The 114,965-nt window shown below is 72.0% G+C and carries 97 protein-coding genes (1 of these 97 running past the window's edge); 33 read left to right on the top strand and 64 right to left on the bottom strand.

Annotated elements, in window-relative coordinates; translation table 11 throughout:
* On the top strand, positions 1-207 hold the end of the coding sequence (locus tag ABZ642_RS38105; RefSeq protein ID WP_360493365.1) for a cation diffusion facilitator family transporter. Its footprint begins 927 nt before the window's first position; 207 of the gene's 1,134 nt are visible here — the last part of the coding sequence; the start codon falls outside the window, past its left edge; it ends in the stop codon at positions 205-207.
* Here the strand turns inward: ABZ642_RS38105 and ABZ642_RS38100 are convergent.
* Both ABZ642_RS38100 and ABZ642_RS38095 read right to left on the bottom strand, forming a co-directional pair.
* Positions 204-758 carry a YbaK/EbsC family protein gene (locus ABZ642_RS38100; protein WP_360493362.1) on the bottom strand — a complete coding sequence of 185 codons (555 nt, stop codon included), beginning with the start codon at positions 756-758 and terminating at the stop codon, positions 204-206. The genes ABZ642_RS38105 and ABZ642_RS38100 overlap by 4 nt on opposite strands.
* A gap of 32 nt (positions 759-790) precedes the next feature.
* A complete protein-coding gene (locus ABZ642_RS38095; protein WP_360493359.1) occupies positions 791-1,363 on the bottom strand; it encodes an XRE family transcriptional regulator in 573 nt (190 codons plus the stop codon).
* Between the two features lie 115 nt (positions 1,364-1,478).
* Between ABZ642_RS38095 and ABZ642_RS38090 the strand changes: the two genes are divergently transcribed.
* Positions 1,479-2,336 (top strand): DMT family transporter, encoded by an 858-nt coding sequence (locus ABZ642_RS38090; protein ID WP_360493356.1) that lies wholly within the window; start codon positions 1,479-1,481, stop codon positions 2,334-2,336.
* A gap of 1 nt (position 2,337) precedes the next feature.
* Here ABZ642_RS38090 and ABZ642_RS38085 read toward each other — a convergent pair whose 3' ends face one another.
* Complete coding sequence (locus ABZ642_RS38085; RefSeq protein WP_360493353.1) at positions 2,338-3,102, bottom strand: acyltransferase; 765 nt, start codon at positions 3,100-3,102, stop codon at positions 2,338-2,340.
* A 109-nt stretch (positions 3,103-3,211) separates the two neighbouring features.
* Between ABZ642_RS38085 and ABZ642_RS38080 the strand changes: the two genes are divergently transcribed.
* A complete protein-coding gene (locus ABZ642_RS38080; protein WP_360493350.1) occupies positions 3,212-3,739 on the top strand; it encodes a gamma carbonic anhydrase family protein in 528 nt (175 codons plus the stop codon).
* A 90-nt stretch (positions 3,740-3,829) separates the two neighbouring features.
* Here ABZ642_RS38080 and ABZ642_RS38075 read toward each other — a convergent pair whose 3' ends face one another.
* Entirely contained in the window at positions 3,830-4,474 is a 645-nt protein-coding gene (locus ABZ642_RS38075) for a DedA family protein (RefSeq protein WP_360493347.1), read from the bottom strand.
* 218 nt (positions 4,475-4,692) lie between these two features.
* Here ABZ642_RS38075 and ABZ642_RS38070 point away from each other — a divergent pair, with 218 nt between their 5' ends.
* Positions 4,693-5,682: a lysylphosphatidylglycerol synthase transmembrane domain-containing protein gene (locus ABZ642_RS38070; protein ID WP_360493344.1), complete on the top strand. Its 990-nt coding sequence runs from the start codon at positions 4,693-4,695 to the stop codon at positions 5,680-5,682.
* 4 nt (positions 5,683-5,686) lie between these two features.
* Here the strand turns inward: ABZ642_RS38070 and ABZ642_RS38065 are convergent, their stop codons facing one another.
* The 8 genes from ABZ642_RS38065 to ABZ642_RS38030 form a co-directional block, all read right to left on the bottom strand.
* Complete coding sequence (locus ABZ642_RS38065; protein WP_360493341.1) at positions 5,687-6,742, bottom strand: class I SAM-dependent methyltransferase; 1,056 nt, start codon at positions 6,740-6,742, stop codon at positions 5,687-5,689.
* On the bottom strand, positions 6,726-7,916 hold the full coding sequence (locus ABZ642_RS38060; RefSeq protein ID WP_360493339.1) for a glycosyltransferase: 1,191 nt from the start codon (positions 7,914-7,916) through the stop codon (positions 6,726-6,728). The genes ABZ642_RS38065 and ABZ642_RS38060 overlap by 17 nt, the downstream gene beginning before the upstream one ends.
* Positions 7,913-8,728 (bottom strand): alpha/beta hydrolase, encoded by an 816-nt coding sequence (locus tag ABZ642_RS38055; RefSeq protein WP_360493336.1) that lies wholly within the window; start codon positions 8,726-8,728, stop codon positions 7,913-7,915. The genes ABZ642_RS38060 and ABZ642_RS38055 overlap by 4 nt, the downstream gene beginning before the upstream one ends.
* 3 nt (positions 8,729-8,731) lie before the next feature.
* On the bottom strand, positions 8,732-9,049 hold the full coding sequence (locus ABZ642_RS38050) for an acyl carrier protein (RefSeq protein WP_360493333.1): 318 nt from the start codon (positions 9,047-9,049) through the stop codon (positions 8,732-8,734).
* Positions 9,046-13,722 (bottom strand): beta-ketoacyl synthase N-terminal-like domain-containing protein, encoded by a 4,677-nt coding sequence (locus tag ABZ642_RS38045; RefSeq protein ID WP_360493330.1) that lies wholly within the window; start codon positions 13,720-13,722, stop codon positions 9,046-9,048. The genes ABZ642_RS38050 and ABZ642_RS38045 overlap by 4 nt, the downstream gene beginning before the upstream one ends.
* Position 13,723: 1 nt before the next feature.
* The gene (locus ABZ642_RS38040; RefSeq protein ID WP_360493327.1) at positions 13,724-20,755 is read right to left on the bottom strand and encodes an SDR family NAD(P)-dependent oxidoreductase; all 7,032 of its coding nucleotides are present in this window, start codon (positions 20,753-20,755) and stop codon (positions 13,724-13,726) included.
* Between the two features lie 549 nt (positions 20,756-21,304).
* Positions 21,305-23,776 carry a glycoside hydrolase family 3 N-terminal domain-containing protein gene (locus ABZ642_RS38035; protein WP_360493324.1) on the bottom strand — a complete coding sequence of 824 codons (2,472 nt, stop codon included), beginning with the start codon at positions 23,774-23,776 and terminating at the stop codon, positions 21,305-21,307.
* Between the two features lie 365 nt (positions 23,777-24,141).
* Positions 24,142-25,968 (bottom strand): RICIN domain-containing protein, encoded by a 1,827-nt coding sequence (locus ABZ642_RS38030; protein ID WP_360493322.1) that lies wholly within the window; start codon positions 25,966-25,968, stop codon positions 24,142-24,144.
* A 415-nt stretch (positions 25,969-26,383) separates the two neighbouring features.
* Between ABZ642_RS38030 and galU the strand changes: the two genes are divergently transcribed.
* From galU to ABZ642_RS38015, 3 genes are all read left to right on the top strand, one after another.
* Positions 26,384-27,334: a UTP--glucose-1-phosphate uridylyltransferase GalU gene (gene galU, locus ABZ642_RS38025; RefSeq protein WP_360493319.1), complete on the top strand. Its 951-nt coding sequence runs from the start codon at positions 26,384-26,386 to the stop codon at positions 27,332-27,334.
* Between the two features lie 341 nt (positions 27,335-27,675).
* Positions 27,676-28,491, top strand: a complete 816-nt coding sequence (locus ABZ642_RS38020) for an alpha/beta hydrolase (RefSeq protein WP_360493316.1) — start codon at positions 27,676-27,678, stop codon at positions 28,489-28,491.
* A 116-nt stretch (positions 28,492-28,607) separates the two neighbouring features.
* Entirely contained in the window at positions 28,608-29,438 is an 831-nt protein-coding gene (locus ABZ642_RS38015; protein ID WP_360493313.1) for an alpha/beta hydrolase, read from the top strand.
* Positions 29,439-29,507: 69 nt separating this feature from the next.
* Here ABZ642_RS38015 and ABZ642_RS38010 read toward each other — a convergent pair whose 3' ends face one another.
* Entirely contained in the window at positions 29,508-29,945 is a 438-nt protein-coding gene (locus ABZ642_RS38010; protein WP_360493405.1) for a DUF4442 domain-containing protein, read from the bottom strand.
* Between the two features lie 156 nt (positions 29,946-30,101).
* On the opposite strand from ABZ642_RS38010, the gene ABZ642_RS38005 reads away from it, so the two are divergent.
* Positions 30,102-31,112, top strand: coding sequence for a hypothetical protein (locus ABZ642_RS38005; RefSeq protein ID WP_360493310.1), 1,011 nt, complete (start codon positions 30,102-30,104; stop codon positions 31,110-31,112).
* Positions 31,113-31,182: 70 nt separating this feature from the next.
* Positions 31,183-32,493, top strand: a complete 1,311-nt coding sequence (locus tag ABZ642_RS38000; RefSeq protein WP_360493307.1) for an MFS transporter — start codon at positions 31,183-31,185, stop codon at positions 32,491-32,493.
* On the opposite strand, the gene ABZ642_RS37995 is transcribed toward ABZ642_RS38000, so the two are convergent.
* Positions 32,455-33,300, bottom strand: a complete 846-nt coding sequence (locus ABZ642_RS37995) for a fused MFS/spermidine synthase (RefSeq protein WP_360493304.1) — start codon at positions 33,298-33,300, stop codon at positions 32,455-32,457. The genes ABZ642_RS38000 and ABZ642_RS37995 overlap by 39 nt on opposite strands.
* 160 nt (positions 33,301-33,460) lie before the next feature.
* Positions 33,461-34,651 (bottom strand): elongation factor Tu, encoded by a 1,191-nt coding sequence (tuf, locus tag ABZ642_RS37990; protein ID WP_360493302.1) that lies wholly within the window; start codon positions 34,649-34,651, stop codon positions 33,461-33,463.
* Between the two features lie 333 nt (positions 34,652-34,984).
* Here tuf and ABZ642_RS37985 point away from each other — a divergent pair, with 333 nt between their 5' ends.
* On the top strand, positions 34,985-35,749 hold the full coding sequence (locus ABZ642_RS37985) for a VTT domain-containing protein (protein WP_360493299.1): 765 nt from the start codon (positions 34,985-34,987) through the stop codon (positions 35,747-35,749).
* A 117-nt stretch (positions 35,750-35,866) separates the two neighbouring features.
* Here the strand turns inward: ABZ642_RS37985 and ABZ642_RS37980 are convergent, their stop codons facing one another.
* From ABZ642_RS37980 to ABZ642_RS37965, 4 genes are all read right to left on the bottom strand, one after another.
* A complete protein-coding gene (locus ABZ642_RS37980) occupies positions 35,867-37,039 on the bottom strand; it encodes a thiolase family protein (RefSeq protein ID WP_360493296.1) in 1,173 nt (390 codons plus the stop codon).
* A gap of 175 nt (positions 37,040-37,214) precedes the next feature.
* On the bottom strand, positions 37,215-37,943 hold the full coding sequence (locus ABZ642_RS37975; RefSeq protein ID WP_360493293.1) for a cupin domain-containing protein: 729 nt from the start codon (positions 37,941-37,943) through the stop codon (positions 37,215-37,217).
* Complete coding sequence (locus tag ABZ642_RS37970; RefSeq protein ID WP_360493290.1) at positions 37,937-38,866, bottom strand: PmoA family protein; 930 nt, start codon at positions 38,864-38,866, stop codon at positions 37,937-37,939. Before ABZ642_RS37970 ends, ABZ642_RS37975 begins: the two co-directional genes overlap by 7 nt.
* A complete protein-coding gene (locus ABZ642_RS37965; RefSeq protein WP_360493288.1) occupies positions 38,863-40,029 on the bottom strand; it encodes a Gfo/Idh/MocA family oxidoreductase in 1,167 nt (388 codons plus the stop codon). The genes ABZ642_RS37970 and ABZ642_RS37965 overlap by 4 nt, the downstream gene beginning before the upstream one ends.
* Before the next feature lie 284 nt (positions 40,030-40,313).
* Here ABZ642_RS37965 and ABZ642_RS37960 point away from each other — a divergent pair, with 284 nt between their 5' ends.
* Positions 40,314-41,189, top strand: a complete 876-nt coding sequence (locus ABZ642_RS37960; RefSeq protein WP_360493285.1) for an undecaprenyl-diphosphate phosphatase — start codon at positions 40,314-40,316, stop codon at positions 41,187-41,189.
* A gap of 94 nt (positions 41,190-41,283) precedes the next feature.
* On the opposite strand, the gene ABZ642_RS37955 is transcribed toward ABZ642_RS37960, so the two are convergent.
* Positions 41,284-41,649 (bottom strand): DUF4440 domain-containing protein, encoded by a 366-nt coding sequence (locus ABZ642_RS37955; protein WP_360493282.1) that lies wholly within the window; start codon positions 41,647-41,649, stop codon positions 41,284-41,286.
* A 55-nt stretch (positions 41,650-41,704) separates the two neighbouring features.
* Positions 41,705-42,412, bottom strand: a complete 708-nt coding sequence (locus ABZ642_RS37950; RefSeq protein ID WP_360493279.1) for an alpha/beta fold hydrolase — start codon at positions 42,410-42,412, stop codon at positions 41,705-41,707.
* 133 nt (positions 42,413-42,545) lie between these two features.
* Between ABZ642_RS37950 and ABZ642_RS37945 the strand changes: the two genes are divergently transcribed.
* Both ABZ642_RS37945 and ABZ642_RS37940 read left to right on the top strand, forming a co-directional pair.
* On the top strand, positions 42,546-43,373 hold the full coding sequence (locus tag ABZ642_RS37945) for a helix-turn-helix transcriptional regulator (RefSeq protein WP_360493276.1): 828 nt from the start codon (positions 42,546-42,548) through the stop codon (positions 43,371-43,373).
* A 334-nt stretch (positions 43,374-43,707) separates the two neighbouring features.
* Positions 43,708-43,887 (top strand): hypothetical protein, encoded by a 180-nt coding sequence (locus ABZ642_RS37940; protein WP_360493273.1) that lies wholly within the window; start codon positions 43,708-43,710, stop codon positions 43,885-43,887.
* A gap of 13 nt (positions 43,888-43,900) precedes the next feature.
* On the opposite strand, the gene ABZ642_RS37935 is transcribed toward ABZ642_RS37940, so the two are convergent.
* Positions 43,901-44,641, bottom strand: coding sequence for an SDR family oxidoreductase (locus tag ABZ642_RS37935; protein WP_360493270.1), 741 nt, complete (start codon positions 44,639-44,641; stop codon positions 43,901-43,903).
* A 262-nt stretch (positions 44,642-44,903) separates the two neighbouring features.
* Here ABZ642_RS37935 and ABZ642_RS37930 point away from each other — a divergent pair, with 262 nt between their 5' ends.
* From ABZ642_RS37930 to lnt, 4 genes are all read left to right on the top strand, one after another.
* Positions 44,904-45,344 carry a GNAT family N-acetyltransferase gene (locus ABZ642_RS37930; protein WP_360493267.1) on the top strand — a complete coding sequence of 147 codons (441 nt, stop codon included), beginning with the start codon at positions 44,904-44,906 and terminating at the stop codon, positions 45,342-45,344.
* A gap of 142 nt (positions 45,345-45,486) precedes the next feature.
* On the top strand, positions 45,487-46,467 hold the full coding sequence (locus ABZ642_RS37925; protein WP_360493264.1) for a pyridoxal-phosphate dependent enzyme: 981 nt from the start codon (positions 45,487-45,489) through the stop codon (positions 46,465-46,467).
* Positions 46,468-46,739: 272 nt separating this feature from the next.
* On the top strand, positions 46,740-47,225 hold the full coding sequence (locus tag ABZ642_RS37920) for a nuclear transport factor 2 family protein (RefSeq protein WP_360493261.1): 486 nt from the start codon (positions 46,740-46,742) through the stop codon (positions 47,223-47,225).
* Positions 47,226-47,301: 76 nt separating this feature from the next.
* Entirely contained in the window at positions 47,302-48,882 is a 1,581-nt protein-coding gene (gene lnt, locus ABZ642_RS37915) for an apolipoprotein N-acyltransferase (RefSeq protein WP_360493258.1), read from the top strand.
* On the opposite strand, the gene ABZ642_RS37910 is transcribed toward lnt, so the two are convergent.
* On the bottom strand, positions 48,800-49,711 hold the full coding sequence (locus ABZ642_RS37910; protein WP_360493255.1) for a Gfo/Idh/MocA family oxidoreductase: 912 nt from the start codon (positions 49,709-49,711) through the stop codon (positions 48,800-48,802). The two genes, lnt and ABZ642_RS37910, sit on opposite strands and share 83 nt — an antisense overlap.
* A gap of 95 nt (positions 49,712-49,806) precedes the next feature.
* On the opposite strand from ABZ642_RS37910, the gene ABZ642_RS37905 reads away from it, so the two are divergent.
* Positions 49,807-50,319: a DinB family protein gene (locus ABZ642_RS37905; protein ID WP_360493252.1), complete on the top strand. Its 513-nt coding sequence runs from the start codon at positions 49,807-49,809 to the stop codon at positions 50,317-50,319.
* Positions 50,320-50,431: 112 nt separating this feature from the next.
* A complete protein-coding gene (locus ABZ642_RS37900) occupies positions 50,432-50,899 on the top strand; it encodes a hypothetical protein (protein WP_360493249.1) in 468 nt (155 codons plus the stop codon).
* 225 nt (positions 50,900-51,124) lie between these two features.
* Here ABZ642_RS37900 and ABZ642_RS37895 read toward each other — a convergent pair whose 3' ends face one another.
* From ABZ642_RS37895 to ABZ642_RS37855, 9 genes are all read right to left on the bottom strand, one after another.
* Positions 51,125-51,628: a hypothetical protein gene (locus tag ABZ642_RS37895; protein ID WP_360493246.1), complete on the bottom strand. Its 504-nt coding sequence runs from the start codon at positions 51,626-51,628 to the stop codon at positions 51,125-51,127.
* Between the two features lie 211 nt (positions 51,629-51,839).
* On the bottom strand, positions 51,840-52,526 hold the full coding sequence (ung, locus tag ABZ642_RS37890; RefSeq protein ID WP_360493244.1) for a uracil-DNA glycosylase: 687 nt from the start codon (positions 52,524-52,526) through the stop codon (positions 51,840-51,842).
* 92 nt (positions 52,527-52,618) lie between these two features.
* Positions 52,619-54,193 carry an ABC transporter substrate-binding protein gene (locus tag ABZ642_RS37885; protein WP_360493241.1) on the bottom strand — a complete coding sequence of 525 codons (1,575 nt, stop codon included), beginning with the start codon at positions 54,191-54,193 and terminating at the stop codon, positions 52,619-52,621.
* 232 nt (positions 54,194-54,425) lie between these two features.
* Positions 54,426-55,187: an SDR family oxidoreductase gene (locus ABZ642_RS37880; protein WP_360493238.1), complete on the bottom strand. Its 762-nt coding sequence runs from the start codon at positions 55,185-55,187 to the stop codon at positions 54,426-54,428.
* 42 nt (positions 55,188-55,229) lie between these two features.
* The gene (gene fabG, locus ABZ642_RS37875) at positions 55,230-55,991 is read right to left on the bottom strand and encodes a 3-oxoacyl-ACP reductase FabG (RefSeq protein ID WP_360493235.1); all 762 of its coding nucleotides are present in this window, start codon (positions 55,989-55,991) and stop codon (positions 55,230-55,232) included.
* 152 nt (positions 55,992-56,143) lie between these two features.
* Positions 56,144-56,593, bottom strand: coding sequence for a DUF3037 domain-containing protein (locus tag ABZ642_RS37870; protein WP_360493233.1), 450 nt, complete (start codon positions 56,591-56,593; stop codon positions 56,144-56,146).
* Positions 56,590-57,366: a HipA family kinase gene (locus ABZ642_RS37865; protein WP_360493231.1), complete on the bottom strand. Its 777-nt coding sequence runs from the start codon at positions 57,364-57,366 to the stop codon at positions 56,590-56,592. Before ABZ642_RS37865 ends, ABZ642_RS37870 begins: the two co-directional genes overlap by 4 nt.
* Before the next feature lie 128 nt (positions 57,367-57,494).
* Positions 57,495-59,195, bottom strand: a complete 1,701-nt coding sequence (locus ABZ642_RS37860) for a GMC family oxidoreductase N-terminal domain-containing protein (protein ID WP_360493229.1) — start codon at positions 59,193-59,195, stop codon at positions 57,495-57,497.
* A gap of 22 nt (positions 59,196-59,217) precedes the next feature.
* Positions 59,218-60,654: an aldehyde dehydrogenase gene (locus ABZ642_RS37855; RefSeq protein ID WP_360493226.1), complete on the bottom strand. Its 1,437-nt coding sequence runs from the start codon at positions 60,652-60,654 to the stop codon at positions 59,218-59,220.
* A 304-nt stretch (positions 60,655-60,958) separates the two neighbouring features.
* Here ABZ642_RS37855 and ABZ642_RS37850 point away from each other — a divergent pair, with 304 nt between their 5' ends.
* The gene (locus tag ABZ642_RS37850; RefSeq protein WP_360493223.1) at positions 60,959-61,594 is read left to right on the top strand and encodes a TetR/AcrR family transcriptional regulator; all 636 of its coding nucleotides are present in this window, start codon (positions 60,959-60,961) and stop codon (positions 61,592-61,594) included.
* A 68-nt stretch (positions 61,595-61,662) separates the two neighbouring features.
* Here the strand turns inward: ABZ642_RS37850 and ABZ642_RS37845 are convergent, their stop codons facing one another.
* Positions 61,663-63,291: an amidohydrolase gene (locus ABZ642_RS37845; protein WP_360493220.1), complete on the bottom strand. Its 1,629-nt coding sequence runs from the start codon at positions 63,289-63,291 to the stop codon at positions 61,663-61,665.
* 473 nt (positions 63,292-63,764) lie between these two features.
* Here ABZ642_RS37845 and ABZ642_RS37840 point away from each other — a divergent pair, with 473 nt between their 5' ends.
* Positions 63,765-64,268: a Rieske (2Fe-2S) protein gene (locus tag ABZ642_RS37840; RefSeq protein WP_360493217.1), complete on the top strand. Its 504-nt coding sequence runs from the start codon at positions 63,765-63,767 to the stop codon at positions 64,266-64,268.
* Positions 64,269-64,276: 8 nt separating this feature from the next.
* On the opposite strand, the gene ABZ642_RS37835 is transcribed toward ABZ642_RS37840, so the two are convergent.
* Complete coding sequence (locus ABZ642_RS37835) at positions 64,277-64,921, bottom strand: cysteine hydrolase (RefSeq protein ID WP_360493214.1); 645 nt, start codon at positions 64,919-64,921, stop codon at positions 64,277-64,279.
* A gap of 77 nt (positions 64,922-64,998) precedes the next feature.
* Between ABZ642_RS37835 and ABZ642_RS37830 the strand changes: the two genes are divergently transcribed.
* The gene (locus ABZ642_RS37830; RefSeq protein WP_360493211.1) at positions 64,999-65,463 is read left to right on the top strand and encodes a pyridoxamine 5'-phosphate oxidase family protein; all 465 of its coding nucleotides are present in this window, start codon (positions 64,999-65,001) and stop codon (positions 65,461-65,463) included.
* A gap of 12 nt (positions 65,464-65,475) precedes the next feature.
* Here ABZ642_RS37830 and ABZ642_RS37825 read toward each other — a convergent pair whose 3' ends face one another.
* Complete coding sequence (locus ABZ642_RS37825) at positions 65,476-66,663, bottom strand: MFS transporter (RefSeq protein WP_360493208.1); 1,188 nt, start codon at positions 66,661-66,663, stop codon at positions 65,476-65,478.
* A 99-nt stretch (positions 66,664-66,762) separates the two neighbouring features.
* Between ABZ642_RS37825 and ABZ642_RS37820 the strand changes: the two genes are divergently transcribed.
* The gene (locus tag ABZ642_RS37820) at positions 66,763-67,848 is read left to right on the top strand and encodes a helix-turn-helix domain-containing protein (protein ID WP_360493205.1); all 1,086 of its coding nucleotides are present in this window, start codon (positions 66,763-66,765) and stop codon (positions 67,846-67,848) included.
* Positions 67,849-67,899: 51 nt separating this feature from the next.
* Here ABZ642_RS37820 and ABZ642_RS37815 read toward each other — a convergent pair whose 3' ends face one another.
* Both ABZ642_RS37815 and ABZ642_RS37810 read right to left on the bottom strand, forming a co-directional pair.
* Entirely contained in the window at positions 67,900-68,802 is a 903-nt protein-coding gene (locus tag ABZ642_RS37815) for a LysR family transcriptional regulator (protein ID WP_360493202.1), read from the bottom strand.
* 105 nt (positions 68,803-68,907) lie between these two features.
* Positions 68,908-70,242 (bottom strand): aminotransferase class I/II-fold pyridoxal phosphate-dependent enzyme, encoded by a 1,335-nt coding sequence (locus ABZ642_RS37810; RefSeq protein ID WP_360493200.1) that lies wholly within the window; start codon positions 70,240-70,242, stop codon positions 68,908-68,910.
* A 36-nt stretch (positions 70,243-70,278) separates the two neighbouring features.
* Between ABZ642_RS37810 and ABZ642_RS37805 the strand changes: the two genes are divergently transcribed.
* Positions 70,279-70,974 (top strand): pyridoxamine 5'-phosphate oxidase family protein, encoded by a 696-nt coding sequence (locus ABZ642_RS37805; protein WP_360493197.1) that lies wholly within the window; start codon positions 70,279-70,281, stop codon positions 70,972-70,974.
* 118 nt (positions 70,975-71,092) lie between these two features.
* Here ABZ642_RS37805 and ABZ642_RS37800 read toward each other — a convergent pair whose 3' ends face one another.
* Together ABZ642_RS37800 and ABZ642_RS37795 are read right to left on the bottom strand one after the other, a co-directional pair.
* On the bottom strand, positions 71,093-72,070 hold the full coding sequence (locus tag ABZ642_RS37800; RefSeq protein ID WP_360493195.1) for an EamA family transporter: 978 nt from the start codon (positions 72,068-72,070) through the stop codon (positions 71,093-71,095).
* Positions 72,071-72,116: 46 nt separating this feature from the next.
* Positions 72,117-72,692, bottom strand: coding sequence for a Clp protease N-terminal domain-containing protein (locus tag ABZ642_RS37795; protein WP_360493193.1), 576 nt, complete (start codon positions 72,690-72,692; stop codon positions 72,117-72,119).
* 199 nt (positions 72,693-72,891) lie between these two features.
* Between ABZ642_RS37795 and ABZ642_RS37790 the strand changes: the two genes are divergently transcribed.
* Both ABZ642_RS37790 and ABZ642_RS37785 read left to right on the top strand, forming a co-directional pair.
* The gene (locus tag ABZ642_RS37790) at positions 72,892-73,086 is read left to right on the top strand and encodes a hypothetical protein (protein ID WP_360493190.1); all 195 of its coding nucleotides are present in this window, start codon (positions 72,892-72,894) and stop codon (positions 73,084-73,086) included.
* 113 nt (positions 73,087-73,199) lie between these two features.
* Positions 73,200-73,628 carry an SRPBCC family protein gene (locus ABZ642_RS37785; RefSeq protein WP_360493187.1) on the top strand — a complete coding sequence of 143 codons (429 nt, stop codon included), beginning with the start codon at positions 73,200-73,202 and terminating at the stop codon, positions 73,626-73,628.
* Positions 73,629-73,703: 75 nt separating this feature from the next.
* Here ABZ642_RS37785 and ABZ642_RS37780 read toward each other — a convergent pair whose 3' ends face one another.
* The gene (locus tag ABZ642_RS37780; RefSeq protein ID WP_360493184.1) at positions 73,704-74,300 is read right to left on the bottom strand and encodes a PadR family transcriptional regulator; all 597 of its coding nucleotides are present in this window, start codon (positions 74,298-74,300) and stop codon (positions 73,704-73,706) included.
* A 155-nt stretch (positions 74,301-74,455) separates the two neighbouring features.
* Between ABZ642_RS37780 and argG the strand changes: the two genes are divergently transcribed.
* Together argG and ABZ642_RS37770 are read left to right on the top strand one after the other, a co-directional pair.
* The gene (gene argG, locus ABZ642_RS37775; protein ID WP_360493181.1) at positions 74,456-75,904 is read left to right on the top strand and encodes an argininosuccinate synthase; all 1,449 of its coding nucleotides are present in this window, start codon (positions 74,456-74,458) and stop codon (positions 75,902-75,904) included.
* Positions 75,905-76,343: 439 nt separating this feature from the next.
* Positions 76,344-77,156 carry a PhzF family phenazine biosynthesis protein gene (locus ABZ642_RS37770; RefSeq protein ID WP_360493178.1) on the top strand — a complete coding sequence of 271 codons (813 nt, stop codon included), beginning with the start codon at positions 76,344-76,346 and terminating at the stop codon, positions 77,154-77,156.
* Here the strand turns inward: ABZ642_RS37770 and ABZ642_RS37765 are convergent.
* Both ABZ642_RS37765 and ABZ642_RS37760 read right to left on the bottom strand, forming a co-directional pair.
* The gene (locus tag ABZ642_RS37765; RefSeq protein WP_360493175.1) at positions 77,146-77,946 is read right to left on the bottom strand and encodes a type II CAAX endopeptidase family protein; all 801 of its coding nucleotides are present in this window, start codon (positions 77,944-77,946) and stop codon (positions 77,146-77,148) included. The two genes, ABZ642_RS37770 and ABZ642_RS37765, sit on opposite strands and share 11 nt — an antisense overlap.
* Positions 77,947-78,316: 370 nt before the next feature.
* Positions 78,317-79,837, bottom strand: a complete 1,521-nt coding sequence (locus ABZ642_RS37760; protein WP_360493172.1) for a glutamate--cysteine ligase — start codon at positions 79,835-79,837, stop codon at positions 78,317-78,319.
* Positions 79,838-80,395: 558 nt separating this feature from the next.
* Here ABZ642_RS37760 and ABZ642_RS37755 point away from each other — a divergent pair.
* Positions 80,396-80,980: a hypothetical protein gene (locus ABZ642_RS37755; protein ID WP_360493169.1), complete on the top strand. Its 585-nt coding sequence runs from the start codon at positions 80,396-80,398 to the stop codon at positions 80,978-80,980.
* A gap of 350 nt (positions 80,981-81,330) precedes the next feature.
* Positions 81,331-81,537 carry a DUF5999 family protein gene (locus ABZ642_RS37750; protein ID WP_089105610.1) on the top strand — a complete coding sequence of 69 codons (207 nt, stop codon included), beginning with the start codon at positions 81,331-81,333 and terminating at the stop codon, positions 81,535-81,537.
* Positions 81,538-81,645: 108 nt separating this feature from the next.
* Here the strand turns inward: ABZ642_RS37750 and ABZ642_RS37745 are convergent, their stop codons facing one another.
* The 12 genes from ABZ642_RS37745 to ABZ642_RS37690 form a co-directional block, all read right to left on the bottom strand.
* The gene (locus tag ABZ642_RS37745) at positions 81,646-82,698 is read right to left on the bottom strand and encodes an endo-1,4-beta-xylanase (RefSeq protein WP_360493166.1); all 1,053 of its coding nucleotides are present in this window, start codon (positions 82,696-82,698) and stop codon (positions 81,646-81,648) included.
* 31 nt (positions 82,699-82,729) lie between these two features.
* Positions 82,730-83,563: a carbohydrate ABC transporter permease gene (locus ABZ642_RS37740; RefSeq protein ID WP_360493163.1), complete on the bottom strand. Its 834-nt coding sequence runs from the start codon at positions 83,561-83,563 to the stop codon at positions 82,730-82,732.
* On the bottom strand, positions 83,560-84,555 hold the full coding sequence (locus ABZ642_RS37735) for a sugar ABC transporter permease (protein ID WP_360493160.1): 996 nt from the start codon (positions 84,553-84,555) through the stop codon (positions 83,560-83,562). The genes ABZ642_RS37740 and ABZ642_RS37735 overlap by 4 nt, the downstream gene beginning before the upstream one ends.
* Before the next feature lie 8 nt (positions 84,556-84,563).
* A complete protein-coding gene (locus ABZ642_RS37730) occupies positions 84,564-85,859 on the bottom strand; it encodes an extracellular solute-binding protein (RefSeq protein WP_360493158.1) in 1,296 nt (431 codons plus the stop codon).
* Positions 85,860-86,007: 148 nt separating this feature from the next.
* Complete coding sequence (locus ABZ642_RS37725) at positions 86,008-87,474, bottom strand: glycoside hydrolase family 43 protein (protein WP_360493155.1); 1,467 nt, start codon at positions 87,472-87,474, stop codon at positions 86,008-86,010.
* Positions 87,475-87,576: 102 nt separating this feature from the next.
* The gene (locus ABZ642_RS37720; RefSeq protein ID WP_360493152.1) at positions 87,577-89,394 is read right to left on the bottom strand and encodes an amino acid permease; all 1,818 of its coding nucleotides are present in this window, start codon (positions 89,392-89,394) and stop codon (positions 87,577-87,579) included.
* Positions 89,395-89,522: 128 nt separating this feature from the next.
* Entirely contained in the window at positions 89,523-91,172 is a 1,650-nt protein-coding gene (gene kdpA / locus ABZ642_RS37715; RefSeq protein WP_360493149.1) for a potassium-transporting ATPase subunit KdpA, read from the bottom strand.
* 4 nt (positions 91,173-91,176) lie between these two features.
* Positions 91,177-92,031 carry a potassium-transporting ATPase subunit C gene (locus tag ABZ642_RS37710; RefSeq protein ID WP_360493146.1) on the bottom strand — a complete coding sequence of 285 codons (855 nt, stop codon included), beginning with the start codon at positions 92,029-92,031 and terminating at the stop codon, positions 91,177-91,179.
* A 3-nt stretch (positions 92,032-92,034) separates the two neighbouring features.
* On the bottom strand, positions 92,035-94,188 hold the full coding sequence (gene kdpB / locus ABZ642_RS37705; protein ID WP_360493143.1) for a potassium-transporting ATPase subunit KdpB: 2,154 nt from the start codon (positions 94,186-94,188) through the stop codon (positions 92,035-92,037).
* A complete protein-coding gene (gene kdpF / locus ABZ642_RS37700; protein ID WP_360493140.1) occupies positions 94,188-94,277 on the bottom strand; it encodes a K(+)-transporting ATPase subunit F in 90 nt (29 codons plus the stop codon). The genes kdpB (ABZ642_RS37705) and kdpF (ABZ642_RS37700) overlap by 1 nt, the downstream gene beginning before the upstream one ends.
* A gap of 115 nt (positions 94,278-94,392) precedes the next feature.
* On the bottom strand, positions 94,393-95,727 hold the full coding sequence (gene lysA, locus ABZ642_RS37695) for a diaminopimelate decarboxylase (protein WP_360493137.1): 1,335 nt from the start codon (positions 95,725-95,727) through the stop codon (positions 94,393-94,395).
* A 44-nt stretch (positions 95,728-95,771) separates the two neighbouring features.
* Positions 95,772-96,110, bottom strand: coding sequence for an SAV_915 family protein (locus tag ABZ642_RS37690; RefSeq protein WP_360493134.1), 339 nt, complete (start codon positions 96,108-96,110; stop codon positions 95,772-95,774).
* 300 nt (positions 96,111-96,410) lie between these two features.
* Between ABZ642_RS37690 and ABZ642_RS37685 the strand changes: the two genes are divergently transcribed.
* Positions 96,411-96,950 carry a universal stress protein gene (locus ABZ642_RS37685; protein WP_360493131.1) on the top strand — a complete coding sequence of 180 codons (540 nt, stop codon included), beginning with the start codon at positions 96,411-96,413 and terminating at the stop codon, positions 96,948-96,950.
* A gap of 146 nt (positions 96,951-97,096) precedes the next feature.
* On the opposite strand, the gene ABZ642_RS37680 is transcribed toward ABZ642_RS37685, so the two are convergent.
* The 7 genes from ABZ642_RS37680 to ABZ642_RS37650 all read right to left on the bottom strand — a co-directional run bounded on the left by ABZ642_RS37680 (position 97,097) and on the right by ABZ642_RS37650 (position 107,166).
* Entirely contained in the window at positions 97,097-99,637 is a 2,541-nt protein-coding gene (locus ABZ642_RS37680; protein ID WP_360493128.1) for a sensor histidine kinase KdpD, read from the bottom strand.
* A 1-nt stretch (position 99,638) separates the two neighbouring features.
* Positions 99,639-100,322, bottom strand: coding sequence for a response regulator transcription factor (locus ABZ642_RS37675; protein ID WP_360493125.1), 684 nt, complete (start codon positions 100,320-100,322; stop codon positions 99,639-99,641).
* Positions 100,322-100,990 (bottom strand): potassium-transporting ATPase subunit C, encoded by a 669-nt coding sequence (locus ABZ642_RS37670; protein ID WP_360493122.1) that lies wholly within the window; start codon positions 100,988-100,990, stop codon positions 100,322-100,324. Before ABZ642_RS37670 ends, ABZ642_RS37675 begins: the two co-directional genes overlap by 1 nt.
* A 5-nt stretch (positions 100,991-100,995) precedes the next feature.
* Positions 100,996-103,089, bottom strand: coding sequence for a potassium-transporting ATPase subunit KdpB (kdpB, locus tag ABZ642_RS37665; protein ID WP_360493402.1), 2,094 nt, complete (start codon positions 103,087-103,089; stop codon positions 100,996-100,998).
* 29 nt (positions 103,090-103,118) lie between these two features.
* On the bottom strand, positions 103,119-104,783 hold the full coding sequence (kdpA, locus tag ABZ642_RS37660) for a potassium-transporting ATPase subunit KdpA (RefSeq protein WP_360493119.1): 1,665 nt from the start codon (positions 104,781-104,783) through the stop codon (positions 103,119-103,121).
* 7 nt (positions 104,784-104,790) lie between these two features.
* Positions 104,791-104,880: a K(+)-transporting ATPase subunit F gene (gene kdpF / locus ABZ642_RS37655; protein ID WP_016434100.1), complete on the bottom strand. Its 90-nt coding sequence runs from the start codon at positions 104,878-104,880 to the stop codon at positions 104,791-104,793.
* A gap of 444 nt (positions 104,881-105,324) precedes the next feature.
* On the bottom strand, positions 105,325-107,166 hold the full coding sequence (locus ABZ642_RS37650) for an APC family permease (protein ID WP_360493116.1): 1,842 nt from the start codon (positions 107,164-107,166) through the stop codon (positions 105,325-105,327).
* A 304-nt stretch (positions 107,167-107,470) separates the two neighbouring features.
* Between ABZ642_RS37650 and ABZ642_RS37645 the strand changes: the two genes are divergently transcribed.
* On the top strand, positions 107,471-107,989 hold the full coding sequence (locus ABZ642_RS37645; RefSeq protein WP_360493113.1) for a hypothetical protein: 519 nt from the start codon (positions 107,471-107,473) through the stop codon (positions 107,987-107,989).
* Between the two features lie 6 nt (positions 107,990-107,995).
* Here ABZ642_RS37645 and ABZ642_RS37640 read toward each other — a convergent pair whose 3' ends face one another.
* Positions 107,996-108,784 carry a DUF4118 domain-containing protein gene (locus ABZ642_RS37640; RefSeq protein WP_360493110.1) on the bottom strand — a complete coding sequence of 263 codons (789 nt, stop codon included), beginning with the start codon at positions 108,782-108,784 and terminating at the stop codon, positions 107,996-107,998.
* Positions 108,781-111,279 (bottom strand): ATP-binding protein, encoded by a 2,499-nt coding sequence (locus tag ABZ642_RS37635; RefSeq protein WP_360493107.1) that lies wholly within the window; start codon positions 111,277-111,279, stop codon positions 108,781-108,783. The genes ABZ642_RS37640 and ABZ642_RS37635 overlap by 4 nt, the downstream gene beginning before the upstream one ends.
* Positions 111,280-111,461: 182 nt before the next feature.
* On the opposite strand from ABZ642_RS37635, the gene ABZ642_RS37630 reads away from it, so the two are divergent.
* A complete protein-coding gene (locus ABZ642_RS37630; protein ID WP_360493399.1) occupies positions 111,462-113,021 on the top strand; it encodes a Na+/H+ antiporter in 1,560 nt (519 codons plus the stop codon).
* Positions 113,022-113,028: 7 nt separating this feature from the next.
* On the opposite strand, the gene ABZ642_RS37625 is transcribed toward ABZ642_RS37630, so the two are convergent.
* On the bottom strand, positions 113,029-114,570 hold the full coding sequence (locus ABZ642_RS37625) for a hypothetical protein (protein ID WP_360493104.1): 1,542 nt from the start codon (positions 114,568-114,570) through the stop codon (positions 113,029-113,031).
* Positions 114,571-114,965 lie beyond the last annotated feature (395 nt).

The following is a 114,965-nucleotide window of genomic DNA, read 5'->3' as shown; positions in this document are numbered from 1 at the left end:
ATCGGGCACCGGCTGCGGGCCGAGGTCGCGGTCGTGGTCGACGGCGAGGCGACCGTACGGCAGGCGCACGCGGTCGCGGTGGCGGCGGAACACGCGCTGCTGCACGCCGTACCGCGGCTGACGGCGGCCCTGGTGCACGCCGATCCGGCGCCCGCACCCGGCGAGCAGGACCCGCACCTGGCGCTGGCCCACCACGCGACGCTCTAGACGCCGAGGCCCTCCAGCACGACCGCGCCCGGCAGCTCGGCGAACGCCTTGCCGGGGACCAGGAGTTTGCCGCGCCGACGGCCGCTGCCGACCAGGACGTAGGGCAGGTCGACGACGGCCGAGTCCACCAACAGGAGCCAGTCGCGCGGGAGTCCGATCGGGGTGATGCCGCCGTACTCCATGCCGGTCTCGCCGGTCGCGGTGTCCATCGAGGCGAACGAGGCCTTGCGGGCGCCGAGTCGGCGGCGTACGACACCGTTGACGTCGACCTTGGTGGTGGACAGGGCCAGACAGGCCGCCAGCGTCGTCTCGCCGCCGCGCTTGGCCGCCACCACCACGCAGTTGGCCGACCGCTCCAGCAGGTCGCGCCCGTAGTGCTCGACGAAGACGGCGGTGTCCGCCCACTGCGGGTCGGTCTCGACGTAGATGATCTGCTCGGCGGGGACGGCACCGCTCCAGTGCCGTACGGCGTCGGCGACCGGCGCGGTCAGCTCGTCGAGGCAGTCGGGGGCAGGGGTGGCGGTGTCGAAGTCTCCGATGGGTGCGCGCATGTCCGCACGCTAACAGCCCGGCCGCGGGCGGTTCAGGGCACGGGCGGGACGGAGACCGTCATGATCATCTCCATCGGCACGTCCCCGGTGTTGCCGTACACATGGGCCGTGTTCGCCTCGAAGGAGGCACTGGCGCCCGTCGGCACGCGGTACTCGGCCCCGTCGACGGTGAGGGTCAGTTCACCGACGGTGACATGGACGATCTCCACGGTGCCGGTGGGATGGGGTTCCGACGGGCTGCTCTCGCCCGGCATCAGACGCCAGTCCCACATCTCCAGCGGGCCGGGCGCCTCGGTGCCGGCGAGAAGGCGGTTGTAGCTGCCGGCGTCGGTGTGCCACAGCCGTACGGCCTTGTCGACGGGGACGATCTGGACCTTGGGACCCTGCTCGTAGTCGAGCAGCGTGGTGATGCTGATGCCGAGCGCGTCGCCGATCTTGACGACCGTGCCGATACTCGGGTTGGTGCGGGCCTGCTCGATCTGGATGAGCATGCCACGGCTGACCCCGGCCCGGGCCGCGAGCACGTCGAGGGTGAAACCACGCACCGCGCGCCAGTGCTTGACGTTGCGGGCCAGGGACTGGGTCAGCAGGTCGAGGTCCGACACGTTCCGTCCATCATCGAGAGCATCACGGTCCATTATTTTAAATGACAGAGTTCAACTGAGTGAACTACGGTGGGGTGTACCTGATCGTTCACCGAACTGTACTGCGAGGCGGGCCGTGACAGCATTCTTCGCCCTGACCACCAGTCTCCTGTGGGGGCTGGCCGACTTCGGCGGCGGGCTGCTCACACGACGCGCCCCTGCGCTCACCGTGGTCGTGCTCTCGCAGGGCATCGCGGCGGCGATCCTCGGCGTGATCGTGGTCGCCACCGGCGGCTGGAGCGAGGCCGGGCCCCGGCTCTGGTTCGCGTTCGCGGCGGGCCTGGTCGGGCCGGTCGCGCTGTTCTGCTTCTACAAGGCCCTCGCCCTCGGCCCGATGGGCGTGGTCTCCCCGCTGGCCACGCTGAGCGTCGCCGTCCCGGTCGGTGTCGGGCTGGTACTCGGCGAGCGCCCGGGGCTGCTCCAGTTCGCGGGGATCGCCGTCGCCGTCACCGGGGTCGTCCTCGCGGGCGGCCCGCAACTGCGCGGTGCGCCCGTCGAGCGCCGGACGATCCTGGTCACGCTGGTCGCGGCGGTCGGCTTCGGCACGGTGTTCGCCCTGATCACGGAGGCGTCCACCACCGTCACCGGCCTGTTCCTCGCCCTCTTCGTCCAGCGGCTGACCAGCGTGGTGACAGGCGGCGCGGCGCTGTGGCTGTCGGTGCGAAAGGGCGGTCCCGCGCTGCCGGAGGGCGGCTTCGGCTGGTCCGCGGTCCCGGCGCTGGGCTTCGTCGGTCTCGCCGACGTCGCCGCCAACGGCACGTACACGGTCGCCGCCCAGCACGGCCCGGTCACCGTCGCCGCGGTGCTCGCCTCGCTCTACCCGGTGGTCACCGCGCTGGCGGCCCGCGGTTTCCTCAGTGAGCGGCTGCGGGCCGTCCAGGCGGCGGGGGCGGGGCTGGCGCTGGTGGGGACGCTGCTGCTCGCCACCGGCTGAGTCAGTTCTCGCTCTCCAGGGCGGCGAGCCGCGCCACGCCCTCCTCGTCCAGCTCCGCCAGCGCGCGCAGTTGCTCCGGGGTCATGCCCTCCGGTATCGGCACCGGCGCGGGCGTGCGCAGCGGCGGCTGCCAGCCGGTCTCGGGGGTCCAGCGGCGTACCACCCGGGCGGGCGCGCCGGCCACCACGGCGTGGTCGGGCACCGCGCCCCGGACCACCGCGCCGGCGGCCACCACCACGTTCCGGCCGATCCGCGCGCCCGGCAGGATCACCGCGCCGGTGCCGATCCAGCAGCCCGAGCCGATCTCCACGGGCTCCATGCGGGGCCACTGCCTGCCGATGGGCTGGTGCGGGTCGTCGTAGGAGTGGTTGGTGGAGGTGACGTAGACGTACGGGCCGAAGTAGCAGTCGCTGCCGATGGTGACGGTCGTGTCGGCGATGACATGGCTGCCACGGCCCAGGACCACGCCGTCGCCGATGCGCAGGATCGGCTCGGGGCCGAGGTCGAGGTCGGGCATCAGGCCCGCGGTGAGGGTGACCTGTTCGCCGACGATGCAGTGCGAGCCGAGGTGGATCCACGGTTCGCCGAAGACCGTGCCCAGCGGGAAGGCGAGCCGGGTGGCTTCGCCGATCGCGCCGAACCGGAAGCGGCCGGGGTGGTCGGCGGTGACGGAACCCGTGCGCTGCACCCAGGCCCAGCCCGCGTGCACCGCGCGCTGGGCGAGGCGGCGGCACCAGGACGAGAACGTGTTCTTGGGCTTCGGCACGGGGTCACGCTACGCGGAGGGGACCGCCGACGAGAGGGTGGGCTGCTGTGATCTTCGCCCCAGGGGGTGAGCTAGGTTGCCGTGGACTCGATGACGATGGGAGAGCGTGATGACGCAGAAGGCGCTGATCGTGGGGATCGGCGGGCGCGAGCCGAAGATCGAGGACGACGTGTTCGTGGCGCCGACCGCCTCGGTGATCGGGGACGTGACGCTGAAGGCGGGGGCGAGTGTCTGGTACGGCGCGGTGGTGCGGGGGGACGTCGAGAAGATCACCGTGGGGGCGCAGGCGAATGTGCAGGACAACGTGACGCTGCACGCCGATCCGGGGTTTCCGGTGAGTGTGGGTGAGCGGGTGTCCATCGGGCACAACGCGGTGGTGCACGGGGCGACGGTCGGGGACGACTGCCTCATCGGGATGGGGGCGACGGTGCTGAACGGGGCCGTCATCGGGGCGGGGTCGCTGGTCGCCGCGCAGGCGTTGGTGCCGCAGGGGATGGTGGTGCCGGCGGGGTCGCTGGTGGCGGGGGTGCCGGCCAAGGTGCGGCGTGAGCTGAGTGAGGAGGAACGGCAGGGAGTGACCCTCAACGGGACCCTGTACGCGGAGTTGGCGAAGGCGCATCGCGGGGTGCATGAGTAGGTGGAGCAGTGGGTGCGGCGCGGGTAGGTGGAGCAGTGGGTGCGGCGCGGTGCGGGCCGGTCGCGCGGTTCCCCGCGCCCCCGAGGACATCTACTCCCCGGCGCCTACCGGTTCGGCTTCCTTCTCGGTGACCTGGACCTTCTTTGCCTTGCGTCGCACGATCAGCATCGACGCCACGCCCACCAGCACCGCCAGTGCCAGGCCCACGTACGAGAACCTCTTCAGCCAGTCCTCCGCGACGATGCCGACGTAGTAGACCACCGCCGTGGTGCCTCCCGCCCAGCAGATGCCGCCGAGCAGGTTCGCCGTCAGGAACTTCCAGTACGGCATGTGCAGGACGCCCGCCAGCGGGCCCGCGAAGATGCGCAGGAGGGCGATGAAGCGGCCGAAGAAGACCGCCCACATGCCCCACTTCTCGAAGGAGCGCTCGGCGGTGGCGACATGGCCCTCGCCGAAGTGTCTCGGGAACTTCCGGCCCAGCCAGGCCAGCAGCGGGCGGCCGCCCTTGCGGCCGATCGCGTAGCCGATGGAGTCGCCGATCACCGCGCCCGCGGTCGCGCAGGCGCCGAGGACGAACGGGTTGATGCCCGAGTGCTGGGAGGAGAGCAGCGCGGCGGAGACCAGCACGATCTCGCCCGGCAGCGGGATGCCCAGGCTCTCCAGCCCGATGACCAGCGCCACCACTGCGTAGACGGCGACCGCCGGTACCGAGTCGAGCCATTCCTGGACGTGCACCGCCGGATCCTCCCCTGTCGCGTGCTGCGTACCCCTGGAAGGCTACCCGGTCGGCCGGGTACGGCCGTGCCCATGGCACCGGCCCGCCCCCCGGCCTTCGGTTTTCGGACATCCGGGTGTCATACGGGACGGGAAGGCTCCCCAGCGGTCCCGCACGCCTGCGGTCCCGCTCGCCTGCGGCTCCCCACCGCGGCCCGCCGTGGAAGGACAACGTCCCCGTGTCCTCACTGTCCTCACTGTCCTCACTCCGCTCCGACGCGCCCGTGCGCACCCTGTCGACCCCCTCGACGGCGGGCCGGCCGCTCCGGCTCGCCCTGTGTCTGTCCCCACTGCTCGTCGCGGCGGTCTGGGGGCTGACCAACCAGTCCCTGCTGTACGAGGGGGTCGGCCGGCTCGGCCGCGCCGAACCCGCGTGGCTGCTGGCCGCGGGCGGTCTCACCTGCCTGACCTGGGTGGTGGCCGCCTGTATGCGGCAGGGTGCCGTGCCCGACCGGCTGCCGCCGGGGCTGCTGCTGGCCTCGCAGTTCGCCGCCGGCGCCGCCAACCACGCGCTGCCCGCCGGACTGGGCGCACACGCCGTCACCGTCCGCTTCCTCCGCACCCGGGGCGTCCCCCTGGAGCGGGCCACCTCCTCGATCGCGCTGTACTCGGTGGCCAAGTCGGGTGCGAAGACGGTCGTGCTGATCGTGTTCCTGCTGTCCTCGTCCGCCTGGCGACGGCTGGGTGAGCTGGTCCCGGACGGCGTGGTGCTGGTCCCGGTCGCCGCCGTCCTCACCCTGGTGACCATCGCGATGGCCGTCGTACGACCGCTGCGGCGGCCGATCACCGGGCTGGTGCGGAGTGCGCTCACCGACGCCCGGGCGGTGCACGCCCGGCCCTCGCGGGTGCTGGCCCTGTGGGGCGGCGCGACGGCGATGCCGCTGGTCCAGGCGAGCGTGCTGGCCTGCACCGGGGAGGCGCTCGGGCTCGGGCTGTCGTGGGGCACCGTGATCTTCGCGTACCTGGCGGCGGGCACCGCGGGGGGTGCCGTACCGGTGCCCGGCGGGGTCGCGGTGGACGCGGCGCTGGTGATCACACTGGCCGCGTTCGGCTCCCCGGTCGCGGTGGCCACCGCGACCGTGATCGGCTACCGGGTGCTGACCGACTGGGTGCCGCTGCTGCCGGGCGCCCTGGTGCTGTCGGCGATGATCCGCGCCAAGGTGCTCTGAGAGCTCAGTCGCGGCGAGCCACGATCCGGTAGGCGTTGGAGACACGCAGCCGGCGCGAGAACGGCCGTACGGCGAAGCGGTCCGCGAGGGTGCCCGCGATCAGGGCCGGGATCCCGGCGAGGAGCAGGGCCGCGCGTGCCGTCTTCCGGAGAGCGCCCGGCGGGCGGGGCAGCCAGGGGGCGTCCTCGCGAGGGGCGGTGTGGTCCAGGGCGAGCCAGACGGCGGCCAGCAGGTCGACGGGGTCGTGCGCCTCGGCGTGCTGCTCCGCGACCACCGTGAAGCCCAGCTCGGTGAGGCGGGCGCGGAGGTTGGCGACGGGGACGAAGTGCAGGTGCTGCGGCTGGAGCCAGGGCAGCCACCAGCGACCAAGCAGCCGGGCGTAGCGGCTCTCAGGGTCGGGGACCTCGATGAGGAGGTGGCCGCCGGGGCGTACCGCCTGGTGGGCGGCGCGGAGTTCGCTGTCGGGGTCGGTGCTGTGCTCCAGGTAGTGGAACATGCTGACCACGTCGTAGCCGGCCGCGAGGTCGGGGGCCAGTTCGGGGAAGGCGCCCCGGTAGGCGCGCTCCACGCGGCCCTCGCGGGCGGCCAGTTCGACGCCGTCGGTGAAGTCGAGGCCGTCGAAGGCGGTGCCGGGCAGCACCTCGCGGGCGGCCTCGCAGAAGTGGCCGTGGCCGGTGCCGACGTCGAGCCAGTTCTTGGGGGTGGCGTCGTGCGGGAGCATGGACTCGGCACGGCCCCGGTACATCTTGGTGCGGCCGCCGAAGGTGCCGCTCATCTTCTGTTCGCCGAGGCCGTCGTAGAAGTCCCGGTAGTAGAACTCCAGGCCGGTGTCGTTCAGGCGCGGGTTCTGGAAGGTGTGCCCGCACTCCTGGCAACGGTCCAGGAGGAAGCGGCCGGGCTTGTGCTGGAGCAGGTCGGTGGTGCGCAGCCGGGTGGTCAGCCGGTCGGAGGCGCACCAGGGGCAGGTGGTGCGACGGGGTTCGAAGAAGCGGTCGACGCCGTCGGCCAGGTCCCGCTGGTAGGCGGAGCGCAGCGCCTCGATCTCACTCAGCTTGCTCATCGGGTCTCCTGAATCGCGAGTCGGCTGCCAGGTCTTCCAGGTGGGTTGCGGCGACCGGTGCACCGCCCGCGCCGCGGAACGCGGCGCGGATCCGGGCCGCCGCGGTGCGCGGGCCGGGCTCGTACAGGACGGTGTCGAGGGCCTCGCCCAGCCGCTGGGCGGTGACCCGCCCGAATCTGACCCGGACGCCCGCGCCCGCGTCCACGACCTGCCCGGCGATCACCGGCTGGTCGTCCCGGATGGGGGCGACGACCAGCGGGACGCCGTGCCAGAGGGCCTCGCACACGGTGTTGTGCCCGGCGTGGCAGACGACCGCGTCGACCCTCTCCAGCAGCGGGAGCTGGGGCAGCGAGGGCAGGATCAGGATGTCCTTGTCGTCGGTGGCGGGGGGCAGGTTGCCTCCGGGGTCGGCCACCAACGCCTGGACCCGGTGCGCGCGTTCGCGCACGGCGGCCACGCACTCGGCCAGGAACCGCCCGCCGACGTCCGCGTTGGCGGTGCCGAGCGAGACGAGGACCCGCTCCCGGCTCGGGTCCAGCCACTGCCAGGGGAAGTCGTCGGACACCGGTCGCTCCGAGATCGACGGGCCGACATGACGAATCATCAACTGATCGGTTCTACCGGCCAGTTCGGGGGTGGTGAAGGCGAGCGTCAGATGCGGTGAGAAGCGCGGGTCGGTGGTGCCCGCCGGGTCGCCGATGCGGTCCCGGAGCTCCGCGAGCCGGGCCCGGAGCCACTCGGCGACCTTGGGGATGCCGTCGTAGGCGCCGCCGAACTCGGCGGAGGTGGTCGCGGAGGTAGCCCAGGGCAGGCCGAGCCGCTCGGCCACCAGGGCGCCGGCGAAGGCCTGTTGGTCGGCGACCACGACATCGGGGCGGAAGTCGTCGACGGCCGCCCGGACCCCGGGCGCCATCGCCTCCGCGAGCGGCACCAGGAACCACTCCCACAGGAACTTCAGCGCCTCCGCGCCGCGCAGGTCGGCGGGCCGTTCACCCTCGGCCGTCCCCGCGCACGGGTACACCCGGGCCCGGGATCCCGCCAGCCGGCGCAGCAGCGCGGCGTCCGGGCAGACCCAGGCCACCCGGTGCCCGCGCGCGCCGAGTTCCGCGGCCACGCCGACGGCCGGGTTGATGTGCCCGACCAGGGGCGGTACGACGAAGAGGTAGTCGCTCACCGGACGCCGGCCGCCCGCGCCCCGCTGACCGAGTGGATCAGCTCCATGATGTGACCGCCGACCGTGCCGGCCGCCTCGACCAGCACGGAGTGCTCGTGTCCGGGCAGCACCACCGACCGGTAGTCCGCCAGCAGGGCCTCCTTCAGCGGGACCACCTCCACCAGGTCCGAGTCACCGCCGTACACCCCGAGGACCGGGCAGCGGACGGCGCTGATCTGGTCCTCGGTCAGGACCCGGCTGGCCGGGATGTCCCGGCCGAGGCTGGTCTCGCGGGCCAGCCGGGCCGCGCCCCTGGCCAGGCGGGCGGTGTTGTGGCTGCGGTTCGCGGTGATCCAGGCGATGGCGTCCGACTCGTTGTGGGCGAGCTCGGTGACGACGCGGTGCAGGATGCCGCCGAGCTTGTCCGCCCAGGCGGCGGTGGCGGGCTCGGACTCGATGAGAGTGAGGCTGGCGGCGCGTTCGGGATGGCGGGCCGCGTAGCCGAAGGCGATGGTGCCGCCGTAGGAGTTGCCGACGAGGTGGACCGGGCCGGTGATCGACAACTGGTCGAGCAGGGCCTCCAGGTCGTCGATGTTGTGGTCGAGGGTGTAGCCGCCGGACGGCCGGCCGCTGCGGCCGTGGCCGCGCAGGTCGTACATGACCACGTCCAGGCCGGAGACGGCGAAGGCGGGCGCCACGGTGAAGTAGTAGCTGGCGAGGCTGTCGGTGAGCAGCCCGTGGACCAGGACCACGGTGGCGACCGGGGTACGGCCCTGACCCGGGCCCATTCTCTGTACATGCAGCCGGATGTCTCCGGTGTCGACGATCGCCATGGCTCAGCCCGCCTCCGTGGCCTTCAGGCTCCACACGACGTACTCCACCAGGCGGCCGACGGTCAGCCCGATGATCTCGTCGAACTCCATCCCGGCCAGGAACTCGGCGAAGTTGACCCGCTTCCCGTACCGCTCCTCCAGGAGTCCGGCGAGGGTGACCAGGTCGATGCTCTCCAGCTCCAGATCACGGTTGAAGGTGGTGCCCATGCCGATCTCGGCGTCGTCGTCGCCGTACTCCTCCAGGAGGGTGCGGAGCATCCGGGTGAGGTCGGCGAGTACCGCCTCCTCGTCGGCGCGGACTTCGGGCTGGGTCGGATTCATCGCGGGTCCTCCTCTGGGTCTGCGGCTGCCGGTCCGGTCGTCCAGGCCACGACGTAGTCGCGGTCCGGCAGTGCGGGGGGATTGCGGACCGGCGCGCAGTGCACCGGGTAGGCGCGTTCCAGCCGGCCCGAGACCAGCAGCCGGCTGCCGTCCGGGGCCGCCTCCAGGACGGCGAAGTCCCTCGGGCGGCCGTCGAATCCGGTGCCCTCCGCCTTGGCGACGGCCTCCTTGGCGGCCCAGAACCGGGTGAACCACAGCGCCGTGGAGCCGCCTCCGCAGAGTTCGTGCAGCAGGCGCAGTTCGTCCGTGCCGAGGGCGGCCGCCAGGGCGGCCGGGTCCCGTTCGGTGACCTCTTCGAGGTCGATGCCCGGGCCGGGCCCAGGCCGGTGCGGTCGTACGATCGCCACCGCCGCCTCGGCCCGATGGGCGAGCGAGACGTCCAGCGCGGGCAGCGTACGGCCGTGCACACCGGACACGTACGGTCGACCCAACTCGTCGTTGTGCACCCGGAGTTCGGCCGGGAAGACGGGCCCCTCGCCGTGCTGCCAGAGCCACTGCCGGACCGCGTCCTTGGCGGCGATCCGGCCGAGCAGCCACTGTCTGCGGCCGCGCGGCGCGTGCTCGGCGTACTGCGAACGCTCCACTCCGCCGAGGGAGTTGCGCATGATCAGTTCACGGGAGGCGAGGTCCGGCCAGCGTTCGTGGACGAGTGCCCAGCCGCCGGGCCGCGCCTCGGAGAGGGTGTTGCGGTCGGGGAAGCGCTCGACGGGGCGGGTCTGCGGGTCGTTGTCGAAGCGCCGGTCCTGCCAGCCGCCGATCCGGGCCCACACCCGGTCCTCGACGGTCAGCTCCACGTCCGCCTCCAGGACGGTGTCGGTGAGCTCGGTGATCCGCACCAGGCAGCCGACCTCGGTGCCGGGCGCGGGATGCGGGCCGTGGAAGCGGGTCTCGCGCATCCCCACCGGGAAGACGACGGTCCGCTCGGTGCGGGTGGCCATGATCCAGTAGCCGAGGATCTGGCCGACGTTGTCCAGGAGGGCGCCCGGTGCGGCGGGCGTGGTGATCACGCCGCGGACGTGCCGGTCGCCGATCGCGGTGAGTTCGGTGACGCCCTGGAACGCCGGGCCGTGGAACATCCAGCGCTCGGAGTAGAGCTGGGCGGCGGTGTGGTCGGGGATGCGCTCGGGGGTCGGCGGTGCGGTGGGGGCGGCGGGGGGCGGTGCGTGGCCGGGGGCGAGTTCGACGACCGCGCGGGCGGTGGGGCCGAAGGTGACCGAGACGCGGCCGGGGCTCTCGGGGGTGACGGTGACTGTGACGTCGACGGGGGGCGTGGCGGTGAGCCAGCGGTCGAAGCGGGCGCCGTGCACGGCCACCGCCCGCAGTCCGGTGGCTTCCTCGGCGGCGTCCATCATGTGCCGGACGATGGTGGTGGCCGGGACCACCGGCCAACGGTCCTCGATGTCCGGCCAGTCGGGGCGTTGCGGGTAGAAGCAGTGGTCGAGCAGGTGGGGCATGGTGTCCGGGGAGACCCGGACGGTGGTGGTACGCGCCGCGGGGGCCGAGGGGACGTGTACGGCCGACGGGACCGGTGTGGGCTGCGGGACCGACGGGGCCTGTGGGGCGGATAGGGCCTGCCGGGCTGGAAAGGTCGGCGGGGTCTGTGGCATCGGCGGGGCCGGCCGGGCGGGAAGGGCCGACGGGGTCTGGGGGGCCGGAGGGGCCTGCGGGGCCGGTGTCCGGCGTGCGGTGAGGACGGCCACCGCGGCGTCCGCGGTGTCGCGCAACAGCGCGCCGAGTTCGGCGGCGGCCGGGACGCGGAGGGCCAGGTCGTCGAGCGCGGACGGGCCGGTGGGCGCGGTCGGGCCGGTGGGCGCGGTCGGGCCGGTGGGCGCGGTCGGCCGCCCCAACTCGGCGCGGAGCCGGTGCAGGACCGGGCCGTCCAGGGAGACCAGGGCGCCGTCCAGGTCGAGGCGGACGGGCGCGAGATGTCGTACCGGCGTACTCGCACCCCTCGCGCCGCTCGTGTCGGGGGTGGCCGGTGCCACGGCCGGTGCCACGGCCGCGCCGGCCGTCCACAACGCCGTTGCCACCCTTCGGAGTTGGCCGAGGCCGGAGCGGTGCGGGGAGTTGGCGGCGACGGCCAGGTGGTCGCGGTCGCCGAGAGTGTCGGCGATGAGGGAGGCCAGCTGGCCGGGGCCGGTCTGCACGAAGGTGCGGTGCCCGGCGGCGTACAGGGCCTCGACCAGCTGCCGGAACCGGACGGGCTCCAGCAGGTGCCGCACGAAGAGCTCGCGCACCTCCGCCTCGGCCTGCGGGAAGGGGGCCGCGGTGGTGCCGGACCAGACCGGGACGGTGGGCCGGTGCAGCCGGAAGCGCTCGGCGGCCTCCTTGATGGGTGTCAGGTACGGCTCCAGCATCGGCGTGTGGAAGCCGGACCGGAATGGCAGCACCTGGCACAGCACGCCGTCGGCGCGGAAGGAGCGGACGAAGTCGGCCACGGCCCGGTCCGGACCGCAGACCATCGACTGGCCGGGCGCGTTGTCGTGGGAGAGGACGATCCCGGCGTCCGCCCAGTCGTCGTCCAGGGCGGCCAGGACCCGCTCGGCGGGGGCACCGACGGCGGCGAAGGCGAGGCCCGGGACGGTGACCGCGTCGGGGTCGAACCCGGCCATGAACGCGTCGACCTGGTCGCCGGAGTAGAGACCGGCGGCCACCATCGCCGTCCACTCGCCGACGCTGTGCCCGGCGACCGCGTCCGGGACCACGCCCATCCGGCGCAGCGCGGTGTCCAGCAGCCGCCCCACGCCGACGACACCGAACCCATGACGGCCCACGTCACCGACCCGTACGTCCCCATCGGCGGGGCCCGTGACGGTGGGGAGACCGAAATGCGTGGCGATGTCGTCGACGCGGGGAGTGAACTCGCCTTCCAGGCCGGGGAAGACGAAGGCCAGCTTGCCGGTGTCGAGGAGCGGGGTGGGCCGGAACCACACGTCGTTGCGGCCCTGCCAGGCCCGGCCCTTGCCGACCGCGCGGCGGGCCAGGGCCAGCCGTTTGGCGGTGGGGTCGACGATGCCCAGACGGGCCGGACCGGCCTGAGGGTGGGCACGGTCGGGGGCGAGACCGGCGACGAGGACGGCGGAGTCGTCGGCGGCGAGGGCGACGGCGAGCCGCTCGGGGGTGGGGGCGGCGAGCAGGAGGATGCGCTCGGGCTCGGTGACCGTCGTGACGGGTGCGACGGCGGTGGCACGTCTGCCGGGTGCCTCCTCCAGCACCACGTGGGCGTTGATCCCGCCGAACCCGAAGGCGTTCACCCCGGCCCGGCGCACCGGCTGTTCGGGGGTGGTCTGCCAGGGCTCGGCCCGGTCCAGGGTGCGGAAGCGGGTGTCCGCGAGGGCCGGGTGCGGGTCGTCGCAGTGCAGGGTGGGCAGCAGGGTGGCGTGGTGCAGGGCGAGGGCGGCCTTGACCAGCCCGGCGACTCCGGCGGCCGGCATGGTGTGGCCGATCATCGACTTCACGGAGCCCAGCACGGCCCGTTCGTCGCTGCCGCGCGGCCCGAACACCTCGGCGAGGGTGGTGAGTTCGGCCCCGTCGCCGGCCGGAGTCGCGGTGCCGTGCGCCTCCAGGAGCCCGACGGAGTGCGGGGCGGCGGGGTCGAGACCGGCGGCCCGCCAGGCCTGGCGTACGGCGTGGGTCTGGCCGCCGGGGTCGGGGTTGACGAGTCCGGCGGTACGGCCGTCGCTGGCCACGCCGGTGCCGCGGATCACGGCGTAGACGCGGTCGCCGTCGCGTTCGGCGTCGGCGAGGCGCTTGAGGACGACGACGCCGGTGCCCTCGCCGATGAGGATGCCGTCGGCCTCGCGGTGGAAGGGGCGGATGCGCTGGCTCGGGGAGAGCGCGCGCAGCTGGGAGAAGACGCTCCACAGGGTGATGTCGTGGCAGTGGTGCACTCCCCCGGCGAGCATCAGGTCGCAGCGTCCGGCGGTGAGTTCGGTGACCGCCTGGTCGACGGCGACCAGCGAGGAGGCGCAGGCCGCGTCCACGGTGTAGGCGGGGCCGCGCAGGTCGAGCCGGTTGGCGATCCGGGAGGCGGCGAGGTTGGGGACCAGGCCGATCGCCGACTCGGGGCTGGCGGGCCCGAGCCGTTCGGTGAACGCCTCCCGCACCCGGGCCAGTTGGCCGGGCGTGAGGTCAGGCACCAACTCGCCCAGGGTGCGTACGAGTTGCCCGGCCGTCCGGACTCGCTGGTCGAGCCGGACCAGACCGGGCGTGAGATAGCCGCCCCGGCCCAGGACCACGCCGATCCGGTGCCGGTCGGGCAGCCGGTCCGCGCCGCCGGCGTCGGCGATCGCGGCGGCGGCCACGTCGAGGGCGATCAGCTGGTCGGGCTCGGTGCCGTCGACGGAGTTCGGCATGATGCCGTACCGGGTGACCTCCACCTCGGCGAGGCCGTCCACGAAGCCGCCGCGCCGGCAGTACACCTGATCGGGGACGGCGGGCCCGGTCGCCGAGCCGGGCCGGTAGTAGTCCGCGTCCCAGCGCCCTGCGGGCACCTCGCCGATCGCGTCGACGCCGTCGCGCAGGTTCCTCCAGTAGGCGTCGAGGCCTGCGGCGCCGGGCAGCAGCACCGCCATGCCCACGATCGCGACCGGTGTCCGGCGGTCGTCGGTCATGTCACCAGCCCGACGCGGTGTAGACGACGGCCCGGACGGACTCCGCACCCCAGGCGAGTTCGCGCAGCAGCGCGGCGGCGCCCTCGTCGGGGTCGATCAGCTTCACCCCGCGCCGGGCGTACTCGCGCCCCAGCTCCGGACTGACCATGCCGGTGTGGCCGCCGGTCGGCGCCCACGGCCCCCAGTGCACGGTCAGCGCCCGGTTCCCGGTGCGGTCCGCCCAGTCGGCGCCGAGGCTCTCCAGGGCGTCGTTGGCGGCGGCGTAGTCGACCTGGCCGCGGTTGCCGAGGACAGCGGAGACGCTGCCGAACAGCACTGCGAAACCAGGCCCGTTGGGCAGCTCCTCAAGGGCGGCGAGCAGGGTGGTGGCGCCGCTCGTCTTCGTGCCGTAGACCCGCTGGAAGGACTCCGGGGTCTTCTCGGCGATCAGCCGGTCCTCGATCACCCCGGCCGCGAAGACGACTCCGTCCAGACGGCCGTGGTCGGCGTGGATCTCCTTGACGGCCTGGAGCGCGGCGTCCCGGTCGCGGAAGTCCACGGCGCGGTAGCGTGCCTCGCTGCCGAGCGCGGCCAGTTCGTCGAGGGTGGCGGTGATCTCCCGCTGGGCGAGGATCAGTTCGGTCTCCCGGTTGACCTCGGCGGGTTTGAGTCCGCCCCGGGCCGCGAGGGCCGCGCGGAGTTCGGCGGGGGTACCGGCGGCGGCCGTGTCCGGGGCCTCGGGGCCGGTGGGCGCGGGGGTCCGGCCGAGCAGTTCGACACGGCAGCGGCAGGCGGCGGCGAGCCCGGCAGCGAACTTCGCGGTGATGCCCCGGGCCCCGCCGACCAGCAGCACCACGGAGTCCCGGTCCAGGCCGAGCGCGGCGGCCTCGGCGGCGCCCTCCCCGGCGGGTCCGGCTCCGGTGCTGCCGAGCGGGCCAAGCGGTACCTCGGTCAGCTCCAGCCCCTGCCGGCCGGCGGCGGTGCGCAGGACCACGGGGGCCGGATCCGGTGCGAGCAGTTCGGCGAGCAGTGCTTCGGCGACGGCGGCCGGTCCGGTGTCCGCGAGGGTCACGACCCGGGCGACCGTGTCCGGATACTCCCGGGCGACGGTTCGGAACAGCCCGTGCAGCCCGGCCGAGCGGGCCGCGTCCTCGCCCTCGGCGGGCCGGGCGGCCAGCAGCCAGCGCGGGCCGCGCGCCAGGGCCGCGCGCAGCACGGGGAAGGCGTCCGGCAGCACGGGTATGTCACCGCCGGGCAGCGCGCCCAGGTAGAGCACGCCGTCCACGGTTCCGTCCGCCTCCCCGAGCCGGTGGTCCGGGCCGACGGTCACGCACTCGGCGCCGTACGCGGAGAGCCGTTCCGCCAGTTGGGCGCCGTACGCGGAGTGCTGGTCGGCCGGTTGGCCGCCGTCCCCGAGGATCACGAACCGTCTGCCGGAGAGCAGGACGGCCGGGTCGGCCGCGGTGTCCGGCTCCGCCAGCGCGACGGGGCGCATCTCGAACCGCTTCGGCGCCTCGCCCGGGGGAACCTCCTCGGCGGTGGCGGGCCGGTGTGCCGACGCCGGTACGCCCGGGCCGGGTGCGGGCTCCGCGGTGCCGGCCGCGCCGGCCGCCGCCGGCTCGGCCACGGCGCCCGTCCGCCCGGTGGTGCCGCCGGTGGTGGCCGTGGCCGTCTCCTCCTGCCGCCCGCCGGTGTCGACCCGGGCCCGCAGCCATCCGGTGACGGCCGCGGCCGTCCGTGCCTTGGCCAGTTCCTCCAGCTCGGCGTCGTCCAGGGTCTCCGCCCCGCCCGCGATGCCGAGCCGCTTGGCCAGCTCCCCCGCGATCTCGGCCCGCTTGATGGAGTCGATGCTCAGGTCCGCCTCCAGATCGAGGTCGGGCTCGATCATGTCGACGGGGTATCCGGTGCGCTCGCTGATGATCTCCAGAACGACCCGCTCGACGTCGGTCGCCGCGGCCGGCTCCACGTCGGGCGCGGCCGGCACGGCCACCGGCTCCGGCTGGGGTACGACGGTGTCGGCGGGCGCGAGAGCGGGTGCAAAGGCGGGTGCGGGCTGCAGCGGTGACACCGGCGCGGCGGGCACCGCCCCCGGTGTCGCTCCGAAGTAGGTGAGCAGCACATCGCGCTGGGCGGCGATCATCTCCCGGCTGGTGCGCAGGAATTCGGAGATCAGCGCGTCCCGGTCGGCAGGGGCGCCGTGCGGCTGGTTCGTCGTCACAGTCGTCTCCACGACTCGTCGGGCCGGTGCGAGGGCACCGGGCAGGAGGTCTCCGGCGGCGGTGCGCACGAGGTGTCCGTCGACCGTCCAGCCGGGCCGCTTGGGCACCGGGGTACGGACCGCGTCCACGGCGTCACGGCCGCGCAGCAGCCAGGCGGTGCGTACCGGTGCCCCGGCCACGGCGAGCCGGGCGAGTGCGTCGAGCCAGCCGCGCAGTCCGCTGTCGGCGCGGGGTTCGCAGGCCACGGTGGTGTGCGGGCGGTCGCCGAGGATCTGCCCGACGAGCCGGGTGAGGACGGTGCCGGGTCCGGCCTCGACGAAGACCCGCGCCCCGGCCTCGTACATCGCCTCGATCTGGGCGGCGAAGGCGACGGGTGAGCCGATCTGGGCGGCGAGTTCGGCGCGTACGGCAGCGGGCTCCGGCGGGTAGGGGGCCGCCGTGCGGTTGGACCACACCGGGAACTCGGGCGGTCGTACGGCCGTCTCCGCGAGCACCTCCGCGAACCGGTCCCCGGCGCCGGCGACCACCGGGCTGTGGAAGGCGCAGGCCACCGGGATCCGCTTGGCGCCGAGCCCGCCCTCGCGCAACCGCCGCACGGCTTCGGTCACTTCTTCCGTCGGGCCGGAAATCACGCTCTGCTTCGGCGAGTTGTGGTTGGCGACCACGACCGAGTCCGGGACACCGATGGTGCGCAGCGCGCGCTCGACGTCCTCGGCCGCGCCGGACACGGCGGCCATGGTGCCTGGTTCGTCGCCCGCGGCGGCCAGGATCGCGGCGGCGCGTTCGGCGCTGAGCTCCAGGAGGGTCTCGGGGGTGAGGGCGCCGGCCGCGCTGAGGGCGACGAGTTCGCCGTAGCTGTGTCCGGCGGCCATGTCGGGGTGGACCCCGGCCGCCGTCAGCAGGGCGTGGGCGGCGAGGCCGGTGATGCCGAGGGCGGGCTGGGCGGCGCGGGTGTCGGTGAGGGCGGCCCGGTGGCGCTCGCGGGTGGCCTCGTCGAAGGCGGTCGGCGGGTAGAGGGGGCCGGCATGGGCCCGGCCGAGCTGGAGGTAGTGCTGCAACTCGGGGAAGGCGACGAGGAGGTCGGCGAGCATGCCGGGGCGCTGGCTGCCCTGGCCGGGGAAGAGGAACGCGACCTTGGCGTCGGTGTCGGCCTGCGGGTCCGCCAGGTGGATGCCGGCGGCCGGGTCGTGCTCACCCGCGAGGACCCGCCGCAGCTGCCCGGTCAGCTCGTCCGGGTCGCGCGCCACCACCGCGGCCCGCACCGGCTCGTGCGAGGCGTCCGAGCGGCGGGCGGCGGCGAGCGCCAGGTCACGCAGCCGCCAGGACCCCGTCTCGGCGGCCCGCAGGATCTCCTCGGCACCCCGGTGGGCGGCCTTCTCGTCCCGCCCGCGGAACAGGAACAGCTCGGCGGGCCAGAGGTCCAGCCCCTGCTCCGGCGGTACGACGCTGTCGTAGGCACCCAGCACCACATGGAAGTTGGTGCCGCCGAAGCCGAACGCGCTGACCCCGGCGACCCGTTCGGCGGCCGGAGTGGCCCACGGCCGGGCCTCGGAGTGGAAGGCGAACGGGCTGTCCTCCTCCTTCCAGGCCGGGTTGGGCCGGTCCAGATGCAGGGTGGGCGGCTTGACGCCGGTGTGCAGGGCGAGGGTGGTCTTGATCAGCCCGGCGAGTCCGGCGGCGCACTTGGTGTGCCCGATCTGGGACTTGACCGAGCCGAGCGCGCAACCGCCTCTCTCCGCGCCCGCCTCCGCGAACACCTCGCTGAGGATGGTGAGTTCGGTGCGGTCGCCGACGACGGTGCCGGTGCCGTGCGCCTCCACCAGGCCGACCTGCGCCGGGGAGACACCGGCGTTGCGGTACGCACGTAGCAGCGCGGCCCGTTGCCCCTCGGGGCGCGGTGCGGTCAGCCCCAGGGAGCGGCCGTCGCTCGACGAGCCGAGTCCCTTGATCACACCGTAGATGCGGTCCCCGTCGCGCTCGGCGTCGGCCAGCCGCTTGAGGACGACGCAGGCCACGCCCTCGCCGAGCGCGATGCCGTCGGCGGAGCCGTCGAAGGCACGGGAGCGGCCGGTCGGCGAGAGGGCGTGCACCGAGGAGAACAGGACGTAGTCGTTGATGCCGTTGTGCAGGTCGGCGCCGCCGCACAGCACGACGTCGCTGGTGCCGGCGGTGAGTTCCTTGCAGGCGACGTCGACGGCGGCGAGCGAGGAGGCGCAGGCGGCGTCCACGGTGTAGTTGGCGCCGCCCAGGTCGAGGCGGTTGGCGATCCGCCCCGATATGACGTTGGCGAGCATGCCCGGGAAGGAGTCCTCGGTGAGCCGGGGCAGCTGCTCTTCGAGGCCGTCGGGGACCTTGCCGTAGTACGAGGGCAGTACGGCGCGCAGCGTGGCCGCGTTGGAGAGGTCGCTGCCGGCCTCGGCGCCGAAGACCACGGAGGTGCGTGAGCGGTCGAACTCGCGTCCCCGGGTGCCGTATCCCGCGTCGTCCAGGGCGCGTCGGGCGGCCTCCAGGGCGAGCAGCTGGACCGGTTCGATGTGGCCGAGGGAGGCGGGCGGGATGCCGTAGCTCAGCGGGTCGAAGGGGATGGCGGGCAGGAAGCCGCCCCACTTGGAGGTGGTGGTGCCGTCGGCGTGGTGGACGGCCGGGTCCCAGCGGTCGGGTGGGACCTCGGTGACGGCGTCGTGTCCGGCGACCACGTTGGCCCAGAAGGTGGCCAGGTCGGGGGCGTGCGGGAACATGCCGGCCATGCCGACGATCGCGATGTCGAGCGGGGCGGGGGCGGGCGGCTCCGGGCGCGGTTCGGGTGCCGGCCGCCGCCGGACCAGGAAGTCGGCGGCGCCGTCGGTCACGGCGTGGTGCAGGGCGGCCACGGTGGTCGTCGCCGAGCGCAGTACGGCGACCTCCCCGGCCATGAACATCCCCTCGTTGAGCTGACGTTGTTCGTCCACCGGCGCCGGCTCGCCGCCGTCCGCGCGGTCGACGCCCTTGCTGGCGATGCGCAGCCGGCCGACGTTGAGCCGCTCAAGCTCCTCCCACAGCTGCCGGTCCGGCACCCCGTTCGCCCGCAGTTCCGCCTCGCGCTTGTGGTAGTCGAGGGTGAACGGGCTGGGCACGCAGCGGGTGGCGTGGCCGGGTGCGGTCTCCAGGAGGGCGGTCGAGGCGGCGGCCCTGACCTGGCGCTGGAAGAGGGGCCGGATCGCGCCGCGGTCCACGGCCTCCTCGGTGAAGAGGTAGGCGGTGCCCATGAGCAGTCCGACGGCGGCGCCCCGGGCGGTCAGCGGCGCGGCCAGCGCGGCGACCATCGCCGCGGAGCGTTCGTCGTGGATGCCGCCGGCGAAGAACACCTCCAGGCCCTCGGCCCCGGGGAAGTCCTCCAGGACGGCGAGTTGGGCCTCCCAGAGCGGGAAGCTCGCGCGCGGTCCGACGTGCCCGCCGCACTCGGAGCCCTCGAACACGAACCTGCGGGCCCCGGCCTCCAGGAACTGCCGGAGCAGCCCGGGCGAGGGCACGTGGAGGAAGGTACTGATCCCGGCCCGCTCCAGTGCCTCCGCCTGGGCGGGTCGGCCGCCCGCGATGATCGCGTGGCTGGGTCGCAGCTCCCGTACGGCGTCGAGCTGGGCGTTCCTGAGTTCCTCGGGGGCGAAGCCGAGCACGCCTACGCCCCAGGGCCGGCCGTCCAGCGCGGCCTTGGCCTCGGTGAGCATCTCCCGGGTGCGGGCACCGTCGGCGAGGGCCAGCGCCAGGAAGGGCAGCGCCCCGTCGGCGGCGACGGCCGCGGCGAAGGCGGCCCGGTCGCTGACCCGGGTCATCGGACCCTGGGCGACGGGCAGCCGGGTGCCCAGGGCGCGGCTCATGGCGGAGGTGGCGGGCCGTAACGCGTCCGGGGCGGCGCGGCCGGCCCTCGGCGCGTCCGGAACGGACGTCTCAGGCCGCACCGCGTCCGGAACGGACGTCTCAGGCCGTACCGCTGCCGGGGCGGACGCGCCGCCGCCTTCCCGGATCGCCGCCGTCAACTCCCTTACGGTGCGCCGTACATCACCCCATCGCTCGGCGAACCGGGCGGCGAGGAAGCCGTCCTGTCCCACCGGCAGCAGCTGGGTGCGCAGGTCCTCGGCGCCCAGCAGCGCGCCGACCGCGGCCGGGTCGTCGGCGGGCGGGCGCATGGCGTCCGGACCGCGCCGGTGCAGTACCCGGTGACCGGCCACGACGGCGGTCTCGGAGCCGTCCAGGGAGCGCAGTACGGCCGCCGTCGCCTCGGGCAGCCGGGACTCGGCGAGCAGCGCCAGCTGGCTGTCCAGGACGACCCCGGCCGCGCCGCCGGCCACCGCGGCCGCCGCGGTACGCGGCCCGATGCCTCCGCAGGCCCACACCGGAACGTCCAACTCGAGTGCTTCGAGGAGCTGTTGGAGCAGGATGAAGGTGCTGAGACCGCCGATCCGGCCGCCGCTCTCGGCGCCCCGGGCGATCAGCCCGCGCACTCCGGCCGCAACCGCTTCGCGGGCCCCGGCCAGATCCGTCACCTCGGCCAACACCCGGACACGTGGGTCGAGTTGATCGACGGTCCAGGGTGCGTCGACGGCCAGGACCACCGTGTCGGGAGTCTGGTCGAGGTCCTGCGGGGTGAGCGCGCAGCCGGGGGCGACCCGCACGCCGTAGGGTGCCGGCGCCGCCCGTCTCAGCCGGGCCAGGGCCTCCCGGGTTCTTCGGTCACCGCGCCCCAGGTCCAGGACACCGAGTCCGCCGGCGGCACAGACCGCTGTGGCGAGCCGGGCGTCGGGTTCTCCGAAAGGGGTGATGCACATGATCAGGTCGACGGCACGCACAGGGGACGTCATGATGCTCCGAATAATCGGGAGGACAGCACGGTGGGGGATGTGTGCGGCGGAAAGCTCGGGGTGAGGCCCCCGGAAACTAGCGAGTTCATTACTCGCGGGTCAATAACGGAACGGCCCTATCACGAGCGGGGGCATTGATTCGGCCAGTCGGGGGAATTCACCGCAAGAGCCGAAAATCCGAGCAATCCACTGCGCCGGAACGGCCTCCGAACCGGTGGAGCACTGGCGTCACACCGTCACAAGACCGTCAAAGCACCCGGGCCATTCACCCGGCACTCACCCCGGCGCAACACCCCGTGCGGCCGCGCCGAGCTCTGTAAATTCCGGATGACTTCGGTCCGCTGGCTCGATCGTGGCACACCGGAAACCTGCGGGGACCGCACCTGCACGAAGCCTGCACCAACCCTGACCCAAGCCTGACAAAAACCTGTCGTCAAGTGTATTGCTTCACATGAAACACGCGATGGGGAAAATCCTTGTAAACCCTTGAAGTAAAGCGGCCGGAGAGCCTTCGCCTGCCGACCGCCCATTGACACGGATTCAGTGATCTCAGCCGCTCACCCGCGCACTGGTGCGCAGCTTCAGGTCGCCCGACGAGGCACCCACCCAGACGGTGCGCCGTCCGGTGCCGAGCGTCCAGCGATGGCGACGCGCGTCCCACGACGACAGGGTGCGCGCGGCGACCCGCACGGTGACCCGCCGCCGCTCCCCCGCCGGCAGCACGAGCCGCCGGAAACCGCCCAACACCCGTACCGCCTGGTCGAGTCGGAGGTCGGGCGAGCGTCCGACGTACACCTGGGGCACCGCCACCCCCGTCCTGCGCCCGGTGTTGCGCACGCTGAACGTCACCTCCAGACCGCCGCGGGTCCAGCGGGCGTGCGCGTCGGAGTAGGCGAAGGAGGTGTACGACAGCCCGTGCCCGAAGGGGAAGAGGGGCCGCACGCCCTGCGCGTCGTACCAGCGGTAGCCGACGTGGATGCCCTCCGAGTACTCCTCGATGCCGTCGACGCCGGGGTAGCGGCGCGGGTCCCCGGCGACCGCGTGGTGGTCGTCGTCGACCGGGAAGGACTGGGTGAGGCGCCCGCCGGGGTCGCTGTCGCCGAAGAGGACGGCGGCGGTCGCGGCCGCGCCCTCCTGACCGGGGTAGTACATCTGGAGCACGGCTCCGGTGTCCGCGAGCCACGGCATCGACGTGGACGACGAGGTGTTGAGGACGACGGTGGTGCGCGGGTTGGCCGCCGCCACCGCCCGGATCAGCTGTTCCTGGTGGCCGGGCAGGGCGAGGGTCGTGCGGTCGAGGCCCTCGGTCGCGTCCTCGTAGGCGAACAGCACGGCATGGCGTGCGGCACGGGCCGCGCTCACGGCCTCGGCCACGTCCTGGGCCCGGCTGGCTCCGTTGATCCGGCGCAGCCGGAACAGCAGACCCAAGTCGCCTCCGGCCGCCGTGATCTTCAACTTGTGCGCACCCTCGGCGAGCCGGAGCGTGGCACGGCGGACGCCGAGGCCGTCGGGGGCGACGGCCACCAGCCCGCCGGAGAAGTACTCGCCGTAGCCGGGCGCGATGGGGAACAGGTCCTCGCCGTCCAGCAGGACCGTGGGGCGGGCGGTGGGCGCGGACGAGAAGTGCAGGACGAGAGTCCACTCGTCGGTCTCGGCCACGGTGAGGGTGCCGTCGTACTCCCAGCTCTTCCCGGCGGCGACCCGCTGCCCCTCGCTGTCGAAGGCGGGGCTGAGGGCGGTCGCGGGGATCGCCTTGCCGAAGAGGTCCTCGCCGAGCGAGTAGGTGACCATGCCATGCGCGCGGGCCCTGATGGCGTCGAGTGGGCTGTCGGCGTGGTCGGGGATGACGTGGGCGCTGCCACCGCCGCTGACGAAGGGCAGGCTGCCGGTCGGTCCGATCACCGCGATGCCGCCGCCGTCCAGGGGCAGTGTGCGGCGCTCGTTGCGCAGCAGGGTCGCGCCCGCCTCGGCGACCTCCCGGGCCACGGCCGCGCCCGCGGCGGCGTCCCGGCCGGGGCGCGGCGGGGCGCTGCCGTCGAGGAGGCCGAAGCGGTCCATCACCGACAGGATCCGCCGCACCGCCCGGTCGACGTACTGCTCGGCCACGCTGCCGTTGCGCACCGCCGACTTGAGGGCCGTACCGAAGTGCGTCCCGTCGGGCATCTCCATGTCGAGGCCGGCGGTGATGGCGGCCACCGTGCTGTGCGCGGCGAACCAGTCGGTCATCACCCAGCCGCCAAAGCCCCACCGGTCACGCAGGATGTCGGTGAGAAGCGCCTTGTTCTCGCAGGCGAAGGTGGAGTTGACCTTGTTGTAGGCGCCCATGACGGCGCCGGTGCCGGCCTCCACCGCGGCCTCGAAGCCGCGCAACTCGATCTCGTGCATGGTCTGTTCACCGGCGTGCACGTCGATCGTGTTGCGGTCCTTCTCCTGGTTGTTGAGGGCGAAGTGCTTGACGGTCGCGATCAGGCCCTCGCCCTGGATACCGCCGATCTCGGCGGCGACCAGGTCGGAGGCGAGCAACGGGTCCTCGCTGAAGGTCTCGAAGTTGCGGCCCGCGTAGGGGGTGCGGATGAGGTTGACCATCGGGGAGAGCAGCACGTCCTGGCCGAGGGCGCGGCCCTCGCGGCCGATCACCTGGCCGTAGCGGCGGGCCAGTTCCGGGTCGAAGGCGGAGGCGAGCAGCACGGGGGCGGGCAGGGCGGTGGCGTGTGCGGTGATACGGACGCCGGCCGGGCCGTCGGCGAGCCTGAGGGGCGGGATGCCCAGCCGGGGGACGCCGGGCACGTAGCCGGCCTGGCCGAGCGAGTCGGGGTCGGTGGCCCCGTGCAGCAGGGAGATCTTCTCGTCCAGCGTGAGTCCGGCGATCAGCCGCTCGACCCGGGGGCCGGCCCCGGCCTCGGGTCTGCCGGCCGCCGTGGCGGGCCTGAGCGGGACGAGTCCGCCGGTGGCAGCGGCGGCGACCGTGATGGCGCCGGCCGTCAGGCGCAGGGCGGATCGTCGGGAGACGGTTTCGGACATGAGCCGTCACTCCTTCGGTGTGCGGGCACGACGGTGTGAACCGCGCGGGCGCGCCCGGGTGCCCGGCCCGCGTTCGGCATGTGAACGCACCTCCCGTCACACGACCTTGACGACTCGTCAACCGCACCACCGGCGCCTCGGAAACGTAAATCCGGTGGTGACTCGTGTCAACGATCTGAACAAAAAGCGGCCCGGCGCCGACAAGAACCGAAAACGGAGGGCCACGGCGCACCGTGACCCTCCGCAGATCCACACGCTGACCTCCGCAGATCCACACGTTGGACCTCCACCATCCACACGCTGGACCTCCGCCGATCCACACGCTGGACCTGCACCGCTTCAGCATGTGGTCCGCCACCGGCCGGCTAGCCGAGCAGGCTTCCCACCCCGCTCACGACACCCGTCACCGTGGCCGGTACGGCCTCCAGGACGTCGCCGACCGTTCCGGCGAGCGTGGCGACGGGCTCGGGCTGCTCCTGCGGCCCGGGCGGCACGACCGGGGCGGGACCGTCCTGGGTGCCGACCTGCGCGACCCGTGTGCTGTACGGGTCCTGCGGACTCCCGGGCGCCTGCGGCGGAGCCGCCGGATCCGGCGGGGGCGCGGGAAGTTCCGACCCCTCGTCCTTCTTCGGACCGGGTGGCGCGGAGTGTGTGGCGCCCGGCGTCACCGGTGCGCCCCCGCCGCCCGACGCCAGCTCCCAGCGCTGCTGGAACGATCCGTTCCGCCGGGCCACGACCACCTTCGTGCCGTTCACGGCCAGCGTGAGGTCCTTGTCCCAGCGCAGCAGGAGCTCACCGCGTACCGTCAGGTCGTACGACACCTCGCCCGCGTGCACCAGGCAGCCGGAGACCACGACACTGTGCGCGCCCGGGTCGGCGGCGAGGCAGAGGCTGGGGTCGAGTGCGCTGCGCAGCATGCCGTCGTCCTGGTACGACCACTGCTGGGACCCGGCGTCCGCGCACTTGCCGAGCCGCAGGTCGGCGCCCACCCGCACCCGGCCGCCGCGCACGTCCAGGCAGAGCCCGGAGTCCAGGCTGCGCAGTCTGCCGTGGGCGATCTCGACGGGAGCGCCCGCGGACGCCGGGGACGGGGAGGTGGCGGTGGGCGGTTTCCCGTCCGGGCCGGGCCGGCTGGTGCTGGCGCTGGGGGCACCCCAGGTGGTGGTGCCGGGGTGCGGGACACCGTTGTCATCGGACCAGCCCTTGGCCACGAGCACGGTGGCGAGGAGCGCGAGGGAGACCAGCCCGGCGCCGGCCAGCAGGGCCTTGCGCCGGCCGGCCTCGGACACCGTGCGGTGCCGGCCGCCGGGCACCGCGGTGGACGCGGGTTCGGTACCGGTCGGCCAGGCCTCGACAGCGCCGTGACCGGACCGCGCGTCGAGATAGCGGTGGGCGCCCCAGCCGAGCACGGTCTCGGCGAGCAGGACCTCGAGGCCGCCGTCGAAATGGCTGAGCTGTTCGGCCGCGTGCCGGCAGAACCGGCACACCGTCAGGTGCTGTTGCACATCGGGGAGCAGAGAGCCGCCCCGGCGAATGGGGACGTCGAGGAGTCGGTTGTAGAAACGGCATTCCTTCGAAGGCGCGAGTTCCCGGTGGGCGCGCACCAGGCCGACCCGGAATTGTTCACGGGCCTGGTCGAGGGCGGCCGTGGCGGTAGGAGCGTCGACACCCAACAGACCGGCGGGTATGTTTATGGGTTCGGCTTCGACCTCGGTGTGCCAGAGGAGACATTGCGAGGCCGCGGGAAGAGCCTGGAAAGCGCGTTCTGCGAGCTGCCGTCTTTCCGGGGTGCCCGGTCTCGCGGCGCTGAGTCCGCGGCCACCCGTGGTTTTGCGCAGTTCCGGTACCACCACGGAAATGGCTTCGTCGGCGGCCCAGGCGCGGACCGTCTCCCGTACGGCCACGAGGAGCTGCGGACGCAGGGCGCCGCCGACCGCGCCGCCGGCCAGCCGGCCGAGCACCCGCTCGAAGGCGGCGCTGGCGACCAACTGCGTGGCGGGGGTGGCGGAGGCGAGACAGACGGCCGCGTAGTCACAGGTGGCGCGCCAGTGCCGGGAGAGCAGCAGGGCGACGGCCTGGTGCCTGGCCGCGGGGGTTCCGGTGAGCTGGGCGATGAGATTGCGGTCGGACTCCCCTGGGGTCGAACCGGGGGGCGGCGGGTAAGGCGGGCGTGGGGGGTAGGGGGATTGCACTGAACCATTTCCTTCCGAGCCGCAGGACGGCATGCGAAATGGCGCCCTGACGGAATGCAGTGCCTGATTGGTGCGTACCTTTTGGAGACCATAAGGACCGGACTAACGGCCATACCGGCCTCTGGACCCTCCCGCGGGGAGGCTCACCTTCGCACACGGCCCTCATAGGAAACAAGAAGTTGAGGTGACCCAAGTTCAAAGTTCGGCGAATTCAGATAAGTTACCGCCGGTATCCACGACCGGCTCGGAATCCGCGGGCGCACAGGTCCAACTTGTGTGAGCCGCGGGTCGGGTGGCACACGAAACCTTCAACTACCGGACGGCTGCCCTCACAGATGGCGGAGCGCGCCCTTCCACAGCCGTCTCCCACGTTTCTCTCGGCCCGCTCTCATCAAGGTCGGCCAGCATGTGCCGCATGACCGCCCCCCACACCTCATCCGCCCCCGCCTCCCCCCGGTCGGTGCGCAAGGCCGTGGTCCCGGCCGCCGGACTCGGCACCCGGTTCCTGCCCGCCACCAAGGCGACCCCGAAGGAGATGCTGCCGGTCGTCGACAAGCCGGCGATCCAGTACGTCGTCGAGGAAGCGGCCAAGGCCGGACTCGACGACATCCTCATGGTGACCGGCCGGCACAAGCGGGCCATCGAGGACCACTTCGACAACGCCTTCGAGCTGGAGCAGGCGCTGGCCGCCAAGGGCGACACCGTGCGCCTGGACGCCGTACGCGATCCCGCACGGCTCGCCGACATCCACCACATCCGCCAGGGCGACCCGCTCGGCCTCGGCCACGCGGTGCTGTGCGCCAAGCACCACGTGGGCGACCAGCCGTTCGCGGTGCTCCTCGGTGACGACCTGATCGACGCGCGCGAGACCCTGCTCAGCCGGATGCTGGAGGTCCGCGACCGCTTCGAGGGCAGTGTGGTGGCGCTGATGGAGGTCGACCCGTCGCAGGTCCACCTCTACGGCTGTGCCGCCGTCGAGCACACCGGCGAGGACGACGTGGTGCGGGTGACCGGCCTGGTGGAGAAGCCGTCCCCGGAGAACGCGCCCAGCAACTACGCGGTCATCGGCCGCTATGTCCTGGCCCCCGAGGTGTTCGGCGTCCTGGAGCGGACCGCGCCCGGCCGGGGCGGCGAGATCCAGCTGACCGACGCACTCCAGGAACTCGCCGCGAGAGGCACCGTGCACGGGGTCGTCTTCGACGGACTGCGCTACGACACCGGCGACAAGGCCGACTATCTGCGCACGGTGGTCCGGCTCGCCTGCGAACGCCCGGATCTGGGGCCCGAGTTCACGGCGTGGCTGAAGGAGTTCGTGGCGGACCTGGCAGCCGAGGAGACCGGACGGCAGAGCGACCGGGCCGCCTGAGCGAGCCACGCGAGAGGGGGATCCGGCCGGTGGTCGCGCTCCTCGGCGACGGCGCCACGCGGCACACCGTCGCCGGCCTGTGGACCACCTCGCCACGGCGAGCGGCCCGTCGCCCGGCAACTGGTCCAGGGCGCTCCGGCCCGGCCGTTTCGGCCCAGGTGCTGATGCGGCCCCATGGCGCTACCGTCGTGTGGAGAGCCAGGGACGTGTTCACCGGTGCGGCGGGCTTCTCCCCTGATCCGCATGCCGGCCCCTCCTTCCTGTCGGGACACGTTCCCTCCCGAGAGGCTGGAACAAGGAGGCTTCCGATGGCGTCCACCGCACGGCGGCGGAATCTCCCGATGACTCTGACGGCAGTCACGATCGCCGTCGTCGGCATGGCTGCCGCGGCCCCGCCGGACGGCGCGGCGAACACCGGACACGCGGCCGGCAAGCAGACGAAACCCACGATCGTCCTCGTGCACGGCGCGTGGGCGGACACGTCGAGCTGGAACGGCGAGGTCACTCTCCTGCGCCGCGCCGGCTACCCGGTGCGTGCCATCGGCAACCCGCTGGAGAACCTGACGACCGACGCGCAGACGGTCAAGTACTTCCTCAAGAGCATCAAGGGCCCGATCGTCCTGGTGGGGCACTCCTACGGTGGCTCGGTGATCACCAACGCCGCCCAGGGAGTCGCCAACGTCAAGGCGCTCGTCTACGTCGACGCCGCCGCACCGGCCGTCGGGGAGACCACGGCGCAGCTCAGCGGCCCGACGTCCGTGCTGACCAAGGGGTCACCGGCCGATCTGTACGACGCCGTGCCGTACCCGAACGCACCGGCCAAGGCGTCCGCGCTGTACCTCAAGGAGAACGTGTTCGTCACGAAGTTCGCGAACAGCGTGCCCCATGACCAGGCGGTCAACCTGTGGGCCACGCAGCGTGCCGCGACCACGGTGGCCTTCAAGACACCCTCCAAGTACCAGGCGTGGAAAACGATCCCCTCCTGGTACTTCATCAGCACCGGCGACCAGATCATCACGCCCAGCTCGGAGAAGATGATGGCGCGCCGCGCGAGGGCCCACGTGACCGTCTACAACGGCGGTTCGCACCTCACGCTGGTGTCGGACCCGGCAGCCGTGACGAAAGTGATCCAGTCGGCGGCCTCGTCCCTGCAATGAGGCGGCGGGCGACCGACGCATCCCGAAACCGGCGAATGCCTCTCGGCCGCGGAAACCGCACCTGCCCAGGACCGGCCGATCCGGCCAGCCCGGTCTGCCACACGTAAGGATGCGAAATGAGCACGGTCACCACATCCGACGGCACGATCATCTTCTACAAGGACTGGGGCCCCCGCGACGGCAAGCCCATCGTCTTCCACCACGGATGGCCGCTGAGCGCCGACGACTGGGACAACCAGTTGCTGTACTTCCTGTCCCAGGGGTACCGCGTCATCGCCCATGACCGGCGCGGCCACGGCCGTTCGAGCCAGACCGCCACCGGCCACGACATGGACACCTACGCGGCCGACGTCGCCGCGCTGACCGACGCCCTCGACCTGAAGGACGCGGTGCACATCGGCCACTCCACCGGCGGCGGCGAGGTCGCCCGCTACGTCGCGCAGGCCAGGCCGGGGCGTGTCTCCAAGGCCGTCCTCGTCGCGGCCGTCCCCCCCGTCATGGTGAAGAAGGAGAGCAACCCCGAGGGCCTGCCCATCGAGGTGTTCGACGGGTTCCGCGCCGCGCTGGCCGCCAACCGTGCCCAGTTCTACATCGACGTGCCGTCGGGGCCGTTCTACAACTTCGACCAGCCCGGGGTCGAGAAGTCGCAGGCCCTGATCGACCACTGGTGGCTCCAGGGCATGACGGGCGCCGCCAACGCGCACTACGAGTGCATCAAGGCCTTCTCCGAGACCGACTTCACCGAGGACCTCCAGAAGATCGAGGTCCCGGTGCTCGTCATGCACGGAACGGGCGACCAGGTCGTGCCGTACGCCGACGCCGGCCCGAAGTCCGCCGAGCTGCTCAAGAACGGCCGGCTCAAGAGCTACGACGGCTACCCGCACGGCATGTTGTCGACGCACCCGGACGTCCTCAACCCCGACATCCTCGCCTTCATCGAGGAATAGCCGCCCGCGACAGCCGGACGGCCCGCCCACTGCGCCCCGGCCTCCGCGGTCGCGAGCGTCGGCGATCGCTCAGCCGTTGGGGCGCAGTGTCCAGATCACCGTCATCTCGCCGGTCACCGCGCCGTCCTCGCGCTGGATGGCGACGGCGACCGGGAACTCGGGACGCTTGCCCTCGTCGAGCTCGGCGACGACGTCGGCGATCGGGCGGCCCAGGGTCGCGGTCGCCCTGACCGGTCCGAGAGCCACCTTCTTGTAGGCGATCTCGGCGCTGACGGCGAGCGGCACGGCCCGGGAGAGCTGGTCGCCGAAGGCGGCGAGGACGATCGCGCCGCTCGCCGACTCGGCGAGGGTGAACATCGCGCCCGCGTGCGGCCCGCCGATGTGGTTGTGGAAGTCGCCCTGGTCCGGAAGGGACAGCACGGCCCGCTCCGGAGTGGTCTCCAGGTACTCCAGGTTGAGGGTCCGCACCATCGGGACCGTGGCGGCGAGCATCTCGCCGATCGACATCTGGTCTGTGCTCATGACGGTCATGTTACTCACGGGTAGCAGAGTCTGAACAGTGCCGGTGCGCAGATCGTCGTCATCGTGACGGCGACCTCCCGGCCTGGCGTTCGACGGCACCAGGGATGTACGACGCCCCGGGCGGCACTAGGGTTACGAGCCATGTGGCCAGAACAGCAGCCGCCAGGGGGCGAGCAGTACCCGCAGAACAACCCGTATCAGCAACCGGGTTACCAGCAGCCGAATCCGTACCAGCAGCCCGGATACCAGCAGTATCCGCCGCCGGGCGGATACGGGCAGCAGCCGCAGTGGGGTCCGTCGGGACCGGCCGGCGGGCCGCAGGCACCGCAGGGCGGGGGCGGAGGCGGAGGCAACCGGACCAAACTGGTCGCGATCATCGCGGCCGCGGCCGTCGTGGTGGCGGCCGGGGTGACCGGGTTCCTGGTGCTCGGCGGCAAGAAGGACGACAAGGCGGACAACGGGAAGGACCAGCGGGCGACCCAGTCGCCGGCGCCGTCGCCGACCGTCTCCGCGTCCGCCTCGACGGACGACAACCCGCGCGGTGAGGAGACCGAGAAGCCGACGGTCGCGGGCTGGAAGACCGTGGTGAACCCCAAGTGGGGCACGGCCTTCGACGTGCCGGCCGACTGGGAGGTGCTGACCCCGGGTACGTCCATCGGCTTCGAGGACAAGGACGGCAAGCCGATCATCACCATGTCGGGGGCCGCCCAGTACAAGTCGAAGTGGTGCACGAGCGACGACGACAAGGACGGCAGGACCGAGGACACGTCCCTCGCGGCGGTCGGCACCAAGGGCGAGAGCGGCGCGAAGAGCGGCGGCGACGCGGCCGTCCGGGAGGTCCCCTGGTGGGTGTACGGCGGCTACACGCAGCCGGACAAGAAGACCATCGGCTACGACAAGAAGGCCACCGCCTACACCACCGCGTCCGGCCTCAAGGGCGCCTACGCCTGGGCGCGTTCGACGGACACCCCGCAGAAGGGCAAGTGCGCCGGCGACGGCAAGGCGATCACGTTCGGCTTCGAGAACTCGGCCGGCGACCTGGTGTCCTGGGACTTCTACGGCGCCAAGGGCGTCAAGGGCGAGGTCCCCACGGCGACGATCATGAAGATCCTCAGCACGGTACGGCTGCACGGCACCCCGACCGCGAGCTGACCTGGTCAGGGGTCCGGAAGCCCGCCGAAACGGTTTGGCAAGCCGGACCCCTGGCAGGGATAGTCAGGCGGTGACCTCCACCTCCGACACCCCTGGCACCCCCGCCCGCCTGCGCAGACCCGGCTGGGCGGGCCGCAACTACAGTCTGCTGACCGCGGCGGCGGTCGTGACGAGCCTGGGCGCCAACGGCTCGCTGATCGCCGCCGCGTTCGCGGTGCTGGACGCGGGTGGCGACGGCGGGGACGTCGGTCTGGTGGCCGCCGCCCGGACCCTTCCGCTGGTGCTGTTCCTGCTCATCGGCGGCGCGGTGGCGGACCGGTTCCCCCGCCACCGGGTGATGGTCGCGGCCAACGCCCTCAACTTCCTCTCCCAGGGCACCTTCGCCGTCCTGGTGCTCGCGGGTGACCCCCGGCTGTGGCAGATGATGCTGCTCACGGCACTGGGCGGTACCGGCCAGGCGTTCTTCAGCCCGGCGGCCGAGGGCATGCTGATGTCCTCGGTGAGCGGGGAGCAGGCGGGCCGCGCCTTCGCCGTGTTCCGGATCGCGATGCAGGGCGCGGCCCTGGGCGGCGCGGCCCTCGGCGGTGCGCTGGTGGCGGCGGTGGGCCCGGGCTGGGTGCTGGCGGTGGACGCGGCCGCCTTCGCGGTCGCCGGGGCGCTGCGCTCGTTCCTCGACGTCAGCCATATTCCGCCGCGCGCCCCCGGGGAGGGGCTGCTGGCCGACCTCCGGGAGGGCTGGCAGGAGGTCAAGGGGCGCCCCTGGCTGTGGGGCATCGTCGTCCAGTTCTCGATCGCGAACGCTGTGGTGGGCGCCGCCGACGCCGTCTACGGCCCACTCGTCGCCCGCGACAGCCTGGGCGGACCGGGGCCCTGGGGCCTGGCGCTGGGCGCCTTCGGCGCGGGCACGGTGGCCGGCGCCCTGCTGATGACCCGCTGGAAACCCCGCCGGCTGCTGTTCGTAGGCACCCTCTGCGTCTTCCCGCTGGCGCTGCCCTCGGCGGCGCTGGCGGTGCCCGTCCCGGTGGGGATCCTCTACGCGGTGATGTTCGTCTCCGGGACCATGGTCGAGGTCTTCGGCGTCTCCTGGATGACCGTGCTGCACCAGGAGATACCCGAGGACAAGCTCTCCCGGGTCTCGGCGTACGACTGGTTCGGCTCCGTCTCCCTGCTGCCGCTGGCGACCGCGCTGGCGGGCCCGGCGGAGGACGCTTTCGGCCGGAGTCCGGCCCTGTGGGGCTGCGCGGGCCTGGTCGTCGCCGTCACCGCCGCGGTCCTCCTGGTGCCGGACGTCCGCAACCTGACCCGCCGCACGGTCCCGGTCACCGTCCGGCCGACGCCGGTGTCACCCGATGCCGAACGTTCCGCCGGGGGGCTCGGGTGACGGCACCGCCTCCGCGTCACCGACCGGTCCGGCAGCGCCGACGAACCGCCGCAGCGCGGGCCCGTGTTCGACCCGCGCGGGAAAGGCGTCGGCGGCCGTGCGCCGGGCCAGCACGGCGGTGTCGACGGGCCGGTGCGAGGCGATGAGCACCGCGTTCCCGAACCGCCGCCCGCGCAGCACCCCCGGCTCGGCAATGACCGCCAGCTCCTCGAACACGGCGGCGAACGTGGCGAGTTGGGAGCGCAGGAAGTCGAAGGGCGCGGAGTCCGCGAGGTTGGCCAGGTAGACCCCGTCGTCCCGCAGTACTCGCTCGGCCTCCCGCGCGTAGCCCAGCGAGGTCAGATGCGCGGGGATCCGGGACCCCCCGAAGACGTCGGCGATGAGCACGTCCGCCGAGTCGCCGGGAGCGCCCTCCAGCCAGCCGCGTGCGTCGGCGGCGTGCAGGGCGATCCCGGCACGGTCCGACAGCGGCAGATGCTCGGTGACCAGGTCCAGCAGCCCCCGGTCGGCGTCCACGACGTCCTGCCGGGACCCCGGCCGGGTCGCCGCCACGTACCGGGGCAGGGTGAGGGCGCCCCCGCCGAGATGCAGCACGTCCAGGGGCGCCCCGGTCTCCGCCACGGCGTCCAGCACGTACCCGAGCCGCCGGGCGTACTCGAACTCCAGATGCGTCGGCGCGTCGAGATCGACGTACGACTGGGGCGCCCCGTCGACGGTCAGCAGCCAGGCCCGCTCCCGGTCGACGTCGGGCATGAGCTTGGCGGTGCCGTGATCGGTGACCCGGACGACGGGTATGGCTTCGTTCACGGCACCATTGTCCCGCCTCTGCAAGAAGCGTGACGCTCGGCGCCACGGCCGGTGGGGGCCGGCCGCGCCCACGCGGCGGAGCCTCACATGGACGCAGCCCCGCACCCCTTACGGGGCGCCGCGGTGGCCGTCGGACAGCCGCGACCTCACTCCACCGAGGTCACACCCCCGCCGGCGCCACGGAGGTGACCGTCCCCGCCCCCACCGTCCGGCCGCCCTCGCGGATGGCGAACCCCAACCCCGCCTCCAGCGGTACCTCCCGCCCCAGCTCCACGGTCATCTCCACCGTGTCCCCGGGCCGGGCGACCGCCACCTCACCGAGGTCGACGTCCCCGACCACGTCCGCCGTACGGATGTAGAACTGCGGGCGGTACCCCGTCGAGACAGGGGTCGTACGACCCCCTTCGCGCCCCGACAGCACATACACCCGCGCCGAGAACCGCCGCGCCGGCACCACACTCCCCGGCGCCGCCACCACGTGCCCGCGCCGCACCGCGTCCCGCGGTACCCCGCGCAACAGCAGCGCCACGTTGTCCCCGGCCTGCGCCTCGTCCATCGGCTTCCCGAAGGTCTCCAGGCCGGTGACGACGGTCTCGACGTCGGCGCCCAGCACCTCGATCCGGTCGCCGACCCGCACGGTCCCCCGCTCCACGGCACCGGTCACGACGGTCCCGCGCCCGGTGATGGTGAGCACGTTCTCCACCGGCAGCAGGAACGGCGCGTCCAGATACCGCTCCGGCATGGGCACGTACGTGTCCACCGCGTCGAGCAGCGCCTCGATCGACGCCGTCCATCGCGGGTCCCCCTCCAGGGCCTTGAGCCCGGAGACCCGTACGACGGGCACGGAGTCGCCGCCGTACCCCTGCGCGGTGAGCAGTTCACGGACCTCCAGCTCCACGAGGTCGGTGAGTTCCTCGTCGCCCGCGTCGGCCTTGTTGAGCGCGACCACGATGTGGTCGACGCCCACCTGCCGGGCGAGCAGGACGTGTTCGGCGGTCTGCGGCATGATCCCGTCGAGCGCGGAGACCACGAGGATCGCGCCGTCCAGCTGGGCGGCCCCGGTGACCATGTTCTTGACGTAGTCGGCATGGCCCGGCATGTCCACGTGGGCGTAATGCCGGGTGTCGGTCTCGTACTCGACGTGCGCGATGTTGATGGTGATGCCGCGGGCGGCCTCCTCCGGGGCCCGGTCGATGCGGTCGAACGAAACGTATTGGGTGGTGCTGCCGGTGCCGCGCTCGGCGAGGACCTTGGTGATGGCGGCGGTCAGGGTGGTCTTGCCGTGGTCGACGTGGCCCATCGTGCCGATGTTGAGATGCGGTTTGGTGCGGACGTATGCCGTCTTGGGCATGGCTCTACCTCGAAGCCTGAACTGCGGTGAAACGTCTCGTCAGCGCGAGACGCGGGGACCCCGGAGAACCGCCGACCCTCCCCCTACGGGGTCCGCCGGACGATCCGGGGAGGGTCAGCTTCGGGCGCCGTCGGCAGCGGCCACGAGAACGGGCACGGCAGCCTTCGGCGCATCCGCGGCTGCGGATGCTGCGAGGAGGAAGGCGTACCGGAACATGACGCAGATCATTGCCGATGCGTCGCCGCACGTCGAACGGTTTTCCGTGGCGCCGGTCGCGCCCAATGGGCGGGAACCATACGGCGATCACACATCCGCGTCGGCTAGTGTCACCGAATGCTCGATGCCAACCGCTCTGGCACCGCCACGGCCGTTCCCCCGGCCGCCGCCGAGGAGCTGACCATTGCCCTGTCCGGTCCGGTGACCTTCACCGCGCGCTGCACGAGAGTGCTGCTGTCGCCGTGGACCCGGCTGTCCCTGCTCGTGGCCCTGCTGGCGGCGGCCGCGTCGTCGGTGCTGCTCTTCGAACCGCAGAAGCTGATGCGGCAGGGCTGGCCGCCCCAGGTGGAGGGCACCACCGCGGTGGTGATCTTCGCCGTGGCGTACGGCCTGATCACGGTGGCGTTCGTGCCGCGGCCGTTCCTGAACCTGGCGGCCGGCGCGCTGTTCGGCTCGGCGCTGGGCATGGGCGCGGCGATGGCGGGCACCCTGCTCGGGGCCTGGATCTCCTTCGCGCTCGGCCGCGTCCTCGGCCAGGACGCGCTGCGCCCGCTGCTGCGCGGCCGACTGCTGAAGGCGGCGGACAACCAGTTCAGCGAGCACGGCTTCCGCTCGATGCTGGCGGTACGGCTGTTCCCCGGCGTCCCGTTCTGGGCCGCGAACTACGCGGCGTCCGTCTCCCGGATGCGGTACGCGCCGTTCCTGCTGGCGACGGGCCTGGGCTCGATCCCGAACGTCGCCGCGTACGTCGTGGCCGGCGCCCGGGCCTCGGCACCGACGTCCCCGGTCTTCCTGATCTCGGTGGCGGCGATCGTGGTCCCGGCGGTGGCGGGCGCGGTGGTGGCCTGGCGGAAACGCCACCACCTGCGCAGCGCCCCGTAAGGGGCACGGGGAACTGCGCGACAAGCCCCCACGGCGCAGCAGCCGCACAACGGCACAGAGCGGCACCCCACTGGGCGCCCGGCGTCCCGCGGCACCCCACCAGGCGCCCAGCGTCCCCTACCGCACCGCTTCCAGGATCATCGCGTTCGCCAGCCCACCCGCCTCGCACATGGTCTGCAGGCCGAAGCGAGCGCCGCGCTCCCGCATGGCATGCACCAGCGTCGTGGTCAGCCGCGTCCCGCTCGCCCCCAGCGGATGCCCCAGCGCGATGGCCCCACCGTGCACGTTGACCTTGGCCAGGTCCGCCCCGGTCTCCTGACGCCAGGCCAGCACCACGCTGGAGAACGCCTCGTTCACCTCGAAGAGGTCGATGTCGTCGAGCTCCAGCCCGGCCCTGCGCAGCACCTTCTCGGTGGCCGGGATCACGCCGGTCAGCATCAGGAGCGGGTCGGAGCCCGTCACGGCGAACGCGTGCAGGCGGGCCAGCGGCCGCAGCCCGAGCCGCTCGGCGGTCTCGCCGGCCATGATCAGCACGGCGGAGGCACCGTCGTTGATCGGGCTGGCGTTGCCCGCCGTGACGCTCCAGTCGATCTGCGGGAACCGCTCGGCGAACCCGGGGTCGTAGTAGGCGGGCTTGAGCCCGGCGAGGATCTCGGCGGTGGTGCCGGGCCGTACGGACTCGTCCCGGCCGACCCCCTCCAGCCCCGCCACCTCGGCGTCGAACAGCCCCGCCGCCCAGGCGGCCGCGGCCTTCTGATGCGAGGAGACGGCGAAGGCGTCCATCTCCGCCCGGCTGATCGACCACTTCGCGGCGATCAACTCGGCGCTGATGCCCTGCGGGACCAGGCCCTCCGGGTAGCGGGCGGCGACTCCCGGGCCGAAGGGGTCCTTGCCGGGCGGCACGTTGGACCACATCGGTACCCGGCTCATCGACTCGACGCCGCAGGCCACGACGGCGTCGTAGGCCCCCGACATGACCCCTTGCGCCGCGAAGTGCACGGCCTGCTGGGAGGAGCCGCACTGGCGGTCGACGGTGGTCGCGGGGACGGTCTCCGGGAAGCCCGCCGAGAGCACGGCGTACCGGGTGGTGTTCATGGCCTGCTCACCGACCTGGTCGACGGTGCCGCCGATCACGTCGTCGATGAGGGCCGGGTCGACGCCGGAGCGCTCGACGAGGGTGCGCAGGGTGTGGGCGAGGAGTTCGACGGGGTGGACGTGCGCCAGGGACCCGTTCGGCTTGCCCTTCCCGACGGGCGTGCGTACGGCTTCGACGATGACTGCGTCACGCATCAGGGGACCTCGATTGCCAGTCTCGATTACCGGTGAGTAGGAAATCCAAACTCACCATAACTCCGTGAGTAGGAAAATCCAACCTTCCCCTGGAGTGGCGTCCCCGACCGCGTCCGCCCACGGCTGAGGGGCGGACGGTCGCCGGACCGTCCGCCCCTGATTCGACTCTGCGGCGCTACTGCCCCTGTCGGTACACGTCCAGCCGCCCGCACATCCCGAACCGGCCCCGCTCACAGGGCTGTTCGGCCTGTACGACGGCGTCGGCGAGGTGACCGGCATCGCCCCGTTCGAGGCGGTCGAGCTGCTCCCCCGTGGCCGCGGCGGCCGCCCGGGCGCCGCGCTCCCAGCGGGCACGCCAGTCGGCGAGCCGGGGCCGTACGAGAGCGGCGGCGGCCCGGTGGAAGGCGGCCAGCGGCTCCGGCCCGGTGGCCTCGCGCAGCGCGCGGTAGCCCTCCAGCGCCAGGTCACGGCGGGCGCGGGCGATCCGCTCCCGCTCGGCCTCCGGCGCGTCCGCGGGGACGGTGGTCACCGAGGCGTAGGTCTCCGGGTCGGCCAGGTAGCGCGGCGGCAGCGTCAGCACCGCGTCCCCGGCCTCCGGGAGGCCGCTGTTCTGCATCAGCACGGTGATGCGCAGGTCGTCCTCGTTGACGAGGCGGTGCACGGTGCCCGGCGTGAACCACGCGACCGTGCCGGGCGTGAGAGGCGTGACCTGGTACCCGGAGGCGGTGAGCGTCTGTACCGCACCCCGGCCGCCGGTGACGACGTACCCCTCCGAACAGACCAGGTGCAGATGGGGAGTTCCGCCGCGCACACCGTCGGCGGCCGGCCAGTCGTACACGCACAGCCGCGAGACCGCGACCCCGCCCGGCAGCCCCGCGAACCCGGACTCCCCGCCGCTCACCACGGATGCGCCTCCAGATACTTGGCGATGTCCGCGCGTTCCCAGGCGCCGTTCGCGATCACGACCCGGTAGCGGCGCCGGAGGCTGTCCCCCGGGGCCAGTTCGAGTTCGTCGTGGAAGGCCCAGGAGGGGGCGATGCCGGCGAACGGGTCGTTGCGCACGAACCAGTGCGCGGGGTGGGTGCCGCCCGCGCCCGAGTGATCGTTCTCCGGGGCGTGCTCGAAGACGACGGTGGCATGGCCGTCGGCGCCGTCGTGCTCGCCGGACAGGGCCAGCCAGGACGACTGGGAGCCCATCAGCTCCGGACCCTCGCCCTCGGGGCCGAGGATCCGGCCGTCCCGGAAGGCGCGCGGACCGCGCCAGAACAGGCCGGTGTAGCCCGCCTGTTCGCGTCCGGCGGTGGTCGGGCTGCCGAACCGGAGCGGCTCGTCACGGACGTTGGTGACGGCACTGGACCAGGTCAGCGCCCAGGCACCGGATTCGGGGTCGACGTCATGGACCTCGATGCGCCGCTTCTCCCGCGCCCACAGCGTCCCGTCGTACGGATGCCAGGTCAGCCGCTCCGCGACGACCAGCCGGCCGTCCACCGAGGAGAGCTCGTCGAAGCCGACGTGCCGCATCGAGCCGACGCGCTCCGGGAGGACGAGGTAACCCTCGCCGTGGACATAGGAGTTGCCGCCCCACAGGTTCGCGCCGGACAGGTGCGAGGCGGTCAGGGAGAGACCCTTGTGCCAGCGGTGGTCGTTGGGCCGGTAGTCCGTGACGACGTCCCCGGCGAGGGTGCGGATCGGGTGCAGATAGGGCTTGGGTGCCTCCCAGGCCGCCTCGGGCCGGTAGACGTACGCGAAGAGCTGCACCCCGGTGACCGGCTCGGTCACCGAGATCCGGTCGCCGTGGGTGTGGGTGATCCGCAGTTCGCCGCTCACGCGGACACCTCCTCACTCTCGACCGGCGCCCAGCCCGGAGCGCCTCCGTGCAGGGCCGTGTAATAAGGATCACCGGGACCGATGTCGCCCGCACGCACGGTGGTGTCGGTGAACGCCGACTTGTACAGCGCGGTGATCAGCTCCAGGCTGGTGCGCCCGTCGGCGCCGCTGCTGCGCGGCCGCTCCCCCGCGCGCATGCTGGCGATCAGCTCGCGCAGCTGGGCCAGGTGCGAGCTGGGCACGTCCGGGCCGAAGTCCTGCCAGGCCGCCGCCTCGTCGGCGGGGACGCCCGGGGCCGGCGTGATGCGCCAGTTCTCGTTCGAGTGGCCGTAGAGGTGGGTCAGTTCGACGGTGGCGCGCTCGCAGTCGATGCGGATACGGCTGACCTCGTCGGGGCTGAGCACGCTGTTGACGACGGTCGCCAGGGCGCCGTTCGCGAACCGGACCAGGGCGGTGGAGACGTCCTCGGTCTCCACGTCGTGCACGAGCCGGCCGGCCATGCCCCGCACCTCGCGCCACGGCCCGAGCAGGTCGAGCAGGAGATCCATCTGGTGGATGCCGTGGCCCATCGCCGGGCCGCCGCCCTCGGTCGCCCAGCGGCCGCGCCAGGGCACGGCGTAATAAGCGGTGTCCCGGTACCAGGTCGTCTGGCAGTGGGCGACCAGCGGGCGGCCCAGCGCCCCCTCGGCCAGCAGCCCGCGCACATGGGTGGCGGCGGAGCCGAACCGGTGCTGGAAGACGATGGCCGCGTACGGCCCGCCGTCGGTGCCCTCCTCGGCCTCGACCGCGTCGAAGTCGGCGAGCGACGGCACCGGCGGCTTCTCGCACCACACCCAGGCGCCGGCCCGCAGCGCGGCCACCGTCTGGTCCCGGTGCAGGGTCGGCGGGGTGCCGATGGTGACCAGGTCGGGCCGCTGCTCGGCGAGCATCCGGTCCAGGTCGGTGTAGGCGTGCGGGATGCCGGCCTCGGCGCGGAACGCCTCGACGGCCGTGGCATCGATGTCAACGGCGGCGACGACCTCGGTCTCGCCCTCCGCGGCCAGTTGGGCGAGCGCGGGCAGGTGGGAGCCGCGCCCGATGGCGCCGGCGCCGACGACGGCGGCCCGGATGCGGCGACCGGCGAAGGGGGCTCCGGGAAGGGAGGCAAGGGGCGTGCGGGGCATGGACGTGATCAGCACTCCTCGGGGTGGGGACGGCGATGGGCGCGAACCGTCGCCCGACGTGCAGTGCGCCGCACACGCACCCCGATGTGCGGGAGCAAGCGCTTTCTCCTGGGGAAACGTAAGCGGCGGTGCCCAGGCCGGTCAACACCCCCTCACGACCGTCCGCCCGCCGAACCCCTGTGTCCGCGCCGCCGTCCCGGCCCGCTACGCTGCCGTTGCACACCCATGATCACGCGCGCCCGCGCGCCCGCCAGCCTCTCTCACCCCTGGGACGCCGTACCTTCATGTCTTGGTTCGAATCGCTGATCCTCGGACTCGTCCAGGGGCTGACCGAGTTCCTGCCCGTCTCCTCCAGTGCGCATCTGCGGCTGACCGCGGCCTTCTCCGGCTGGAAGGACCCGGGCGCGGCCTTCACCGCGATCACCCAGATCGGCACGGAGACCGCGGTGCTGATCTACTTCCGCAAGGACATCGGGCGGATCGTCTCGGCCTGGTTCCGGTCGCTGTTCGACAAGGCGATGCGCCGGGACCACAACGCCCAGATGGGCTGGCTGGTGATCGTCGGCTCGATCCCGATCGGCCTGCTGGGTGTGACGCTCAAGGACCAGATCGAGGGCCCGTTCCGCGATCTGCGGATCACGGCGACCATGCTCATAGTCGTCGGCATCGTCATCGGCATCGCCGACCGGCTCGCCGCCCGCGACGAGACGGGCGGCCGGCACCGGGCGCCGAAGCAGCGCAAGACGCTGGAGAGCCTGAGCGTGAAGGACGGCCTGATCTACGGCCTCTGCCAGGCCTGCGCCCTGATCCCGGGCGTCTCCCGCTCCGGCGCCACCATCAGCGGCGGCCTGTTCATGGGCTACAAGCGCGAGGCGGCGGCCCGCTACTCCTTCCTGCTCGCCATCCCGGCGGTGCTGGCCTCCGGCGCCTTCGAGGTCAAGGACTCGGTGAGCGAGGGCCATGTGGCCTGGGGCCCGACCCTGTTCGCGACGGTGATCGCGTTCGCCTCCGGGTACGCGGTGATCGCGTGGTTCATGAAGTGGATCTCCAACAAGAGCTTCATGCCGTTCGTCTGGTACCGCATCGCCCTCGGCGTCGTGATCATCGCCCTGGTCTCGGCGGACGTGCTGAGCCCGCACGCGGCGGAGTCGGCGAGCTAGCAACCCAGGCGGTTCTCGCCCGACGGTTCGGCGGGCGGTTCTCGCCCGACGGTTCGGCGGGCGGTTCTCATCCGGCAGTTCGGCGGGCGCCTCGTCAGGCGGCGAGTGTGCCCTGGTGGAAGTACATCCGCCAGCCGGTCTCCGTCAGCCGCCACAGGGAGCTGCGCCAGACCCGGCGCCCCTGGTTGTCCGCGAAGTACGTCAGGTGGACGACGCCCGGCGCGAGCACGGTCCCGGACATCTCGCTCACCTGGACCGGCGATTCAGGGGACACCGATCCGCCGCTGGTCACCGTGAGGATCGACACCACGTCCCAGCGGCGGCCGGACGCCCCGATCTCGGTGAACTCCGGGTCGAGAAGCTCCAGGACGCGGTCCGGGGAGGCGCGCACGTCGGGATCGAGAAGCCGCAGCTCCCCGTCGATGGCCGCCTGTACCGCGCGCTCGTCCAAGTCCGTCATGCGGGGAGGCTACGGCCCCGGACCGCGCCCGGCACAGCGAATATCCCCCTCGGGATCAGCCGAGCTCGAGCAGCAGTTCCGCGAGTTCCGCAGGCATGGTGATCATGCAGTCGTGGCCGGTGGGCAGTCGCCACACCTGCTGGTCCGCGGGGACCGGACGGCGGACGATGCCTTCCGGTACGTCGGCCACACAGTGGATGTGGGTCCGGGGGATGGCCCCTGCGGCCGGGTTGTCCAGCCGGACCGGTTGCTGGAGGCAGCGCACCGACTCGTCGATCAGCATCGTGCGCAGCCAGGCCAGGTCCGCGGCATCGGTGACCCCGAACAGGCCGTGCGGCGGCGGTAGTTCGGGCAGCGGCGGGACCCGCCAGCCGCTGTCGGAGGCCAGGGCGCCGTCGATCAGGACCTGGCTCACGGGCTGGACGTCGGCGGCGCTCTCACCGTCCTGCGGGACCATCGCGTCGAGGAACACCAGGTGCCCGACGCGGTCGGGGACCTGGTTGGCCACGGACGAGACGACCAGTCCCGCGTAGCTGTGTCCCACGAGTACGACATCGCTCAGGTCCTGGTCCGTGATCAGCCCGACGACGTCGTCGACGTGGGTGTCGAGGCCGACGTCGGGGCCGAGCAGATGCGCTTTCTCGCCGTGTCCGGTCAGCGACGGCGCGAACACCCGGTGTCCGGCCGCCGTCAGCTTCGCGACGACCCGCTCCCAGCACTCCCCGCTGTGCCAGGCACCGTGCACCAGCAGATACGTCGACATGATCCCGCTCCTCACTGTGGTCGTGACGGTCGCCGATCATGCTTCCGCGCCCGCTCCGGCCGGGGCAGAGCCCCGCCGATCCTGGGGGTGACAGGACCAGGCAGGGGCGCGCGGTCCGCACTACGGTGGCGGGATGACGGACGAACCGAACCTGCTCGGCGCGTACGTACGTGCCCGCCGTGAGCTCGTCACGCCCGAGCAGGTCGGCATCCCCGTGCTCGGGGTACGGCGGGTGCCGGGCCTGCGCCGGGAGGAGGTGGCGATGCTGGCCGGGATCAGCGCCGACTACTACCTGCGCCTGGAGCAGGGCCGCGACCGCAACCCCTCGGTACAGGTCCTGGAGTCCCTCGCCCGGGTGCTGCGCCTCGACGAGGCCGCGACGGCCCATCTGCTGAGCCTGGGCGACGCCGGGCAGCCCCGCCGGCACCGGCGCCGCCGTCGCGCGGAGACGGTTCCGCCCGGCATCGCCCAGCTGGTCGCCGCCCTCTCGCTGCCCGCGCTCGTCGAGGGCCGCTACTTCGACGTGCTCGCCGTGAACGCTCTGGCGACCGCGCTGTCACCGCGTCTCACGGTCGGCGCCAACCGGCTGCGGGACACCTTCCTCGACCCCGCCGAACAGGCTCTCCATCCGGACTGGGCGAACGCGGGCGCCGGCATGATCGCCGGTTTCCGCCGGTCCGTCGGAACCGACGCGGACGACCCCCGCGTCATCGACCTCGTCGGCGAACTCTCCCTCGCGAGCCCCCACTTCCGTCGGCTCTGGGCCCGCCACGACGTGGCCGCCTGCGTGGGTGCGACCAAACACATCGACCACCCCCAGGTCGGCCGCCTGCGCCTGCACCGCGAACGCCTGACCGTCACCGGCACGACCGGCCAGACCCTCGTCGTCTACCACCCGGCCCCGGACACCGACGGCGCCGAGAAACTGGCGTTGCTTGCTTCCATGGCGACCACGGTGTGAGCGGCCCTGGCCCAGGAGGATGGCGGTATGTGCACCCCCCGGGGACGGCGGCGTGCGCGCCGGGGCGGTCGTTCGTCGGGTGGGCGCGGGTGGGTGGCTCATCTCGGCCAACCCTCAACGACCGCCACCTTCCCGGGGGTTGAGGACGCTGTACCGGCTCCGGTGAGGACGAAGGCCAGGACAGGGGCGTACCGCCGTATCCGTGTCGCGACCACCCACCCGGCACATGCCAAGGCTCGGTGCCCCGCCCGCCGTATCGCCCGTGACCAACCCCATACGGTCTGCGTAGCCGCCCGGTAGCGCACGGTCAGTTCTTGCCCCTACGCTGTTCGGTATGTCCCCCGATTCCCGAACCCCTGGTTCCGCGCGGTCCGCTGCCGAGGTCAACGAGCACATCCGGGCGCTGTGGCTGCGTGCGGGCGGAACCCTGTCGGCTCAGGAACGGGCGGAGTACGAGCTGTTGGTGGTCGAGTGGGCCGAGGCGATCCGCGGGCGGATCATCGAGGCGGCCTGACCGGGGACCGGGTTCAGCGCCCGCCGGAGACCCGCAGCACCGCGCCCGTCGTGTAGGAGGCCTCCGGCGACAGCAGCCAGGCGATGGCGGCGGCGATCTCCTCCGGTCGGGCCGGCCGCCCCAACGGGACCGCGGCGCCGATCCGTTGGGCCCGGCCGGGGTCACCCATCGCCGCGTGCATGTCGGTGTCGACGGCTCCGGGGGCAACCGCGTTGACCCGCACCCCGTCCGGTCCGAGTTCCTTGGCGAGGCCCACCGTCAGGGCGTCGACGGCCGCCTTCGTCGCCGCGTAGTGGACGTACTCGCCGGGACTGCCGAGCGTGGCCGCCGCCGAGGACACGTTCACGATCGCCCCGTTGCCCCGGGCGGCCATCAGCCGGGCCGCCCGGCGTGAACACAGCAGCGTGCCCAGCAGATTGACCTCGACGACCCGGCGCAGATCGGCGCTCTCCGTATCCGCGAGTCGCCCCAACGGCCCGGTCACGGCGGCGTTGTTGACCAGTCCGGTGACGGCGCCGAGTTCCCGTTCCGCCGTGTCGAACAGCCGCTCCACATCGGCTTCCACGGCCGTGTCCACCGCTACGACGACGCAGCGCGCCCCGCCCTCGCGCACCCCCTCCGCGACCGACTCGGCGGCGCCCGCGTCCCGGACGTAACCGATCACGAGATCATGCCCATCGGCCGCCAGCCGCAGGCAGGTCGCGGCGCCGATACCGCGGCTCCCACCGGTGACGACCGTGACGGAACGTGCCATACGAGCCTCCTGAGACCGACCGGGCGATGATCTTACGGCCGGAGACGCGCAACCGCCTGGTCGGCCACCGGGCACGGCCGCTCCTCGCACCCCAGCCGGGCCCCGAGCCAGCCGGGCGGGAGGGACAGGTCGTACCGGTAGCCGAGCAGCTCCTCGTCGGTGAGTTGCTCGTCACCCGAATTCGAGGCGGGGTGCCGGCTGCTGCGAAGCCCACCAAAGCGTGACGGTCCCGGGTCCGCACCGGTGTGCCACACTCTGCGGCATGGCGCATGATCACACTGGGACGGCGATGAGCATCGGCCACCGTGACCCCGAACTCAACGAGCGCTTGTCCAAAGGCCTGGACGAAGTCAATTTCCCCGCGACCGGGACCACCGCCGCCGACCAGGGCGCGCTGTCGGTGAAGGTCGTCGACGACGCCGGCGAACTCCTGGGTGGTCTGGCCGCCTGGACATGGGGTGGACTGCTCGGCATCGAGATGCTCTGGATCCGCGAGGAGAGCCGCGGGGACGGCTGGGGAAGCAAGCTGCTTCTGGCCGCAGAGGAGGAGGCACGGCGGCGTGGCTGCGACCGCGCCTGCGTCTCGTCCTTCACCTTCCAGGCCCCGGCCTTCTACCAGCGTCACGGATATGTCGAGACCGGCAGAACTCTGGGGATCCCCGGCGGGGCCGAAGACGTCCACATGTACAAGAAACTGGCTTAGCGAATCCGGAACCAGCCCATTCCGTTCTCAGGTCCGCACTCGGCGGATGGCATCAGGCGCCATGGTCATGGCCCCCGGCAGCCTGAACCGGCCCCGTTGGTCCATGGGAAGTGAACCGTTACGCGCACTACGCTCCTGGGTCGTGCTGAAGACGCGCCTCGACGCTGCTCGGATCCGGGCCGCCCGCCGGATGATCGACCCGGTATTCCTCGACAGTCCGCTGTACCGCTGCGAGGCGCTGGAGCCCGGCCTCGGGTGCACGGTGAGCATCAAGCTCGAGACGGCGAACCCGGTGCGCAGTTTCAAGGCCCGCGGTACCGAAGTCGTCACGAGCCTGCTCGCTGAGAAGGGCTCGCGGGACGTGGTGTGCGCCAGTGCGGGCAATCTTGGCCTGGCCCTCGCCTGGTCCGGTCGCCGCCGGGGGCTTGCGGTGACGGTCGTGGCGTCCCGTTTCGCGACTGCGGTCAAGCTCGACCGCATCCGCGCGTTGGGCGCCAGGCTGGAACTGGTCGACGGCGACCACGAGATGGCTCGCGAGCGGGCGGCGGCCATCGCGCGGTACGACGGCATCCGGCTGCTCGAAGACAGTCTGGACATCGAGACCTGCGAGGGCGCGGCGACCATCGGCCTGGAACTGGTCGACGGCGCGCCGTCGTTCGACACCGTCCTGATCGCGCTCGGCGGCGGTGCGCTGGCCACCGGTGTCGGTCATGTTCTGAAGGCCTTGGCGCCCGAGGTCGAGGTGATCTGCGTCCAGCCGCTGGGAGCACCGGCGATGACCCGCTCGTGGCACCAGCGGCGCGTCGTCACCACCGACTCGACCGACACCATTGCCGACGGCGTCGCCGGCCGGCGTCCCGTCCCGGCCGTCCTGGACGATCTCCTGCTGGTCGCCGACGACGCCGTCCTGGTCCAGGAGGCGTCCATCACCGCCGGTATGCGGATCCTCCTCGAACACGCCGGCCTCGTCGTCGAACCGTCGGCCGCGCTCGGCATCGCGGCGATCCTCGAAGACCGCGCCCGCTTCGCCGGCCGACACCTGGTCACCATCGTGTGCGGCAGCAACGTCGACGTCGGTGCCTACCGCCACTGGGTCGGCATGACCCCCGTCCACAGGCCCTGACCATTGATCTCGACGAGTCCGACGGCGTGACGTCCGGCACGGCAGGCGGCCCTTCGGACTCCGCGGCCTGAGCGCCGAGTCCCCCACGCGTGATCGTCCCGGTGTGCTTCGCCGGGACGGCCGAGGATATGGTCGAACTCGCGTTCTCTTTCGGCCTGCTGGTCGTATGCGTGGCCGAGGTCGGGACCGGTTCGGTTCGAACATCGCCGAATATCACCCGCATATCGCCCGCACCCCTTGGCTGTGGTCGCCCCGTGCCCAACACTGAGCCGATGACGCAGCGCGTGGAGCTCGCGACCGTGATGGACCGGCTGGCCGTGGACGGACTGGTCACCGACTACGCGGTGGCCGTCGACGACGGGGACTGGACGGCGTACCGCAGACTGTTCACCGCGGACGGGCGGGCCGACTACCGGTCTGCCGGCGGGATCGAGGGGGATGCCGGGCAGGTGGCCGGGTGGCTCTCGGAGAGCCTCACCCTGTTCTCGATGCGGCAGCATCTGATCGTCAACCGTCAGGTTCGGTTCGGAGTCCTGGAGCACGACGCCGGGGACACCGCCCACCTCCAGGCCGACTACATCAACCCCATGCGGTTCGCAGGCGGCGACGGCGCCTCCACCGCCCCGGACTTCGTGTGCGGCGGCCGCTACGCCTTCGCCTTCCTGCGCACCCGGGACGGCTGGCGGCTGCGTCAGGTGGTCGTCGAGGAGAAGTGGCGCAGGATGAGCGACCAGCGCACGGCGGTCGTACCGGACTGACCTCGCGCCCACGCCCCCTGTCGGAGGTCCCCGCCGGTCCCGCACACTGGAAGGCCCCGCGGGCAGGAGGCGACGCATGAGGACCGTCGAGCACTGGCTCACCTCCCCTTGGCGGCGTTCCTGCGTGGCGGCGCTCGCGGGCGCGCTGCCCGTACTCGCCTTTCCCGCACCGTCGCTGTGGTGGTTCGCCTACGTCGCCCTGGTCCCCTGGCTGCTCCTGGCCCGCTCGGCACCGACCGGGCGGCGGGCGGCGTACGACGGCTGGTGCGGCGGGTTCGGGTTCATGGTCGCCGTGCACCACTGGCTGCTGCCGAGCCTGCACGTCTTCATCTTCCTGATCGCCGGCCTGCTGAGCGTGCTCTGGGCACCCTGGGGCCTGCTCACGCGCCGACTGCTGGGCGGGACGCCGTCACCGGGGCGGGCCGCGACCGCGGTGCTGGTGCTGCCGTCGGGTTGGCTGCTGGTGGAGCTGGTGCGGTCCTGGCAGGGGCTGGGCGGCCCGTGGGGCATGCTCGGCGCCACCCAGTGGCAGGTGACGCCCGCGCTGCGGCTGGCCTCCGTGGGCGGGGTGTGGCTGCTGAGCTTCCTGGTGGTGGCCGTCAACGTGGCGCTGGCGGTGCTCGTCTCCGTGCGCGAGGCGCGGGTGCCGGCGGTGGCCTCGCTCGTGGCCACGGCCGCCGCGACCTCCGCCGCCTGGGTCTGGTCACCGCGCCCGGACGTCGACGGTCACGCCCGTATCGCCCTCGTACAGCCGGGCATCGTCGACGGCACCGACAGCGGTGACCGGCGTTTCGCCCGCGAGGAGCGGCTGACCCGGCAACTGGCCGGGCAGCGCCCCGACTTGATCGTCTGGGGCGAGAGCAGCGTCGGGTACGACCTCGGTGACCGGCCCGACCTCGCCCGGCGGATCGCCGCCCTCTCCCGGGAGACCGGCGCGGACATCCTGGTCAACGTGGACGCCCGGCGCTCCGACCGGCCCGGCATCTACAAGAGTTCCCTCCTGGTGGGCGCGGACGGCCCGACCGGGGACCGGTACGACAAGATGCGGCTGGTCCCCTTCGGCGAGTACATACCGGCCCGTTCGCTGCTCGGCTGGGCCACCTCGGTCGGCAAGGCGGCCGGCGAGGACCGGCGCCGCGGCACCGAGCAGGTGGTGATGAACGTCGGCCACGGACTGCGGATCGGGCCCATGGTCTGTTTCGAGACGGCGTTCCCCGACATGAGCCGGCATCTCGCCCAGGACGGCGCCGAGGTGCTGATAGGCCAGACGTCGACCTCGTCGTTCCAGCACAGCTGGGCCCCCGAACAGCACGCCTCACTGGCCGCCCTGCGGGCTGCCGAGACCGGCCGCACCATGGTCCACGCCACGCTGACCGGCGTCTCCGCGGTGTACGGCCCGGGCGGGGAGCGGCTTGGTCCGTGGCTGGGCACGGACGTCGGCACGGCGCGGGTCTACGAGGTGCCGATCGCCCACGGTGTCACACCGTTCGTGCGGTACGGCGACTGGACGGTGGACGGCGCGCTGCTGGTGCTGGCCGGCTTCTGTCTGGGCGAGGGGCTGCGACTGCGGGCGGTCAGGCTGCGCCGGGGTGCCGCTGAACCTCTCGTACCACCTGCTCGCACAGCTCATGAGTCGCCAGTGCGTCCCGGGCGCTGAGCACCTTGCCGGCGCGGACGGCGTCGAGGAAGGCGAGCACGGCCTGTTCGATGCCGCGCTGCCGGGCGACCGGCACCCAGTCGCCGCGCCGCCGGACCGTCGGCTGCCCCTTGTGGTCGACGACCTCGGCGAGGTTGAGGACCTGGCGCTTGGTGTCCTGACCGGAGACCTCCAGGATCTCCTCCGCCGAGCCGCTGAGCCGGTTCATCACGCCGAGCGCGGTGAAGCCGTCCCCGGACAGTTGCAGGACCACGTGGTGCAGCAGGCCCTCGGCGACCCGAGCGCGGACGGTGACGTCGTCGACCGGGCCGGGGGCCAGGAAGCGGAGGGTGTCGACGACATGGATGAAGTCGTCGAGGATCATCACGCGGGGTTCCTCGGGCAGCCCGATGCGGTTCTTCTGCATCAGGATCAGCTCGCGCGGGTGGTCGGCGCACTGGACGTAACCGGGGGCGTGGCGCCGGTTGAAGCCGACGAACAGCGACACGTTGCGCGCCTCGGCGAGCGTCACCAGGCGCGCGGAGTCCTCGAGCCGGTAAGCGAGGGGCTTGTCGACGTACGTCGGTACGCCCGCCTCCAGGAGCCGGGTGACGATCTCGGGGTGGGCGACCGTGGCCGCGTGCACGAAGGCGGCGTCGAGATCCTGGTCGAGGAGGTCGTCGAGGGTCGCGTGGCGGCGGTCGGCGGGCAGCCGGAGACTGTCGGCGACCTCGGTGAGGGTGGCCGGGCTGCGGGTCTGGAGATGGAGTTCGAGGCCGGGCCGGGCGCCCAGCACCGGCAGATACGCCTTCCTCGCGATGTCGCCGAGTCCGATGCAGCCGACCTTCACTGACGCTCCCCTAGCAGTTGCCCACGTGCCTGTCCGGAAGCATACGGGCCGATAATCCGTGGTGGGATCGGACGGGGTGGGCGAGGATGCCGGGCATGACGACCGAACGCCGTTCCCCCGCCGTCGACGCCGACGAACGCACCATGCTGGAGGGGTGGCTGGAGTTCCACCGGCAGACCCTCGCGACAAAGTGCGCGGGCCTGACCGACGCCCAGCTCGCCATCGCCTCCGTGGCGCCGTCGCCGCTGTCGCTCATGGGGCTGGTGCGGCACATGGCCGACGTGGAGCGGTCCTGGTACCGCAGGGTTCTCGCCGGCGAGGCCGCGCCCCCGCTCTACTGGAGCGACGAGGACCCTGACCGCGAGTTCCATCTCGGCGAGGGGGACACCTGGCAGGAGGCGTACGCGAGCTGGCAGGCCGAGATCGAGACCGCCCGGCGCAACGCGGCCGACTTCGGCCTGGACGACCTCTCCAAGGGCCGCAGCCGGCACACCGGGGAGCAGATCAGCCTGCGCTGGATCCACACCCACATGATCGAGGAGTACGCCCGGCACAACGGCCACGCCGACCTGATCCGGGAACGCATCGACGGCGCGACCGGCGACTGACGTCAGCCTCGCGTCCGCCAGCCCCCCGTACGGGGCACGAGATCACCCGTGCGGGGCACCAAACTCCTGTCGGCGGTGTCAACCTCCGCGCGGACCCAGCAGAGTTGCGCGGGTGCATCGAACGACGACCACCGCAGCGCTTCTGGTCACCGTGACCGTCTCGGCCCTCACCGGCTGTGTGACGGTCCAGCGTCCGGCGGCGCCCGGCGCGCCGCCCGGTACGGCGCCCTCGCAGCCGTCGGTGCCCCGCCCGGACGGCACCGCCGAGCCCCGGGTGGTGCAGGCGCCGGTCAAGGAGGCCCTGGAGATGGTCGGCCCGTCCAGCCCGGCCCACCGGACCACACCGACCACCGCCCACCTCCCCGCGCCCCCGCCACCTGCCCGCCACCGTTCCCCCGCCCCGCGCGCTGCCGCCCCGCAGCCCCGCCCACAACGGACCCGCAGCCCACAGCCCGAGATCCCCGGTCTCTCCGGGTCCGTACCGAAGCCCCCGGACGTGTGCGCCCTCGGCAGGCAGTACGGCGGCTGGCCCTCGGACAGCCCCGAGGCACAGATCTGCGCGCAGACGTACAGGCGTTGACGGACCGCACGAGAACACGGGCGGCTGAGAGCCGCCCTCGGCGAGAAACGCGCGCGACACGGGAGCCGGTACGGCACGGGAGCCATCACGCCGGACACCACGGGAGCCGGAGGCGACGGGACGGACGGTAACGGGACCGGCGGTAATGGGACCGGCGGTGACGGGACCGGCGGCGGTGGGACCGGCGGTGACGGGACCGGCGGCTGCGGTGGTCGGGCGGAGGGGCTAGTTCGGCCGTTGCCGCGGTGGACCCCAGGAGTCGCCGTTCGGTGTGTCGTCCTCGCCCAGCCGCAGCTCCAGGCGGCTGATCTCGGCCCGCACCCCGTCGCCGTACCTGTCGTCGCCGAGGGCGGCGACGGCCGCGCCGCGGGCCCGGCGCAGATGGGTGCGGGCGGCCTCGGTGCGGCCGAGCTTGACGTAGTCGGCGGCCAGGTTCAGATGCAGCGAGGGGTAGAAGCCGCGCAGCCCCTCCGCTCCCTCGGCCTCGTCCGCCGCCGACAACGCCCTCAGGTCCCAGGCGAGTTCGTCGGACGGGTCGTCCTGGGTGTCGGCCAGATAGTGGGCCAGGGTGCAGCGGTGCAACGGCTCGCCGTGTTCGCCGAGCTCGGCCCACAGGTCGAGCAGGCGACGGCGGGCCTCCTCCCGGTCCCCGGCGTGGTGCAGCATCACGACCTGCCCGATCCGTGTGAGCACGGCATCGGGTGCCGTGCGCTCCTGTCGCTCCGCCACCGCGTCCTCCGAGCTCTCCGGCTGTCTCCGACGACGCTAACCGCCACTGGGCTCCGCAGAGCCATCCGACCCACCCCGAGCCCGACGTGTCCCCACCCGCCGGCACACCGGCCGCACCACGCGGCCCCGCCCTCGTCGGCCCGATGCTCCCCCGGCGCCGACGCCCCCGCCGGCCGGCACCCCCCGTAGGGCCGGCACCCCGGCCGCGCGCTCAGCCCAGGTTCGGGATGCGCCAGTCGATCGGCTCGTGGCCCTGCGCCGCCACCGCCTCGTTGATCTGGGTGAAGGGGTGGGAGCCGAAGAACTTCTTCGCGGACAGCGGGGACGGGTGGGCGCCCTGGACCACCACGTGCCGGGTCTCGTCGATCAGGCGGAGCTTCTTCTGCGCGTAGCCGCCCCACAGGACGAAGACGGCCGGGTCGGGCCGCTCGGCGACCGCGCGGATCACCGCGTCCGTGAACTTCTCCCAGCCCTTGTTCTTGTGCGAGTTGGCCTCACCGGCGCGGACCGTGAGCACCGCGTTGAGCAGCAGCACGCCCTGCTGGGCCCACGGCATCAGATAGCCGTTGTCCGGGGTCTCCTCCCAGCCCAGCTCCCCCTTCATCTCCTTGTAGATGTTCCGCAGGGACGGCGGGATCTTCACTCCGGGGCGGACCGAGAAGCACAGGCCATGGCCCTGGCCCTCGCCGTGGTAAGGGTCCTGACCGAGGACGAACACCTTGACCTGGTCGAACGGCGTCGCCTCCAGCGCGGCGAAGACCTCCTCGCGCGGCGGGTAGACAGGGCCGTTCGCCCGCTCCTCCTCGACGAACTCCGTCAGCTCCTTGAAGTAGGGCTGCTGCAGCTCGTCGCCCAGAACCCCGCGCCAGGACTCGGGCAGCATGGCGATGTCGGTCACGTCAACGTCCTCACGATGTGCGGTCACTTGCAGTTCCTGCTGATGCCCAAGAACCTACAGGCGGCCACTGACAGTCGTCCTCGCACGCCGGTTCACCAGCTGGTCTTGCGGTGCAGCTCCCACATCATCATGATCGTCGACGGGTCGAGCGCCTGCTCGCCGCCGGAGATGTCGTCGCTGGCCGCGATGTACTGCCGCCCCTGCCACAGCGGGATCAGCCGGGCGTCGTTGACGAGGATCTGCTGGGCCTCCTCGAACGCCTTGACGACCTCGCCGCGGTCGCTCTGGGTACGCGACTCGGGCAGCAGCTTGCCGGTGATCACGGGCGCCGGGTACGGCGTCCCGAGGGCGTTCTGCTCGCCGACGAACGGGGCGATGAAGTTGTCCGCGTCGGGGAAGTCCGGGAACCAGCCGCGCCCGAACACCGGGTACTCGCCCTTCTGGTAGCCGACGACGTAGGTCTTCCACGGCCGGCTTCTGAGGGTGATGGTGAACAGCCCGGAGTCGTCGAGCTGTTGCTTGAGCTCCTGGAACATCCGGCCGGTCTCGGAGCCGTAGCGGTCGGTGGTGTACCAGAAGGTGAGCGGGACCCTATGGGTGATGCCGGCGTCGGCGAGGATCTTGCGGGCCTTGGAGGTGCTGGGGTCCCCGTAGTTGTCGAAGAAGCCGGTGGTGTGGCCGGTGAGGCCCGCCGGGACCATGGAGTAGAGCGGGTCGACGGTGTCCTTGTAGACGGTGTGGGCGATCGCGGCGCGGTCGACGAGCTGGGCGACGGCCTTGCGCACGGCGGGCACCTTCGCCCACGGGTCCCTGGGGTTGAACACCAGGTAGCTGATGTCGGTGCCGGTGCCGTCGACGAGTTGCAGGTCGGTGTCGGTGTGCGCCTCCAGGGCGACGATGTCGGAGGCGGCGAGGCCGCGGTAGGTGACGTCGATGTCCCCGGACCGCAGGGCCTTGACCATGGTGGCCGAGTCCTGGAAGTAGCGGATGGTCACCGCGTCGTTCTGCTGGTCGGCGAAGCCCTGGTAGCGGTCGTTGCGGACGAGTTCGGCCCGCTTGCCGTCGTCGTACGACTTGAGGGTGTACGGCCCGGAGCCGTGCACCGAGTCGTCCTTGCGCAGCGACTTCGCGGGGTAGTCGTCGGGGTCGACGATCGACATGGCCGGGGTGGCGAGCACGAACGGGAAGGTGGCGTCGGCCTTGTCGAGGTGGAAGACCACCTCGCGGTCGCCGAGCGCCTGCACCCGGTCGAGGCTGCCGAGCAGTCCGGCGGGTCCGCTGGGCGCGTTGATGGTCCGGATCCGGTCGATGGAGTACTTGACGGCCTCGGCGTCGAGCGGGTCGCCGTCGGCGAACTTCAGGCCGGAGCGCAGTTCGCAGCGGTAGGTGCGGTTGCCGGAGTCCGTGAAGGCGCAGTCGGCGGCGTCGGGCTGCGGGGTGGTGGCACCGTCGGGGTAGGCGAGCAGGGTCTGGTAGATGTTCCGGAACAGTTCCCAGGAGCCGTCCCAGGAACCGGCGGGGTCGAGGGTGCTGGGGGCACTGGTGGTCCCGACGACGATCGGTCCGCTGTCACCCGTACTGCTGCTGGAGAACACTCCACAGCCGGCCACCAGGGCTATGGACGCGACAGCGGCCACTTTTCGAAGGCCTCGGTTCCGGTTGAACACGCGCTCGCTCCTCGATCCGCCATACCAGGGGTCGGCGGCAGACCATACCGCAGCGTTGTCCTCCTTGAACCGCCCCGGAAACACGGGCGTTGATCGAATGTGCTATGACGACGTTGTCATTCAGCTGTGCGGATCTTGTACGGCGGTCCGGGCGTCGTTTCCGTCGTTTCTCGGACGAAATGTCTGTGACGAAGACGACGCCCGGAGGCGGGCCGGACGGCCTGTGGTGCCGTCAGGCCACGCCGGCGTTGAGGAAGATGCCGCCGTCGACCACGAGGGTCTGGCCGGTGACCCAGTCGGACTGCTCCGACGTCAGGAACGCGGCGGCGCCGCCGATGTCGGAGGGCACGCCGAGCCGCTGGAGCGGGTAGCCCGCCGCGGCCTCCGCCTCCCGGCCCTCGTAGAGAGCCTCCGCGAACTTGGTCTTGACGACCGCGGGGGCGATCGCGTTGACCCGGACGCCCGGCGCGAACTCGTGCGCCAGCTGCTGGGTCAGGTTGATCATCGCGGCCTTGCTGATGCCGTACGCGCCGATGAACGGCGAGGCCGAAAGACCGGCGACGGAGGCGATGTTGACGATGGCGCCGCCGTTCTCCTTCTGCCAGGCGTGCCAGGTCTTCTGGGCGAAGCCGAGGGCCGAGACCACGTTGGTCTCGAACACCTTGCGGGCCACGTCCAGGTCGACGTCGGCGATCGGGCCGAACACCGGGTTGGTGCCGGCGTTGTTGACCAGGAAGTCGACGCGGCCGAAGGCCTCCATGGTGCGGTCGACGACCTCGCTCTGGTGGGCCAGGTCGTGGGCCTTGCCGGCGATGCCGATGACGCGCTCGGAGCCCAGGCTCTCCACGGCCTCCTTGAGCGCGTCCTCGTTGCGGCCGGTGATGGCGACCCGGTCGCCTCGGGCGATCAGCGCCTCGGCGACGCCGTAGCCGATGCCGCGGCTGGCGCCGGTGATGATGGCGACCTTGCCGGACAGCTCGGGCAGTTCAGTCATGTCCGTGATCCTCGATAGTCCCTGGTGAGTCCCTGGTGCCCGCTAGTCCAGCGGTCCGCCGGCCACGTACAGCACCTGGCCGGAGACGAACCCGGCCGCCTCGTTCGTGAAGAAGGCGATGGCGTTGGCGATGTCCTCGGGCTCGCCGACGCGCTGCACGGGGATCTGGGTGGCGGCGGCGGCCTTGAACTCCTCGAAGCCCATCTTCACGCGATCGGCGGTGGCCTTGGTCATCTCGGTGGCGATGAAGCCGGGGGCGACGGCGTTCGCGGTGATGCCGAACTTGCCGAGCTCGATGGCGAGGGTCTTGGTGAAGCCCTGCAGACCGGCCTTGGCGGCGGAGTAGTTGGCCTGGCCGCGGTTGCCGAGCGCCGAGGAGGAGGACAGGTTGACGACCCGGCCCCAGCCGGCCTCGACCATGTGCTGCTGGACGGCCTTGGTCATCAGGAAGGAGCCGCGCAGGTGCACGTTCAGGACCGTGTCCCAGTCGGACGCGGACATCTTGAACAGCAGGTTGTCGCGGAGCACGCCGGCGTTGTTGACCAGGATGGTCGGGGCGCCCAGTTCCTCGACGACCCGCGTGATCGCGGCGGCGACCTGGGCCTCGTCGGAGACGTCGGCGCCGACCGCGATCGCCTTGCCGCCGGCCGCGGTGATCTTCTCCACGGTGTCCTTGCAGGCGGCCTCGTCGAGGTCGATCACGGCGACCGCGCGGCCCTCGGCGGCCAGTCGTACGGCGGTGGCGGCGCCGATACCGCGTGCGGCACCGGTGACGACCGCGACCCGCTGCTCTGTGGTGGACATTCCTGTGTCTCCTCGCCCTTGAGAGAACCTGATCGAGTGAGCCCGCTCACGGAGCCCGCCCTGCGGTGAGCGACCGCTTAGTACCTTCAGTAGACGTGACGCTAGAAGCCCTGGCACGCGGTGTCAACGTCACACCGCGCGGGTGTGATCCATTACCTCACCAGGAGGTCCAGCAACCGCTCGGTCTCGGCCGCCGCGTCAAGAGTGAGTCCGGTGTGCACGGGGCCGGGCTGCACGACCGTCGAGCGGGGCGCGACGAGCCAGCGAAAGCGCCGCCCGGGGTCGTCGGCGGCCGCGTGCCCGGCCGCCTCCCCGCCCGCGCAGACGGCCTCGACGGCCCCGAGCGCGGCCCGTACCCCGGCGAGATCCGCGTCCGGGTCCAGGGCCAGCAGTCGGGCCTCGTCGAGATGGGTGCGGGCGCCGACGTAGGCCTTGGCCCGGCAGTAGACGATCACGCCCGCGTTGATGCACTCGCCGCGCTCCACGCGGGGTACGACACGCAGCAGGGCGTATTCGAAGACATCCCGGTCGCCGCCCTGGCCGGACCGGGTGATGTGGCGCTCGACCACATGTCCGGCCACATTGATATGGGTCTGGCTCACTTTGCTCCCTGGGTGCGGGGCTCGACGCCGGTGATGCGCTCATGAATGCCGGCGGCCCGGGCGAGCAGCGGCCGGGCGTAGGCCCGCCGCAGGTCGTCGGGGGTGTCGAAGCCCGGTTCGTCGGCCAGCCAGACGTCGGGGATCTCGGCGGTGACCTCGGCGAGCAGGTCCTCGGTGACCCTGGGCGCCAACTCGGCGGCGGCGGCCCGGACATCGGGGGCGAAGCCGCTCAGCGCATGGTCGGCGGCGTCGTACGCGCGGGCTGCGGAGGCCTCGGCGGCGGGCCAGTTGTGCTGCCAGATCATGGTGGCGCCGTGGTCGATGAGCCACAGGTCGCCGCGGTGCACCAGCAGGTTGGGATTGCGCCAGGAGCGGTCGACGTTGTTGATCAGCGCGTCGAACCAGACGATCCGCCCGGCCTCCGCGGGGCTCACCGCGAAGGCGAGCGGGTCGAAGCCGAGGGCGCCGGAGAGGAAGTGCATGCCGAGGTTGGTGCCGCCGCTCCCCCGCAGCAGGTCCTGCACCTGCTGCTCGGGTTCGCCGAGGCCCAGCACGGGGTCCAGTTCGACGGTGACCAGACGGGGCATCCGGAACCCGAGCCGGCGGGCGAGTTCACCGCAGACGACCTCGGCGACCAGCGTCTTCCGGCCCTGCCCCGCGCCGGTGAACTTCATGACGTACGTCCCGAAGTCGTCGGCCTCGATGAGCCCTGGTAGTGAGCCACCCTCACGCAGGGGCGTGACATAGCGGGTCGCGATGACCTCTTTCAGCACTTTCCCAGGCCACCCGTCTCGTCAACTTCGCAATCCACGGCCGGCTTCGGTGCGCCCCTGGGCCCCGGCCTCCGGCATGAAGTGAGCATAGTAACCGAGGGTGATCGCGGGAGTCGCCACGGAAGAGATCAGTCTCCCTGGTCTGCCCCGCTGTGCGCCGAGGACTCCTGACCAGAGCGCCGGCCGCCGGCCGACCGCTGTGGTCCGGCGCCTTGACCGCGGGGCTGCTCCCCGATCAGCTCGGCCGCCCTTTCGGCGATCATGATCGTGGGAGCGTTGGTGTTTCCGCTGATGACCGTCGGCATGACCGAGGCGTCGACGACACGGAGTCGCTCGACTCCGTGGACCTGAAGGTCCGAATTGACGACCGTGTCGGGGCCGGTTCCCATGGCACAGGTGCCCACCGGGTGATACGCCGTGGCACTCCACCTGCGGACGTGCTCTTCGAGAGTCGCGTCGTCCAGGCGGTCGAGGCGATCCGGGTCGTCGCCGGCCGGCAGGTAGGACCGCGCCAGGTGTGCGGCGAACGGCGCGCGGCGGGCGATGCCCATGACCGCTCTGAGCCCGGCGACCATGACCGGCATGTCCGCGGGCACGTCGAGGTACCGGGGATCGATCAGCGGTGGGGCCTGCGGATCGGCCGACGCGAGACGGACGGTGCCGCGGGTCCGCGGGTTCAGGGGGCAGCAGTTCATCGTGAACACCGCCCGGTCGGGTACTTCCTCACCACTGAGAATGAGCGCGGTGGCCCCGCCCACCAGTTGGACGTCGGGGCGGCCGGTGCCGTCCGTGACGTCGAGGAACGCGCCGACCTCGCCGTAGTTGGAGGCGAACGGCCCGTCGCCGTGGGCGCGCCACCGTTCCAGGTTGTCCGGGGTGAGCAGGTCCCGGACGATGTCGGTGGAGTTCCGGGTCTCCCACACGACGGGAGCCATCAGATGGTCCTGCAGGTTCCGCCCGACCCCCGGCAGCGGAACGCGGACGTCTATCCCCACATCGTCCAGGTCGTCGGGATCGCCTATGCCCGACAGGAGCAACAGCTGGGGCGAGTTGACGGATCCACCGCAGAGCAGGATCTCCCTGTCGGCGTGGGCCGTCCGCTCCTGTCCGTCCCGGAGATAGCTGACGCCGGCCGCGCGTGATCCGTCGAGTGTGATCTTCGTTGCCGTGGCGCCGGTGCGTACCGTGAGATTGGGTCGGTCGAGGGCCGGGCGCAGATAGGCGTCGGCCGCGGACCATCGTCGCCCTTGATGGCAGGTCACCTGGTACAGGCCTGCGCCGAGCGGGGACGCACCCGCGAAGTCGTCGTTGGGGTCCAGTCCCCATTCCACGGCGGCGTCCAGCCAGGACCGGGAGAGTTCGTGGGTGTAGACCCGGTCCTCGACGTACAGGGGACCGTCCGCACCGTGGAAGGGCTCGCCGAGGCGGCGGTTCGACTCGGACCTGACGAAATACGGCAGGACGTCGTCGTAGCCCCAGCCTTTCGCACCGTGTTCGTCACGCCAGCCGTCGTAGTCGTGCCGGTTGCCCCGGGTGTAGATCATGACGTTGGTGGACGACGACCCGCCCAGTGTCCTGCCCCGGGGCCAGAAGAAGGTGCGTCCCGGCCGGCGCTGCTCGACCGTCCGGTAGCTCCAGTCGGCATGCGATCCGAAGAGCATCCCGAGCGCGGCGGGAATGTGGATGAGTTCGTCGGTGTCGGGGCCGCCCGCTTCGAGGAGCAGCACGCGGACACGGTCGTCGCGGCTCAGGCGGTCCGCGAGCACACAACCCGCGCTGCCCGCGCCCACGATGACGTAGTCGAACCCTTCGGTTCCGGTGGAAGTCATGCCGGTTCCCTCGTCCGTCGCATCAGGGGTGGTAGATCGACTGGACCTGCTGGTACGCCTGAAGCCCCTCGGGCCCCAGTTCGCTGCCGAGTCCGCTGGCCTTCCAGCCTCCGAAGGGGGAGGTGAAGTCGGGCAGATAGCCGTTGAGCCCGACGGTGCCGGTCTGCAGACGGCGGGCCACCTGGGCACCGTGCTCCAGGTCCGCGGTCCAGACGGTGCCGGCGAGGCCGTAGACCGACTCGTTCGCCAGGCGTACCGCCTCGTCCTCGCCGTCGTAGGGCGTGATCGTGAGAACCGGGCCGAAGATCTCTTCCTGCGCGATGGTCGACGAGTTCTCGACGTCGGCGAAGACGGTGGGTTCGACGAACCAGCCCCGGTCGAGGCCGGGCGGCTGCCCTCCTCCGGTGGTGAGCCGAGCCCCCTCGTTGAGGCCGGTCTTGATGTAACCCAGCACACGTTCGCGCCGGCGCCGGCTGACGAGCGGGCCGATCTGGGTGTCGGGGTCGAGCGCGTCGCCGACGACGGCGTCACGGGCCGACGCGGTGCAGAACTCGACCACTTCCCGGTATCTGCTGCGGGGGGCCAGGATCCTGGCAGTCGCATAACAGGTCTGCCCGTTGTTCAGCAGGCCGGCCATGAAGAACTGCTCCGCGTGCGCGGGGAGGTCGGCGTCCTCCAGGACGACGGCGGCGGACCTCCCTCCCAGTTCCAGGGTCACCGGCCGCAGCAACTCGGCACACGCGGCGGCCACTTGGCGCCCCGCCCGGGTGGATCCGGTGAACGACACCTTGTCGACGCCAGGATGGGAGACCAGATACGCGCCGATGTCACGGCCGCCCGGAACGATGTTGATCACGCCGCCGGGGATATCCGCCTCCTCGACCGCCTCCGCCAGCAGCACCGAGTCGAGGACCGTCTCCGGCGCCGGCTTGAGGACGAGCACGCAACCGGCCGCCAGAGCCGGGGCGATCTTGAAGAAGGCGATGGTCTGAGGGAAGTTCCAGGTCATGATGGCGGCTACGACACCTACGGGTTCCCGGCGGACCAGGGTGGTGCCACGGGGCAGTCCGGTCCGCAGTTCCTCGGACGGCACGCTGTCGGCCAGAGCCGCGTAATAGCGCAACAGGACTGACGGCGCCACGCCTTCGAAGGACCGGGCGACCGTGATCGGCATACCGTTCTGCGCGCTGACGACGTCGGACGTCACCCTCTGCCTGGCTTCGAGCGCGGCCGCGAGACGGATCATGGCGGCCGCGCGACGTTCCGTGCCCCAGGAGGCCCAGCCGGTCGGTGCGTCGAACGCGGCTCGAGCGGCCCCGACCGCCCGGTCGATGTCGTCCCGGGAACCGTCCGGTACGGCACCGAGGTGATCGCCGGTACTCGCGGACACGACATTGATGACGCCGTCGCCGGACGCGGGCACCCAGCGTCCGCCGATGAACAGATGCATGGGATCCATGGTGAACTCTCCCCACGGCATGGCCCTGGGACCACAGCACTCCGTGGTGTTCGATACGTGGATGACCAGCGGGCACGAGGGTGCTCAGCACGGGACGCAGGCCGCTGCCGGTCATGACTTTCCTGCGCGGCGGCCCGGCGTGTGGAACCTGCGGGCGGGCCGCATCTGCGACGCCCCTTGCGGCTGGTATCGGCCTCGCGAGGAGCGCTTTCCTGGTTCACGACTGAATAACTGCGACGTTACACCCATCTGGGGTAATACACCACCAGATGGGTAAAATGTGAACGGAATGAGGTGGCACATCATGAGGACATACGGCGGAGCAACGGCGGAACAGCGTGCATCGCTCCGTCGACGGCGCCTGATGGAAAGCGGCCTCGAACTCTTCTCCAGTCGGGGTTACGCCCACACGTCGATCAGTGCGGTACTCCGCCACGCCGGGCTGAAGGACAGGTACTTCACGGAGAGCTTCTCCTCCCTCGACGACCTCATGGCGGCGCTCGTCAGGGACATCTACGAGGAGCAGATCACCCGATGCGCCGCGGCGATCGACACGGACCAGCCGTTGCGCGACCGGGCTCGGAACATGATCGACGTCGTCGTCGGGCTTCCTCTGCAGGACCCGAGGAAAGGGCGCGTCAAACTCGCGGAATCGCTCGGCGCAGGTCCGCTCACGGCAGGCGAACGACGTCGGGGCCTGCAGCGCATGAGCGGCCTCGCGGACTCCCTCCTGAGGGAGGGGATCCAGGATCCCGGGATCGACACCGCCTCCCTGTCCGTGGCCGTCGTGGGCGCGGTCGGCGAGATGCTGCTGAGCTGGTTCAACGGAGTCCTGGACCTCTCGAGGGAGGAACTGGTGGATCAGGGCCTCCTCCTCTTCGAGGCCCTCGTCGAGCACGCCTCGACGACATCGCCGAGGGCGGGCGCGCCGTCGCCCTGACGACGCCCGCCGCCCTTTGCTCCCTGCCGTGCGTGACGGTCGCCGGCGCGTCACGACGGGCAGCGCGCCTACCCGCGCCCGATCCCGCACCCCCTCGGGCTGGACCACGTGGGCGTCGGGCAGTACGGCCCGTGGGTCCACCGGCCGTCGGTCATCGTGGCGTGCACCGGCATCGCCCGCAGGGTGTCCGGGTCCGCCGTCAGCGGATCCGCGTCCACGACCACCAGGTCGGCGGGGTCTCCGACCCTGATGAGGCGACGTCCGCGGGCCGCCGCGGCCAGCGCGTCCGGTACCGGCAGGCGCTGTTCCGGATGCCAGGCGGGGCGGGCGTCGTCGGTGCGGCTGACGGCCGACGCGACGGCGAGCCAGGGGTCGAGCGGTGAGACGGGGGCGTCCGAGCCGAACTCAAGGCGCGCCCCGGCGGCCAGCAGGTCGGCGTAGGCGAAGGCGCGTTCGGTGCGGCCGGCCCAGTACCGGTCGGCCACGTCCCGGTCGTCCGTGGCGTGCCGGGGCTGCACCCCCGCGACGACGTCCAGCTCCGCGAAGCGCGGCAGGTCTTCGGGGCTCAGCAGTTGCGCGTGTTCGATCCGGCCACGGCAGCGGACGGCTTCGAAGGCGTCCAGGGCCGCCGTGTTGGCACGGTCGCCGATGGCGTGCACCGCGGGTTCGATGCCGTGGGCGGCGGCCCGGCGCATCAACCGCACCAGCTCGTCCGGTGGCGTCTGCTCGATACCGTGCGCGCCGTCCGTACCTTCCAGGCCGGGGTAGGGGTCGCGGCAGAGCGCGGTGCGGGTGTTGAGCGAGCCGTCCGTGAAGAGCTTGAGCGGGCCGACCCGCACCAGGTCTCCGTGCGCGCCGATCCGGGACCCGGTGCGCAGTCCGCGCGCCAGCGCCGCGTCCAGGTGGCTCGGGTAGACGGCCGCGGCCACCCGTACGGCCGGCGGGACGTCCGCCGAGCGCCGCTCCCAGGCGCCCACGGTGTCGCCGAACTGGAAGTCGATGACGCCGGTGACCCCACGGGCGGCGGCGGTCCGGCAGGCGTCGGCCACCCAGCCGTCCACGGTCTCGGCCGGGGCCTCGGGGAGGGCCGCGAGGACCACGTGTCCTTCGTGCTCGCGGACCAGGCCGGTCGGGTGGTCGCCCCGCCCGACGAGGGCCAGGCAGGCGGAGTTCAGCCACACGGCGTGCAGGTCGGCGCTGACGAGGGCGACCGGACGGTCCGGCAGGACCGCGTCGAGCAGTTCCTTGTGCGGGGCGTCGCTCCAGAGCCCGTCCCGGAAGCCGTATCCGAACAGCACCGACCCGCCGGGGGCCGCCCGCCCGTGGTCGCGCACCCGGTCGGCCACCTCCCGCGCGGAGGAGGTGCCGGACAGATCGAGCCGGCGGCGCGCGCCGGCCCACTCGGCGAGGTGGACGTGGGCGTCCCACAACCCGGGCAGCAGGACCCGCCCGTCCAGATCGAGGACCCGGTCGCCCGCGACGAGTCCCGCGGACGCCACGACCCGGTCGCCCGCGGTGCGTCCCGCGGACGCCTGGGTCTCCTGGTCCGCGAGCACATGGGTGACCCTGCCGTCGGCCACCCGCACGCGGACGAGCGGTCCGCCCGCCCCGAGTCGCACCCGGGCGAGCGTCAACGCCGTTGCCCGGGGCGGTGTCTCCGCCACCGGCCCGCGTGATGTGCCTGTGAAGTCCGTCATCGAGCCTCCCTCTGCGGCGGCAGCCGGCTTCAGCCGTGACGCCGCGGACGTGGCCGCCCGCCGGGACCAGCGGTGGGCCATCACGGCATGGTCCCCCGGCGAAGGCACGCGACGCCGCCGCTCGACAGCAACAGCAACAGCAACAGCAACAAACTTAGGGTTTACCCGTTTGCTCGCATCCGGCCTTCGCCGGGCGACGGACGGACTTCCCGGAATCGGACCGCCCCCTCTCATCACCCGGTGCGCTGCGGCCCGTCGGCATCCGGACATTTCCCGCTCCCTCGGGGCCGCCCGGTCCGTCTCGTCCCGAATAGGCCGCCGGCCGCGGACGCCGACAGGGAACCGACAGCGCTCTTTCACCGGGCGCTCATGTCCGGGTGGTCACTATCGGGGATGCCGTCTGAACAGGTGCGGCCCGAAGACCGTACCCCTGGACGGATCAACGAGAAGCTCCGCGGAAGGGAACCCCTCACATGACCAGCGCATCGTTCAACCCCTCGGCCAAACCGGCCCGCCGTACGATCGTGGCGGCGGCCGGAGCGGCGGGGCTCGCCGCCGCGCTGACCGCCTGCGGGTCGTCCGACGACTCGTCGGACTCGACGACCACCAACAACGCGGGCGGTGGCTCCACCACCCAGGACAGCAACGGCTCGGGCGGCTCGACCGACACCTCCACGGCGGCGGCCGGTGGCGCCGCGCTCGCCAAGACCACGGACATACCCGAGGGCGGCGGCACGATCTACAAGGACCAGGCCGTGGTCGTCACCCAGCCGACGTCGGGCACCTACAAGGCGTTCTCGACGAAGTGCCCGCACGCCGGCTGTGCGGTGTCCAGCGTGGCCAATGGCGCGATCGTCTGCCCGTGCCACGGCAGCCAGTTCGCCATCGCCGACGGCAGCGTGAAGAAGGGCCCGGCGACGACGGGTCTGACGGCCGCGAACATCACCGTCTCCGGTGACCAGATCACGCTGGCCTGACCCTCGGCTCAGGCCCGCCCGCGCGGGTTCTTGAGGCAGCCGAGCACCTCGTCCGTGGTCGCGACCGTGGCGACCAACGCGAGGGTGTTGCGGACCATCGCGGGGGTGTACTCGGAGGGCACTCCCGCGATGGCGTCGGCCGGGACTACGGCCGTGTAGCCCCGGTTCACCGCGTCGAACACGGCGTTGGGGACGGCCACGTTGGCCGAGACCCCGGTGACGATCAGCGTGCGGCAGCCGAGGTTGCGCAGCAGCGGGTCGACGTCGGTCCCCTGGATCGGCGACAGGCCGTGCAGCCGACGTACCACCAGGTCCTCCTCCGAGACCTCGATGGGGGGCGCGACGCGGACCGCCGCGGTGCCGGAGAGCTGCTGGACGGGCAGCCGCTCGGCGGCCCGGAACAGGCGGGCGTTGCGGTTCGCGCCCCGGCCGTCGGGGCGGCGTTCGGCGAGCGCGTGGATCACCTGGACGCCGGTGTCGTGCGCGGCGGCGACCAGCCGGGCGATGTTGGCGAGGGCGCCCGACGCCCGGGCCTCGTGGGCGAGTTCGGGCAGCGCGCTCTGCGGGCCGACCACGCCCTGCTGGCACTCCACGGTGAGCAGGACGGTGCTCACGGGATCGATGAGCTCCGCGAGCCGTTCGTACGACGGCATTGACGCCCCCTTCCGCCTTGGTGCGGGGCGGGCGAGACTAACCACCATTGCGCGGGAACGGAAGAAGAGGGGGCCGCATGACCGACACACAGCGCCGGGGCCGGAAGATCATGATGACGCCCGGGGAGCTGGACGAGTTCCTCACCACACAGCGCACCTGCCGGGTGGCGACCGTGTCGGCGTCCGGCGCCCCGCATGTGAGCGCCCTGTGGTTCGCCTGGGACGGCAAGTCGCTGTGGCTGTACTCGGTGGTGCGCAGCCAGCGTTGGAAGGACCTGAGCCGCGACCCGCGGGTGGCGGTGGTGATCGACTCCGGTGAGGAGTACGACCAGTTGCGCGGCGTGGAGCTGAGAGGGACCGTCGAGTTCGTCGGCGAGGTGCCGCGCACCGGTGAGCTGGTCGCCGAACTCGACTACGTCGAGACGCTGTTCGCCCGCAAGAACTTCGGCCTGGACGAGATGCCGCACGACGGCCGGCATGCCTGGGCCCGGCTGACCCCGGAGAAGATCGCCTCCTGGGACTTCCGCAAGCTGGGGAGCTGAGGAGCTTCGCGCCTACTCGGTGGCGACGGCCGCGGCGGACAGCAGGGTGGCCGCGGCCAGGGTGCCCCAGAGGGCGGCCGGGCCGCGCACCGCGAGCGTGGTGATGACCGCCGGGGAGACCGCGAGGCCGAACCCGGTGGAGAGCTGGAAGCGGGCCAGGGCCCGGCCCAGGGCATGGGGCGGGGCGAGATGGGTCACGAGGGCGGTGGCGCTGCCCGCGTAGACGATCTCGCCGAGGGTGCAGACCACGGACACCACGGCGAGGGCGGGTGGGCCCCAGCCGTGCCCCGGCCAGGCGACCGCGAGGAAGCCCAGGTAGGACACGGTGAGCACCAGGCCGGCCAGGGCGAGCGCGGTCCGCCGGGAGAACCGGGACATCAGGACGGTGACCGGTACCTGGAGCACGACCACCAGGACCGTGTTGGCGACGAAGACGACCGCCGGCCACACCGGGGACGCCTGCAGCTGTGTCACCAGGACCAGCGGGAGCGCGACTTCGGGAACGTTGAGGCAGAAGGCGTAGACCACGTTGGCGATCAGCAGCGCGCGCATCCGGGGTGCGGGCCGGTCGTCCCCGTCCTCGGCCGGGGCGGCGGCCGGCTGCGCGTCGATCCGGACCGACCAGGCCAGGGCCGCCGCGGCGCAGTAGGCGACCCCGGTGCCGGCCGCCAGGGCCCGGAACGCGGTACCGCCGCCCGCCAGGCAGGCGGTGGCGACGAGTGCGCCGACGCCCAGGCAGGCGTTGCGCAGGGCACGGCCCGCCGCCAGGGCCGCGTCGCGTTCCCTGCCGTGGGCGACCGTGGCCACGAGGGCCGCGTGCGCGGCCGGCCAGGCCTGGTTGCCGATGCCGAGGAAGAGCGCCGCCGCCACGAACAACGAGACGTGTCCCGGCGGGGCCGCCAGCAGCAGGGCCACTCCCACCACCCGCACCAGCATCGACGCCGCCACGGCCGAGCTCCGGGCGCCCCGGTCCAGCCAGCGGCCCACCGCGGGCATGCACGCCAGACCCGCGACGATGCCCACCGTCATGGCGGCGCCGGTGACGGGCCCGGACAGCCGCAGCACCGTCACTCCGTAGAGCAGCAGAAAGGGCCGCAGCAGGCCGGTGCCGAGTGCGTCCACGGCGAGGGCGAAGGCGTAGCGGGGGCCTCCGGAGGCCCGGACGAGGGTGCGGGGCCGGATGCCGGTGGTGGTGGTCATGGTGCCCAAGCTGCGGTCACCCGCCGTGCGGGGCACGCCGGTTGACGGATACCGTCAACCGGCGTCGGCGTCCGCCGTCCGGCCGGGGATGATGGCCGGATGACGCTTCGCATCGACATCAGCGGACCGCCGGCCGAGCGGCTGCGGTTCGCCGCCTCGCCGCTGGCCGAGCTGACCGCGATGCTGCATGTGCTGGCCGAACCCGGGCACCATCCGCAGTTGGCCGGCTGGGCCGCGGACGTCTGGGCCGGGCTGCGGCCGGAGCTGGCCGAGCGGCTCCGGGAGGCGGACTTCCTCTGGCGGTCCTCACAGGCGGACTTCCTGATTCCGGCTCGGCCCCGGCCGACCCTCGCCGAGGAACTGGACGACGTGGACCGGATCGACGACGAACGGTATGTGACCGCCGCGCTCGTCACCACGTGCGGCAGCAGCCGGGTGCACTTCGCCGCCCGGTCGCCGCTCGCCGACCCGGCCGCGCGCCGGCGGGCCCTGGATCTGGCCCAGGCGCGCGGCGCGTCCCAGGAGGCCTTCGCGGAACGGCTGCTGGCGGACCCGGCCGTGGTGCGGGCCCGGTTGCGCGACACCCTCGAACAGTGTGCCGAGGCGTTCTTCGACGCCGCCTGGACGGGTGGCGCGGTGCGGCTCGCCACCGATCTGCGGCTGAAGAACGACGTGCTGAAACACCAGGGTCTCGGCGCGGCGCTCGCCTCGGTCTCCGGGGCGGTCACCCTGGCCCCGGACGGCGACTGCATCATCGTGGACAAGCTGCAGGACAAGTCGACCACTGCCCAAGGCACCGGGGTCACCTTCATCCCGACCGTCTTCGGCCGCCCGCACCTGGTGGCGGTCCACACCCCCGGGTGGCAGCCGGTGGTGCAGTACCCCGTTGCGGAGCCCGGCCCGTCGGAGCCGGTGCCGCTGGAGACGGTCTCGCTACGGCTGGAGGCACTCGCGCATCCGGTACGGCTGCGGCTGCTGCGTACGCTGGCCCGGGGTCCGCACACCACCCGCGAGCTGGCCCACGCCTGGGAACTCTCGCCCCCCGAGGTCTCCCGTCACCTCGCCGTCCTGCGCCGCGCGGGCCTGCTCACGACCCGGCGCCACGGCCGGTACGTCCGCTACACGCTCAGCCTGCCCGACCTGACGGCACTGGGCACCGACCTGCTGGCGGCCGTACTGCGCTGAACGGCCGAGGTCCGCCCCGGACGATCGGCCGGCGCTCGGCGCGGGGTGGATTCAGGAGATCGTCTCGGCGGCGCCCCGCAGGGCCCGCACCGCCGCCCGGATCGAGGGGCGGCGGTCGGCGTCGGCCCGCCAGACGACGTACACGTGGCGGCGCACCCGCTGCTTCAGCGGCACCGTCAGGATGCCCTCCGGCACCGGGTGGCGGCCCAGCAGCGGGGCGATGCAGACCCCCAACCCGGCGGCCACCAGGTTGAGTTGGGTGTGGGTCTCGGCCGCGCGGTGACCGATGCGCGGTTCGATGCCGCGGGAGCGGAGCGTGAACATCAGCCACTCGTGGCAGAACTCGCCCTCGCCCCAGGTGATCCACTCGTCGTCGGTGAACTCCCCCAGGTCCACCTCGTCCCGCCCGGCCAGCCGGTGCCCGACCGGCAGGGCCACCTCGGCGGGGTCGTCCATCAGCGGCGCCCTGACCAGCCCGTCGGGCAACGGCATCGGCTTGTTGTACCAGTCCAGGGCGACGGCGAGGTCGAGGTCGCCGCGCACCACCCCGGCGATGCCGTTCTCCGGTTCGAGTTCGCTGGAGCGCACGCGCAGCGCCGGGTGCTGGGCGCGCAGGACGGCCAGTGCGGTCGGGAACAGGCCGCGGGCGGCCGTCGGGAACGCCGCCACCCTGAGCTCACCGACGACCTGACCGCGGTGCGCCTCCAGGTCGGACTGGGCCAGCTCCACCTGGGAGAGGATCCGGGTCGCGTGCTCGGCGAGCAGCCGGCCGGCGTCGGTGAGCCGCACCCCCCGGCCGTTCCTGGCGAGGAGCTGCTGGTCCACCTCCCGCTCCAACTTGCCCATCTGCTGCGACACCGCCGACGTGGTGACGTGCAGGGCCTCGGCTGCCCCGCTCACCGAGCCGTACCGGGCGAGGGCGTCAAGGGTGCGCAGGCGCTCCAGGTTCAACATGTAAGCGATCCTAAGAGGTGCCGACCGGGAAGCCGCAATTGTGCTAAGACGTTGAAGCCAGTCCCAGGTTCCGCAATCCGACCTCGCCGCCGCGAGGGGGCTCGCCTAGGCCTGGACCCGCCCCCTCGGCGGTGCGACCGCCGCCGCCACGGCCGCCGCCAGCGGACCGGTCTCCTCGGGGGTCAGTGTCGAGACCGTGATCCGGATGCCGGGCGGGGAGGCCAGGCGGTACACCGCCCCCGGGGACACCGCCCACCCCTCGTGCAGCAGACGGGACACCGCGCCCGTCTCGTCCGGGACCGGGACCCACACGTTCATGCCGCTGCGGCCGTGGGCCTCGATGCCATGGTCCGCGAGCGCGTCGATGAGCAGTTCACGGCGGGCCCGGTAGGCCGCCGCCACCTCCGGGCCGCGCACCGCGCCGTCCGCCCGCATCCGGACCACCATGCGCTGGAGCAGGCGGCTCACCCAGCCCGGTCCCAGCCGCTGCCGGCCCCGCACCCGGTCGACGGTGACCTCGTCGCCGGTCAGGACGGCCAGCCGCAGGTCCGGGCCGTAGGCCTTGGCGACCGAGCGGACGAAGGCCCAGTGCCTGGTGGTGCCCACCAGAGGATGCAGCGGGAGGTCGACGATGCCGTGGCCGTGGTCGTCCTCAAGCAGCAGGGTGTGCGGGTGGTCGCGCAGCACGGCGCGCAGCGCACGCGCGCGTGCGGCGCTCACCGCGGCACCGGTGGGGTTGTGCGCCCGGGCGGTGACGATCAGGGCGCGCGCCCCGGACTCCAGTGCCCGGCGCAGGCTGTCGGCGCGCGGTCCGTCGTCGTCGACGGCCACCGGGACGGTGCGCAGCCCCAGCGCGGGGACGAGATCGAGGGTGCGGCCCCAGCCGGGGTCCTCGACGGCGACCGGGTCGCCCGGCTTGAGGTGTGCCAGCAGGACCCGTTCGACGGCGTCGAGGGAGCCGGAGGTGACGGTGAGCGGCCCGTCGGGCACACCGTCGGCAGCGAGTTCGGCGCGTGAGATCCGCTCCAGCTCCGGCTCGACGGGGTCGGCGCCGTAGAGGACGGGGGCGCGGTCGCCCTCGTCGGCCGCCATCGCCGCCAGGGCCGGTGCGAGGGCGGGGAGCAGCGCGGGGTCGGGGTTGCCGGAGGACAGGTCGCGCACGCCGGCCGGGACGTCGGCCCGGATCCGGTCCCGCCCGGTGGTGGCCGGTTTGGACCGGACGCGGCTGCCCCGCCGGCCGTCGGTCTCGATGACCCCGCGCTCACGCAGGGTGCGGTAGGCGGCCGCGACCGTATTGGGATTCACCCCGAGTTGGGCCGCCAGCTCCCGCATCGGCGGCAGCAGCCGGCCCGGTTCCAGCTCGCCCGCGCCCACCGCGCGCTCGACGCTGGCGGCAATCTCCGCCGCACCCCGGCCTTCGATCCGATATTCTCCTAGCACAAAGCCAATTATGCACTAGTGCAATGGAGATGTGCAATGGAGACCACCGAGCCCGCCGTGCGGGGGACCGTACCGCCGCAGCCCGCCTACACCCCGTCCGACCGCACCGTCCCGACACGCTCCGCCGAGCGGGCGTCGTACGACGAGGAAGTGGTGCACTCGATCCTCGACGAGGGGTACGTCTGCCACCTCGGCTTCGTGCGGGACGGCGCGCCGGTGGTGCTGCCGACGCTGTTCGCCCGGGTCGGCGAGGTGCTGTACCTGCACGGCTCGACGGGCTCGCGCCCGCTGCGGATGACCGGCCAGGCCGACCCCGGGCTCCCGGTGTGCGTGACGGTCACCCATGTCGACGGCCTGGTGCTGGCCCGCTCCGCCTTCCACCACTCGATCAACTACCGCTCGGTCGTGGTGCACGGCGTCGCCCACCAGGTCACCGACCCCGAGGAGAAGCGGCTCGCGCTGGACGCCCTGGTCGACCATGTGGTCCCGGGCCGCTCGGCCGACTCCCGCCCGGCGGACAAGAAGGAACTGGCCGCGACGGCGGTGATCCGCCTGGACCTGACCGAGGTCTCGGCCAAGACCCGCACCGGCGGCGCCCACGACGAGCCCGAGGACCTGGACCTGCCGTACTGGGCGGGCGTGGTACCGCTACGGAAGGGCTACCGCACTCCGATCGCCAACGACGACCTGGCGGCGGACGTCCCGGTTCCGTCCTACGTGAAGCACGCCTGACGCACGCTCCGGCAAGGGCCGACGCGCCCCCTCCTCAGGGGCGCGGGGCCCCGGCGTGGCCCCGGCCCCGCCGCACCCGCCACACCCGCCGCACCCGCCACACCCGCCGCCGGGCGGCTCACCCCGCGGACGTCGGGGCGACCCGCCCCTCCACCGCGCTCCGGTCCACCACCGACTCCTTCGCCGGAGCCGACGACTGCGCGATGAACGCGCCCAGCAGCACAACGGCCCCGCCCAGCATCTGCGGCGCCGCCAGCCGCTCCCCCAGCAGCACCCAGGCCAGCACGGTCGCCACGACCGCCTCGAGACAGGCCACCACCCCGGCGACCTGCGGAGACAGCCGCCGTACCGACACCACACCGGTGACGTAGGCGATGACCGTCGCGACCAGCACGATCCACACCAGCAGGGCGGCCGCCGGCACCGTCGCCCCGTTCATCCGCGCGGAGCCGGCCAGCACCGACCAGTCCATCGCCCACGGCCGCGCCACGACCGTCAGCGCGCCGGCCCCCACCAGCAGCCCGTACGCGATGACCCCCAGGGGATCCACGCCGTCTCCGCCACCGTGATCGGCGAGCACGAAGTACCCCACCTGACAGCAGGCCGCCGCCAGGGCCAGCGCCAGCCCCAGTGCGTCGAAACTCAGCCCCGCCCACACCTCCACGACACACGCGAGGCCGCCGGCCGCGAGGAGGACACCGAGCACGGCGGCGCGGGTGACCGGCCGGCGCTGGACGAAGCGGACCCAGCCGAGCACCAGCGCGGGGGCGAGGTACTCCACGAGCAGCGCCACCCCCACGGGTATGCGGGATATCGCGGCGAAGTAGCAGGCCTGGACACCCGCGACGGCGAGCAGGCCGAACCCGGCGAGCAGCGCGGGCCGGCGGCGCGGCAGGTCACGGTGGCGGACGGCGAGCGGCAGCATCACCAGGGCGGCACCCGCCACCCGCAGCCACACCACGTGCAGCGGGTCGAGCCCGGCCTCGATCAGCGGCTTGGCCGCGACGCCGGAGCCGCCGAAGGCGAGCGCCGATCCGAGGGCGAGGGAGAGCCCGAGGCCCCTGCCATGGCTGCTGTCAGTGATACGCACCGGCACATGATGCCAGCAGGCGACATGAGCGTCACGCCCTTTGACCCCTGTCTCAACGGCTGGACGTGCGGTTTTCAGCCTCGGCGTCCCACACTCCGCCGTCCCCGTCGACCCGCACGGCCAGGGCACGGGCGGCCACTCCGGCCCGCTCCAGCACCTCCACGGCCCGGGACTCCGGGTCCACCACGAGGCCCGCCAGCAGATCGGTGCCGTCGGCCTGGTCGGCGGTGCGGCGCCGGGCACGGCTGCGGGCGTACTCCAGGGCGGCCGCGGCCACCGGCGACCAGGCCCCGTCACCCTTCGCCCCGGCCCGCGGAACGGCCGGCAGCGCGCCGGAGTCCTCGATCCCGCTCTGCCAGCGCAGGCCGTAGCCGATGCTGCGCTGCACGAGATAGCCGAGCAGCCTGGCGAGTTGCGGGGCGTCGCCGATGACGGCGCGGACCTCGGGGTCGTACTCGATCAGCGAGTGCAGCAGATGGGCGGTGTCGACCTGTCGGTCCCCGTCCCGCACCGCCCTCCGGCGGGCACCGGCGACCACCGCTGCCAGCTCGGCACCGAGCCCGGCATCGTCGTCCGCGTGGATGCCGCCCTGGTCCTGGACGGGCTGGCAGGGAATACGGGGTTGCACACCCCCTACCTCATCAACCGCAAGCGCTTGAGTCATCGCCGAGGGGAAGCATCTTCGCGTCCCACGCAGAGTGGACGGCGGCGGCCGGAATCTCCTCCTTACGGATGAGATCAGGCCGATTCCCCCGCAAGGGCGCGCGCCGTCTCGCCGTGCGCCCCGTACGCAACCGCCGCGCACCGGCTGCACGTCTCTCGTCGTCGTGGAGAGCGGGTGCGGTTGCTGGCTGGTCGCGCTGCCTGCGGTCGACGGCAGGCAGTACGTGTACCGGGTGTACGCGCCCGAGGACGCGCTGCCCGCGGACCTGTTCTGGGATGCGTGGCACTGTCACGACGAAAGCGCGTTCCCGCGGGCCTGGGACCTGTTCGACGCGGCGGAGATACGGCGGGTGGGCTGAGTCCCGGGCGCGGCCGGGATCCGCACACTTCCTGACGGTTCATCAGTATTGAATGTTCGCGGCCCTGCGGCTACGTTCCGCGACACCGTAGCCCGATACGAAGGGGTGGTCGCATGGCCGAAGTCAGCGCGGAGGCACGCATCCAGGCACCGGCCGAGAAGGTGTGGGCGCAGCTCACCGACTGGCCGGCGTACGGGGAGTGGAACGCGACCCACACCAGCTTCCCCAAGGGCGGCCCGGAGAACCTGGCGGTGGGCGGCACCTTCCAGGAGAACATGAAGCTGATGGGCTTCCCGGCGGAGGTCGAGTGGACCATCGAGGAGCTGGAGCCGGCGCGGGTGCTGGCGATCCGCGGCAAGGGCCCGATGGCGGTGACCGTCGCGACCCGCTACACGCTGACCCCGGACGGGGACGCGACGGGGGTGCGGATCGACGGCGAGTTCACGGGCGCGGCGGTGTCACTGATGGCGGGCAAGCTCAAGGACTCGGCGACGGCCGCCCTGAACGAGTCGCTGCGCAAGCTGGGCGGGCTGGTGGCCTGAGCCCTGCCCCGGGCAGCCGGAAGGGCGCCCCGCGGATCACTCCACGGGGCGCCCTGTTCGCCGTGACCACGCGGGTCAGTCCTCGTCGGCGAGGATGAGGTAAAGCTTCTTGCGGGTCTCGTTGATGACGGCCAGCGCCTTCTCGCGCTGCTCCTTGGTGCCGGTCTTCCAGACCTGCCCGAAGGCCTCCATCAGACCGAAGCCGGCCTGCCGGATCTCGCCGAGGGCTTCGAAGTCGACCCCACGGGAAGCCTCTTCCCAGGGGGCGTCCGGACCCTCGTCGGCAGCCGTACGGCCGCTGTCGGTGAGGGAGAACAGCTTCTTGCCGCCCTCGCTCTCGCTGGTGATCAGGCCCTCGTCCTCCAGCAGCTGGAGGGTGGGGTAGACCGAGCCGGGGCTGGGCTTCCACGCACCGCCGCTGCGTTCGGCGATCTCCTGGATCATCTCGTAACCGTGCATCGGGCGGTCCTTCAGCAGGGCCAGGATCGAGGCCCGGACGTCACCGCGCCGCGCCCTCCCCCTGGGACCTCCACGCCCTCGCGGCCCCCAGTGCCCCGGACCGAAGCCGGGCCCGCCGGGGCCGAAGCCGGGGCCACCCGGGCCGAAGGGCCCGAACGCCGCACGGCGTCCCTGTCGCTGTCCATGTCCACGCTCGTGTCCGTGGGAACGCATGACAACCACTCCATTCCATCGTTGATCTGTCGCGTATCGTTCGCGATGCCTCAACGATATATCGGGAGCGTTCGGATGACAACCCTCTTCCGGTCGCCTCTTCGGCTGCGAACTGCGGCGTTGCATGACCATGCGTTGTGATGCATACTCTTCCTATGTCCAAGGTCCTCACCTCCCTTCCCGCCGGCGAGCGCGTCGGCATCGCCTTCTCCGGCGGGCTCGACACCTCCGTCGCGGTCGCGTGGATGCGCGACAAGGGCGCCGTCCCGTGCACCTACACCGCCGACATCGGCCAGTACGACGAGCCCGACATCGCCTCGGTACCCGGCCGCGCGCACACCTACGGTGCCGAGATCGCCCGCCTGGTCGACTGCCGGGCCGCGCTGGTCGAGGAGGGCCTGGCCGCGCTGACCTGCGGCGCGTTCCACATCCGCTCGGGCGGCCGGGCGTACTTCAACACCACCCCGCTGGGCCGTGCCGTCACCGGCACACTGCTGGTGCGGGCCATGCTGGAGGACGACGTCCAGATCTGGGGCGACGGCTCGACCTTCAAGGGCAACGACATCGAGCGGTTCTACCGGTACGGCCTGCTCGCCAACCCGCACCTGCGGATCTACAAGCCCTGGCTGGACGCGGACTTCGTCACCGAACTCGGCGGACGCAAGGAAATGTCCGAGTGGCTGCTCGCGCACGGGCTGCCCTACCGGGACAGCACCGAGAAGGCGTACTCCACCGACGCCAACATCTGGGGCGCCACGCACGAGGCGAAGACCCTGGAACACCTGGACAACGGCATCGAGACCGTCGACCCGATCATGGGCGTGCGGTTCTGGGACCCCGAGGTCGAGATCCTCCCCGAGGACGTGACGATCGGCTTCGACCAGGGCCGTCCTGTGACGATCAACGGCAAGGAGTTCGGGACCGCCGTCGAGCTGGTCATGGAGGCCAACGCGATCGGCGGCCGGCACGGGCTCGGCATGTCCGACCAGATCGAGAACCGGATCATCGAGGCCAAGAGCCGCGGGATCTACGAGGCGCCGGGCATGGCGCTGCTGCACGCCGCGTACGAGCGGCTGGTCAACGCGATCCACAACGAGGACACGGTCGCCCAGTACCACAACGAGGGGCGGCGGCTCGGTCGGCTGATGTACGAGGGCCGGTGGCTGGACCCGCAGGCGCTGATGATCCGCGAGTCGCTGCAGCGGTGGGTCGGCGCGGCCGTTACCGGTGAGGTGACGCTGCGGCTGCGGCGCGGCGAGGACTACTCGATCCTCGACACCACGGGGCCGGCGTTCAGCTACCACCCCGACAAGCTGTCGATGGAGCGCACCGAGGACGCGGCGTTCGGTCCGGTGGACCGGATCGGCCAGCTCACCATGCGCAACCTCGACATCGCCGACTCCCGCGCGAAGCTGGAGCAGTACGCGGGTCTGGGCCTGATCGGCTCCGCCAACCCGGCGATCGGTGCGGCGCAGGCCGCGGCGACGGGACTGATCGGCAGCATGCCGGAGGGCGGCGCCGAGGCGATCGCGTCCCGCGGGGAGGCTGCGGCCGACGCCGACGAGCTCCTGGACCGGGCGGCGATGGAAATGGGTACGGACTGAGCGTGCCGCTCAGGAGGGCCGACTCGGTGACGGGTCGGCCCTTTTCGTTGCCGGGGTACGGTCGGGCATCGCGCCGCGGGAACTGACGGTCCGCCGGCCGGTGCGGCGCCGTCGTGCCTCTTCGCGCAGTTCCCGCGCCCCTGAAGGGCGCGCCGTCGTGCACCGGCGTCGGTGTGCCGGTGCGGCGCCGTCGTGGTTGTTCGCGCAGTTCCCCGCGCCCCTCAAGGGCGCGTCGTCGTGGTTGGTCGCGCAGTTCCCCGCGTCCCGGGTGGGGCGCCTTGCCTCAGGTTCTCCGCGATGTCGCCCCCGCTTCCCAGACCCTGACGTGGCCGCCATGGTGATGGTGGTCGGCGATGTCGGGCCCACCTGGTGGAAATCGGGCCAGGGTTCCGGGATTGGCCTTGGGCGGGTGCGGTGTGCGAGCCCTAGTGTCTGGTCCATGCGGATTCGAATCGTCGACGCCTTTGCCGAGCGTGCCTTCGCCGGGAACCCGGCCGGGGTCGTGTTGCTGGACGGGTTTCCCGATGACAGGTGGATGCAGAACGTCGCCATGGAGGTGAACCACGCCGAGACCGCGTTCGCGCACCCCCTTCCCGAGGGCGCGGACGCCGACTGGGCGTTGCGGTGGTTCACCCCGGTCACGGAGGTCGCGATGTGCGGGCACGCCACGCTCGCCACCGCCCATGTGATCGGTACGACGGGGGCGCAGGCAGGGCCCGTGCGGTTCGCCACCCGGAGCGGGGTGCTGATCGCGACGCCCGGCGCGGACGGGGCGATCACCCTCGACTTCCCCACCGCCCCGCTCACCCGCGTCGACATCCCCGCCGGTGTCGCCGGCGCGCTCGGCACCGAACCCGTCGCCGGCTTCGACACCGGACCGAACGTCGGCGACCTGCTGCTCGAACTCGCCGACGAGAAGACCGTGCTCGGCCTCTCCCCCGACCTCAGGGCCCTCGGCGCCTACTCCACGCGCGGGATCATCGCCACCGCACGTGCCGAGGACCCGGCGAAGGGCTACGACTACGTCTCCCGCTGCTTCTTCCCCAACGTCGGTATCGACGAGGACCCGGTGACCGGCAGCGCGCACACCGCCCTCGCCCCGCACTGGGCGGCCCGGCTGGGCAGGCCCGATCTGACCGGCCTCCAGGCCTCCCGTCGTACCGGCTTCGTCCGCACCTCGCTGCGCGGCGACCGCACCCTGCTCACCGGCCGGGCCGTCACCGTGATCGACGGGGAACTGCTCACGCCGTAGGCAGCCAGCCCACCTTGCCCGCCAGCAGCGCGTAACCGACGAACGCGCCGATGTCGAGCAGGGAATGCGCCACCACCAGGGGACCGACCCGGCCCCACCGCCGGTAGAGGTAGACGAAGACCACGCCCATCACCATGTTGCCGACGAAGCCGCCGATCCCCTGGTACAGGTGGTACGACCCGCGCAGTACGGAACTGGCCACCAGGGCCGTGCCCGCGCTCCACCCCAACTGGTCCAGCCGGCGCAGCAGATAGCCGACGACGACGACCTCTTCGAGGATCGCGTTCTGCATCGCGGAGAAGATCAGCACGGGGTACTTCCACCACACGTCCGGCAGCGCCTCCGGCACCACCGTGAGGTTGAAGCCGAGACCGCGCGCGGCCAGGTAGAAGGCGATTCCGGTGCTGCCGATCACCGCCGCGATCCCCGCCCCTCGCCCGAGGTCGGGCCAGGGGCGGGTGCGGTCGAAGCCGAGCGTGCGCAGGCTCGCGCCCTCCCGCAGGAGGAGGTGGGCGACCAGCAGGACAGGTACCAGCGCACTCGCGATGCCGAACAGCTGCCAGGCGAGATCCAGCCAGGGGCGGCCCGGCGCGGCGGACGCGTTGAGGGTGGCCGCCTGGTCCTTGAGGCCGCCCGGTTTGGTGACCGATCCGACAAAGCTGATCAGGGCGGACACCCCACTCGCACCGAGCGAAAGCCCCAGAACGAGCAGCGTCTCGTCCCTGAACATGCGCCGCGAGGGCCGCTCCAGCGGGTAAGCACCGGCCACCTGATCCGCCTCCACCTGCACTCCTGCCTCCGGTTGAGCAAGACCGTGCGCGCCGGGCTGTCGGGGGGACAGGGAGGGCACCACCGTCATGGGAGGTCACAGCTTGCCCGATCAACCCCGGGCGGGCGCGGCCGACCCCCGTCCCCAGGGCCGCCGTCGCACGATCGCCATGTCGACGGCCACCTTTCAAGCCCAGACCCCGGGCGGCGGCTCCCGCACAGCAGCGGTCACGGCAACGCGGTCAGGGGCGCGGGAAACCGCGCGCCCAGCCCAGACGGCGCCGCACCCGGCACCCCGTCGCACCACCCACGGCGCCGCACCCGGCACCCCGTCGCACCACGCACGCCGACAACCCCTCGGCGCTACCGCTCAGCCCCTCACCCCTCACCCCTCACCCCGTCAGTACCGGCTCCAATAACCCCACCGGCCACGTATGCACCGGCTCCCCCTCATTCATCAGCTCCGCATAGCGCCGCGTCATCGCGGCCAGTGCCTCGTCCCGCGGCAACCCCCGCTCCACCGCCCGATGGAACGTCGCCGCCTGCCAGGACGCCCCGTTCACCCGTCGCCGGCACCGCTCCTCGATCACGCCCAGGTAGAAGTCCCGGTCGGCGGCCTCCACCCCCCACGCGTCGAGCCCCGCCGCCGCCAGCGGCAGCAATTCGTCACGGACCAGGGTGACCGCGTCCACCTCGGTCGTACCGCCGCCGTACCGGCCCTTCCTCGGCCACACCAGCCGCGCGTCGATGCCATGACGGCACGCCGCGTCGAAGTTCGCCTCGGCCGCGGCGAACGGGAGCCGGGTCCACACCGGCCGCGACTCCTCCGCGAGGGCACGCACGAGGCCGTAGTAGAAGGCCGCGTTGGCGATGACGTCGGTGATGGTCGGCCCGGCCGGCAGGACCCGGTTCTCCACGCGCAGGTGCGGGACGCCGTCGGCGATGCCGTACACCGGCCGGTTCCAGCGGTACACCGTGCCGTTGTGCAGGACGAGTTCGGCGAGCTTCGGCACCCCGCCCGCGTCCAGCACGGCCAGCGGGTCCTCCTCGTCGCAGATCGGCAGCAGCGCCGGGAAGAAGCGCAGGTTCTCCTCGAAGAGTTCGTACGCGGAGCTGATCCAGCGCTCGCCGAACCAGATGCGCGGCCGTACGCCCTGCGCCTGGAGCTCGGGCGGCCGGGTGTCCGTGGCCTGGAGGAACAGCGGGGGCCGGGACTCCCGCCAGAGTTCACGGCCGAAGAGGAAGGGGGAGTTCGCGCCCACGGCGATCTGCGCGGCGCACGCCGCCTGCGCCGCGTTCCACACGTCGGCGAAACGGGCCGGGGTGACCTGGAGGTGCAGTTGCACGGAGGTGCAGGCGGCCTCCGGGACGATCGACTTCGACGTGCACCTGAGATGCTCGACGCCCTCGATGTCGAGCACGAAGTCCTCACCGCGGGCGGCCACGATCTGGTCGTTGAGCAGGGTGTACCGGTCGACCTCGGAGAGGTTCGCGGAGACCAGGTCGTCCCGCGCCAGCGTTGGCAGAATGCCGATCATCACGATCCCGGAGTCCACCTCGCCCGCCTTGCGGTCGGCGTACGCCAGCGAGGTCCGGAGTTCTTCGTCGAGCCGGTCGAATACCCGGCCACCGAGCCGGTGTGGAGCTATGTTCACTTCCAGATTGAACATGGCGAGTTCTGTTTGGAAATCGCGGCTCGCGATGCGTTCCAGTACCTGTCCGTTCAACATTCTCGGCATGCCGTCCGCACCGGCGAGATTCAATTCGATCTCGACGCCCATGAGGTTCTTGGGGCGGTCGAACCGCTTCTCCACCAGCAGTCGCTCCAGCCCCGACAGACAGTCGCGGAGCTTTTCGCGGTAGCGCTGGCGATCGGACAGGTCGAACCGGCCCGCCACGACCTTCTCCCCCATCGAAGCGTCCCTCCTCGAATGGGCGGACCGAGGTTCCGGCCGCCGGTGGTCCCGGGTCCAGGTGGGATGATGCCCACCGGGGGCGATCGATAACGTCGCGCGCGGCACAGGTAGCCGCTAGTCTGTTGGAATGTGTCCTGCGGCACATTCACGGGGCATGGGGCATCATGCAACTTCGGGTTCCCCGATGTCCTCGTGAAAAACGCCGACGACATTCGGCCGACCGCGAGAACCCCGTATTCCGAGGTCAGCACGGTCGCGGCAGGCCGGAAATCGGGAGGATTCCGTACGTATCAACGGCCGAATTGCGCCTTGTTCTGTTCTGTGAAACGACCCGGTGAAACGCCGTCTGAACAGGCGTCGTATAAACTCCGCGAACAAGGCAGAAGGCTGGCGCCCACGGTCTGGTTCCTGCCCTCTGAATGACGTGCGGCAGACAACGCCCGCACCTCTCTTCACCGAGCCGGGCCCCCGCCTCTCTGACCCCCCTGTGAGCTGACAGCGCCGTCCGCCCCTGCCCTCGCGCCGCCGCGCCTGTCGAACGAGAGGCGACCCACCATGCCGCTGCACTTCCCTCCTGCCCCCGCGCCCGCCCTGCGTTCCGTCCTCACCGCCCTCGGTTCCCCCACTGCGGTCCGCGAGGCCCGTACCCCTTCCCTGCGCACCGCCCAGGGGCCCGCGACCCCCGAACTCCCCCTGCCTGTGCATGTCATGGACCGGATCACCCCGGAGGGCGTGTCCGCCACCCGGCTGGCCGGCTGGCGCTTCCTGATCCGCTGCGGCGACCGCGCGGTGGCCGCGGCCGAGACGATGCTCACCCCGGACGGCTGGGCCTTCTCGCACTTCTTCGAGGGGCCCTACATCTCCTCCACCGAACGGGCCCTGCACCAGGCCGAGGCCCTGCAACAGATCTACCAGCCACGCCTGTTGTCCCTGCCCGGCCTCTACATGCTCAACCTGTGGCTGCACTGCGACCGCACGGCGGACGGCGCCGAGGGCCACCCGGCGGCCAACGACCTGCTCGTCCCGCTCGCCCCGGCCCCGCCCGGCATCGCGGCCCACCGGCCGCACCAGGTGGCCGAGCTGCTCCCCGTACTGACCCACCGGGTCACCGCGGCACCCCTGCTGATCACACCCGCCTGAGACCGTCACCCGCCGTACCCCGTCACACTTGAACGAGTGACGGGGTACGGTCGTATTTCCACAAGTCAATCCGTGGGACGTCGGATGCCGCTCGTACGAGCAATTAACTGCTCCTAAGAGCCCGATAACCCTCCTCCGCCGACCTGACTAGCTCCATCCGGCCATGCGAAACCATCCGAATTGGCAGCCCGGTCGAGATGAACCGTCCGCGCGAGTGACGCGTCTCCAATCTGTGAGAAGCGGTGCGGCTAAATCCCTGCGGAACATCGCCCGGAGGGCAACACTGGTTTCCGACCGACTCATTACCACGGGGGACCGAGATGACCACGACAGAGCGAGAGACCCCACTCATGTGCCAGCACCAGCCACCGTGCCCGACAGCAGAGTCCGCCGACCGGGAGTCCGCCCGTCTGACGGCGCACCACCCGGAGCAGGGGTGGAGCCTGCTGTGCAACGGCGTCCTGCTCTTCGAGGACACCGGTGAGCTTCTGCCCGACGGCCAGATCATCGCGCCGCACCGCCCGCTCGGTGCCGGCCGCGTGGTGACCGCCGCCTGACAGACCGCCGCACCACCCCCGGGCGGCCCCGCCGCTCCGCCCGGTGACCAGCAGGGGCCGGACGCACACACATGGTGCGCACCGGCCCCGACGTGCGTCCAGGGGTGGTCACCCCCTGTAGCCGAGGGCTTGGCGCAGCGCGAAGTAGGCCGGTTTGGGAGCGAGTTGCTCGTCCCAGGGCAGGGCCGCGCCCTCGCCGGGGAAGAACGCCGGGATCCACGAGTACTTGTCCGTGTAGTCCCAGACCGTGATGCCCACGCAGTGCCGGACCGCCAGACAGGCCTTGGTCAGATCGGCGTACCAGGTGGCCTGCTCGGCCAGCTTCTCGTCCGTGGCCGGCAGCTGCATCCGGACGTCCACCTCGGTGAGCGCGGTGTCCAGGCCGAGCCGGGAGAAGCGGCGGAGGTTCTCCTCCAGGGTGGTCGGATAGCCGTACTGGAGGGCGAGATGGGCCTGGAAGCCGATGCCGTTCAGCGGCACGTGCGCCGCCTTCAGCTCCTGGGCGAGCGCGTAGTAGGCGTCGCTCTTCGGGCCGGTGGCCTCGATGTTGTAGTCGTTGAGGTAGAGCCTGGCGTGCGGGTCGGCCTGGTGGGCCCAGCGCAGCGCGTCGGCGATGTAGCCGGGGCCGAGTGTCTTGTACCAGAGGGTCTCGCGGTAGCTGCCGTCCTCGTTGAAGGCCTCGTTGACGACGTCCCAGGAGTAGACCTTGCCCCGGTAGTGCCGTACCTCGGTCTGGATGTGCTTCTTCAGCACCGCCCGCAGTTCGGTGGCCGTCCACGCGCGGGAGGTGAGCCAGTCGGGCAGCTGGCTGTGCCAGACCAGGGTGTGGGCGCGCACCCGCTGGTGGTTCCTGCGGGCCGAGTTGACGATCTGGTCGCCGTTGGTCCAGTCGAAGACGCCCTGTTGGGGCTCGGTGGCGTACCACTTCATGCCGTTGCCGGGCGTGATCATGTCGAACTCGGTGCCGAGGAGCTTCGTGTAGGCGGTGTCGGTGAGTTCGGGGTTGTCGGTGGCGCTGCCGAAGTAACGGCCGTGCCGCTGGGCCAGTTCGGCCAGGGTGGGCGGCCGGCCGTGGGCCTGGGCGGCGGGGCCGGTGGCCACCCCCGCCGCCACCAGCACGGCCGCGAGGGCACCGGCGAGTCTGAGACGTGTGCGGGACATCGTGCGACTCCGATCAGTAGGGAGTGCGGATTCAGCCCTTGGTGGCGCCGGCGGTGAGGCCGCCGACGAGCTGGCGTTCGGCGACCGAGTAGAAGGCCAGGGCCGGGACCATGGCGAGGACCAGATAGGCGAAGACCCGGGCGTACTCGGCGGAGTACTGACCCTGGAACTGCTGGACGCCGATGGGGATGGTCCACCAGGTGGAGTCGGTGAAGACCAGCAGCGGCAGGAAGAAGTTGTTCCAGCTGGTGACCACCGCCAGCACGGAGACCGTGCCGAGCGCGGGCCGCGCCATGGGCAGCAGGATCCGCCAGAAGAAGGCGAAAGGACCGCAGCCGTCCAGGGTGGCCGCCTCCTCCAGCTCGCCCGGGATCTCCCGGAAGAAGCCGCGCAGGATGATGATGGTCATCGGCAGCCCGAACGCGGCCTGCGGGAGGATCACGCCCAGCGGGTTGTCCAGCAGGTGCATCGAGCGCAGCAGCAGGAACAACGGCAGCGCCGCCACCGCGAACGGGAACATCAGCCCCATCGTGAAGACCGTGAACAGCACCTCACGGCCCCGGAACGCGAACCGCGCGAAGGAGAAGGCCGCGAGCGCCGACACCGCGACCACCAGCACGGTCGTGCCCACCGCGATCAGCGTGCTGTTGCCGACCAGCCGCCAGAACCCGCCGGATCCGAGGATGTCGGTGTAGTTGGAGACGATCCAGGAGTCGGGCAGCCCGACCGGGTTGCGGGACAGCTCGTCGGTGGACTTGAACCCGGACAGCACGGCGTACAGCAGGGGTACGACCATCACCGCGCCGACCACGACGAGGACCAGGTGCAGGGGCAGGTTCCGGACGGTGGTCCTACGGCCGCTCATGCGCCGTCTCCCCTCATGTTCGTGGTGGCGCCCGCCAGGTCCCGGCGGAGCACGAACCGCTGGTAGGCGAGGCCGAAGACGAGGCTGATGGCGAACATGACCACGCTGATCGCGCTGGCGTAGCCGACCTGGTAGCGCTTGAAGCCGTACTGGAACATGGTCACGGCCATGGTCTCGGAGTGGTGGTCGGGGCCGCCCGCGGTGATCACCCAGACCAGGTCGAAGAGCTGGATGGAGCCGATGACGGACAGGAAGACGCTGATCCGCAGGGTCGGGGCGAGCAGCGGCAGCGTGACATGGCGGAAGCGCTGCCAGGGGTTCGCGCCGTCGACGGTCGCCGCCTCGGTCAACTCGGCCGGGATGGACTGGAGTCCGGCCAGGTAGAGCATCATGTGGAAGCCGAAGTACTTCCAGGTCATGACCAGGAAGAGGGTGGCCATCACGGTGGAGGGGTCGGAGAACCACTCCCCGCCGAGGCCGTCGAGCCCGATGGCGCCCAGCACATGGTCGGCGAGCCCCTGGTCGGGGGCGAAGATCATGCCGAACAGCACACCGGTGATCGCCTCGGACAGCACGTAGGGCGCGAAGAACAGCATCCGGTAGACGGCCCGGCCCCGGATCCTCTGGTTGAGCAGGACCGCCATGGCGAGCGCGAACGGCAGTTGCAGCGCCAGTGAGAGCAGCACCAGGAGCAGACAGCGCCAGAGGTCGCCGAGGAAGACGTCGTCCTGGAAGAGCCGGGTGAAGTTGTCGGTGCCGGTGTAGTCGGACGGCATGCCGAAGCCGCCCCAGCGGAAGAACGAGGCGTAGAGCGCGAACAGGATCGGCAGCAGGACGAGCACGCCGAACAGCACCAGGGCGGGCAGCTGGAAGCCCATCGCGGTGAGCCAGTGCAGCAGCCGGCGCCGGGAGCGGGTCCGGCCGGCGGAAGGCGGCGGCTGGGGCGGGGTGTCCGGTCCGGACCGCATGTCGGACAGGTAGGTCGAGGTCATCGGCCGGCCTACTGCTCTTCCTTCGCGGTCTTGGTGATCGCCTGGGTGACGTCCGCGGGCGACTTGGACCCGGCGATCAGCCCGGCGACGCTGTCGTTGACCTGCTGGCCGACGGCGGGCGCGTAGGCCTGGTCGAGGTAGAGCTGGAAGCCGGTGGCGGCCTTCAACTGGGTCTGTACGAGCTTCAGGTTGGCGTCGGTCAGCGCGCTCTCGGCGGCGGGGACGACGGGCAGTACGCCGGTCTTCTTCACCAGTTCGGCGTCCGTGGTCTCGGAGGCGAAGAACTTCAGGAAGTCGAGGGCCGCCTGCGGGGCGTCGGCGCGCAGCGCGTGTCCGCCGCCGCCTCCGAACACCTCGGTGATGGTGCCCTCGCCGCCCTCCACGGCCGGGAACGGGAAGAAGCCGAGGTTGGAGCCGACGCCCTTGCCGGCGTCGGCCTCGACGACCGGGGCCCACTGGCCCATCAGCTCCATCGCGGCCTTGCCGTTGCCGACGGTGGCGGCCTGACCGGTCGGGCTGGAGTAGGCGGCGCCCAGGAAGCCCTTCTGGAACGGCTCCAGGGCGACCAGGTCCTTCAGGTGCTGCCCGGCCTGCACGAACCCGTCGCCGGTGAAGTCCTTGTCGTCGTCGGCCTTCTTGAGGGCGGCGATCCCGGCGGTGCGCATCGCCAGGTACGCCCAGTAGTACATGCCGGTCCAGCTCTCCTTGCCGGCCAGCGCGAGCGGGGTGACACCGGCGGCCTTCAGCTTCTTCACGGCGTCGAGGAAGGCGCTCCAGGTGGTGGGGGGTGTGCTGACGCCGGCCTTCTTGAAGAGCGCCTTGTTGTACCAGAAGCCGACCATGCCGATGTCGAACGGGATGCCGTATGTCTTGTTGTCGAGGAGGTACGGCTCCTTGGCGACCGGGAGGAGCCCTTCGGCCCAGGACTTGGTGGGGTCGGTGAGGTCCTTGACGAGCCCGGCGTCGACCTGCTGCTGGAGGACTCCGCCGCCCCAGGTGTGGAAGATGTCGGGGAGCTTCCCAGAGGCGGTCAGGGCGGTCATCTTCGACTTGTATGCGTCGTTCTCCAACTGCACGATCTTTATCTTGACCTTGGGGTTCTGCGCCTCGAACTTCTTGGCGAGGGCGGCCCACACGCCCTTGGTCGGGTTGGTCGTGGAGATGTTCCACCACTCGATGGTGGTGTTTCCCCCGGACGAGCCTCCGTCCGAGTCGCCGCCGCAGCCGCTGAGGGCGGTCATGCCCAGTCCGGCGGCCGCGGTGGCCGCCAGGAAACCGCGTCGGGACAGTGCCGGGTCGCCCATGGTGCGCTCCTTGGGGTACGGGACGACCGACGCCGTCCTGGTTCGGTGGTGCTCTCGGGTCGCCGTTTTCGAAACATTCGGTATTTTCACCGAACGTTCCGAACGGCGACTCTAGAAAGGCGCATCAGGAGCGTCAAGGTGTCGCGCATCAGCTCATGGGCACGTATTCGAACCAGTCGTAGGCGGCCCGGCCCTCGGTGACGTACATGCCGATGACCCGGCCGGTGAACCCGCCCGCCACCTGCGTGGAGAGATACCGCCCGTCGAGTTCGGCCAGCCGAACGACACCGTCGGACGTTTCGACCGAGAGGGTCACGGTGTCGGGCCCCGCGCGGCCGACCCCGGTCGTGCCGGTCGCGACGACGAGGGTCAACAGGCCCGGTGGCACGGGGTGTTCGGAAACCGTCTGCCGCAGCGGCCCGATCCGGGCGATCGCACGCACCGTTCCCCCGCCCACCTCCAGGTCGTAGTGGTGGGCCTCGTCGATACGGACCGAGAGACCCGCGCGTGCCGAGCCCGGGTCGAGCAGCGCGGCGGCACGGCAGTCCGGGTGCTGCTGGCGGCGGCCGACGAAGGTGTGCCCGGCCCGGTCGAGGCTGTCTCCGGTAGCCGTGAGCGTCAGCCACCCGGGCCGTTCGGACAGCGACCAGGAGCCGGCCGGCCGGCCGCGCGGGGAGATCCAGTGCGGCGCGAGGGCGGCGGCCGTGAAGTCGTCCCGTACCGGCGGCTGTTCGACCGGGTGCCAGACGGCCGGGGCCTGTTCCCGCTCCCGCACCCGCCCCATGCGCGGCCAGCCGTCCACCCACTCCACCGGGGCCAGGAAGGTCTCCCGGCCGAGGACGTGGAACTCCGGGAACCAGCCGCGCGGGCGGGTGCCGAGCAGCACCGCCCACCAGCTGCCGTCGGTGGCCTGGACGAGGTCGGCGTGGCCGGTGCACTGGACCGGCTCCCAGGTGCCCCGGTGGGAGATCAGCGGGTTGCCGGGCGCGGGCTCCCAGGGCCCGCGCGGCGAGCGGGCGCGGGCCACGGACACCCCGTGCCCGAGCGCGGTGCCGCCCTCCGCGACCAGCAGGTACCACCACTCCCCGATCCGGTACAGGTGCGGCGCCTCGGGGTCGCGCAGCCCGGTTCCGGACCACATCGGCAGCGGCCCCTCCAGCACCTTCCCGGTCCGGGTGTCGATCCGGGCCACCGCCACCCCCGCCACGGCACACCAGCAGTCGCCGTTCTCGTCCCAGACGAGGTCGGGGTCGATGCCGGGGACGTCGATCCACACCGGGTCGGACCAGGGCCCCTCGGGGCGCTCGGCGGTGACCAGGAGGTTGCCCCCGGCACTGACATTGGTCGTGACGACGTGGAAGAGGCCGTCGTGGTGCCGGATCGTCGGGGCGTACACACCGCCGGAGGCCGGCGTCCCGTCCGGCAGCGCCAACTGGCCCGGCCGGTCCAGCACGTTGCCGAGCTGCCGCCAGTGCACCAGGTCGCGGCTGTGGAAGAGCGGGACGCCGGGGAAGTACTCGAAGCTGGAACAGACCAGGTAGTAGTCCTCCCCCACCCGGCACACGCTCGGGTCGGGGTGGAAGCCGGGGATGACCGGGTTGTCGTACGTCCGCATGTGCGTGCCCCTCCGCAGCCGTCGCCGAAAGTTTCGGCGAGGTCGGCGAACATTACGAGGCGCACTGTAAGGGCCTGTCCGGGGCCCGACAAGGCGGGTGGGCTACAGCTTCAGGCGGTACGGGAGCAGGCAGACCACGACGTCGGTGCGGGCCCGCAGGACGGTGGCGAGGAGCAGGCCGCGCTGGTTCTGGAGGATCTCGTAGCGGCGGTGCTTCGGCTCCACCTCGGGGATGAGGACGGCGACCTGACGACCGCCCTCCGCCGCCCGCAGCACGTAGTCGACGATCGGCTGCACCAGCGAGTGGTGCGGGCTGTTGACGATGTCGAGGCGCACTCCGGGGTTCCACCGCTCCCAGGCCTCCTCCAGCGCACGGGACCTGACCGGGTCGGCGTGCACGGCGACGGCGACCACCTCGTCGCCGAGGGCGAGGGCGGCGCCGAGGGCGTGCCGGGCGAGTTTGCTGACCTCGCCGATCGGCACGATCACCAGGCTGCCGGTGTGCCGGAGCGGGGGCTGCGGGGTGCGCCCGAGGCCCAGTTCCTGGCCCACGGCGGTGTAGTAGCGCTGGATGCGGGCGAACAGCAGCATCAGCAGCGGTACGGCGATCACGACCACCCAGGCACCGCCGAGGAACTTGGTGAACAGCAGGATGACCCCGGCGAGGGTGGTGAGCAGGGCACCGGTGCCGTTGATCAGCGCCCGGCGTTTCCAGCCGTGCGGGCGCCGGCTCGCCCAGTGCCGGACCAGACCGACCTGGCTGAGGGTGAAGCCGATGAAGACGCCGATGGCGAAGAGCGGCAGCAGCCGGTGGGTGTCGGCGTCGGTGGCGATCAGCAGCAGCGTGGCCAGCAGGGCGAGCGCCAGCACGCCGTAGCGGTAGACCGGGCGTTCGGCGCGCAGGCCGAAGAGGTGGGGCAGCCGGTGGTCGCGGGCGAGCAGGCTCATCAGCACCGGCAGCCCGCCGAAGCTGGTGTTGGCGGCCAGGCCCAGGACCAGGGTGACGACGAGGTTGGTGACGTAGTAGGGCCAGCCGGTGCCGTAGGCGCCCGCGGTGAGCTGGGCGAGGACGGTCACTCCGCCGCGCGGGGCCACATGGTCGCGGCGGATGAGGATCGCCAGGCCGATCAGCATGATCCCGAGCAGCCCTCCCAGCATCAGCTCGGTGCGCTGGGCGCGCTTGACGCTGGGGGGCCGGAAGGTCGGTACGGCGTTGGCGATGGCCTCCACGCCGGTCAGGGCCGAGCAGCCGGACGAGAACGCCTTGAGGATCACCAGCGCGCCCAGCGCCTCGGTCGCGTGCACGGGCTGGTCGGTGCCGACGACGGCGACCGGGTGCGAACGCAGCAGGCCGAGCAGGATCACGCCGAGGATCGCCACGATGAACAGGAGGGTCGGCAGCATCAGCACCCGGGCGCTCTCGGCGATGCCCCGCAGGTTCACGGCCGTCAGCAGGGCCAGGCCGACCAGGCAGACGAGCAGCTTGTCGTGGCCCAGGGACGGGAAGGCCGAGGCGAGCGCGTCGGCGCCGGCGGCGAGGCTGACGGCGACGGTGAGCACGTAGTCGACGACCAGGCTGGCGGCGGCGAGCAGGCTCGCGGTGCCGCCGAGATCCGTCTTGGCGACGGCGTAGGCGCCACCGCCGTCCGGGTGAACGGCGATGACCTGGCCGTACGAGACGACCAGCGCGGCGAGCAGAAAGGTGATCGCCAGGGTGATGGGCAGGGTGGCGGTGAGCGCCCCGGTGCCGGCGACCACCAGGGCCAGCACGATCGCCTCGGGACCGTAGGCCACCGAGCTGAGCGCGTCCAGGGAGAGCGCGGCCAGCCCTTCGAGGCTGGTCAGACCGTGTTTGTCGCCCTCGCCCGGGCGCAGCGGAACCCTAGGTCTCAGTTCACGACGTGCCAGGCCATACGCCATCGGGACCCCATCACGGCCGGTGGGACGGTCGGCAACAGTGTCCTCCGTACCCGGCCGGGCCGCCCCCGTGAGGAGCCCGGACGGGCCGGCCGGCGTGAGTGAGGGATGGCCGGCCCGCCCGGGAGTCTCTAGAGGAGCCCCTCCGCCAACGGGCCGAGGGAGAGCGCGGGCAGGAAGTTGAGCAGCGCCAGGATGAGCGCGGCTCCGGTGGCCAGGGCGACGAAGTTGACGCCGCGGGCCTGGAGGGTGCCGACGGTGACCACGCCGGGCTGCTGGCGGGCCAGTCGTCCGGCCAGGGCCAGCAGGAACACCATGGGCACATAACGGCCGACGAGCATCGCCGCCGTCATCAGCAGGTTGTGGAAGTCGGTGGCGCCGTTGAAGCCGGCCATCGCGCTGCCGTTGCTGTTGACGTTGGAGGTGTAGGCGTACACCAGCTCCGTCAGGCCGTGCGGCCCCGGGTTGCCCATGGACGACTGCCCGTCGCCGAGCGCGACCGCGAGGGCGGCGCAGCCGAGGACGGCGGTCGGGGCGACCAGCGCGTACAGCACCACGTACCGCATCTCCGGGAACCCGATCCGCTTGCGCAGGTACTCGGGGGTCCGGCCGACCATCAGTCCGCCTACGAAGACGGCGATCAGCACCGCCATGATCAGGCCGTACAGTCCGCTGCCGGTGCCGCCGGGCGCGATCTCGCCGAGCATCATGGCCGACAGGAGCACCCCGCCGCCGAGGCTGGAGAAGCTGTCGTACGACGCGTTCGCCGCGCCGTCGGCGGAGCCGGTGGCGGCGATACCGAAGAGAGTGGAGCCGGGGACGCCGAAACGCGTCTCGGTGCCCTCGTACGGTCCGCCGACGGCCTCGGTCACCGTGCCGGTGTGGGCGTTCTGGGCGAGGCTGCCGGCCGCCAGCAGCAGGCCGAAGAGGATGCCGACGACCGTGAGCAGGGTCCAGCTCTGCCGCAGGGAGCCGATCATGCGGCCGTAGGTGCGGACGAAGGCGGTCGGGATCAGCAGCATGAGCACGATCTCGATCGCGTTGGTGAACGCGGACGGGTTCTCGAAGGGGTGCGCGCTGTTGGCGTTGAAGATGCCGCCCCCGTCGCCCGACATCAGCTTTAGCGGCTCCCAGGAGCCGACCGGACCGCCGAGGACGGTCTGCTGGCCGCCCGCGACGGTGGTGACGGTGTGCGGGCTCATGAGGTTCTGCGGGACGCCGAGCGCGATCAGGATGATCCCGGAGACGATCGACAGGGGCAGCACGACCCGGAAGATCGTACGGATCAGGTCCACCCAGAAGTTGCCCAGCCGGTCGGTGTCCCGGCGGACCAGGCCGCGGATCAGGGCCAGCGCGGCGCAGATGCCGACGGCCGCCGAGGCGAACGCCTGCACGCCCAGGCCCGCCATGACCGCGAGGTGGCCGGTGGTGGACTCGCCCGCGTAGTTCTGCCAGCTGGTGTTGGTGGTGAAGCTGACCGCGGTGTGCAGCGCGAGCCGCCAGGGCATACCCGCGTGCCCGGTCGACCAGGGCAGCCCGCCCTGGAGGGTGAACAGCGCGAACAGCGCGGCGATGCTCACCAGGCTGAAGGCGAGGAGGGCGAACAGGTAGTGCCGCCAGTCCTGTTCGCGGTCCGGGTCGACGCCGCAGACCTTGTAGAGGGCCCGTTCGGCGCGGTGGTGCCGGCCGCCGTCGAGGGCGCGGGCCATGTAGTCGCCGAGCGGGACGTGCAGTCCTACGACGACGGCGAGGACGAGGGTGGCCTGAAGCCAGCCGTACATGGGGTCAGGCTCCCTTCTCGGGATGCGTGCGGTCGAGGGCCGCGTTCAACTGGACGACGTTCACGGCGGGTTCGCCGAGGATGCCGAGGGCCCGGCCGCTGGTGTACTTCTCGACCAGCTTGCGTACGGCCCCCTCGGTCATGCCGCGTTCGCGGGCGACGCGCGGCGTCTGGAGTTCGGCGTACGCCGGGCTGATCTGCGGGTCGAGGCCGCTGCCGCTCGCGGTGACCGCGTCGGCGGGGACCTTCGGACGGGCGGGGGCGTCACCACGGACGGGGGTGACGACGGCAGTGCCGTAGTCTTCGCCGGCCTGGGCGCACTCGACGGTCACGCCTTCGTAGGCGGCGACGAACGGCTTGGCGGGACAGGCCTGGTTCAGGCTCACGACCCGGGTCGCCGTCCCCGTCGTACCGCCCTCGCGGAACACACCGAGAACGGCGCCGACCCCGTCCGAGGTGCAGTACGGCCGGGAGCCGTCGACGTGCTCCAGTTCCCCGACCGCCTTGCTGCGGGCGCAGACCTGGGTCAGCAGGCTCTGCTTGCCGTCGGGGCCGAGGACGTCGACGGTCGACTCCGGGCCGAGGTTGCCGGCGGCGGAGGCCGAGGCGTCGTAGCCGGTACCGGCGTTGGAGGGGCGGGACTGGAAGTAGTACGGGATCGGGTCGCCCTTCTTGTCGAGGAAGGACTGGCCGATCAGGGAGGAGCGGCCCTGTGCGTTGTCCCGTAGGCCCGGGACCTGCGCGATCGCCGTCATGGCCAGGGGGTAGGCGAGGCCCAGCACCGCGGTGAGCACGATGACCACCCGGATCGCCGCCACATGGTGGCCGATCCAGGAGGGCATTCTGGAGAGGAAGGTCATGAGTCAGAGCCCCGGGATGAACTGGACGACGGCGAAGTCGATGAGCTTGATCGCGAGGAAGGGCAGGACGAGCCCGCCCACGCCGTAGATCCACAGGTTGCGGGTGAGCAGGGCGTCGGCGCTGCCGGGCCGGTAGCGGACGCCCCGCAGGGCCAGCGGGATCAGCGCGATGATGATGACCGCGTTGAAGATCACCGCGGACAGGATCGCGGAGGCGGGCGAGTGCAGCCGCATGATGTTGATCGCGTCGAGGGCGGGATAGACCCCGCCGAACATCGCCGGGAGGATCGCGAAGTACTTGGCGATGTCGTTGGCGATCGAGAACGCGGTCAACGCGCCCCTGGTGATCAGGAGTTGCTTGCCGATCTCGACGATGTCGATGATCTTCGTGGGGTCGGAGTCGAGGTCGACCATGTTGCCGGCCTCCTTCGCTGCCGACGTTCCCGTGTTCATCGCCACGCCGACGTCCGCCTGGGCCAGCGCGGGCGCGTCGTTGGTGCCGTCGCCGGTCATCGCGACCAGCTTGCCGCCCGCCTGCTCCTTCTTGATCAGGGCGAGCTTGTCCTCGGGGGTGGCCTCGGCGAGGAAGTCGTCGACGCCCGCCTCCTCCGCGATGACGCGGGCGGTGACCGGGTTGTCGCCGGTGATCATGACCGTGTGGATGCCCATCCGGCGCAGCTCGGTGAAGCGTTCCCGCAGGCCGGGCTTGACGACGTCCTTGAGGTGGATGACGCCGAGCATCCGGGCCGGGCCGTCGCCGGCGGCCTCGGCCACCGCGAGGGGGGTGCCGCCGGAGGCCGAGACCTGCTCGACGCAGGCTTCCAGGGCGACCGGTACCGTGCCGCCGTTCTCCGCGACCCAGGCGGCGACCGCGGTGGCCGCGCCCTTGCGCAGCCGTCGGCCGGACGGCAGGTCCACCCCGGACATCCGGGTCACGGCGGAGAAGGCGACCCACTCGGCGCCCTCGGGTTCGGTGGCCGCGACACCGAACTGTCCCTGCACGTACTCGACGATCGAGCGCCCCTCGGGCGTCTCGTCGGCCAGGCTCGACAGCAGCGCGGCCTCGGCGAGGTGGCGTCCCAGCACGGAACCGACCGGAAGCAGGGCGCTCGCCCGCCGGTTGCCGTAGGTGATGGTGCCGGTCTTGTCGAGGAGCAGCGTGTTGACGTCGCCCGCCGCCTCCACCGCGCGGCCCGACATGGCGAGCACATTGCGCTGCACCAGCCGGTCCATGCCGGCGATGCCGATCGCGGAGAGCAGTCCGCCGATGGTGGTCGGGATCAGGCAGACCAGCAGGGAGACCAGGACGATGCCGGTGACGCCGTCGGCGGTGAGCGCCTGGGTGTCGGGCGCGGCCGACATGAACTCCTTGGAGAAGATCGCCATCGGTTGCAGGGTGAGGACCGCGACCAGGAAGACGAAGGTCATCATCACGAGCAGCAGGTTGAGGGCGAGCTCGTTCGGGGTCTTCTGCCGGTTGGCGCCCTCGACCAGGGAGATCATCCGGTCCAGGAAGGACTCGCCGGGCTGCTGGGTGATCCGCACGACGATCTGGTCGGAGAGCACACGGGTGCCTCCGGTGACGGCGCAGCGGTCACCGCCCGACTCCCGGATGACCGGCGCGGACTCTCCGGTGATCGCCGACTCGTCGATGCTGGCCACGCCCTCGACGACGTCGCCGTCGCCGGGCACCAGCTCCCCCGCCTCGACGACCACGAGGTCACCGCGCCGCAACTCGTCGGCGCCGACGCGCTCTTCGGCGTACGGGCCGTCCGCCGGACCGGTGAGCCGGCGGGCGACGGTCTGACGGCGCATCCCGCGCAGGGTGTCGGCCTGGGCGCGGCCCCGGCTCTCGGCGACCGCCTCGGCCAGGTTGGCGAAGACGACGGTCAGCCACAGCCAGACGGTGATCAGCCAGCCGAACCCGGACGGGTGGGCGATCGCGAGCCCCGTGGTCAGGGCCGCACCGATCTCGGTGACGAACATGACCGGATTACGGGCCAGGGTCACCGGGTTCAGCTTGCGCAGGGCGGCCGGGAGGGCCCGCCACAGCTGCTGGGGGTCGAGCAGTCCGGCGCCTATCCGGCGGCCGGTTTCCGCGCCGGGTGGTCGTACCGTACCGGCGGGTTTCTCACGTACGGGTGCGGGCGCGGCCATCAGAAGCGCTCCGGCTTGATCAGGGCCACCACGAGGTAGGCCAGCAGACCGACCGCGACGATCAACCCGACGATGTTCTCGATCGTCACAGGGACCTCTTCTTCAAAAGCGTGCGTTACAGGGGGACTTGGGACGAGATGGCGCACCTCCGGGCGAGGGCCGGGCCGTCGCTCGCCCGGAGGTGGATCGGGGGGACGGGCCGGATTACAGGCCGACGTCCCGGCGGCGGATGTCCTCCAGGGACTCACGGCGGACCAGCAGCCGGGCGTGGCCGTCCCGGACCGCGGTGACCGGCGGACGGCCGACCAGGTTGTAGCCGGAGGCCATGGAGAGGTGGTACGCACCGGCCACCGGGACCGCGAGCAGGTCGCCCGGGCGCACGTCGGAGGGGAGTTCGACGTCGGCGGCCAGGATGTCCCCCGCCTCGCAGTGCCGCCCCACGACGGTCACCGGAGCCGTCGCCGCGCCGCTCGTGCGGCCGACGAGCCGGGGCGCGTACCGGACGCCGTACAGAGCGGGCCGCGGGTTGTCGCTCATCCCGCCGTCGACGGCTACGAACGTGTGGTCACCGGTCTTCTTGACGGCGAGGACACGGTAGACGGCGATCCCGGCCGGCCCCACGATCGCCCGGCCCGGCTCGATGATCAGGCGGGGCACCGGCAGCCCGGCCGTCGCGCACGCCTCCGTCAGCTCGGCGCGTACCTTACGGGCCAGGGCGGTGAGGTCGAGAGCCTCCTCGCCGGGCCGGTAGGCGATGCCGTGGCCGCCCCCGAGGTCCAGCTCGGGCAGCACCAGTCCGTGCTGCTCGTGCAGGCGGGCCATGAGGCCGACCATCCGGCGCACCGCGGCGAGGTACGGCTTGACGCTGGTGATCTGGGAGCCCAGGTGGCAGTGGAGTCCGGTGAGTTCCAGCTGCGGCTGGTCCAGTATCCGGGCGATGGCGTGCTGCGCGTACCCGTCGGCGATGGAGAGCCCGAACTTCTGGTCGTCCGTGCCGGTGCGGATCTTCTCGTGGCCGCCCGCGCTGATCCCGGGCACCACCCGCACCATCACCTTCTGGTGCCCGTCGGGCCCGACGGCGGCGGCCAGCCGGGCGATCTCCGACGGACTGTCGATCACGATCCGTCCCACGCCCAGCCGCAGCGCGGTCTCCAGGTCCCGCGGGGACTTGGCGTTGCCGTGCAGCACGATCCGCTCCGGCGGGAACCCGGTGGTGACCGCCAGTTCCAGCTCACCGGCCGAGCAGACGTCCAGGCCGAGGCCCTCCTCCTCGGTCCAGTGGACCATCGCCCGGCACAGGAACGCCTTGGCGGCGTACAGGACTTCGGCGTCCGGGAAGGCATGGCGGTAGGTGCGGCAGCGCTCGCGGACCTCGTCCTCGTCCAGGACGTAGACGGGGGTGCCGAAGCGGTCGGCGACCTCGGCGAGCGGCACACCACCCACGGCCAGGTCGCCGGGCCGGGGCTCGGTGGTGGAGGCGGGCCACACCGACAGATCGGCGGGCGTGGTGGTGACGACGGGTTCGTGCAGGGTGGTCATCGACCGCTCCCCTCTCAGGCGATTCATGGGATCCCGCAGGCGTTTCATGCGATCCGCAGGGACACGGCGACGCGTGTGAACGGCTGCACCGGCGCGGGTGCCGGCGCCGACAGCTGGGGATCGACCGTGACGATGGTGACGCCGAGCGGTGCGGTCAGGGCACGCAGCGCGGGCTCGGCGAGCCTGATCCAGGCCTGGTCGGGGCCGAGCGTGGCGGCGAGTCCGCGGGCGGAGGTGAATCCGACGGCGGTGCGCTCGCCCAGCGGAGTGCGGAACAGGCGGGCCGCACATCCCGCGGGTCCCGGCCGGACCGGTACGAACAGGGGTCCGGCCGGGGAACGATCGGAAGGCTCCGGATCGTCACCGCACAAGAGTTCTGGCATGGGATGCCTCCTGGTACAGGAAGGAGCTGGTGCCCCGGAAGCGGGGAGGCTGACGGGGGCTCGCCCAAGAAGCTATGCCCGCTCCCGGCGGTCCTCCGATGCCTCATGACGGGACGCTGACGGTGATCGCGGCGACGTTGACGGGACGCTGACGGAGGGGCCGTCGATGCTGGTCGCGGGTGTCAGAGGCGTGCCAAGAAGCGGCTGCGGGACTGGCCCGCGCCCGGCTCCGGGGAGTGTCATGGAGGCGGTCCGTCCCCGGGAGACGCCCGGGGTCCGCTGCGGAAGTACGGTGGATACATGTCCGGTTACGACAGCTGCCCATCCGGTCGGGTCGTCGTCGGTGTGAGCGGTTCGCTGGGCAGCGTCACGGCCCTGCGCCGCGCGGCCGCGGAGGCCCGGCGGCGGGAGGCCGAGCTGTGGCCGGTGCTGGCCTGGGAGCCGCCCGGCGGTGAGCTGGCCGCGCGCCGCTCCCCCACCCCGCCGGCGCTGGTCGAGGAGTGGCAGCGGCTGGCCCGGGAGCGGCTGCTGGTCGTGCTCGGCGACGTCTTCGGCGAGGCGGCACCGGCCGGCGTCCCGCTGCACGGTCTCGTCGTCCGCGCCACCCCGGGCCTGGCCTTGGTGGAGACGGCGGACCGGGACGACGACATCCTGGTCGTCGGCGCGGGCCGGCGCGGCTGGCACCGCACCTTCTCGGGCCGCGTCACCCGCTACTGCCTGACCCACGCGCACTGCCCGGTCCTCGCGATACCGCCGTCCCCGCTGGAGGACGCGCTGGCGTCGGCGCACCGCCGCAACAGCTGGCATCTTCCGATGACGGTACGGCAGTTGTCGTCCTGATCCGTGCGGACGTCAGCGCGGTGCACCAGACCCTACGACGCCAGCGGCGGACCAGGCCTCACGGCGACACCGCGGCACACCAGACCTCACGACGACACCACGGCGCACCAGACCTCACGACGACACCACGGCTGACCGTGCGTGTCTTACGACGTCACCGCGGCCGAGAGATCCGGCCGACCCGGTCTCCGCCCGGGTGCCGGCGGCAGGCTCAGCACCATCGTGAGCCCCCCGCCCGGCGTGTCCTCGGCCGTGAGAGTGCCGCCCATCGCCTCGGCGAACCCCCGGGCCACGGCCAGGCCGAGACCGACCCCGGCGCCGCGCGGCGAGTCGCCGTACCGCTGGAACGGCTCGAAGATGCGCTCCTTGGCCTCGTCCGGGACGCCCGGCCCACGGTCCACGACCCGCACCTCCACCCGGTCGGCGATGGAACTGGCCTTCACCAGCACGGGGGTGTCCGCGGGGCTGTACTTGACGGCGTTCTCGACCACGTTGGCCACGACCCGCTCCAGCAGCCCCTTGTCGACGTGGACCATGGGCAGCGTCTCCGGGATGTCCAGCTCGACGCTGTCCTCGGGGACCCCGCCGAGTGCCATCGGCACCACCTCGTCCAGGTCGGTCTCGCGCACGATGGGCGTGACGGTGCCGGTCTGCAGGCGCGACATGTCGAGCAGGTTGCCCACCAGGAGGTCCAGCCGGTCGGCGCCCGCCTCTATCGCCTCCAGGAGCTCCGCCCGGTCCTCCTCGGACCACTCCACGTCGTCCGAACGCAGCGACGACACCGAGGCCTTGATGCCGGCCAGCGGGGTGCGCAGATCGTGACTGACAGCGGCCAGCAGCGCCGTACGGATCCGGTTGCCCTCCGCCAGTTCCTTGGCCTGGTCCGCCTCCTGCCGGAGTCGCTGCCGGTCGAGCACGACGGCCGCCTGGGCGGCGAACGCGGCCAGCACGCGCCGGTCGGAGGCCGGCAGCACCCGTCCGGACAGGGCGAGCGTCATATGGTCGCCGACCGGCATGTCGACGTCCGCGTTCTCCGGTGTCCGGCAGGGCTGCGGCCCGACGCTGCCGGCGCAGGTCCACGGTGTCACGTCGTCCGCCCGCTCCAGCAGCGCCACCGACTCCATGCCGAAGGTCTCCCGCACCCGCTCCAGGAGCGCCTCCAGGCTGGTCTCGCCGCGCAGCACGTTGCCGGCGAGGAAGGAGAGGATCTCCGACTCGGCGCGCAGCCGGGTCGCCTGCTGGGTGCGCCGGGCCGCCAGATCCACCACCGACGCCACCGACACCGCGACCCCGACGAAGATCGCTATGGCGACGATGTTCTTGGGGTCGGCGATCGTGAGGGTGTGCACGGGCGGGGTGAAGAACCAGTTGAGCAGCAGGGATCCGACCGCCGCCGAGGCGAGCGCCGGGAACAGCCCGCCGAGCAGGGCCGCGGCGACCGTCAGGGCGAGGTACAGCAGCATGTCGTTGGCCAGGCCCACCTCCGGTGCGGCACCGGTCAGCAGCCAGGTCAGCAGGACCGGCCCGAGCACGCCGGTCAGCCAGCCCCAGATGATCCGGGACCGGCCGAGCCGCGCCGAACGCCCCAGCGGGAGCCGCCCCTTGCCGGCCTCGGCGTGCGTGATGAGGTGGACGTCGAGATCGGGCCCCGACTCCCGGGCGACCGTGGCGCCGACGCCCGGCCCGAAGACGTACTGCCAGCTCCTGCGCCGGGAGACGCCGAGGACGATCTGGGTGGCGTTGACCCCGCGCGCGAAGTCGAGCAGGGCGACCGGGACGTCTTCGCCGACGACATGGTGGAAGGTGCCGCCGAGGTCCTCGACGAGGGTGCGCTGGACGGCGAGTTCCTTCGGGGAGGCCGAGGTGAGCCCGTCGCTGCGCGATATGTAGACGGCCAGCACCTCGCCGCCGGCGCCCTTCTCGGCCAGCCGTGCGGCCCGCCGGATGAGGGTGCGCCCTTCCGGGCCGCCGGTCAGGCCGACCACGATCCGCTCCCGTGAGCCCCAGATCTTCGAGACCTGGTGCTCGCTGCGGTACTCGTTCAGGTACTCGTCGACCCGGTCCGCGACCCAGAGCAGGGCGAGTTCGCGCAGGGCCGTGAGGTTGCCGGGCCGGAAGTAGTTGGACAGGGCCGCGTCGACCTTGTCCGGCTGGTAGATGTTGCCGTGCGCCATCCGGCGGCGCAGGGCCTGCGGGGACATGTCGACCAGCTCGATCTGGTCGGCGCGGCGCACCACTTCGTCGGGGACGGTCTCCTGCTGCCGTACCCCGGTGATGGACTCCACGACGTCGCCGAGCGATTCCAGATGCTGGATGTTCACCGTGGAGACGACATCGATCCCGGCGGCCAGCAGTTCCTCGACGTCCTGCCAGCGCTTGGCGTTGCGGGAGCCGGGGATGTTGGTGTGCGGGAGTTCGTCGACGAGGGCGACCTGGGGGTGGCGCGCGAGCACGGCGTCGACGTCCATCTCCGTGAACACCGCGCCCCGGTACTCCAGTTCCCTGCGCGGGATCTCCTCCAGGCCGTGCAGCATGACCTCGGTGCGCGGCCGGTCGTGGTGCTCGACGAACGCGACCACGCAGTCGGTGCCGCGCTCGATCCTGCGGTGGGCCTCGGAGAGCATGGCGTAGGTCTTGCCCACGCCGGGTGCCGCGCCGAGGTAGATCCGAAGCCTGCCGCGTGCCATGTCATCCTTCGAAGCGGTAGCCCATGCCGGGCTCGGTGATCAGGTATCGGGGGTGGGACGGATCCGCCTCGAGCTTGCGACGGAGCTGGGCCATGTAGACCCGAAGGTAGTTGGTCTTGTTGCTCTGGGTGACCCCCCACACCTCGAGCAGCAGGTGCTTCTGCGTGACGAGCCGGCCGGGGTTGGTGACCAGGATCTCCAGCAGATGCCACTCGGTGGGGGTGAGCCGTACGTCGCGGCCGGCGCGTACGGCCTTCTTGGCGAGCAGGTCGATGGTGAAGTCGTCCGTCTCCACCAGGGTGGTCTCGGGGGCGAGCGGCACGTCCTCGGTACGACGGACCGCCGCCCGCAGCCGGGCGAGGAGTTCGTCCATGCTGAACGGCTTGGTGATGTAGTCGTCGGCGCCCGCGTCCAGCGCGGCGACCTTCTCGTCGGAGGCCTGCCGTGCCGACAGCACCAGGATCGGTACACGGGTCCAGCCGCGCAGCGCCTTGATGACGTCGACCCCGTCCATGTCGGGCAGTCCGAGGTCGAGCATCACCACGTCCGGCTGACGCGCGGCCGCCAGCCGGAGGGCCGTGGCGCCGTCGGGCGCCGCGTCCACTCCGTACTGGCGTGCCTGCATATTGATCACGAGTGCCCGTACGAGCTGGGGGTCGTCTTCCACGACCAGCACTCGGGTCATCAGTTGCCCTTGATCAGTTCCTTCAGCGCGATGTTGAGCTCGAGGACGTTCACCCGGGGCTCACCGATGAAGCCAAGGGTGCGGCCGTCGGTGTGGTCCTTCACCAGCTTCTCCACCTGGGCGGCGGAGAGGTGGTTCTTCGCCGCGACCCGGTGGACCTGGAGCTCGGCGTAGGCCGGGGAGATGTCCGGGTCCAGGCCGGAGCCCGAGGAGGTGACGGCGTCGGCCGGCACCTGGGCGGGCGTGACCGTGTAGCCGGGCACCGAGTTGTCCTTGACCACTGCGGCCTTGGCGTCCTTCACCTGCTGGATCAGCACCTTGTTGTCGGCGGCGAGGTTGGTCGCACCCGAAAGGATCAACGTGTACTTGGTGTTGATGCTGTTGCTGCCGAGCCCGTTGGCCGGGCGGCCCTGGAACCACTGCAGGGCCGCGTCCGGGGTCTCCTGACCCTTCTTCAGCGGCAGGTTGTACGACTGCCCGATCAGGGACGAGCCGACGACCTTGCCGTCCGCCTTGACCTCGGAGCCGTTCGCCTTGCTGCTGAACGCGGCCTGGGCGATGCCGGTGACGACCAGCGGGTAGATCACGCCCGTCACCAGGGTCAGCACGAGGAGGGCGCGCAGGCCCGCCCAGAGCAACCGGGCTGTGTTGCTTACGGAGTTGTTCATGGCCTTCAGCCGATTCCGGGGATGAGGGAGATGAGCAGGTCGATGATCTTGATGCCGATGAAGGGCGCGATCAGGCCGCCGAGGCCGTAGATCCCGAGGTTGCGGCGGAGCATCTTGTCGGCGCTGACCGGCTTGTACTGGACGCCTCGCAGCGAGAGCGGGACCAGCGCGATGATGATCAGCGCGTTGAAGATGACCGCGGACAGGATCGCGGAGCTGGGCGAGGACAGGTCCATGATGTTGAGCTTGTCCAGGCCCGGGTAGACCACGGCGAACATGGCCGGGATGATCGCGAAGTACTTCGCGACGTCGTTGGCGATGGAGAACGTGGTCAGCGCACCGCGCGTGATCAGCAGCTGCTTGCCGATCTCGACGATCTCGATGAGCTTGGTCGGGTTGGAGTCGAGGTCGACCATGTTGCCGGCCTCCTTCGCGGCCGACGTACCCGTGTTCATCGCCACGCCGACGTCCGCCTGCGCGAGCGCCGGCGCGTCGTTGGTGCCGTCACCGGTCATCGCGACCAGCTTGCCGCCCGCCTGCTCCCGCTTGATGAGGGCCATCTTGTCCTCGGGAGTGGCCTCGGCGAGGAAGTCGTCGACACCCGCCTCGTCGGCGATCGCCTTGGCGGTCAGCGGGTTGTCACCCGTGATCATGACGGTCTTGATGCCCATGCGGCGCAGTTCCTCGAACCGCTCGCGCATGCCGTCCTTGACGACGTCCTTGAGGTGGATGACGCCCAGGATGCGGGCGCCCTCGGCGTCCTCGACCGCGACCAGGAGCGGGGTGCCGCCGGCCTCGGAGATGCGGTTGGCGAGCGTGTCGGCGTCCTCGGCGACGGTGCCGCCCTGCTCGCGGACCCAGGCGATGACCGAACCGGCCGCGCCCTTGCGGATCTTCCTGCCGTCGACGTCCACACCCGACATCCGGGTCTGGGCGGTGAAGGCGATCCACTCGGCCTGCGCCAGCTCGCCCTGGTGCCGCTCGCGCAGCCCGTACTTCTCCTTCGCCAGGACGACGATGGAGCGGCCCTCGGGGGTCTCGTCGGCCAGCGACGACAGCTGGGCCGCGTCGGCCACCTCGGCCTCGGTGGCCCCGCGCACCGGCAGGAACTCGGAGGCCTGGCGGTTGCCGAGGGTGATGGTGCCGGTCTTGTCGAGCAGCAGGGTGGAGACGTCACCGGCGGCCTCGACCGCGCGGCCGGACATGGCGAGCACGTTGCGCTGCACCAGCCGGTCCATGCCGGCGATGCCGATCGCGGAGAGCAGCGCGCCGATGGTGGTCGGGATGAGACAGACCAGCAGGGCGACCAGCACGACCATCGTCAGGTGGGTGCCCGCGTAGTCCGCGAAGGGCGGAAGGGTGGCGACGGCCAGCAGGAAGACGATCGTCAGCGAGGCGAGCAGGATGTTCAGCGCGATCTCGTTCGGCGTCTTCTGCCGGGCCGCGCCCTCGACGAGGCTGATCATCCGGTCGATGAAGGTCTCGCCCGGCTTCGTCGTGATCTTGATGACGATCCGGTCGGACAGCACCTTGGTACCGCCCGTGACCGCGGACCGGTCACCGCCGGACTCGCGGATGACCGGGGCCGACTCACCGGTGATCGCCGACTCGTCGACCGACGCGACACCCTCGATGACGTCACCGTCACCCGGGATGATGTCGCCGGCCTCGCAGACCACCAGGTCACCGATCTTGAGCTCGGTGCCGGGCACCTGCTCCTCGGTGTCACCGACCAGTCGCCGGGCGACGGTGTCGGTCTTGGCCTTGCGCAGGGTGTCGGCCTGGGCCTTGCCACGGCCCTCGGCGACCGCCTCCGCGAGGTTGGCGAAGATCACGGTCAGCCAGAGCCACGCGCTGATGGTCCAGCCGAACCAGTCGCCCGGGTCCTTGAAGGAGAAGACCGTGGTCAGGATCGAGCCGACCCACACCACGAACATCACGGGCGACTTGATCATGACCCGCGGGTCGAGCTTGCGGCAGGCCTCGGGGAGGGACCTGATCAGCTGCTTGGGGTCGAACAGGCCCGCGCCGACGCGGCCTTCGGCGGGCTTGTGCCCGGTCGGCGCGTCCTGGTGGGGCGCAAGGGTGGGTGTGGACATGCTGTCCTCGTGGGCTTCCGTTCGGGTGGTCACGACGCCAGCCCCTCGGCCAGCGGGCCCAGCGCCAGGGCCGGGAAGTAGGTCAGACCGGTGATGATCAGGATCGCGCCGACGAGCAGGCCGGTGAAGAGCGGCTTCTCGGTGCGCAGGGTGCCGGCGGTGGCCGGGACGGGCCGTTGCTCGGCGAGCGAGCCGGCCAGCGCCAGCACGAACACCATCGGCAGGAAGCGGCCGAACAGCATCGCGAGTCCGGTCATGGTGTTGAACCAGTCGGTGTTCGCGTTCAGGCCGGCGAAGGCCGAGCCGTTGTTGTTGGCCGCCGAGGTGAAGGCGTACAGCACCTCGGAGAAGCCGTGCGCTCCCGGGTTGAGCATGGAGTGCGGCGGGGTCGGCAGGGCCATGGAGGCCGCGGCGAACACGAGCGCCAGCGCCGGGGTGATCAGGATGTAGATCGCCGACAGCTTGATCTCGCGGGCGCCGATCTTCTTGCCCAGGTACTCGGGCGTGCGGCCGACCATCAGACCGGCGATGAACACCGCGATGATCGCCATGATCAGGATGCCGTAGAGGCCGGAGCCGGTACCACCGGGGGCGATCTCGCCCAGCATCATGCTGAGCAGGGTGATGCCGCCGCCCAGACCGGTGAACGAGGAGTGGAAGGAGTTCACCGCGCCCGTCGAGGTGAGCGTGGTCGCCACCGCGAAGATCGACGAGCCGCCGACGCCGAAGCGGACCTCCTTGCCCTCGTAGGCACCGCCCGCGAGCTGGAGCGCCGGACCGTGGTGGGTGAACTCGGTCCACATCATCAGCGCGGTGAAGCCGAGCCAGATGGTGCCCATGGTGGCGAGGATCGCGTAACCCTGCCGCACCGAGCCGACCATCACACCGAAGGTGCGGGTCAGCGCGAACGGGATCAGCAGGATCAGGAAGATCTCGAAGAGGTTGGTGAAGGGCGTCGGGTTCTCGAAGGGGTGGGCGGAGTTGGCGTTGAAGTAGCCACCACCGTTGGTACCGATCTCCTTGATGGCCTCCTGGGAGGCGACCGCGCCGCCGTTCCACTGCTGCGAGCCGCCCATGAACTGGCCGACCTCGTGGATGCCGGAGAAGTTCTGGATGGCACCACAGGCGACCAGGATCACCGCGGCGACCACGGCGACCGGCACCAGGATCCGGACGGTGCCGCGCACCAGGTCGGACCAGAAGTTGCCGATCTCACCGGTGCGCGAGCGCGCGAACCCGCGCACCAGCGCCACGGCGACGGCGATGCCGACGGCCGCGGAGACGAAGTTCTGCACGGCCAGACCGGCGGTCTGCACGACGTGACCCATGGTCTGCTCGCCGTAGTACGACTGCCAGTTCGTGTTGGTCACGAAGGAGACGGCCGTGTTGAACGACTGCGCCGGGTTGACCGAGGAGAAGCCGAGCGAGCCGGGCAGGATGCCCTGGAGCCGCTGCAGCAGGTAGAGGAAGAGGACGCCGACCACGGAGAAGGCGAGGACACCGCGCAGATAGGCGGGCCAGCGCATCTCGGTGTCGGGGTTGGCGCCGATGCCCTTGTAGATCCACTTCTCGACGCGCCAGTGCTTGTCGGAGGAGTAGACCGTGGCCATGTAGTTGCCGAAGGGGACGTAGCAGAGCGCCAGCGCGCCTATGAGCGCGGCGAGCTGGAGCACGGCGGCGGTTACGGGACCCATGTCTGTCTCAGAACCTCTCCGGGAAGATCAGGGCGAGGACGAGATAGCCCAGCAGGGCGACGGCCACGACGAGGCCGACGATGTTCTCGGCGGTCACAGCTTGGTCACCCCCTTGGCGACGAGGGCCACCAGCGCGAAACCCGCGAGCACGGTGACGACGAAGGCCAGATCGGCCATCGTGAACTCCTGGATGAGGTTCGGAACGGACTCGGACGGTTAGAGGAAAGCGTCTTTCTGGCCGGATTCGGCCACCGTTGACGGGTCCCATACGGCAGTGTTCACGCCTTTGACGGGACTCTTACGCCCGCTCGACCAACCTGCGACCGGAAGCCGCCGTTCGGCCGCAGAAACCCCCTGAACAGGGGGAACGCAGGCCTCAGGCGCAGCAGACGCGGCACGGCAGCGCGAGCTGCGGACACGGCGGAACGGCGTCAGGACGGACGTCGAGGCGGGCGTCAGGGGTAGACGTCGGGGCAGGCGTCAGGACGGACGTCGGGGCAGATGTCAGGGGCAGACGTCAGAGCAGACCTCAGGACAGACGTCAGGAGAGGCGGAACCGCAGCCGGCAGATCACCGCGTCGGTCTCCCGGCGCACGGCGTGCGCGACGACGGCGCCCCGCTGGTTCTGCAGCAGCCGCTGCCACAGCCGCTCGGGCTCGGTCTCCGGGATCAGCACGGTCACCTGGGTGGCCGGCTCAGCCGCGGTCACCTCACGGACGTAGGCGGCGATGGGACGGCCCAGCGTGCGCCGCGCGCAGTTCAGCCGGACCAGCGGCACCCCGGGGTCCCACTCGGCCCAGGCGCGCTCCAGGGCGTGCAGCTGGGCCCGGTCCTCCGGGTCGGGATGGCAGACGGTCACCGCCCGGACCTCGTCGCCGAGGGAGGCGGCCGCGGACAGCGCCTGGGAGGTGAGCCGGGACAGGGACGACACCGGCACGATCACGACCGAGCGCTCGCGGTACGGCGCCTGCGGGATCCGCCCGAGCCCGAGCCGCTCCCCGATCCGCCGGTAGGCGCGATGCACGGCCCCGAAGGCGGCGACGAGCAGCGGCAGCATCACGACGACGAGCCAGGCGCCCTCGGCGAACTTGCTGGCGGTGACGACGACGGTCGCGGCCCCGGTCAGGACCGCCCCGAAGCCGTTGAGCAGGGCCTTCCCCCGCCAGCCGGGCCCGCGCTCCAGTCTCCAGTGCTTCACCATGCCCACCTGGGCGATCGTGAAGCCGACGAAGACACCGATGGCGAACAGCGGCACCAGCGTGTTGGTGTCGCCGCCGGAGAACACCAGCAGCGCCGCCGAGACCAGGGCCAGGGCGAGCACCCCGTGCCGGTGCACCTGCCGGTCGGCCTTGAGCGCGAAGACATGCGGCAGGTAGTTGTCCCGGGCGAGCAGCTTGAGCAGCACCGGAAGCCCGCCGAACGACGTGTTGGCGGACAACGCCAGCAGGATCATCGTGGCGAACTGGATGACGTAGAAGCCCCAGTTGTGACCGAGCGAGGCATCGGCGAGCTGCGCGAGGACGGTCACGCCCGCGACCGGCTGGAGGTGGAACCGGGAGATCAGCACCGACAGCCCGATCAGCATCACGCCGAGCACGGCGCCGAGGGCGATCTCCGCGTGCTGGGCCCGCCTGACGCGCGGCGCCCGGAAGGAGGGCACGGCGTTGGCGATGGCCTCGACACCGGTGAGCGCGGCACAACCGGAGGCGAAAGCTTTCAGCAGGAGCAGGGCGCCGACGCCGGAGGCGTTGTCGGCGAGCACCGAGGCATGTCCGGCGGCGGTGGCGGTGCTGGCCGGTGCGGACCGGAAGAGCCCCACGACGATCAGCACGAAGATGGACCCCACGAACACCACGGTCGGCACGATGAACGCCTTGGCCGACTCCACGATGCCCCGCAGGTTCACACCGGTGATCAGCACCAGCACGGCCAGACAGATCCACAGCCGGTCCGGGTAGAGCGACGGGAAGGCGGAGGTGAGGGCGGCGACACCGGCGGTCACGGCGACGGCGACGTTGAGGACGTAGTCGAGCACCAGGGACGCGGCGGCCACGAGACTGGTGCGGGCACCGAGATGCGTCCTGGCCACGGCGTACGACCCTCCCCCGTCCGGGAAGGCCGCGATGACCTGCCGGTACGAGGCGACGAGCACCGCCAGCAGAGCCGCGATGGCGAGGGTGACCGGCAGCGTGAAGCCGAGCCCGTGCGCACCGGCGGCGGCCAGCACGAGCACGATGGCCTCCGGTCCGTACGCCACCGACGCCATGGCGTCCAGCGACAGCGCGGCGAGGCCGGTGACGGCGGTGAGCCGGTGCCGCTCGTCGGTATCGGGCGGCTCCTCACCGGCGGGCACGGCGCCCGGTTCGGCGGTCAGTACGGACATGGGAGGGTGCTCCTTAACGAACGGGATATGCCTTCGCGCGCGGTAGTACCGCGCGCGATTCGACTAGGTTCTGTCCCGTCCCGGCCAGGTCCGCCAATCCCTTGCGCCTTCTTCGCGCGGGAGGGCCCGACTTTGACGCGCCCTTGACGTCAGGCCCCCGTAAGGGGCGCGGGGCTGGGCCGATGTGCGGCTGCCGCCGCGTGGGCGCGCCAAGCCTCCGCAGCGACCCACGACCCGTCAGAATCCCATCAAGGACATGCCGGACCTACTGACGCGGCGCTCCCCCACTCCCTACCTTCGCCCCATGCATCCCGGCGCCAAAGCCACCCTCGCCGAGGACCACCGCTGGTCCAAGGACGTCTACGCGTCGGCCCGTTGCGCCGGCGCCCTCCTCGCCCTGCTCCTCCTGATCGACTGGGGGTCGGGGACGGTCACCTGGTGGCGCGGCACCCTCTGGACCACCCTCGCCCTGCTCCTCTTCGTCGCTCTGTGCCCCGCCAGGGTCCGCGCCGGCGACGGCTGGCTCACCTCCCGCCGGCTGCTGCGCACCCGCAGGGTCCGCACGGACCTCCTGGTCTCCGTCCGCTGCCTCGACGGCATCTCTCCCCGGCTGCTGCTGCGGGACTCGTTCGGCGACCGACTGCGCATCGACCCACAGGTCCTGATCGACAACCCGAGGCTGTGGCGTCACGTCGACGCAGGCGCCCGCAAGTCGGCCGCGGCCGGCACCCTGCTGTGCGGCGCGACCGCGCTGAGCCGCCTCGCCGAACGCGTCGAACACGAGGACGCCCTCGGGGTCTTCAAGGCCTCGGGGCTCGACTGACCCCGGTCAGCCCTCGCGTACCGGCCCCGCCGTGTCCAGCGCGGCCCCGGTCTGGTCGGCCAGTGTCACCGCGACCAGCCGGGCCTGCCGCGGCGGCACCGGACCCGGGCCGGGCGTGAGCATGAACCGGCCGAGGTAGTGCCCGTTGCCGTACGCGCGCAGCTCGATCTCGCCCTCCGGCCAGCCGCGCCATCCCAGGTCCCAGGGCCGCCGTCCGACGGTGATCCCGCCGTCATTGGCCAGCCGGGCCGGCCGGCCCAGCAGGGTGCCGTACTCGAAGCGGCAGCCGGACAGGCCGAGCAGGCCGGTCAGTTCGCCGCGCACGTGGTCGACGACGGCGTCGGCGGACTTGGCGGACCGGACCAGGTCGGCGGTGGTGTGGATGCGGGCGAGGTAGCCCTCGTCGGTCACCGTGACGACCTCCAGCCTGCGTGCGTAGGCAGCGAGCCGGGCCACGATCAGACCGACGGCGAGCAGCAGCACGGCTGTCTCGATGTCGGCGGTGGCGCCGATGTCGAACGTCTCGTACGGCCTGGTCAGGAAGAAGTCGAACCAGGCCGCCGCCGAGAGCGCCGCCACCGCTCCGGCGAGACGGCTGCCCAGCGCGGCCACGGCGACCACCGCCACGACCAGGACCAGCGCGGCGTTGGTGTGGGACAGACCGGTGCGGAAGGGGACCAGGACGAGGGCCACCAGGAAGGGGAGGGCAAGGCCCGCGGCGAGCGCGGCCCCGTCCCTGGTGGGCAGGGGCCACCTGAGGGTCGTGTGTCCCGCGTCGGCGGGTGTGCTGCTCATGAGGCACCTCCTACGCGTTGCGGTGTCAGGGAGGGTTGGGTCCGGTCGGCCAGGGGCAGCGAGACGACCATGGTCAGTCCGCCGCCCGGAGTGTCCTCCGGGGTCAGGGTGCCGTCCATCGCCTCGGTGAGCCCGCGGGCGAGGGCGAGGCCGAGGCCGAGGCCGGTGGTGTTGTCGGTGTCGCCGAGCCGCTGGAAGGGCTCGAAGAGGCGATCGCGGCCGCCCGCGGGCAGGCCGGGGCCCCGGTCGATGATCCGGAGTTCGGCGCGCCCGGCCAGCGCACTCGCCGTCACCAGCACCCGCTTGCCGGGCGGGCTGTAGCGGGCCGCGTTGCCGACCAGGTTGGCGATCACACGCTCCAGCAGCGGCGGGTCGGCCAGCAGCGGTGGCATGTTCTCCGGCTCGCCGTGCACGTCGACCGTCGGCGTGTCCGCGAGGGCCGCCGGGAGCACCTCCTCCAGGGCGGTGGCCCGGAGGTTGAGGGTGAGGACGCCGGCCTCCAGGCGGCTGAGGTCGAGGAGGTTGTCGATCAGCCGGCTCAGCCGGGCCATGGACTCCTCGGCGGTGGCGAGGAGTTCGTCCCGGTCCTCCGGGGAGAACTCCACCTCGCGGCTGCGCAGCGAGGTGACCGCCGCCCAGCCGGCCGCCAGCGGGGTGCGCAGGTCGTGGCCGACGGCCCGCAGCAGCGCGGTCCGCATCCGGTCGGCGGCGCGTACCGGTTCGACCTCGGCCGCGGCCTGCGCGAGCCGGGCCCTCTCCACCGCCGAGCCGACGTGCGCGGCGAAGGCGCCGAGCACCCGCCGCTCGGAGGCGGAGGGGGTACGACCGCGCAGGACCAGGTAGTTGCCGGGGCCGGCCGGCACGGTGGTGACGTCGGCGCCGTCGGGCGGCTCGTCGACGAGCACGGCGGAATCCATGCCGAAGGTCTCGCGGGTGCGTTCCAGCAGGGCCGGGATGGTCTGGCCGCCGCGCACGATGCTCCCGGCCAGCGACGACATGGTCTCCGCCTCCGCGGCGGCCCGCGCCGCGCGCCTGGACAGGCGCAGCGAGCGGTCCACGACCCCGGCGACGGTGGCGGCCACGACCGCGAACACCCCGAGCGCCAGCAGGGCGTTGGGATCGTTGAGGGTGAACTGGCCGACGGGCGGTATGAACCAGTAGTTGAGCAGCAGGGACGCGGTGACGGAGGCGATCACGGCGGAGGTGACCCCGCCTATGCAGGCCACACCGACCACCGCGAGCAGGAAGAGCAGGGCCTCGCTGGTCAGGTTGACGGTGCCGCGGACCTGGGCGAGGGCGACGGTCAGCAGCACCGGGAGCACCAGCCCCGCCACCGGTCCCGCGATCAGCCGGCGGGGGGAGAGGGTACGGCGCCGGGAGGGCAGCAGCGTGCCGCGGCCGGCGCGCTCATGGGTGACCCGGTGGACGTCGATGTCACCGGAGAGCGCGGTGACGATCTCCCCCGTTCCCGGACCGGTGAGGAACCGTTCGAGGCGGCCCCGGCGGCTGGTGCCGAGGACGAGCTGGGTGGCGTTCTCGGCGCGGGCGAACTCGACCAGGGCGGCGGCCACGTCGTCGCCGACCACCGAGTGGTAACTGCCGCCGAGGTCCTCGACCAGTCGGCGCTGCCGGGCCAGCGAGGCGTGCGAGACGCCGGCGGCCAGTCCGTCGCTGCGGGCCACGTGCACGGCGAGCAGGTCGCCGCCCGCCGACCGGTCGGCGATGCGGGCGGCCCGTCGTACCAGCGTGTCGCCCTCCGGACCGCCGGTCAGCGCGACCACCACTCGCTCCCGGGTCTCCCACACCCCGCCGATGGCGTGCTCGGCGCGGTACGACTGGAGCGCCTCGTCGACACGGTCGGCGACCCAGAGGAGGGCCAGCTGGCGCAGTGCGGTGAGGTTGCCCGGGCGGAAGTAGTTGGCGAGGGCCGCGTCGACCTTCTCGGGGGCGTAGATGTTGCCGTGCGCCATGCGACGGCGCAGACCCTCCGGCGGGATGTCCACGAACTCGATCTGCTCGGCCCGCCGGACGACCTCGTCGGGCACCGTCTCGTGCTGCGGCACCCCGGTGATCTTCTCGACGACGTCCTTGAGTGATTCCAGGTGCTGGATGTTGACGGCGGTGATCACGTCTATGCCGGCCGCGAGCAGGTCCTCGACGTCCTGCCAGCGTTTGGGGTGCCGGCCGCCGCCCGGGATGTTGGTGTGGGCGAACTCGTCGACGATCGCCACCTTCGGGCGGCGCGCCAGCACGGCCGCGACGTCCATCTCCTCGAACTCGCCGCCCCGGTAGTCGCAGCGCAGGCGTGCCACGACCTCCAGGCCGTCGACCATGGCCTCGGTCCGGGGGCGCCCGTGGAACTCCACGAACCCCACCGCCACGTCCGCGCCCCGGGACGCGCGGCGCCGAGCCTCGTCGAGCATGCGGTAGGTCTTGCCGACCCCTGGGGCGGCACCGAGGTAGACCTTGAGTCGTCCGCGCGGTACGTCGTTCATCACCTCAAAGACAAGCGCGCCGCAAGGCCTGGCGAGCGGCGTCTTGACGCGTCTCTGGCGCCACTGACGAGGACGTTGACACTGTCTTGACGGACCTTGGCCGGATAGGGTGAACGCGGTGTGCCGGGAAGTCTGGTCGGCGGGGAGTCAACGTGGCTCCTGTACAGCCCCAGGGGGACGGCATGCGCAGTGTGGGTACGGTTCTTTCACTCGTGGTACTGGCCACGGTGGTGGCGACCTTCGCCCGCCGATGGCGGATTCCCGCCCCCTCCCTCCTCGTCGTCGCGGGCCTCGCGGTGGCCCTGCTGCCGGGCACCCCGGAGATCCGGATCAGCCCGGAGGTCATCGGTCTCGTCGTCCTCCCGCCGCTGCTCTACGCCAGCGCCGAGGAACTCTCCTGGCGTGAGCTGCGCGCGGTCTGGAAGCCGGTCGGGGTGCTCGCGGTCGGCCTGGTGCTGGCCTCGGCGGCGGCCGTCGGTGCCGTCGCCTCGCTGGTCACCCCGCTGTCCTGGCAGATGGCGCTGGTCCTGGGCGCGATCCTGGCCAGCACCGACCCGGTCGCGGTGACCGCGCTCGGCCGCCGGCTCGCGCTGCCGCCGAAGGTGCAGATGCTGGTCCAGGCCGAGAGCCTCTTCAACGACGCGACCTCCCTGGTTCTCTACCGGGTCGCGGTGAGCGTCGCGGTGGCCTCGGCGGCGGCGAACTGGGGGGCCGCGGGAGGCGAGTTCCTGCTGCTCGCGGGCGGCGGCACCCTGATCGGCGCCGTCGTCGCCGGTGTCGTCGCGGTGATCAGGCGGCGCACCGAGGACCCGGTCCTGGAGACGGTGATATCGCTGGTCACGCCGTACGCCGCGTACGTCCTCGCGGAGGCGGCCCACACCTCCGGTGTCACCTCCGTGGTGGTCGCGGGGGTCGTCCTGGGCGGCCGCGGCGACCGGCTCACCAACGCCCGCATAAGGCTGCAGCTGCACGCCGTCTACGGCACGGTGGTCTTCCTGCTGGAGAGCGTGGTGTTCAGCCTGATAGGGCTGGCGCTGCCCGCCCAGGTACGGGCACTGTCCGACGGCGACCGGGCGTGGCCGCTGTACGCGCTGGCGGTGGCCGGCACGCTGATCGCGGTACGGCTGCTGTGGCTGGCGCCGCTGTCCGCGGTGGTGCAGCGCAAGGGCGGCATCCAGCGGCCGAACTGGCGGGTGCCGGTGGTGCTGACCTGGGCCGGCACCCGGGGCGTGGTGCCGCTGGCGGCCGCGCTGTCGATCCCGGTGACGGCGCAGGACGGCTCGGCGCTGACCGAGCGCCCGCTGGTCCTGGTCCTGACCACCTCGGTCGTCGTGGTCACCCTCGTCGTGCAGGGCTTCTCCCTGGCCTCCGTCGTACGCCGGTCCGGCATAGCCCTGGAGCCCGACCACACCGAGCGCGAGGAGGCCGCCGCCCGCTGCCGGCTGGCCGACGCGGGCATCCGGCGCCTGGAGGAACTGTCCGAGCTGGAGGCCGTGCCCGAGGTGGTCCTCGACCGGCTCCGGCGCGGCCTCAACGCCCGCCTCGACGACGCCCGCGACCGGCTGACCGACAGCACGGTCGAGTCGGCCGACCTGGTCTACCGGCAGCTGCGCCGCGACCTGATAGCGGTGGAGGCCGCGGAGCTGCGGCGGCTGTACGACGAGCACACGATCAGCGACACGACCCGAAGACGGCTCCAGCGGTCCCTGGACCTGGAGGAGGCTCGGCTGGCGGACGCGTGACGTCCCGTCACCGGAACTCCGCCAGCCGGGGCCGCAGCCCCAGTCCGGTCAGCCCAACGGCCAGCAGCAACAGCACGCAGGCCCAGGGAAGCCGGCCGGTCAGCTCGGCGCGGCCCGCCGCCACGGACGAGGTGAAGTGGGCGCGGTTGATGTCGGTCACCTGGTCCAGTGCGGTCATCCACGCGCCGAAGTGCGCGTTGGACGTGCCCGTCTCCCAGCCCATGCAGAACTCCACCGCCTGACGTTCCTCGCCGGCGGCGAGCAGTGCGCGGATCCTCCGGTCGTCGCGCTCGTAGACGGCGTAGGCGTCGACCGTCTTCTCGGCCGCGGCCCGCTCCCCGGGGAAGGTGATGTTGTCCAGCTCGCGCCGGAACTCGCCGGTGAAGCGCAGGTCGGTGGCGTCGGCGCGGTAGTCCTGCCAGGTGGACGCGAGTCGGGCGTCGTACGTCGACAGTGTGGCGCCCTCGATGCCGTACAGCTCCTGGGACTTGGTGAGGAAGGAGTCCGCGTACCGGGTGCGGCGCTGCGGGTCGAGGAGGTAGCGGCTCTCGTCGGCGTTGGCGTCGTAGGCGATCGCGCGGGCCCGGGAGAGGGCGACGACGGAGTCGAAGGCGTCGTGCCGGGCCACCTTCAGATGCGTGGCCGAGGAGGAGAGGAGTTGGGTGCCGAGGACGACGGCGGCCAGGGCGCACGCGGTGGCGGCCAGCAGGGCGGGGTTGAGGTTCCGGCGGAAGCGGCGGGCCAGGTACCACTGCACGATGCCGAGGACGGCGAGGAGCAGCAGACCGAGGGCGAGAACCGCGACGAGTTGGGCGGAGAGCACCGAACGGGCCGCCGCGTAGTGGGAGTCGAAGGCCGCGTTGTTGGAGGAGACCAGCCTGCGCGCGTCCGGCAGGAGGCTGTCGCGCAGCAGGTCGGTGGCGTCGCGGTAGTCGGTGACCGCGTCCGGTTTGCCGCCGGCCCGGCGGTCGTTCTCCAGGGCCCGGCCGATGAGTTCCTGGTACTCGGCGAAGTCGTCGGTGACCGACTCGACGGTCTTCTCGTCGGTCCGGTCCCCCTGGGCGGCGGCCGCGAGGGTGCGCAGGTCGTGCCCGATCTCGCGGCGGGCGTCGCCGTACAGGGTGACGGCCTTGGCGTGCGGGGTGGCCAGCCCGCCGGTCCCGCCGTTCCCGCTGGACAGCAGGATGTTGGCGGCCTGGGCGTCCATGTCGTTGAGGGCCAGGTCGAGGCCGGCCGCGCTGGTGGTGCGGGGGGCGTCACGGTCGGCCACGGCGTCCCAGGTGCCGTTCGCGGCCAGTCCGGCGACGAGGAGCAGGATCCCCAGGGCGACGGCGAGCAGGACCGTGGCCGCGCGCAGAAGGCGCAGCCGGGCCGGCACGGTCGACCGGAAACGGCGGCGCAGAGCGGCCCGCGCGGCCACGCTCCGCCGGCCCGGGTGCCGCTTCCGCGGCTCCCGGGCCGGTACGGGCGGCGGGACGACCATGGCCTGCCGTGGCTCTTCGACAGCCTCCTTCGGAGGTCTGTGTGCTGTGCCGGCCGTGATGGTCACGGTCCCCTCCCAGGTACCCGCCATGGACGGTCGCCCGTCCCCCGTGCCGATGAGTCTGCGACCGGATCCGATGGGGAACGGGCGGCCTTGATGCGCTCCTGACGACCCTTGAGGCGGGTTTGACGGGACCTTGACGGCGTACTCACGGGGCCCGTACGAGATCCGCAAATTCCGTGCTGAAAAGGCAAGTTCGGCACTCACCGAGGGATAGATTCACGGTCGGCCGGCCGAGGAGGCAGCGGGCGTCAGCGGCCTCACGGCCCCGGACCGCGGATCCGATGCGGACCGCGGCGGCCAAGGTTCACCTTGCGCGCCAGCTTCAGCGCGGACTCCACGGCGTTGGTGCCGGTCGGCCCGGGGAACATGACCTTGTACGGCAGGTCGCGCGGCCGCAG

This window comes from Streptomyces sp. NPDC007157, from assembly GCF_040634235.1.
Classification (GTDB): domain Bacteria; phylum Actinomycetota; class Actinomycetes; order Streptomycetales; family Streptomycetaceae; genus Streptomyces.
The sequence above is the reverse complement of the archived record's forward strand: the minus strand, read 5'-3'. Positions and strand labels throughout refer to the sequence as shown.

Coding starts and splice junctions, on each gene's coding strand:
- ABZ642_RS38100 (WP_360493362.1), bottom strand. CDS start 758: ATGCGCGCACCCATCGGAGACTTCGACACCGCCACCCCTGCCCCCGAC.
- ABZ642_RS38080 (WP_360493350.1), top strand. CDS start 3,212: ATGACGCAGAAGGCGCTGATCGTGGGGATCGGCGGGCGCGAGCCGAAG.
- ABZ642_RS38065 (WP_360493341.1), bottom strand. CDS start 6,742: ATGAGCAAGCTGAGTGAGATCGAGGCGCTGCGCTCCGCCTACCAGCGG.
- ABZ642_RS38055 (WP_360493336.1), bottom strand. CDS start 8,728: ATGGCGATCGTCGACACCGGAGACATCCGGCTGCATGTACAGAGAATG.
- ABZ642_RS38050 (WP_360493333.1), bottom strand. CDS start 9,049: ATGAATCCGACCCAGCCCGAAGTCCGCGCCGACGAGGAGGCGGTACTC.
- ABZ642_RS38045 (WP_360493330.1), bottom strand. CDS start 13,722: ATGACCGACGACCGCCGGACACCGGTCGCGATCGTGGGCATGGCGGTG.
- ABZ642_RS38040 (WP_360493327.1), bottom strand. CDS start 20,755: ATGACGTCCCCTGTGCGTGCCGTCGACCTGATCATGTGCATCACCCCT.
- ABZ642_RS38035 (WP_360493324.1), bottom strand. CDS start 23,776: ATGTCCGAAACCGTCTCCCGACGATCCGCCCTGCGCCTGACGGCCGGC.
- galU (WP_360493319.1), top strand. CDS start 26,384: ATGACCGCCCCCCACACCTCATCCGCCCCCGCCTCCCCCCGGTCGGTG.
- ABZ642_RS38020 (WP_360493316.1), top strand. CDS start 27,676: ATGACTCTGACGGCAGTCACGATCGCCGTCGTCGGCATGGCTGCCGCG.
- ABZ642_RS38015 (WP_360493313.1), top strand. CDS start 28,608: ATGAGCACGGTCACCACATCCGACGGCACGATCATCTTCTACAAGGAC.
- ABZ642_RS38010 (WP_360493405.1), bottom strand. CDS start 29,945: ATGTCGATCGGCGAGATGCTCGCCGCCACGGTCCCGATGGTGCGGACC.
- ABZ642_RS38005 (WP_360493310.1), top strand. CDS start 30,102: ATGTGGCCAGAACAGCAGCCGCCAGGGGGCGAGCAGTACCCGCAGAAC.
- tuf (WP_360493302.1), bottom strand. CDS start 34,651: ATGCCCAAGACGGCATACGTCCGCACCAAACCGCATCTCAACATCGGC.
- ABZ642_RS37985 (WP_360493299.1), top strand. CDS start 34,985: ATGCTCGATGCCAACCGCTCTGGCACCGCCACGGCCGTTCCCCCGGCC.
- ABZ642_RS37980 (WP_360493296.1), bottom strand. CDS start 37,039: ATGCGTGACGCAGTCATCGTCGAAGCCGTACGCACGCCCGTCGGGAAG.
- ABZ642_RS37965 (WP_360493288.1), bottom strand. CDS start 40,029: ATGCCCCGCACGCCCCTTGCCTCCCTTCCCGGAGCCCCCTTCGCCGGT.
- ABZ642_RS37960 (WP_360493285.1), top strand. CDS start 40,314: ATGTCTTGGTTCGAATCGCTGATCCTCGGACTCGTCCAGGGGCTGACC.
- ABZ642_RS37955 (WP_360493282.1), bottom strand. CDS start 41,649: ATGACGGACTTGGACGAGCGCGCGGTACAGGCGGCCATCGACGGGGAG.
- ABZ642_RS37950 (WP_360493279.1), bottom strand. CDS start 42,412: ATGTCGACGTATCTGCTGGTGCACGGTGCCTGGCACAGCGGGGAGTGC.
- ABZ642_RS37945 (WP_360493276.1), top strand. CDS start 42,546: ATGACGGACGAACCGAACCTGCTCGGCGCGTACGTACGTGCCCGCCGT.
- ABZ642_RS37940 (WP_360493273.1), top strand. CDS start 43,708: ATGTCCCCCGATTCCCGAACCCCTGGTTCCGCGCGGTCCGCTGCCGAG.
- ABZ642_RS37935 (WP_360493270.1), bottom strand. CDS start 44,641: ATGGCACGTTCCGTCACGGTCGTCACCGGTGGGAGCCGCGGTATCGGC.
- ABZ642_RS37930 (WP_360493267.1), top strand. CDS start 44,904: ATGGCGCATGATCACACTGGGACGGCGATGAGCATCGGCCACCGTGAC.
- ABZ642_RS37920 (WP_360493261.1), top strand. CDS start 46,740: ATGACGCAGCGCGTGGAGCTCGCGACCGTGATGGACCGGCTGGCCGTG.
- lnt (WP_360493258.1), top strand. CDS start 47,302: ATGAGGACCGTCGAGCACTGGCTCACCTCCCCTTGGCGGCGTTCCTGC.
- ABZ642_RS37905 (WP_360493252.1), top strand. CDS start 49,807: ATGACGACCGAACGCCGTTCCCCCGCCGTCGACGCCGACGAACGCACC.
- ABZ642_RS37880 (WP_360493238.1), bottom strand. CDS start 55,187: ATGACTGAACTGCCCGAGCTGTCCGGCAAGGTCGCCATCATCACCGGC.
- fabG (WP_360493235.1), bottom strand. CDS start 55,991: ATGTCCACCACAGAGCAGCGGGTCGCGGTCGTCACCGGTGCCGCACGC.
- ABZ642_RS37860 (WP_360493229.1), bottom strand. CDS start 59,195: ATGACTTCCACCGGAACCGAAGGGTTCGACTACGTCATCGTGGGCGCG.
- ABZ642_RS37855 (WP_360493226.1), bottom strand. CDS start 60,654: ATGGATCCCATGCATCTGTTCATCGGCGGACGCTGGGTGCCCGCGTCC.
- ABZ642_RS37850 (WP_360493223.1), top strand. CDS start 60,959: ATGAGGACATACGGCGGAGCAACGGCGGAACAGCGTGCATCGCTCCGT.
- ABZ642_RS37845 (WP_360493220.1), bottom strand. CDS start 63,291: ATGACGGACTTCACAGGCACATCACGCGGGCCGGTGGCGGAGACACCG.
- ABZ642_RS37840 (WP_360493217.1), top strand. CDS start 63,765: ATGACCAGCGCATCGTTCAACCCCTCGGCCAAACCGGCCCGCCGTACG.
- ABZ642_RS37835 (WP_360493214.1), bottom strand. CDS start 64,921: ATGCCGTCGTACGAACGGCTCGCGGAGCTCATCGATCCCGTGAGCACC.
- ABZ642_RS37830 (WP_360493211.1), top strand. CDS start 64,999: ATGACCGACACACAGCGCCGGGGCCGGAAGATCATGATGACGCCCGGG.
- ABZ642_RS37825 (WP_360493208.1), bottom strand. CDS start 66,663: ATGACCACCACCACCGGCATCCGGCCCCGCACCCTCGTCCGGGCCTCC.
- ABZ642_RS37820 (WP_360493205.1), top strand. CDS start 66,763: ATGACGCTTCGCATCGACATCAGCGGACCGCCGGCCGAGCGGCTGCGG.
- ABZ642_RS37815 (WP_360493202.1), bottom strand. CDS start 68,802: ATGTTGAACCTGGAGCGCCTGCGCACCCTTGACGCCCTCGCCCGGTAC.
- ABZ642_RS37805 (WP_360493197.1), top strand. CDS start 70,279: ATGGAGACCACCGAGCCCGCCGTGCGGGGGACCGTACCGCCGCAGCCC.
- ABZ642_RS37785 (WP_360493187.1), top strand. CDS start 73,200: ATGGCCGAAGTCAGCGCGGAGGCACGCATCCAGGCACCGGCCGAGAAG.
- ABZ642_RS37780 (WP_360493184.1), bottom strand. CDS start 74,300: ATGCGTTCCCACGGACACGAGCGTGGACATGGACAGCGACAGGGACGC.
- argG (WP_360493181.1), top strand. CDS start 74,456: ATGTCCAAGGTCCTCACCTCCCTTCCCGCCGGCGAGCGCGTCGGCATC.
- ABZ642_RS37770 (WP_360493178.1), top strand. CDS start 76,344: ATGCGGATTCGAATCGTCGACGCCTTTGCCGAGCGTGCCTTCGCCGGG.
- ABZ642_RS37760 (WP_360493172.1), bottom strand. CDS start 79,837: ATGGGGGAGAAGGTCGTGGCGGGCCGGTTCGACCTGTCCGATCGCCAG.
- ABZ642_RS37755 (WP_360493169.1), top strand. CDS start 80,396: ATGCCGCTGCACTTCCCTCCTGCCCCCGCGCCCGCCCTGCGTTCCGTC.
- ABZ642_RS37750 (WP_089105610.1), top strand. CDS start 81,331: ATGTGCCAGCACCAGCCACCGTGCCCGACAGCAGAGTCCGCCGACCGG.
- ABZ642_RS37745 (WP_360493166.1), bottom strand. CDS start 82,698: ATGTCCCGCACACGTCTCAGACTCGCCGGTGCCCTCGCGGCCGTGCTG.
- ABZ642_RS37740 (WP_360493163.1), bottom strand. CDS start 83,563: ATGAGCGGCCGTAGGACCACCGTCCGGAACCTGCCCCTGCACCTGGTC.
- ABZ642_RS37735 (WP_360493160.1), bottom strand. CDS start 84,555: ATGACCTCGACCTACCTGTCCGACATGCGGTCCGGACCGGACACCCCG.
- ABZ642_RS37730 (WP_360493158.1), bottom strand. CDS start 85,859: ATGGGCGACCCGGCACTGTCCCGACGCGGTTTCCTGGCGGCCACCGCG.
- ABZ642_RS37725 (WP_360493155.1), bottom strand. CDS start 87,474: ATGCGGACGTACGACAACCCGGTCATCCCCGGCTTCCACCCCGACCCG.
- ABZ642_RS37720 (WP_360493152.1), bottom strand. CDS start 89,394: ATGGCGTATGGCCTGGCACGTCGTGAACTGAGACCTAGGGTTCCGCTG.
- kdpA (WP_360493149.1), bottom strand. CDS start 91,172: ATGTACGGCTGGCTTCAGGCCACCCTCGTCCTCGCCGTCGTCGTAGGA.
- ABZ642_RS37710 (WP_360493146.1), bottom strand. CDS start 92,031: ATGACCTTCCTCTCCAGAATGCCCTCCTGGATCGGCCACCATGTGGCG.
- kdpB (WP_360493143.1), bottom strand. CDS start 94,188: ATGGCCGCGCCCGCACCCGTACGTGAGAAACCCGCCGGTACGGTACGA.
- lysA (WP_360493137.1), bottom strand. CDS start 95,727: ATGACCACCCTGCACGAACCCGTCGTCACCACCACGCCCGCCGATCTG.
- ABZ642_RS37690 (WP_360493134.1), bottom strand. CDS start 96,110: ATGCCAGAACTCTTGTGCGGTGACGATCCGGAGCCTTCCGATCGTTCC.
- ABZ642_RS37685 (WP_360493131.1), top strand. CDS start 96,411: ATGTCCGGTTACGACAGCTGCCCATCCGGTCGGGTCGTCGTCGGTGTG.
- ABZ642_RS37680 (WP_360493128.1), bottom strand. CDS start 99,637: ATGGCACGCGGCAGGCTTCGGATCTACCTCGGCGCGGCACCCGGCGTG.
- ABZ642_RS37675 (WP_360493125.1), bottom strand. CDS start 100,322: ATGACCCGAGTGCTGGTCGTGGAAGACGACCCCCAGCTCGTACGGGCA.
- ABZ642_RS37670 (WP_360493122.1), bottom strand. CDS start 100,990: ATGAACAACTCCGTAAGCAACACAGCCCGGTTGCTCTGGGCGGGCCTG.
- kdpB (WP_360493402.1), bottom strand. CDS start 103,089: ATGTCCACACCCACCCTTGCGCCCCACCAGGACGCGCCGACCGGGCAC.
- kdpA (WP_360493119.1), bottom strand. CDS start 104,783: ATGGGTCCCGTAACCGCCGCCGTGCTCCAGCTCGCCGCGCTCATAGGC.
- ABZ642_RS37650 (WP_360493116.1), bottom strand. CDS start 107,166: ATGTCCGTACTGACCGCCGAACCGGGCGCCGTGCCCGCCGGTGAGGAG.
- ABZ642_RS37645 (WP_360493113.1), top strand. CDS start 107,471: ATGCATCCCGGCGCCAAAGCCACCCTCGCCGAGGACCACCGCTGGTCC.
- ABZ642_RS37640 (WP_360493110.1), bottom strand. CDS start 108,784: ATGAGCAGCACACCCGCCGACGCGGGACACACGACCCTCAGGTGGCCC.
- ABZ642_RS37635 (WP_360493107.1), bottom strand. CDS start 111,279: ATGAACGACGTACCGCGCGGACGACTCAAGGTCTACCTCGGTGCCGCC.
- ABZ642_RS37630 (WP_360493399.1), top strand. CDS start 111,462: ATGCGCAGTGTGGGTACGGTTCTTTCACTCGTGGTACTGGCCACGGTG.